Below are 114,231 nucleotides of genomic sequence, written 5' to 3'. Positions count from 1 at the left end.
GATCAGGCGGGGCGGCGTCAGCGCGATCTCCGGCTGGGGCCGGCCCGCCAGTTCGGCCAGGGCCGCGTGGAAGCAGGCACGCCCCAGCCCCACGAAGTCCATCCGCACGGTGGTCAGCGCCGGGGTCCAGAACGCCGAGCCCGGGATGTCGTCGAACCCCACGATGCTCACGTCGCCCGGCACGTCCTTGCCCGCGTCGTAGAGGGCCCGGCGCACCCCCTGGGCGATGTCGTCGTTGCCGCACAGGATGGCCGTGACCTCCGGCCGCCGGGCCAGCCGCCGCCCGGCCGCGTACGCCGACTCGATGTCCCACCCGCACGCCAGCACCTCGGGGAGCTCGGCGCCGGCCTGGCGGAGGGCGTCGCGCCAGCCCGCCTGGCGGCCGCCCGCCTGGCCCTCCGAGGGGATGGCCACGTGGTGGACCGTGCGGTGGCCCAGGTCCAGCAGGTGCTGGGTGGCGTCGGCGGCGGCGCGGCGTTCGTCGAGGGCGATCGAGACGCGGCCCAGGTCGGGCGCCACCGGCTCGGCCGCGACGATGGCCGGGAGGTGCGCGGGCAGCACCTCCAGCACGGCGGTGCCCAGCGGGTCGAACGCGATGACCACCAGGCCGCCCGCGCTCGGGTCGCTCACGTAGTCGACCGTCTGCCGGACCTCGGCCGACTCCACGACCCTGATCCCGACCGCCACGCCCTCCGTCCTGGCGGCCTCCTCGATGCCCTGCAGCGTGGCGGCGTATCCGTACAGCATGGTGTTGGAGGTCACGACGGTGACGCCGCTGGCGCGGCCGAGGCCGAGGGTCCGCGCGGCGCGGTTGGGGCGGAAGCCCAGCCGGTCGATCGCGGCCAGCACCGCGGCGCGGGTGGCGGGCCGCACCCGGGGAGACTCGTTGAGCACGCGCGAGACCGTCTGGTGCGAGACGCCGGCCGCGGCGGCCACGTCGCGGATGCTCGGCACGGCCCCTTTACGGACTGGCCGGGGGCTCGCGTTCACGATCACATGGTAGTCGCGTCTCACCCGCTCAGGCGGAGCACGCCCCAGTGGCCGGTGTCGAGGTAGCCGCGGCCGGTGGCGTCGTTCCAGGTCACCGCACTCGTACGAGCCGCGCCCACGGCGTCGTTGACCTGGACGTCGAACCCCAGCAACGTCCCCTCCGCCAGCGTGATCGTGGGCAGGGTGATCGCCGCCTCGACCACGTACCCGCCGGGCACCGCCCGCGCCGCCGCCCGCACCTTGTCCCTGACCCCACCCGCGTCGAACGTCCCGCCGACCGTGACCCTGCCCGTGAAGCTGACCCGGTACTGCCCGTCGTCGTCCTCGTACCCCTTGGTCTTGCCGTTGCCCGGGTCCACGAAGATCTCGACGGAGTCCTGCTCCCACGCGTTCGCCGGCTCCTCGCTCAGCACGGGGTCGGCGACCTGCGCCAGCACGTACAGGGTGGAGCCGCTCCACAGCGACCGCACCTTCGCGGTCGCCCCGGAGGACCCCTGGATCCAGGTCGCGGTACGGATCTCCGGCGCGGCCCCCCACGCCCGGTCCACGACCCCGTCCAGGACGGGCGCCGCCCTCCGGACGGCCGAGGTCAGCCTGATCGCGGGCACCGCCGTCACCTGGCCCGTCCAGGAGATCGCGGTGCCCCGGTCGCGTACGGTCACGTCCACGTCCGTGCCCTTGCCCACCAGGGCCTCGACGCGATACCCGGTGGCGGTCCTGGTGACCCCCCGGTCGCCGCGCCCGACGCTGCGGGCGGTGCCGTCCACCGTGAACGTCACCCGGTCGGCCTGGTCGGCGGTCGGGTCGGTGACCTCGGCGAGCACGTACAGGCCGGCGGCGGACGAGCGGGCCTGGAAGCCGGCGGAGACGTTCCCGACCCGGGCGATCGGCGCGTCGGGCAGCAGGTCCCATTCGAGGTCGCGCCTGCCGTCCACCTTGATCGTGCCGGCCGGCGCCTCCAGCCGGCGCACGAGCGGCGCCAGCCTGGAGGGGTCCACCACGCCCCAGTACGCGGGCTTGGCCTGCAGGTCGTCGTCGAACAGCAGTGGCGCGTTCAACCGCGGGATCGGCCACGTGCGCAGCCAGCTCACGTCATCGGACTCCCCCCACACCGTGACCGAGCCGAGCCGGTCGGCCTGCCGCCGGAAGACGTCGAACAGCTCCTTGTACCGGTGCCCCTGCCGGACGAGCAGCTCGGCCGGGATCGTGTCGTAGGACGACACGAAGTCGGTGTAGACGCTGACGTCCAGCTCGGTGACCTGCTGGTCGACCCCCAGCGTGGCGAAGCGCTCGATGGTCGCCTCGACCGCCGAGGCCGGCGGGTGCTCGATGTTGAGGTGCAACTGGTGGCCGACGCCGTCGATCGGCACCCCCTCGGCCTTGAGCCGCTCGACCAGGTCGTACAGGGCCTCGCGCTTGCGCGGGAACTCGGTGTTGTAGTCGTTGATGAACAGCTTGGCGTCCGGGTCGGCCTCGCGGGCGACGCGGAAGGCGGTGCGGATGAAGTCCAGGCCGGTGATCTCGTACCACGGGGAGCGCCGCAGGCCGTCGGGCTGGTTCTCGTCCACCACCTCGTTGACCACGTCCCAGGCGGCGATCCTGCCCTTGTACCGGGTCACGAGCGTGCGCACGTGCGTCTCCAGGCGCTGGAGGAGCACCTCCTTGGAGGCTCCGGCGAACACCCAGGCGGGCGTCTGGCTGTGCCACGCGAGCGTGTGACCGCGCACCTGCATGCCGTGCGAGGTGGCGAAGTCCACCAGGTAGTCGCCGTCGGTGAAGGTGAACTCGCCCTCCCGGGGCTCGGTGGCGTCCCACTTCAGCTCGTTGCCGGGCGTCAGGCTCCCGAAGTGCCGGGCGAGCAGCTCGCCGTGGACGCCGAGCGTGTCCGGGCGGGTGAACGCCGAGCCCATCGTGAAGGGCACCGCGTCCCTGACCCGGGGGATGTCGGTCTGGACGGGCTTGGGCTCGATCCACCTCATCGTGAAGTCGTCGAGGTGGAAGGGGAAGGTGCCGGTGTCGGACTCGACGTACAGGCTGAGGAACTCCACGTCGTACGCCAGCGTGTACGTCCCCGAGAGCTGCACCCACTCCCCCGCCGGCACCTCCTTGGGCGTGACGATGCGCTCGTAGCTCGGGGTGCCGCCGCTCCTGCGCTCGATCGACAGGCCGAGCCGGCCCGCCGGGGTCTCCGGGCCGAGCCGCACCCAGACCGACAGGGCGTATTTGTCGCCCTTGCCCATCCGGCCGAGCACGTTGAGCGCGGGGCCGTCCCAGGAGGCCGACCGGCCGGTCACCGTGAGGCCGCGCGTGCCCGCGTGGGCGGTCGTGCCCGGCTCCAGCGTGGCCGCCGCGCGGGACGCCCAGTCCTGTGCGGTGCCGTCCTCGAAGTCGCTGGTGATCGGCTCGCGCGTGGGGTCGCCCTGCGGGCTGATGACGATGTCGTCCAGGTGGTACCGGCCGGTGGCGTCGGAGCTCTCCACGTAGAGCTGCACGTCGGCGGACTCGGCGGTGAACAGGTAACTCCCCGACAGCCGCACCCATCCGCCGTCGGTCACGGTGGCCGCCGCGACCCGCTCGTACGTGGTGCTCCCGCCGGTCGGCGTGCGCTGCACGGTCATGGCGATGGTGGCCGCCGGCTGGCCGCTCACCAGCCGGGCGTAGGCGGTCACGTCGTAGCCCACGCCCCTGGCGAAGGGCGCGGGGATCGACGCGCCGTGCCAGGTGGCGGTGCGCCCGCCGACGAGCAGCCCGCCGGTGCCCGTACGCGCCGCGTCCGCCGTCGCGGTGACGGTGACGCCGTCGCCCCGCGGCCCCCAGCCCTGCGCGGTGCCGTCCTCGAAGTCGTACGTGAGGTCCGCCGCCGCGTGCGCGGAGAGCCCTGGCACGAGACATAACAGGACGGCGACCAGCAGGATGCGGAGGGAGCGCACGGTACTCCTCTGAAAGTTTCAGGGATACGCCGATAAATATCAGGCGACTGTAGAACCGGGGCGGTCACCGGTCAAGGGCCCAGGCTTCGAATCTGCAACCGCTTGTTGCAGGAAAGGTGCAGTTTCACGGCCTTCCATTGACGAGGTGCGCTCCATTACGTCAACGTTTCATGCAACCGATTGCCGTGTCCGCAAGGGCACCTACCGGCAGCAGGTCGTCATCCCGGCCGACAAACCGCACATCACGCTGGCCGGCGACACCAGGGACCCGCGCCAGGTGGTGCTCACGTACGACGTCTCCGCCACCACTCCCAGGCCGGACGGCTCGGGCCCGTACGGCTTCCTGCTCTACCGCGGCCACCTGACCAGCGACGCGCCCGCCCGCACCGTCCACCTCGGCCGCCCCTGGCCGGCCGGCGGCTCCGTCACGGCGCGCGGCCAGGTCCTGGTGCGCGAGTCCTGGCTGGGCCAGCAGGTCAAGGCCGCCCCCTGGACCGACATGTCCGGCCTGAACTGGCGGGAGGCCCGCCTGTCCGAGCATGAAGCACGGCCCAGGAGCGGGCGTCAACGACGACCGCCCGCAGCTCACCACCGAACAGGCCAGGCGGTTCCCGCCGGAGAGGTGCCTGGCCAGCGCCGGCGCCGGCCGCCGGCGCTGACGAAGGCGGCCTCCCCTGGGGGCCGCCTTCCTAGGAGCGACGCGGCCACCCTGAGCGCTCAACCGGCTCCGCTCCGTGTCCTAGCCTCGATGTCATGGACACGAAAGTCATTCTGATCACCGGCGCGAGCAGCGGCATCGGCCACGCCACCGCGCTGCGCCTGGCCGCCGAGGGCCACCGCGTGGTCCTGGGCGCCCGCCGCGAGGACCGCCTGGCCGAGACCGCGAAGGCGATCGAGGCCGCCGGCGGCCAGGCCGACGTGCGCCGCCTCGACGTGACCGACCGCGCGGACGTCGCCGCGTTCGCGGACGCCGCAGCCGAGCGGCACGGCCGGATCGACGTGATCGTCAACAACGCCGGCGTGATGCCGCTGTCCCGGCTGGACGCGCTGCTGGTCGAGGAGTGGGACCGGATGATCGACGTCAACGTGCGCGGCCTGCTGCACGGGATCGCCGCCGCCCTTCCGCACTTCCAGCGGCAGGGCTCCGGCCACTTCGTCACCGTCGCCTCGATCGGCGCCCACCAGGTCGTGCCGACGGGCGCGGTCTACTGCGCCACCAAGTACGCGGCCTGGGCCATCACCGAGGGCTTGCGCCAGGAGCTCGACCCGAGCATCCGCGTCACCACCGTCTCCCCCGGCGTCGTCGCGTCCGAGCTGGCCGACTCCATCTCCGACCCGATCGCCCGCGAGGCGATGCGGACCTACCGCGCCGACGCCATCCCGCCGGACAGCATCGCCGACGCCATCGCGTACGCGATCGGCCGGCCGCCCGGCGTGGACGTCAACGAACTCGTCATCCGCCCGGCCAGACAGCGCTGAGCAGCCGTCGCACGACGCCGAGCCGGCCGCCGGCGCGCCGCGTCAAGTGCCGTTGTGCAGGCCCTCACCCTCCGGCTCGAGCGCGAACGCGATGCCCGCGTCGATGTCGCTGTCGAAACCGGTGTGGTAGGCCACGTGGTAGGCGTTGTCGCCGAGCGTGTCGCGGGCCTGCTCCTCGCACGCCTGCCGGGCGCTGACCCAGGCGGGGACGTTGGCCCGCGCCTGCCCGTGGGTGCTCCAGATCCGGTCGGCCAGCCCCAGCAGCCGCGCCGCGCGCGAAGCCCGCCCGGCCCCACCCGCCGCCAGGGCCAGCAGGTCCACGGTCAGGCCGATGCCGAAGCGGTCGTGCAGCCGCCGCTTGACGCGCAGGGCCTCCTGGCCGTAGCCGACGGCCGCGTCGAGGCGGCCACCGGTCAGCTCGGCCTGCCCGCGCAGCAGGTCGGCGTGGGAGCGCATGTGCTGCTCGCCCCGCTCGTCGCACAGCGAGCGCAGGTCCTCCAGCACGGCGATGGCCTCGTCGATCTGGCCGTCCACGGTGAGCACGTGGGCGCGGCAGATCAGCGCCAGCAGGTCGGCGATGGTGAGCTCCCCGCCGTCCCAGCGCGTCACGTACGCGCTCTCCGACTCGGCCATCGCCTGCAACAGGTCCCCGCGGATCACCCCGGCCGACGCCCTGAGCGCCCTGACGCACTTGGCCGCGTAGGCGTCGCCGGGGGCCGCGGCCCGCTCGCACTGCGCGGCCCTGGTCTCGACCTCCTCGGCGTCGCCCAGCGTGGCGGCCAGCAGGCCGTCGGCCCACAGGGCCTGGACGAGGGCGGGGCTGGGGCGGGTGGTCAGGTCGAGGGCCTGGCGCAGGTAGTGGCGGCCCTCCTTGGCGTAGCCGCAGCCGTACCAGAAGAAGGTGAGGGTGCCGGCGAGCTCCACGGACGGCAGGCCGTCCTTGGCGCCGAGCGCGACCTCGAGGGCGGCGCGCAGGTTGTCGTGCTCGCCGATCATGCGGTCGTACCAGGAGACCTGGCCGGGGCCCAGCCAGCCGGCGGCGCCCCTGGTGGCCAGCGACAGGTAGTGCTCGCGGTGCCGCTGCTTGAACCGCTCCTGCTCGCCGAGGTCGCGCAGCCAGCCCGCGCCGTATTCGCGCAGGGTGTCGAGCATGCGGTAGCGCTCGCCCGCACCGGTGGGCAGCCAGGTCAGGATCGACTCGTCGGCCAGCGCGTCGAGCAGTTGCGCGATGCCGGCCTCCGGCAGCAGGTCGTCGGCGCACACCTGGCGCACGGCCTCGGTGTCGAAATCACCGGCGAACACCGACACCCGCGCCCACAGCAGGCGCTCGGCGGGCTCGCACAGCTCGTGGCTCCACCCGATCGCGGTGCGCAGCGCCTGGTGCCACGGCGGGTCGGACTGCGCCGCCGCCGGATCGTCCTTCTCCAGGGTGGCGAACCGGTCGTCGAGCCGGTCGGCCAACTGCTCGACGGGCAGCTCGCGCAGCCGCGCCGCGGCCAGCTCGATCGCCAGCGGGATGCCCTCCAGCCGACGGCACAGCCGGGCGACGGCCTGCTGGTTGTGCTCGGCCAGCTCGAAGCCGGGCACGGTCTCGGCGGCGCGCTCGGCCAGCAGGGCCACCGCGTCGCCGACGACGGGCCCGCCGTCGGTCTCCGGCGGGACCGGCAGCGGCTCGACCACGATCACCAGCTCGCCGGGCGCCTCCAGCGTGCGGCGGCTGGTGGCCAGCACGCGCAGCCCCGGCACGGCGTCGAGCAGCGTCTCGACGGTCGCGGCGCAGGCGCCGACCAGGTGCTCACAGGTGTCGAGGACGATGAGGACCTCTTTGCCGAACAGGTGCTCGGCCAGCACCTCGGTCATGGGCCGGGTGGTCTGGTCGGTGAGCCGGAGCGCCTCGGCGATCGCGTGCGGCAGGAGCGTGCCGTCGTCCAGCGGGGACAGCTCCACCAGCCACGCCCCACCGCCGAACTCGGGCCGCAGGTCGGCGGCGGCGCGCAGCGCCAGGCGGGTCTTGCCGACGCCGCCCACACCGGTGAGGGTCACCAGCCGGGAGCGCCGGCAGGCCCGGCGCACCTGATCCAGCTCGCCGCGTCGTCCGATCAGGCTCGTCAGTTCCGCCGGGAGATTGCCCGCCTGCCACTTGCCTGCCATCGTGATCGCCACCCATCGGCCGAAGCTATGACAGAAGCTTGCCTGATGCGGAGGCGGCCCGTCACTAAAAGTAAGAAAGTAACTACTCCGCTACCTTGAGGAAGGGGCGTGCCCGCCGCCGCGGGCACGCCCCCTCTCTTCCGTCGTCCGTCAGGCGCCGAAGGCCCTGACCTCCAGCAGGCCGACGGAGCTGGTGCCGGTGCCGGTGAGCAACACCCGCAGCCGGGTCGTGCTCGTGGCGGAGAAGGTGACGGAGTTGAAGGCGTTCTTGGTCAGCGTGTACGCCGAAGCGCCGGGCACGTCCACGTACGCGCTGCCGTTCCAGTACTGCAGCTTCCACGACGCCGGCATGTCGATGCCCTCGTCGTCGTCGAAGAAGTACACTTCGGCCCGGTTCAGGTTACGGGCCGAGGACCAGGTGAGGTCCACCCACTGCTGCCCGGTCTCGGGCCAGCAGCCCCAGCGCGGGTTGACGGTGTCGTTGGAGGAGGGCGGGTCGATGCCGTCGTTGACGGCGGCCACGCTCTCCCACGACGAGGTGTAGGACGCGGTCGGGGTCGCCGACGTCGCCAGGTTGGCGGGCGGCTGGACGCCGCCCCGGTTGTGGACCTTGACCTCGGTGAGCCCGGTCCGGGCGCCGGAGGCCGCGGTCGCCAGCACGCGCACCCGCTGCGCGGTGATCGCGGGGAACTGCGCGACGTTGTAGTTGCCGCGCGGTGTGGCCGGGGACTTGGCCTGGGAGGGCACGCTGACCCAGGCGCTGCCGTTGTGGTACTGGATGTCGTAGGACGCCGGCGCCCGGTAGGTGGAACTGGCCGGGCGGCTGTCCTTGAAGTAGAGCCGGACCTCGTTGAGCGTGCGGGCGGCGCCGAAGTTGAGCTCGTACCAGTCCTGGCCGGCGGTGGTGCCGCCCCAGAACGGCTCGTTGATCGGGAACCCGTCCACGGCGCCCGCGGTGGAGCTGCCCGAGGCGGTGGTGGAGGCCGTGGCGGTGGCTCCGGCGGCCAGGTTGGTGAGGTTGGCGGTCAGGTCCACGCCGGCCTTGCCGAGCATGTCGACCATGCGGGCGCTGGTGTGGCTGACCTGGGCGGGGGACTGCAGGCCCGCGACGGCCACGTTGTGGGTGACCGTGCCGGACGTGGTGACGGCGCCGGTGGCCGGGTCCCAGGTGAACGGCACCAGCGACGACACCGTGGCGGCGCGGCTGCCGTTGACGTAGATGGAGTAGCCCTCGGGCACGCCGGGGTAGCGGACGACGCCGTCGGCCGGGTCGTCCCAGACGATGGTCAGGTCGGCGTTGCGGTAGCGCAGGTTGTTGACGGTGAAGTGGGTCCAGCCGATGTTGATCGGTGAGAGCTCCACCTTGGCGTCGTTGCGCGGCCGGAGCCCGGCGACGTCTTCGATGACGGTCCAGTTGCTGCTGCCCAGGATGTTGTGGTGGATCCAGGAGCGGTAGGTGATCGAGGAGCCGTTCCAGTCGGCCCAGAACTCGTTGGCGTCCGGCCACTGGGTGTTGCCGTTGACGTACTGGGCCCAGGCGTTCCAGTAGAGCAGCTTCTTGTACCAGGTCGTGTCGATCCACTCGTTGGGGTAGTTCCGCAGCACCGAGGAGAGCAGGCGGAACTGCACGGTGGAGTTGATGGTGGAGAAGTTGTTGCTGCCGGTGCCCGAGGCCGCCTTGTCGGCCTGGTTGGCGGTGTAGAAGGGGAAGATCGGATACTGCGCCGGATCGTCGAAGAGGCGCAGGGCCTGCTTGTAGGTGGCGGTGTTGGGGATCGCGCCCACGGCGAACGGGTAGTAGTTGTTGATCTCCTTCCAGGGCACCCACTCGTTCGTGGACTTCAGCCGGTGCTCGAAGAGCTGCCGGCCCGGGTTCCACAGCACGTTGACGATGGCGTTCTGGATCTGGGTGGCCAGTGTGCGCATCTCGGTGGCCTTGGCCGTGTTGCCGATCGCCTCGTACGCCTGGGCGGCGGCCAGCGCGCCGCTGTACTGGTAGGCGCCCTCGGCGCGGTCCATGCGGCCGGGCTTCCAGTGGAACGACACGGCGTCGGCGTCGTTGCCGGTCAGCGCGCCCCAGTCGTACTCGATGAGCTTGTTGTTGTCGGTGTCGTAGAAGGAGAGCTGGCCCTTGACGTCCTGCTCGGCGTAGCGGGCCAGGTTGGCGGCGATGGCGGGCTGGCCGCCGTGGATCTGGTAGCTCTTCCAGGCGGCTTCGCCGATGTACTGGGTGTAGCTGTTGGACCAGTTCTCCGGGTCGCCCGGGTTGTCGAGGAAGCGGCCGTTCTTGGAGGTCTGGCCGGTGCTCAGCCAGTCGCCGTAGGAGTAGATCGGGTTGCGCAGGTATTTCAGGTCGTCGATGTGCATGGGCTGGGTCAGCGCGATCGCGTTGTTGTAGCCCAGCACGCCCTCGGTGGAGATGGGGAACTGGAACGTCTGGCCGGGGATGTCGGCGTCGAGGTGGTTGAAGCGCATCAGCCACCAGCGGTAATAGATGTTCTTCTTGATGGCCGGCTCGGGGACGTCGATGTAGGGGACGTTCTCGGCCCACCAGCGGTTGTAGGCGCGCACGTGGGTGGCGAACGCGGTGGCGGCCGAGTAGCCGGCGTAGGCGTCGTAGTCGGTCCGCGAGGCCGGGATCTCGTTGGTGACGAACCCCATGACGACCTTGACGGTGACGGTCGCCCCCGCCGTGATCGTGACGGACCGGTTGAGACCGCCGCTGGAGACCGTGAACCCGTCGCCGGTGAGCCTCGGGAAGAGGGTGGTGAGGTTGTTGTAGGCGTTGACCTGGCCGGTCAGCTCACTGCCGCTGCCGCTGGTCGCGTACGGGGAGGTGGCCCTGACCTGCAGCGTCGTCGAGCCGGTGCCGCCGTTGGTGATGGCCAGGTTGGCCACGGCGACGTTGTTCTCGGTGATGAACTTCGTCTGGTCGACCGTGATCGAGCCGCTGGTGTGGCGGCTCTTCCAGTGGCTCGGCGCCTGCCGGCGGGAGCTCACCTGCTCGGTGAAGGTGCCGGGGGTGACGGCGACGGTGAAGGCGTTGTTGTTGTTGATGCTCTCCCAGTAGGCGGACTGCCCGGCGAAGCCGAGGGTGCCGGGCGTGTGGGTCTTCATGAACAGCGCCCGCCCGCGCGTCATGAGCCAGGTGCCGGCCGGGTCGTTGCCCGAGCGGGCCAGCAGCCGGTCCATCCAGAAGTCGGTGCCCGAGCTCTCGGCGTCGTAGATGGCCTGCATCATGTTGCCGGTCGTGTACGACCCGGGCGGCGCCGGGATCGCCGGGCCGTTGAACGTCGGGTAGCCGATGGTCTGGTCCGCGTGGGCCGGCGCGCCGGCGACGACGAGGCCCGCGACGAGCAGCAGGGCGAACAGGGCGCGCCTCATGAGAAGGCCCTCCATTCGAGCACACCGGTCGAGAAGCCGGCTCTGGAGGTGATGTTCAGGCGTAACCGGGTCGTGCTGATCGCGGTGAAGGTGGTGGTGTTGAAGGTGGCGGCCGAGACGCCGCAGCCCGACGCGCCGGGCATGTTGACGTACGCGCTGCCGTTCCAGTACTGGAGCTGGCACGAGGCCGGCAGGTCGATGCCCAGGTCGTCGTCGAACCAGTACACCTCCGAGCGGCGGATGGTCTGCGCCGTGGGCCACTGGTACTCGATCCACTCGGTGCCCTGGTGGTTCCAGTTGCCGTAGGCGCCGTGGCTGTGGTCCTGGGAGTTCGCCGGTGTGTAGCCGTCGTTGATCGCGCCGAGCGTCTCCCAGGGCGAGACGTAGGAGGTCGAGGGCGTGGCACTGGCCGCCAGGTTGCCCGGGGTGGTCGGGCCGCCGGTCTGCACGACCTTCTGCATGGTGCCGTCGGCGTTGAAGTAGAGCCTGTCGATCGTCACCGAGCGGCGGAAGTTGCCTCCGCCGGGCGCGGCGGCGTTGTGGTAGACCATGTACCACTGGCCCTTGAACTCGACGATCGCCGGGTGGTTCGTGGTCGAGCTGACCTGGTCGAGCACGACCCCGCGGTGCGTCCAGGGGCCCATCGGGTTGCTCGCAGTGGCGTAGCGGATGCACGCGTAGCCGGGCTGCGAGCAGGCGGAGTCGTTGGCCGAGTAGGCCAGGTAGTAGACGCCGTTGCGCTTGAACATCCAGGGGGCCTCCCAGAAGTTCGACACGCCGCTCGGGGCGACCACCGAGCCGACGGTGGAGGTCATGCCGGCGTTCAGCCGGACGGCGCGCAGGCCGTAGTAGGAGCCCCAGTACATGTAGACCTGGCCGTCGTCGTCGGTGAAGACGGTCGGGTCGATGTTCAGCGGGGAGGAGTTCGGCGTGCTGTCGCTGATCAGCGGGCCGCCGATGGCGTCGGTGAACGGACCCGTGGGGCTGTTGCCGACGGCCACGCCGATGTTCATCCAGCCGGGGCCGTTGCCGTTGATCGAGGTGAACCAGTAGTAGCGGCCGTCGGCCCCGCGCTCGACCTCGGCGGCCCAGGCGTCGGCGCCGGCCCAGGAGAAGTTCGAGATCGCGAGCTTGGCGCCCTGGTCGGTGAAGGTGGTGGCGTCGGAGGAGGTGAAGACGTGCCAGTCGCGCATGACGAAGTTGCCGCCGCCCGCGGGGGCCTCGTCGTGGCCGGTGTAGACGTACAGGGTGTCTCCGACGACCAGCGCGGCCGGGTCGGCCGTGTAGATCGCGGTGGTGATCGGCGGGCCCGCGAGCGCGGGCCGGCCGTTGCCGAGGAGGAGCAGGAGTGCCGCGGCGAGGGCCGCCGCCCATCGTCGTCTCATGAGTTCGCCCCTAGTGGACTGTGAGCGCTAACATCATCGGCTCGGGCTGACCTAAAAGGTTTTCGGGAAGGTAGAACGACCAGATGGGGCCTGTCAATGAGTCATTGCGCGCGATTGCATAGCCCGTGAGCTGCGCTTTGCTTACGTCGCCGTCGCTGATCAGCTCCAGAGCGGATGATTACAGTTTGATATCGCCGAAAAGGCTTTCGGGCGCTGCTCTTTTGAAATGACACGCAGCCACGCCTGCCGGGAAAGCCTCCCGGCCCGTGAGAGGTTCGAGGCGTGGAACACGATCACGAAGGTCAGCGGGTCAGCCGGCGACGGCTGATCACCGGCGTCAGCTCGATCGGGCTCGGTGGCCTCATCGCCGCCTCGGGACCCGGGATCAGGGCCACGGCCACGGCGGAGTCCGTGTTCGCCGGGGCCGGCATGTGCACGCTGACGCCGAGCGCGACGCAGGGGCCCTTCTATTTCGACGCCGACAAGATCCGCAGCGACATCCGCGAGGACCGCGAGGGTGTACGGCTGCGCCTGGCCATCAAGGTGAACGACCGCGGGTCGTGCCGGCCGCTGCGCGACGCGGTGGTGGAGATCTGGCACTGCGACGCGGCGGGGCTCTACTCGGGGGCGGAGAAGGAGTCGGCGCTCGACGCCGGCCCGCCACCCGGCGGCGGCTCCGTGCCGGACGGCAAGTCCGACATGGAAGATATGAAAGACATGAAACCCAGCGACGACAAACGGTACCTGCGGGGCGCACAGGTCACCGACTCAATCGGCGCCGTGGAGTTCACCACCATCTGGCCGGGCTGGTACCCGGGCCGGGCGGTCCACATCCACGTCATGGTGCACGCGGACGAGCGGCGGGCGCTGAGCACCCAGCTCATGTTCGACGAGAAGCTCAACGAGGCGGTGTTCGCGCGGCACCCGTACAACCGGCGGCAGGGGCGACGTGACACGCTGAACACCGGTGACGGCATCTTCCACGACGGCATGCTGCTGAAGGTCACCGAGGACGGCGAGGGCTACCAGGGGGCCATCGTGCTGTCCGCGTAGCTCCCGGCGTTCCTCATGAGAACTTCACGCTCGGCAAAGGAGAGGCCAAGAGGGCGCGTCCTACGGTGTGGTCGACACCATCGACCACGAAGAGGACCACAGTGGGACACGATCACGAAGGCCAGCGGGTCAGCCGGCGGCGGCTGTTCGCCGGCATCAGCTCACTCGGGCTCGGCGGCCTCCTGGCCGCGTGCGGCGGCGGCTCGGGGACGGCGGCCGTCACCACCTCCACCGGAGCCAGCGTGACGCCGCAGGCCACCACGGCCAAGGACCTCACCTCGCTCTTCTCCGGCGCCGGCACCTGCACGCTGACCTCCACCACGACGCAGGGGCCCTACTACTTCGACGCCGACAAGATCCGCGGCGACATCCGCGAGGACCGGGAGGGCACGCGCCTGCGGGTCGCGATCAAGGTGCAGGACAGCGAGACGTGCGAGCCGCTGGGCAACGCGGTGGTGGAGATCTGGCACTGCGACGCGGCCGGCCTCTACTCCGGGGCGGAGTCGCAGTCGACCGGCGGGGGCGGCGGGGCTCCCGGGGGCGGCCCGCCCACGGGAGCCCCGCCCACGGGCGGCACCGGTGAGGGCGGCGGCGGTGACATGGGCGACCTGACGCCGACCGACGACAAGCGGTACCTGCGAGGGGCCCAGGTCACCAACGCCGACGGCATCGTCGAGTTCACCACCATCTGGCCGGGCTGGTACCGCGGTCGCACCATCCACATCCACGCCATGGTGCACTTCAGCAACCAGCGGGTGCTGACCACCCAGGTCATGTTCGACGAGAAGCTGAACGGCGTCGTCATGGCCGAGGCGCCGTACGCGGAGCACTCCGGGCGCGACACGTTCAACGACGGCGACAACATCTACCGGGACGGCATGCTGCTGAAGGTCACCGAGGAGGACGACGGCTATCTCGGCGTCATCGTCTTCGCCGCCGACAGCGACAAGGACGGGGCCTAGACCCGCCGTACGACGTGCAGGAGGTATTCCTTCCTGTCGAGCGGGTTGTGGTCGGTGCGCGGGCGTTCCGGGAGCGGGCCGCGTACGGGCCGGTAGCGGTCGAAGTCGCACTCCAGCACGCCCTCGCCGCGGGTCAGCCCCGGCAGGCGCTGCCCCAGCTCGTGCACCCTGGCGGCCGGGATCTCGCCCTCCACCAGGGACGACAGCCGCGTCAGCGGGACCGCGCCGAGGCCGGCCAGCACGGGCAGCACCGGGCCCAGCGTGTCGGGCGGGAGCTCGAGGCGGAAACGGTGCATCGGCTCGTACACCGTGGTCCCGGCCTGCTTGAGCGCGCTCATCAGCACCAGCGGGACCAGGTTGCGGAAGTCGCCCGCCGTGCTCGACATGCTCTTGTCGAAGACGCCGCCCGCGTGGCTCTGCCGGGCCCAGTAGCCCGAGTGCGTCAGCGTGACCACGCAGTCGACGACCTCCCAGCCGCGCAGGCCGCCCCGCTGGAGCGTCTCGCGCACGGTCTCCTCGATCGTCCGCATGAACGCGTACGGCAGCGACCCGAGCTCCACCTCCAGCCGGAACTCCACCCCGCCGCCCGCCGGGCCCGGCTCGACGCGCAATCCGACGGTCGCGAGGAACGGGTTCGGGTCCTTGCCGATCAGCTCGAACGCGGCGCCGGTGCCCGCGGGGCGCTCGACGCAGATCGTGGTCGTCTCGCGGAAGGTGACGTGCAGGCCGAAGTCGTTCATGAGCGTGGCCTGGACGACCTCCTTCTGCACCTCGCCGTAGAGCGAGACCGACACCTCGCCGCGCAGGTCGTCCTGGCGCAGGCCGATCAGCGGATCCTGCTCGGCGAGCCGGGCCAGCGCCAGGTGCAGCGCGCCCCTGTCCCCGGGACTGCCGGGGACCACGACCGTCTCCAAGGTCGGCGGCGCGAAATGCCCGCCCCGCGCCACCGCCGTCGCCGGGGTCCGCGCCGGTTTCGGCGTGCCGAGGTGGTCGCCGACGCGGACGTCGGCCAGGCCCCAGAGGCGGGCGATGCGGCCGGCCGTGACCTCGGGCACGCGGGCCGCCGCGCCGCGGTCGAAGACGCTGATCGCGGTCACCTTCCCCTCCCGGCCGTCGCCGAAGCGCAGCCGATCGCGGGTGCGCAGTGTGCCGCCGAACATCCGCGCGTACGCGATCTTCTCCCCCTCCTGCCCGCGCTCGATCTTGAAGATCGTGCCCGAGACCGGGCCCTCGGGGTCGCCCTGGGCGGGCGGCAGCAGTTCCTCGATGCCGGCGATCAGCGCCTCCACACCGGCGCCGGTGATCGCCGAGCCGAAGAACACCGGGTGCGCCAGCGCCTGCCCGGTCTGGGCCACGAGTTCGGCGCGCAGCCGCGCGTAGGAGACGGACTCCTCGTCGGCCACGTACGCGGCCAGCAGCTCCTCCCCCTGCTCGGCCAGCACGTCGACGAGCCGCGCGGCGAAGCCGGCCGCGCCGTCGAAGGGCGTGAAGGCGGCGGCGCCCGTGCCGAGTCCCGTGGTCGCGCCCATGGCGACGGCGGCCGGGACGAGCTTGTCCGCGATCTCGCGCAGCACGCCCTCGTGGCGGGCGCCCCGGCGGTCGATCTTGTTGACGAAGACGAGCGTGGGGATGCCGAGCCGGCGCAGCGTACGCATGAGCACGCGGGTCTGCGCCTGCACCCCCTCCACCGCCGAGACGACCAGCACGGCGCCGTCGAGCACGCTCAGGACCCGCTCCACCTCGGCGATGAAGTCGGGGTGGCCGGGGGTGTCGATCAGGTTGACCGTGGTGTCGCCGACGACGAAGGAGACGACCGCGGACTTGATGGTGATGCCGCGCTGCCGCTCCAGGGCCAGCGAGTCGGTCTGGGTGCTGCCGTCGTCGACGCTGCCGACCTCGTCGATGACTCCGGCGGCGTACAGCAGCCGCTCGGTCAGGCTGGTCTTACCGGCGTCTACATGCGCCAAGATCCCCAAATTGAGCATTCGCACCGAACGTCAGGTCCTCCGTAGAGATGGCTCTTCCTTTCCTGGGGGACTCAGACGTTGCACGCATTTCCCGCTCCTCCGGTCGATCGGCTGCCGACAGCACAGCAGAGCGGCTCTCGCGGGGGCAACCGATTTACCGGCGGCGACCCGCCGGGCTCAGCCGGGCGGTCTTCAGCGGCCTCAGCCCTCGACGCGCTGCTTCAGTGCCTCGTTCAGGCGCTCGAAGTTCCGCTGGGTGCCCTCGATCATCGAGCCGAGGAAGGGGACGAGCAGCCCCTTGAAGCGCTCGCTCTGCACGAGGTGCGTGCCCTCGGGCGTCTGGGTGAGCGTGAACTCGTGGATCCCGTCGAACAGCCCGGGGACGATGAGACGCCCGATCCAGCGCAGCGCCCTGCCCGGCTCGGCGGTGAGCACCGTGGGCTTGAACGTCATGGGCCTGCCGCGCTCCGGGTACATGCGCAGCGTCAACCGGCCGCCGACGACCGCCTCACCGGCGCCCTCCCTGATGAAGGGGTTCCAGGAGGCATATGCGGAGAAGTCGGTGAGGACCGCCCACACCTGCTCGGGGGTGGCCTTGATGTCGATGGAGGAGCCGATCTCGCGCATGCGTGGACCTCTTTGCCGAAGGGGGTGCTGAGGTCTTTATATCGCCCATCGGGCGCGTTGCCCGCTCGGGCACCGCCCGCCGGCCGACGACCGCGGCGACGGTGGGCACCCCGGCGAGCGGGGCCACGCCGAGGACGCCGTACGAGAAGCCGCCCTGGCGCTCCTCGAACCCTCGTACGGCGCCCAGCCGGCGTTCGAGCTCGGCTACGAGCGACGGCGGCAGCTCGCTCCAGTCACGCCGCAGGACCCGGCTCATCGAGCCGGGCACCCAGATCCACCTCGTCGTCGCTGCGATCGAGTGCGAGCTTGGCGATCCTGAAGCGGGCGCAGCGCGCCTCGAGTTCGCGTTCGTCCTCTGTGGTCCACTGTTCGATCATGGTCATCGACGTGATCACACGCCCGACTCCGCGGCGGCCGACTTGGCCGAGTCTTGGGCGGTCAGCAACTCGACCGTGCCCCGCTCGCCGTCCACCCTGATCCGGTCGCCGTCGCGCAGGCGCATGGTGGCGTTGCCGGTGCCGACCACGGCCGGGATGCCCAGCTCGCGGGCCACGATCGAGGCGTGCGACAGCGGCGCGCCCATGTCGGTCACGACGGCGGCGGCCCTGGGGAACATGGGCGTCCAGCCCACGTTCGTCAGCGTCGTCACCAGGATCTCGCCGGGCCTGAGCCGATCGCCGTCCTCGGGGCCGGAGATCACGCGGGCGATGCCCTCCACGACGCCCGGGGCGCCGGGGAAGCCCGTCACGGTGTCGCTCACCGGGACGCCGGCGCCGCGCGCGTCGAAGATGTCGGCCCGCCGTCCGGGGTCGGCGGCCCAGCGCACGGGGTCGAAGTGGCCGACGATGAGCGCCGGGTAGGGCGGGAGGGAGGCGTACCGCTCGTACGTCGCCCGCCGCGCCGGCACCTTCTCCAGCGCCGACCGGTCGCCGCGCAGCAGGGCCAGCAGCTCCGGCAGGTGCAGGTAGAACACCTCGTCGCCGAGCCCGGTCAGCTCCCCCGCGCGCACGGTGAAGGCCCGCAGCACCCAGAACGCCCGCATGTTCTCCGAGCGCGTGGACTCCCGGTCGCGCACGACCGCGTTCCACCGCTGAACCCTGGCCCGCATGGCGGCCTCCTTGCGCGGGTAGCGCCGGGCGAAGCGCGCCCACGCCTCCTCCCTGGCCGCGCGCTGGCGCGCGAGCAGCGCCTCGGTGTCGGACCGCATGTCGCGCAGGCCGGCGAGCTGGGCGTCGATCCACGCGGGGTCCTCGCCGGGCCGCGGGATCGACACCTCGAACTCGTGGGGGCCGCGATGCCCGTACGCGCGGGCGAACTCCTCCCGGGTGATCTCCCCGCGGGCCAGCCTGGACAGGCCCATCACGGGCCCCATGCTGGCCAGCTCGCCGTCGGTGTTGACGCCGGTCAGCATGGCCTCCGCGTCGACGTCGCCCATCATCTTGCGCAGCCGGTCACGGGTCAGGACGAGCGTGGTGCCGCCCTGACGGCCCGCGGCCTCCAGCATGCGGCAGGAGGTGACCAGGTGGGGCCGGACCTCCGCCTCCCACAGTCCGGCCAGCTCGGGCCCGGAGCCGGTGGCCGCGATCCGCTCGCGCAGCTCCTCGCAGCGCCGCTGGGACGTGGCGAGGAAGGCGCTCATGCCCTTGATGTTGGTACGGACCCGGCGGCGGAGATGGACCGCCATGGGCAGCACACCCTTGATGATCTCCCAGCGCGACACCCGCGCCAGCGGCACCTCCAGCCCTTCCGGGAGCCTGCCGAAGACCTGCTCGACCGCGCCCAGCCGACTCTGCATGCCCAGGGCCCTGGCGATGGTGTAGGTGACGCTCAGGTTCATGTAGAACCGGCCGCCGATGTTGCCGACCAGGTCGAAGCCGGGCAGCGTGGAGGCGTACATGGCCTCGTTGATGAACAGGCGCACGAACGACCACGTGATCGGCGTCATGACGTCGGGGATGGCCTCGCCCAGGTTGCCGCCGGTCCACAGGTAGTCGCCCTTGAGGCTGTCGTTCCACTCCTCCAGCGGGGGCTTGAGCCCGGTGATCGGGCGCGCCTGCACGATGGCGAACGCGCCGTCGCGCCTGGCCCACTCCACGTCCATCGGGGCGCCGTAGAGGTCCTGGATACGGGCGCCGAGCCCGGCCAGCTCGACGGCCTCGGAGTCGCCGAGGACGGGGCGGGTGCGCAGGTCGCCGGGGACGGGCCGCTCCTCGGTGCCGGTGCCGGTGCGGACGGTCATGACCGTCTTGTCGCTCGTGTGCGACTCCACGACCGCGCCACCGGACACCACGGTCGTGTCGGGGGTGACCTGGCCGCCGACGACCGCCTCGCCGAGCCCCCACGAGGCGTTGACCACGGTCCTGTCGCGGGCGCCGGTGACCGGGTCGGCGGTGAACATGATGCCTGCCGCGTCGGCGTCGACCAGCTCCTGGACCACCACGGCCAGCGCCACGTCTTCGTGCGGCACGCCGTTCTGGTCGCGGTAGGCGATGGCGCGCGGGTTCCACAGCGAGGCCCAGCAGCGCCTGACCGCGTCGAGCAGGGCGTCGCCCCTGATGTTGAGGTAGGTGTCCTGCTGGCCGGCGAACGACATGTCCGGCAGGTCCTCGGCGGTGGCGGAGGACCGCACGGCCACGGGCACGTCGTCGCCGAGCGCCTCGTACGCCGCCCGGATCTCCGCGGCGAGGTCGCCGGGCAGGTCGTGCGCGGCGAACAGCGAGGCGATCCGGTCGGGGTCGTCGGCGGCGGCGCGCAGGATCTCCTCGCGGAAGCCGGCCACGAACGCGCGGTAGGCCCCGGTCGTGATGTGGAACCCGCCGGGGACGGGCAGCCCGGCCCTGGTCAGCCTGGCCAGGGAGGCACCTTTGCCGCCCACGGTCGCGAGGTCGGCCGTGGCGTCGTCGAGGGGGAGAACGACCCTCACTTCACACGCTCCTTAGAGCCCAGGGAGAGCGCCAGCCGCTGCTGGGCGACCTCCACCATGGCGTCGAGAAAGGCGAGGGTCGCCCGGGTGGCGGCGTCCGGGTCGGATGGCGGGCGGCCCGTGCCGAGGGCCCGCTCGATGGTGTCGGCCACCAGGTCCGCGATCCGGTCCTCGGTCGGCCTGTCGCCCGCGGGCCGGCCGTCCGGCAGGAACAGGAACCCGTACACGATGGAGCCGATCACCACGACGTGGTCACCGGGGTCCTCGCGCACCGCGCCGTGCTTGACCAGCTCCGTCACGTAGCCGTTGAAGGGCGCGCCGAGCTCGAACCCGGTCGGGCCGCCCCGCTTGCGCCGGCTGAGCTTGCCGAGCACCTCGGAGTCGCCGCCCAGCACCGCCCGCAGCAGCGGGCGCCGCAGCAGGACCCTGGCGTACTCGCCGAACAGCTCGCTCAGCGTCGCCGGCGCCTGGTCGCGCACCTCGGTCAGCAGGAGCACCCGCTCCCGCCGCAGCAGCGCCGCGAAGATGTCGTCGCGGGTCTTCCAGTGCAGGTAGATGGTCCCCTTGGCGACACCGGCGCGCTGGGCCACGTCGTCGATGGTGGTCTTGTCGTAGCCCCAGCGCAGGACGAGCTCGGTGACCGCGTCGAGGATCCGGTGCGCCCGCTCGAGCTGGCGTGCCGGATCCTGCGGCGGTCGTCCGACCTTGGCCATCGTCTCACCTCGTTTGTTTGACTAGGTGAGACTAATCGGTCATTTAATTATGGGCAAGCGGCGTTCACCTGATCCTGGCCAGCAGCGTGCCCGCCTCCTCGGCGAAGGCCGGGTCACCGGTGTCGGACGCCTGGCGCAGCAGCCGCCTGGCCAGGTCCAGGTCACCGCGCTCGTACCGGATCTCGCCCAGCCGGAAGGCGGCCTCCGCGATCAGGTCGTCCTGCTCGGTCAGCCCCAGTGTCAGCTCGTAGTAACGCAGCGCCCCGTCGCGGTCCCCGAGCCAGTAGCACAGCTCGCCGAGGTGCGCCGCGGCCATCCCCGACTCCGAGTCCCCCGCGTCGATGACCCGCTGGTACCAGGTGAGCGCTTCGGGGAAGTCCCGCTTCCGCTTGGCCAGCGCGCCGAGGTACATCGCGCCGAGCGCGCTCGTGTGCCCCTCCCCCGCCTCGACCGCCTTGCCGTACCACTCGCGCGCCAGCGCCTCGTCCTCGTCGTGGTACGTCTGCCCGATCGCGATCATCGCCCGCGCCGCGAGGTCGTCGTCGCCGGCCTCCAGCACCCGCAGGTACGCCTGCCGCCCCTCTTCGACCTCCCCCGCGTTCAGCAGGGTCTGCCCGAGCACGCTGAGCGCGGTCGGCTCCCCGCTCTCCGCCGCCACCCGCAGTGTGCGCAGCGACGCCTCGGTGTCGCCCTGGCGGTCCTGGAGCATGCCGAGCAGGCTGCCGAACACGCCCTGCACCGGGCTGTCGGCGTCCCCGGCCTGCCGCTCGGCCAGGTTGTAGAAGGCCTCCGAGTCGCCCTCGGCGTCGAGCAGCGTGAGCAGCCGGCCCCCGGCCACGAACCGCACGTCGGGGTCGTCGTGGTCGTTCATCCGTTCGTAGATCGCGCGGGCCTGCGCGGTCTCGCCCAGGGCCTCCAGCCGCTCGGCCACCCGCAGCTCGGTGAACGGGCCCTGCCCGGCCAGCTCGTAGTACTGCCGCACGGCCGCCGGGTCCTCGCACACGTCGCCCAGCTCGCGGGCCTGCTCGGCGGCCTGCGGGCCCATCAGCGCCAGCACCTCGGCGGCCAGCGCGTGCTCGCCGCGCCGGCACGCCTGGTAGGCCAGGGCGTCGAGGTTGTTCAGCGCGGTCTGGGAGAGGTCGGTGCCGGCCTCGGCCGCCGCGGCGAACGCCCGCGCCGCGCCCAGGTGGTCGCCGTCCTCGTGCAGCCAGACGCCGAGCTGCATGCCGCCCCTGGACACGGCCTCGGGGGCGCCGGACTCGATGGCCAGTCGCACCTCGCGGCCGGCCGCCGCCGTGTCGCCCAGCTCCCGCAGGGCCTTGGCGAGGTCGACGCGCATACTGGGCGTGGTGTCGGGGAAGCCGGTGTCGACGCCCCTGCCGTACAGGCGGGCCGCGTCGGCCAGGTCGCCCCTGGCCTTGCGGGCGTCGCCCCACGTCCAGTAGCCGAGCGCGACGGTCTCCGGGTCGCCGCACCCCACGGCCAGCTCCGCCTCGGCGGTCAGGGCGTCGTAGTCCTGCTCCTGGAGCAGGTGGACCAGCAGCCGCCGGCGGCATTCGAGGTCGCCGCCCGCCGCCCCGGCGGCGAGCACCTCCCGGACCCGCGCGGTGTCGCCGCACTCGTCCAACAGCTCGGCGACGAGGACGGCGGTCGCGGGCAGCGCGGCCTCGGCGGCCGTCACCGCGCCGTCGAGGTCGCCGCGGCGGTGACGGACGACGGCGATGTTGCGCCAGGCCATCTCGGCCGTGGCCGGTTCCCGCGTGGCGGGCAGGAAGCACAGCTCGGCGCGGCTGTGGTGGCCCTCGTTGGCGAGGATCGCGCCCAGCTCGACCCTGGCCTCGGCCGCCGCCGCGGGCTCCCCGAACTCGGTCACGAGCTGGAAGAACGGCTCGGCGGTGTCGTCCTCCATGACCTGGGCCTTCGCCATGACCTCCGGTACGGCCTCCGCCAGCCCCTCGGGCCCCGCTTCGGCCAGGAGGCGGCGCAGGCCCCGCACGTCCTCGTCCTCGATCGCCAGCAGCACCCCGGCCATCAGCTCCGACCCGGTCCGCTCGGTGAGGACCGCCAGCGCGCCCTCCCGGTCGCCTTCGGCCGACAGCACCCAGGGCAGCTCGTCGGGGGCGGCCCGGCCGAGCAGGTGGCGGGAGACGGCGGCGGAGTACGTGTCGTGCTCCTGCGCCGCCGCCCGTTCGAACGCGAAGTGCGCGGCGTCGGCGTCCCCGGCCGCCAGCAGTGAGCGGCCCGCCGCCAGCATGGTCTCCGGCTCCGACTCGGGGTCGATGGCCGCCGCCCGCTCGAACGCCGCCTTGGCCGACTCCAGGTCCCCCGCCGTGGCCAGCAGGGTGCCGAGCAGGCGCTCGGACTCGCCCGTGATCTCGGGCGGCGCGGCGGTCATGACCTCGAGCGCGCGCCCGGGGTCGCCGTGGTCGCGCAGGAACCTGGCCAGGTGCAGGGTCGCGCCCCCGCCGAACGCCCCGGCCAGCACCTCGCCGGCCTCGTCGGCGCGGCCGCAGGCCGCCAGCGACTCGCCCAGCCGCAGGGCCACCTCGGCCTGGCGGCGCTCGTCGCCGGTGACCGGCACGCGGGCGTACATGTCGGCGGCCTCGGCGTACTCCCCGAGCTCGCACAGCACGTTGCCGGCCGCCCGCAGCGCCACCCCGTTGAGGTGCTCGTCGTCGCCCACCGCGCGCCGCCAGGCGTCGATCGCGCCGTGCCGGTCGCCCGAGTCGTTGCGCAGGGCCCCGAGGAAGCAGCCGGCCCGCTGGCGCTGCTCCGGGACGCCGACCGCGGCGACCAGCGAGAGCGCCGCGTCGGCGGCGGCCGCGCGGCGCGTGCGCTGCCAGGCGTGCGCGCACTCCATGGCCAGAGCGGTCGCCATGACGGCCGCGTCACCCTCGGGCAGCGCCCGTGCCGCCGCCTCGAAGTCCTCGTCGAGCAGCAGCCGGCCGAACGCGCCGAGCCCGTCCGTGGCGAGCGCGAGCGCGGCCCGGGCGGCCTCCATGTCGTCGAGCCTGACCCGGGTGAACGCCAGTGGCAGCGCGCTGTTCTCGTGCCCGTCCTCGGCGATCAGCCGCTCGTGCAGGCGGCAGGCGGCCAGCAGGTCGCCCTGCCGCTCGAACAGCCCGATCAGGTCCGCGGCGGCCTCGATCCGCAGGCCCTTGTGCCCGGTCTCCAGAGCCTCCTCGTACGCCCTGCGCGCCTCGCCCGGCTCGTCCTCGCCGACGAGCTCGCCCAGCATGTACGCCACCCAGGCCGCCAGCGCGGGATGCCCCGCCGCCCTGGCCCGGCGCAGCAGCCCCGCCGCCTCGGCCTCGTCGGTCAGCACGTCCTTGCAGATCACCGCCGTGTACGACAACGCCAGCGGGTCCCCGGTCTCCGCCGCCGCCAGGAACAGCTTGGCCGCCTCGGACAGGTCGTACCCGAACGAGGCCAGCACCTGCGCGAACACGGCCGTGCCGATCGCGGAGACGGCAGGGTCGGGGTGGTCCATGGCCGCCCGGTACCGGACCAGCCCCTCCTCCCTGCCCAGCCGCTGGTGCTCCAGCATGGCGGCGAGCACGGGATGCAGGTCCTCGTCCGGCCCGCCGCCGGACTCGCGCAACAGGTGCAGCAGGAAGGCGGCGTTGAAGCCCTGGAGGACGTCGTCGCCCTCGGCCACGTACGCCAGCAGCTCGTCGGCCTGCTCCCGGTCGCCCTCGCCCATCTCCAGCTCGGCCAGCATCACCATGGCCCTGATCGACTGGGTGGGCGCGCCGGAGTCGATCGCCCGGCGCAGCAGCCGCCTGGCCTCTTCCAGCTCGCCGGCCTTCAGGCAGGCCAAGCCGTCGTCGGTGTCCTGCAGCGCCTGCTCCTCGACCGGGTCGGCCAGCGGCTGCTGCCTGGCGGCGTGCTCGATCAGCAGCGCGGCCTTGAACGCGGCGTCGGGGTCGTCGTGCCGGGACGCGAGCGCGGCCAGCTCCATGATCTCGTCGTGCGCCTCGGGGTGCTGTTCGAGCAGCAGGCCGAGCAGGGTGACGCAGATGGAGGCCCACTCGTCCTCGCCGGCCTCCAGCACCGCCCGCAGCGCGGCCAGCGCCTGCGCCGTCTCGCCCGCCTCGGTGTGCATCTGGGCCAGGCACGCGTGCGCCTGCACGACGTACTCGGGGTGGCCGCTGACGATCACCCGGCGGAAGATCGCCTTGGTCTCCTCCTCGCCGCCGAGCCGCGCGGTCACCTTGGCCAGCTCGATGAGCGAGGGCAGCCGGATGTCGGGCCTGGGGTCCTCGGCGGCCACGCGGTAGGCGGCGGCCGACTCGGCGTACTCGCCCAGGTCCACCAGCACCGCCCCGAGCAGCTTGTACGCCATGGGCAGGTGGTCGGGATGCCCGACGGCGATGGCGTGCTCGCACACCTCGCGGGCCGCGGCGAACTCCTCGTCCTCGGCGTAGATCTGGTAGAGCCGGAACGCCGACAGCGACACGATCTCGGGGTCCCCGCAGGTCAGCAGCTCCCGGTAGTCGTCCTCGTCCTCCGCCTCGTCGTACAGGTCGCGGGCCGAGGCCGGGTCCTGGTCGAACTCCGGCAGCTCCAGCCGCGCGGCCAGCTCGGCCACGGCTGCGCTGTTGCACCTGCGGGCCCGCTCCAGCGACGCCTGCGCGCCCTGGGCGTCCCCCATCTGGGTGAACACCAGCACCAGCGCCGTGTCCGCGAGCGCGGCCACCTCGAAGTCGGCGCCGTCGGAGGCGATCGTCAGCACCCGATGCGCCGCCGGCCACTCCTTGGCGTTGACCAGCATCATCCCCATGGCGATGGCCGAGCGCTGCCCGAACACCGGGTCGCCCGACTGGATCACCGACCGGTGCGCCGCCTCCGCGCCCTCCAGGTCCCCCTGCTCCTGCAGCAGCCCGGCCAGCAGATGGGACGCTTCCGTGTCCCCCGTCGCCGCGATCTGCCTGAACAGCACCGCGGCCTCGTCAAGATCTCCAGATTTCCAATGGTTCATGGCCGCGTCGAGCTGTTCTGACGCCATCGATCACTCCAAGTTCATACAACAATGTGAAAAAGCTACACATCTGTCACCCGGGTCACAGGGCATTCCGAGATCTCCGGTCCACCCGCCGGGAGGTACGGGAGCGCCGTAGCGTAGTCCTCATGGGCAAGGCGTTCTGGATCGATCAGGAGTTCGACAGGGACCGTGACGGGCGCTACGCCGTACACGTGCGCAAGAACCTCGACGAGTTCGAGTGGGGCGACATCGCGCCCGTGCGGTTCGCCTGCACGGCGTGGGAACTGGCCACACCCCCGTCGCTCACCCCCGGTTTCGTGCGGTGGGACCGGCGCATACTCGACGCGACCTGTCACCGCAACACCTGGGACGGCACGCTCTACGCCCGCGTCCGGGTGGTCTCCCCGCTGCCGGAGGAGCTGCGCAAGTCACGGACCTGGTGGCGCGACCGTGGCTGGCTGGGCTGGCAGGAGACCTTCGGCCAGTACGTCGAGCCGACCCAGCAGGACCTGGCCAGGATCCCGTTCCTGCGGGCCACGCTGCTCGTGGAGGCCCCGGTGCCGCTCGACGACCTGCCGCCCGAGCCCGAAGGCCCGCACGAGGAGGTCGAACAGCGCGCGCACCGCGCGGTGACGGTGCTGGCCCGCGAGCTGAACGCCCTGGTGTCACCCGTGCTCGACCATCTGGGATAGTCGCGTCACGCGTGGGTAGCACGGGGTGCATGAGGATGCCGCTGATCGTGCTCGCGCTGGCCCTCTGCGCCGCCGCATGCGCCGTCGACACGGCCTCCCCCGCACGCGCGGCCGAGCACTTCTCCGCCGCCCTCATCACCCACCAGGAGGACACCGCCTGCCGGATGCTCGCCCGCCGGACCGCCGAGAAACTGCCCGACTCCGGCCAGAGCTGCGCCGACGCGCTGCGGGAGCTGGCGCTCGCCCCGGGCGGCGCGGTGACGGCGGTGAGCGTCTGGGGCGACGAGGCTCAGGTCCGCCTGTCCGGCGACACGCTCTTCCTGCACCGCTTCACCGACGGCTGGCGGATCAGGGCCGCCGGCTGCGAGCCGAACGGCGATCTCCCCTACGTCTGCGAGGTGGAGGACTGATGCGCGTGATGTTCACGGTGACCCTGCTGGTGATCGTGGTGGGGCTGGCGTCGATCTTCGCGATCGGATGGTCGCGGCTGTGAGGTGGCTGAAGGAGAACTCGCTGTCGCTGGCGTTCCTGCTGCTGTTCCTGCTGGCGGTGGGCGGGCAGGCCGTGGCGGGGCTGCTGCAGTTCAACGACCGGCAGGTCGCCCAGGGCGCCGAGCCGGTCTCGCTGACGCACTACGTGACCTCGTCGTCGTTCGCGGTCGACGTGGCCGAGAACTGGCAGTCCGAATACCTGCAGTTCTTCCTGTTCATCATGCTGACCGTGTGGCTCGTCCAGAAGGGGTCGCCCGAGTCCAAGAAGCCGCAGGACGCCGGGCCGGAGTCGGACGAGGAGCAGCGGATCGGCCCCTACGCCGGGCCGGGCTCGCCGGCCTGGGCCAGGGTCAAGGGTGCGCGGCTGTGGGTCTACAGCAACTCGCTCGGGCTCGTGATGGGGGCGATCTTCCTGCTGTCGTGGCTGGCGCAGTCGGTGGCGGGGCAGGCGGCGTACAACGCGGAGCGGCTCGGCGACCTGCGCGATCCGGTCACCTATGGCGCCTACGTCACCTCGCCCGAGTTCTGGAACCGCAGCCTGCAGAACTGGCAGTCGGAGCTGCTGGCCGTGCTGTCGATGGCGGTGCTGTCGATCTATCTGCGCCAGCGCGGCTCGCCGGAGTCGAAACCGGTCGGGGCGGCTCACACGGCCACGGGCGTGGAGGGCTGACCGGTGACCACGGCGACGACGCGGGTGCCGGGCGCGAAGGCGCCGCGGCGGGCGAGATCGAGGATGCCGTAGAGCATCTTCGCGACGTAGACGCCTTCGACTTGATGTTTCGCGATAAATCCCGCCAGAGCGGGCGTCGACTTGGCGTAGCCGCCGAAGTGGTAGTCCAGGTTGACCGACCAGTTCGACCACGTACGCCCGTACGCCTCCCGCTGCAGCCTGGCCACCTCCCCCTCCAGGAACCCGGCCCCCTTCAGCACCGCGAACCCGAGCGCCCGCTTGCCCTCCGGCAGCCCCGCCGCGATCCCGGCCAGCGTGCCCCCGGTGCCCACCGGGCAGCAGACGACGTCGTAGTCGCCGGCGATCTCCCCCGGCAGCTCGGCGCAGCCGCGCACGGCCGCCGCGTTGCTCCCGCCCTCCGGCAGGATCGCCACGTCCGCGCCCCACCGCGCGCGCAGCCGGGCCCGCACCTCCTCGGTGTCCTTGCGCCGGTAGGAGGCGCGGTCGAGGTAGGTGAGGGTCATACCGCACTCGGCCGCGCGCGCGAGCCACGGGTTCAGCGGCAGGTGTTCCTCGCCCCTGATGACCCCGATCGTCTCGATGCCGTGCCGCGCCCCGGCCTCGGCCACCGCCCTGATGTGATTGGAGTAGGCGCCGCCGAACGTCAGCAGCCGGCGGTGCCCGAGGTTGTACCTGAGCTTGCGCGGCTTGTTGTCGTCGTCCATCAGGAACACCCGGACCTGGCCGAGCCCTGGATCCAGGAGTTCCTCCATGGCGCTAGTCTACGGTCGGGCCTTTGTTGAGGAGTGTTCGGTTATGCGCGTTGTTGAAGCTTTTCGTGCCGCCTACGGTTCGTCCCCCCAGACCGTCTGGCATGCGCCCGGCAGGGTCAACCTGATCGGCGAGCACACCGACTACAACGACGGCTTCGTCTTCCCGTTCGCGGTGCCGTGGGGGGTGACGGCCGCGGTCACGCCGCGTACGGACACGACCGTCCGCCTGCTGTCGCTCCAGTCCTCCGGCGAGCCCGTCACAATCGCGAGCCACGACGAGTCCAAGGGCTGGACCCGCTACGTCGTGGGCGTCCTCGCCATGCTGGGCGACCGGGCCGGGGGCGCCGACATCGCGATCGACGGCGACGTCCCGCAGGGCGCGGGCCTCAGCTCCAGCGCCGCCCTCGAGGTGGCCGTCGCCTCGGCCCTCAACGACCTGCACGGGCTGGGCATGACGCCCATGGAGATCGCCCTGCTCAGCCAGAAGGCGGAGAACGACTTCGTCGGCATGCCCTGCGGCATCATGGACCAGGCCGCCTCGGCGCTCTGCCAGGAGGGGCACGCGCTGTTCCTCGACTGCCGCTCGCTCGGCTCCAGGAACATCCCGCTCGACCTGGCCCCCCACGGCCTGAGCATGCTCATCATCGACACGCAGGTGCACCACGAGCACGCGGGCGGCGAATACGCCAAGCGCCGCGCCGAGTGCGAGTCGGCCGCCCGCAAGCTCGGCGTCGCGGCCCTGCGCGACGTCACCGACCTGGCCGGCGCCCTCGACCGGCTGCAGGGCGCCGAGCGCAGGCGCACCGAGCACATCGTCACGGAGAACCACCGCGTGGAGGCCCTCGTCGGCCTGCTCCGCGCGGGCGCCGTCACGGAGATCGGCGCCCTGCTCAACGCCTCCCACCTGTCGCTCAGGGACAAGTACGAGGTGTCCTCGCCGGAGCTGGACGTGGCGGTGGAGGCCGCGCTCAGGGGCGGCGCCCGGGGCGCCCGCATGACGGGCGGCGGCTTCGGCGGCTCGGCCATCGCCCTGGTCCCGGTCGACCGCCTGGAGAGCGTCCAGGAGTCGGTCTCGGCCGCCTACGCCGACCGGGGCTTCCAGGCTCCCCGCTTCCTGCCCGCCTCCCTGGCCCCTGGCGCCCACCGCGTCGCCTGAGCCCTCGGCGGAGCCCGCTCAGAGAGACGGGAAGTTCGGCGGGCGGCGCTCGAGGAAGCTGGCGACGCCCTCCGCGAAGTCCGGCCGCCCGAAGGAGGCGAGCATCTCCTGGGTGGCCGTCTTGGCCGACTCCTCCAGCGTGACGTCCCAGTCGTGCCAGACCTGCCGCTTGATCACCGCCATCGACGCCGGCGAACTGTACGCGGCCAGCTCCCGCGCGTACGCCTGCGCCTCCGCCAGCAGCGACTCCCCCGCCACCGCCCGGTTGGCCAGCCCCAGCTCGTACGCCTCCCGCCCGGTGAACACCCGCCCCGACAACAGCACGTCCATGGCCCGCTGCTGCCCCATGACGCGCGGCAGCACCCACGAAAGCCCGTACTCGGCGATCAGGCCCCGGCGCGGGAACGCGGTCGTCCACTTGGCCTCCTCGGCCGTGAACACCAGGTCGCACACGAGCGCGTGCACCATCCCCAGCCCCGCGCAGGCCCCGTTGACGGCCGCGATGATCGGCTTGCCGATGGTCGTCGGGAACGTGTTGGGCCGCGGGTCGGGCGTCTCGTCGTACGAGCCGGTCTGGATGGCGCTCAGCGTCTTGAAGTCGGCGCCCGAGCAGAAGCCCTTGCCGGCGCCGGTGACCACCACGGCCCGCACCTCCGGGTCCTGCTCGGCCTGCGCCAGCAGGTCGAAGTAGCGCCGGCCCATCGCGTCCGTCCAGGCGTTGAGCGTGTCGGGCCGGTTGAAGGTCAGGGTCAGCACGCCCTGGTCGAGTGTCGAGAGCACGAGTTCCGCCATGCGCTAACAGAACCATGTTCTAGGCAGGGAAGGCAAGGATACGGTGGTCGCATGGACCGGGATCTGGCGTGGGACGGCTGTCACAACGTACGCGACCTGGGCGGCCTGCCGGCGGGCCCGGGCCGGCGCACCCGATGGGGGGCGGTGGTCCGCTCCGACACCCCCGACCGGCTCACCGAGGCCGGGTGGGCGGCCGCGGCGGCCCACGGCGTACGCACGATCCTCGACCTGCGCACGCCCGGCGAGCATCGCGCGAAGCCCGGCCACCGCCCGCCGGGCATGACCATCGTCAACGTGCCCCTGAGCACGGGCCTGGACCGCCACCACCACGACGGGACACCGCTCTACCTGCGCTCCTTCATCGAGCGCCGGCCGGAGCGCTGCGCCGCCGCCCTGCGCGCGATCGCCGAGGCGCCGCCCGGCGGGGTGCTCGTGCACTGCGTGGCCGGCCGCGACCGTACCGGGCTGGTCGCGCTCCTGCTGCTCGCGCTGGCCGGGGTGGCGCCCGGCCACATCCTGGCCGACTACGAGCGGTCGACGGCCCGCCTGAGCCGCCTCTACGCGCTGCTCGGCGAGCCCGACGACGCGCTGCGGGTCCAGGCCCGCCTCGACGCCGCCGGGACCACCACGGCCCAGGTCGTCGGGGCGCTGCTCGCGGAGCTCGACGTCGAGGCGTGCCTGACGGCGGGCGGTCTGACGCCGTCGGAGCTGGCCGCGCTGCGCGAGCGGTCAACGGTGGTGGACGAACCTCGGGGTCAGGACGTGGGTGTCGTAGTAGCGATGGAAGACCGGGGTGGCGCTGCCGGATAGCGGCGGCACGATCCACGACCAGTCGGCGGGGCAGACCCGCCCGGCCTTCTCCTCCCGCGACAGGTGGGTGAGAAACCGGCGCGACTCCGTGTGGTGGTCGGTCATCGTGACGCCCGCCCGCTCGAAGGAGTGCAGCACCGCCACGTTCAGCTCCACCAGCGCGTGGTCGCGCCACAGGCAGCGCTCGTTGGAGGTGTCCAGGCCCAGCCGGTCCGCCACGGCCCGGAGCTGGTCGTATCGGTCCGCGTCCGCCAGGTTGCGGGCGCCGATCTCGGTGCCCATGTACCAGCCGTTGAAGGGCGCGCACGGGTAGCAGACGCCGCCGATCTCCAGGCACATGTCCGAGATGGCCGGTACGGCGTGCCAGCGCAGCCCCAGCTCCGCGAACCACGCGTATTCGGGATGGACCAGCGGCACCTCAAGCACCGCGTCCCCGGGCAGGTTGCACAGCAGCCGATCCCCCAGCCCCGGCTGGACGATCAGCGGCAGCACGTCGAACCGCCCGCCCCGGCCCCGCCATCCCAGGGCCTTCGCGGTCTTCGTGAGCTCGACGTTGCGCGGGTCGCCCACGACGCCGTCCGGGGTGCGGTAGCCCGCGTAGCGGATGAGCTGGTCGTTCAGCACGCGGGGCCCACGGCGGGCGGGGGTGTCGGGGGGCAGCACGGTGACGGTGGGCCTGATCCTGCCGTTCCCCGTGGCCTCGCGCAGGTGGGCCACGCATTCGAGGGCCACCCCCTCGGCCGTGCTCACCTGGCGGCGGTCGCGTACCTTCAGCGAGCGCCAGTACAGCCGCCCGATGCACCGGCTGCTGTTACGCCAGGCGACCCGGGCCCCGAACTCGAGCTCCTCGTACGTGTGCGTGTAGGCGCCGGTCCTGGCGACGTCCCTGGCGACGTCGCGCAGGCGGGCGTGCAGCCCTCCGGCGGAGGGGTTCTCGGCGTGGTAGAGCCTGATGAAGCGCTCCGCCTCACGCAGGTCGGTGGTGCGCTCGAGCACCGCCTGCGCGGCGAGGGCGTCGAAGGGACGAAGGGACCTGATCCAGGTAGGCACGCGACAACCAGCACTTCTCCGTCAGCGGAGCGCCCCGCCGATTCCGGGTCGGCGACGCCTCCTGATGGCGGCGCCCTCTCCTCGCCACCCTCATCGGCTTCCCGCGGCTCCGGCCCGTGGACCGGCCCAGCCATCTTTCCCCGGCCCGGCCTGCCCTGTCCCGCGAACGCGAAAACGTGTGATGATCGCGTTACATAGAGTGAAATAAGCGGGCGCCCCCGGGCAGCCCCGGGGACGCCCTCGGCCCGCCTACCGGATCGAGCGGTCGTCCCAGACGCAGGTCAGGTGGATGACGCGGCCGTGGTGCCAGCGCTTGCCGGCCACCTTGCGCGCCACGGAACGCGGCAGTTCCCGGGCGGGCACGCTGATCGACAGCCGGTCCTCGGGGACGATCGCCACGCCGTCCTCGATGACGGTCTCGGCCAGCTCGGGCTCGATGTACCTCTCGTCGATGAGCTCGGCCACCTTGGCCTTGGAGAACCTCACCGCCTTGCCGTCGTTCAGCCAGCATCTGAGCTCGCCGCCGTACAGCACCGGCTCGTCCGACCCGCCGTGCACCCGTACCGGCCCGTCGTCGGCCAGCGCCGACCCGGCCATACCGCACAGTCCGAGTGCGGCGGCCGTGACGACGATCGCGAGGCGTCGCTTGAACATCGGGATCTCCTCCCCGAGACGATTGGACGATCCCGAGGGTGCCGCGCCGCACCTGAAGCGAGCCTTAAGACAGCCGAAGAGATCTTCAGGTACGCCTCCGCCAGACGGGAAGAGGCGGCCCTCCGCGATCCCTCAGGTGCGGGCTCCTTGATCGCCGTGGACGAACCGCCTGACGCCGGCGAGGGTGTCGGCGGTCAGGTCCGCGCAGCGGAGGGTCAGGATCTCACCACGGTAGGACCGCACCTGGAGGTGACTCTCGGGGCTGGACGTGGCCAGCAGGGGCAGCAGCCAGGTGAGGTCCTCCAGCTTGCCGGTCCTGAACTTGGCCTGCCGCATCGTGGTGCGGTCGCCCCTGTTCGGGAACGGGCCGTCCGCGCTGCGCAGGTCGAACCTCAGGTCGGTCACCGGGCAGGGGTCACGGTCCCAGGCCGAGTTGGGCAGCGCGCCCCGGCCCTCGATCCGCGCCTCGGCGAAGGTCTCGGTGTCGGCGTCGCCGATCTCACAGTCGTGGATCGGGAAGACCCAGGCGACGCGCCCGCCGTGGACGTTCCGGCTCAGCATGGGCGAGCAGAACAGCGCGTGCGTGAACGGGCCGATCGGCGTGTCCAACGGCACCTTGTGATGCGAAGCGCCGTCGAAGGCCAACTCCCTGCGCGGCTGGAGGAAGTCCAGGAACGCCCCGGCCAGGCCGGGGTCGTGGGAGCGGCCCCTGACGTTGAACACCAGGGCCCTGCGCTCGTCGCCGGTGAGCACGAGATAGTGCCAGAAGCCCATGTCCGCCCGCCTGCCGGAGAGGCCGGCCCTGACGTACACGCCCGCCCGCTCGCCGAACGGCTCGTAACCGTCCAGGCCGGCGCCGGCTCTCGGCAGGTCGAGCAGCTTGACGTCCCGGAACGGATCGGGGTCGGGGTCGGGCGCGGGTGCGGGTGCGGGCTCCGGGCCGGGTTCGAGCGCGGTGTCCACGACCTCGGTGTAGCCCTGGCGCCGCTTCTCGCGGATCTTCTGGTGGAAGTGGCGTTCGGCATGTGCCTCGTCGTCGAGGGTGGTGCTGCTCCCGCGCAGGACGCCGCCCGCCACACCCCACGACATGTGGCAGCGGATCCCCTCCCGTTCGATCTGCCAGAGCCGCACCACGTCGTGGGCGCGCTTTTCGAAGGTTCGTGATTCCGACATACCGGTGGAGTCTCCATCTCGGCGTGATCACCGATCAACGTTGAAGGGACTCCAGCCCACCAGAACCCGGTATGTTCCGGGCATAGAACGCCCGACCCCCGGCTCATGAAATTGTTCGGTTTCAGGCTCGTCCGGGAAGCGCTGTTCCAGTACGGCAGATCGCTCACGCCAGAACAGTGCCGCGACTCAGCTGGGTAGTGGCTCGCGGAACGACTCAGGCCCCCTGTCCTGGATCTAGGAAGGGGGCCTGAGTCTTCGCGCTGTCGAAGCTCCCGCGATAGGACTCGAACCTATAACCTGCCGGTTAACAGCCGGCTGCTCTGCCGTTGAGCTACGCGGGATCGTCCGTTTGCGCACTTCGCCGGGGCTGGTGGGCCTCTTCGCTGCGCGCAGGAATAGATTAGCGCACTCCGGGAGTGCGTGTCGCATCGCGATCGGGGTAGGCCCGGAGTCAGCGGAGGTGCAAAATGCGTTATCGGATGACATTCGTGCTTGGTCTGGCCGTCGGCTATGTGCTGGGCAGCCGGGCCGGTCGCGAACGGTACGAGCAGATCAAGCGGTCGGCGCAACGCGTCGCCGACAATCCCAGGGTCCAGGAGGTCGCCGGGGTGTTCGGCGCGCAGGCGTCGAAGTTCGCGGGGATGGCCCGGACGAAGGTGGGGGACACGCTCCAGCAGCGGATCCCGTTCCTGCATTCGGACGACCACAATCCCGACACCGGCACCGGCTGGCCCGACGAGGACGTGATGGACAAGAAGGCCCGCGAGAGCGGCCTCCCCTACTGAGGGGACGAGCATGGGCCCGGGTGAGCCGTACACCCCCGCACGCCTGCGGCTCACACGCCCATGCTGCGCCGCACGCCCTCCAGGGCCTGCTCGGCCTGCGCGCGCAGACCCGGGTCCTCGGGGTCGAGCCCGTCGTCGAAGACGAGGGTCCAGCCGAGCACCTCACCGCCGGGCGGACGCCTGGCCACCAGCCGTACGCCGCCCCTTCCGGGCAGGCTGACGTGCTTGTTCACCACGATCGTGGCGTTGACGCGCTCGCGCACGGTCTCGGGCAGCACGCGCGGCTCGCCGATCCGCTCGAAGTGCCGCCGGCCGTCCGTGGTCAGCACGCGCAGCCCCTCCTCGTCCCACGACGCCCGGTCGATCTCCTCGTACGGCACCCGCGTCCCGTCGGTCAGGTGCAGCGCCAGGTTGGTGGCCACCACGTGGCCGTCGTCGTCGGTGCGGGCGAAGGTCAGCACCCGCTCCCCCCGCTCGGTGTTCAGCGACTTGCGCACGTCGGCGGGCAGGCGGTGGAAAAGACTCATTCCACCACGGTATCGGCGAGCAGATCGAGGGTGAGCGCCGCGCTCCACGAGAAGTCCCGGCAGCCGCGCCCGCTGCCGTCGAAGGGGTCGAAGCACTCGCGGAAACCGGCCTGCCGCACGAGGCGCAGGGTGCCGTTGGTGAGCTGCTGGGCGAGCTGGTCGAGCGAGTGCACGGCGGCGGCCCGGCGCAGCAGCCAGTTGGTGTTCACCCAGGAGGGCCCGCGCCAGTAGCGGGTCCGGTCGAACTGCGCGGCGCGGATCTCACAGCTCGGCACGGGATAGCCGGTGGCCCCCATGAACCGGGCCGACTCCAGCACCTCCACGGCCGCGCGCAGGTGGTCGCTGGGCAGCCCGGGATCCAGCAGCGGCCCGAACGCGCCGACCGTGCACACCTTGATCAACCGGTCGGTACGCAGGTCCCTGGCGTAGTAGCAGCCGTCCCAGAGGCGCTCGATCATGGCCTGCCTGATGTGCTCGGCCTGTTCGGCGTGGGGCTTGGGGTCGGCGCCCGCCAGCGGCGCCAGCTCGGCCAGTGCCTGGCAGGAGGCCAGCCAGATGCCATTGAACATGGGGTCCTCGACCGCGAACGGATGCTCGTCGCGCAGGTAGCCGGGGCTGTAGCCGGCGTCGCGGTAGCGCATGGCGAGCCAGACGTAGCGGTCGTGGTCGCTGTCGGGGTGGCGTTCGTCGAGTTCGACGTTGCGGTAGCCGTACCTGATGACGGGCAGCGCGGCGAGCGGCTGGTCCCAGGCGGGGCTGTCGTCCATGCCCGACTCCCAGGGGTGCACGATCGCGGCCAGGCCCGCGCCGCCGAGGTCGCGGGCCGAGGCGAGGTATTCGTGCTGGGCCACCAGCGCCGGGTACGCCTTCCTGACGAAGGCGGCGTCACCGGTGTGCCGGTAGAGCCACCACAGCGCCAGCGCGTGCAGCGGTGGCGCGGTGAGTCCTGAGGTGAGCACGTTCGGCGCGGCGTCGTGCTCCTGCGAGAGCCACACGGAGGGCCCGGGGAAATACGCCTCGCGGGTGTGGAAGACGATGTGCGGCACCATCCCGGTCGCCCACTGCCCGCGCAGCAGGCTGAGCAACTCGTCGCGCGCCCGGTCCGGCCGATGCCTGGCCAGGCCGATGACGACGAACGCGGAGTCCCAGCTCCATTGGTGCGGGTAGAGCCCTGGGGCGGGCACCGTGCCGGCGCCCGTCCAGTTCGCCTCGAGCACGCCCAGCGCCTCGCGCCCGAGCGCGGCATCGTCGACTGCCGGCCGCGCCTCCATCACCCAACTATGACGAAGGATGTCCCAGGAAGCTATGTCCTCTTGGCCCACTTCGACAGGAACATGACGCCGAAGGCCACGGCGCCGATGATGAGGCCCCACTTGAGCAGCGTGAGGGCGAAGCCCACGAGGGGGCCGAGCAGCACGAGCGCGGCGACGACCGCCGCGATGATCAGAAGTATGCGTCCCATGTCCTGAACGCTACGAGATCCTTTAAGCGGATTGCAGGCGAGACAGGGTTGAATCAGGGACAACTCAGGGTTCCCCCGAGCCAAAGGAACTTAATAGCCAAAACCCGCCGTTGAGCCGATATAAAGGGGCATCGGGGGGCCTCTTCACGGGGAGCGTGATGAGCCTGGGACCACCTATGAGCAGGGAAGGCGCTGAGCACGCGCTGCGCGCTCGGGCTGACGAACGCGACCGCATCTCAGGCGACCTGCTCGATCTCGAATCCCACACCACCTACCAGTTGTTGAAGGGCGCCTCCTTACGCGGGGCGACCGGACGGCGCTGGGCCACGGCGCACGAGTCGCTGGCGACCCTGTGGTCGCTGAACGACGCCTACCGGGCGGTGCTGCGCGACGCCGAGCAGCTCAGGGCCGGACGCGCCAAGCTGAGCGCCGAGCAGCTCGCCGAGCTGACCGGGCTGCTCACGGGCCCCGCCGTCCTGCTGCGCGCCGCCACCAAGCCGGTCGAGCAGCGCTCGCTCCTCCCCCAGGCGGACGAGCGGCTGACGCTCGACCAGACCGTCACCCGGATGGACGCCGCCTTCCGCGACGTCACCTCCACGCTCAACGACATCGACGCGGTGTGGAACACCGTGCTGCCCCGCCTCGACGACGCCGACGCCGTCCTGCGCCGGATCCGCGAGCTCGAGCGCGAGCTGGGCGAGGCGGCCGGCCTGGCCGCCCAGGAGGCGGACCTGAAGCGGATGCGCGCCGACGTGGTCGAGGACCCGCTCGGCGCCGCCGTCGAGCAGGACCTCGACCGGCTGACCCGCCTGCTGGCCGGCGCGAAGACGGAGCTCGAACTGGCGATCGTGGTCAAGGGCGAGTACGCCAGGCGCCGCGAGGACCTGGTGGCGGCGCTCGACCGGGTACGCGCGGCCGAGAGCGAGGCCAGGCTGGCCCACGGCTCGGTCGTGGTCAAGATCGCCCTGCCGCCGCAGGCCCAGCCGCGCACCAGGACCACGGCGCTGGAGGCCGGCCTGGACGCCCTCGACGCCTCCGCCGACCCCTGGGTGCTGCGGGCCAAGCGGCTCTCGGCGCTGGAGGACGAGGTGCGCAAGGCGGCCGAGCAGTCGCAGGCCACCGCCAAGGCCCTGTACGGGCTGGTCGGCAGGCGCGACGAGCTGCGCGGCCGGCTCGGCGCGTGCCAGGTGATGGCGGTGCGCAAGGGACTGGCCGAGGACCCGGCCGCCGCCGAGCTGTACGAGCGGGCGCGCCTGATCCTGTGGAGCGCTCCCTGCGACCTGACGAAGGCGGCGGCGGCCGTCGAGACCTACCAGCGCGCGATACACGGAGGTAAGCGATGACCCGCTGCGCGCAGCCCGGCTGCACGGGAACGATCGAGGAGGGCTACTGCGACCTGTGCGGCCACGCGGCGAGCCCGTCGCCTGTGTCCGCTCCTGGGTCCGGCTCCGGGCTCGGCTCCGGGTCCGCCCCTGGGCCCGCCCCGATGTCCTCCCCGATGTCCGTCTCCGTGAACACCCAGCCCGTGAGCAGGTCGGCCAGCTCGCCGGCGAGCAGCGGCAGGTCGCGGGCCGGGGTGCTGGCCACCATCGCGGACCTGCCGTCGGTGCCCTACCGCGACCCGGCCACCGCGATCATGGCCGACCCGCAGGTGCCCGAGGACAAGCGTCACTGCGCCAACCCGGCGTGCGCGAAGCCGGTGGGCCGCTCGCGGGAAGGACGGCCGGGGCTGACGGACGGGTTCTGCCCGCACTGCCGCACCCAGTTCTCCTTCACCCCCAAGCTGGACAAGGACGACCTGGTAGCCGGCCAGTACCGCGTGCTGGGCTGCCTGGCGCACGGCGGGCTCGGCTGGATCTACCTGGCCTCCGACGAGAACCTCGACGGCCGGTGGGTGGTGCTCAAGGGCCTGCTCAACACCATGGACGCCGAGGCGCTCGCGGCGGCGGAGGCCGAGCGGAAGTTCCTCACCACGGTCGACCACCCCAACATCGTCAAGATCTTCAACTTCCAGCGCTCGGCCGGGCTCGGCTACATCGTCATGGAGTACGTGGGCGGCCAGTCGCTGCACGAGCTGCGCCGCCAGGGCCCGCTGCGACTGCGCGAGGTCCTCATGTACGGCAGGGAGATCCTGCACGCCTTCGGCTACCTGCACGAGAACGGCCTGGTCTACTGCGACCTCAAACCGGCCAACGTGATCAGGGTCGGCAAGCGGCTCAAGCTCATCGACCTGGGCGCGGTGCAACCCTTCGGCTCACCGGTGGGCTCGTCGTGGGTCACCACCGGCTACCACGCCCCCGAGCTGGACCGGCAGCCGTCGTCGGTGGCCTCCGACCTCTACACCGTGGCCAGGACGCTGGGGGTGCTGGCCATGTCGGGGTGGAGCCCGGCGTCGGGCGGCTCGGCCAACCCGCTGCCGGTGGACTGCGGGCATCCGTCCTTCACCCGCCTGCTGCGTAAGGCCACCGCGGCGAACCCGGCCGACAGGTTCCAGAGCGCGTGGGAGATGGAGGAGCAGCTCGTCGGGGTGCTGCGGGAGGTCAGCGCCCTGGAGGACGGGGTGCCGTACCCGGCGCCGTCGACGTTGTTCGGGCCCGAGCGGACCGCGGTGGGGACAGCGCTGTCGGAGACGGGCGACCAGGTGTTCGGGCCGCTCGACCCGGTCGCGGCGGCCGCGGCGCTGCCGGTGCCGCTCGTTGATCCGGCCGACCCGGCGGCCGGGGCGCTGGCCGGGCTGCTCGGGCGCGACGGCAAAGAGCTGATCGAGCAGCTCGCCGCGATGCCGCAGACGCCCGAGACGAAGCTCATGCGGGTCAGGTTGCTGGCCGAAGAGAGCGCGGCCGAGACGCCCATCCTGCTCAACGAGCTGGCCAGGGAGTTGCCGGGCGACTGGCGGGTCACCTGGTACCAAGCGGTGCTGGCCCTGGCCACGCGGCAGGCGAACCAGGCGGTGGCGCTGTTCGACGCCTGTCTGTCGGCACTGCCCGGCGAGCTCGCGCCCAAGCTGGCGCTGGCGTTCGCGCTGGAGTGCGCGGGCCAGCCGGCCGCCTCCTGGTACGAGTGCGTCTGGCGGACCGACCACACCTACGTCAGCGCCGCCTTCGGGCTGGCGAGGACGGGCCGGATGAGCGTGCTCGACGAGGTACCGGCCACGTCGGTCTACCGGGTCGCGGCGCAGGTGGCGCTGGCGGCCTCGGTGGTGCGGCGGCCGGACCTGAGCGCGCTGCAGCCGGCCGACCTGGTGGGCGCGGCCGATCGGGTGGCCGGCCAGGCCGACCTCGACCCGCGCCGCCGCGACCTGCTCACGGCCGAGCTGCTGCACTCGGCGCTGGCCTGGCTGGAGTCGAGCCCGCCGCCCAAGGGCCTGCGGCTGGCCGACGCGCCGTTCACGGAACCGGGGCTGCGCAGACGGCTGGAGTCCATCTTCCGCAAGCTGGCCGTGGCCGCGGAGACCCGCCAGGAACGCCATGCCCTGATCGACCAGGCGAACGCCGTAAGACCGAGGACGTGGCTGTGAGCGAGGACGTGACCGTGAGCGGGGACCCGGAGGGCGCGGCGACGTGTCCCGTGTGCGAGGCGCCCGTGGTGGCGGGTGACACCTACTGCGAGGCGTGCGGTCACGCCCTCGGGGCTCCGGCGTGCTCGTCCTGCGGGGCGGCGGCCGTGGACCCGGAGGGATACTGCGAGCGGTGCGGGCTGCGGCAGCCCACCGGCCGGGATCACGCCGAGACCGTGCTGCCCGGCGGCGCGGCGGCCCTGACGGACAGGGGCCTGCGCCGCAGCCGCAACGAGGACGCGATGGCCCTGCTCGAGGCCGGCACCGCGGTGGTGACCGTGGTCTGCGACGGCGTGGGCAGCTCGCCGCGCGCCGACGAGGCGTCCGCGGTGGCCGTCGAGACCGCCTCCGCCGCGCTGGCCAGGGGGTTGTCGCAGGAGGAGGCGTTCGAGCTGGCCGGACGGGCCGTGACCAAGCTCGCGACCTCCGTGGACGACGCCCCGGCCTGCACGTACGTCGCCGCCGTGGCCGAGCCGGGCCGGGTGACGCTGGCCTGGGCCGGCGACACCCGCGCGTACCTGCTGCCCGAAGGCGTCCCGCTGACCGAGGACGACGCCGTCGAGACCGGTGAGATCACCGCCTGGCTCGGGGCCGACGCCGTGGACGTCGGGCTCCACGTCCGGACCTTCACCACCCGCTCCGGCCTGCTGCTGGTCTGCAGCGACGGCCTGTGGCGCTATCTGGACGGCTACGCCTTCCCCGTGACGGGCGCCCCGATCGAGATGGCCCGCGAGATGCTGCGCCACGCGCTGGACTCCGGCGGCCAGGACAACGTGACCATTGCTCTGATCCCCCTAGGAGACACCCATGGCTGACCAGCCCGCTTTCACTCTCAACATCGACCAGAACAAATATCTCCCCACCGACGGCCGCGAGGTGCACGCCATTCTCACCGTGGGCTCGACCGGCGGCGCGCCCGCGCGGGCCGGCGACGCGGAGGCGGCCGAAGTGATCATCATTGACACCTCGGGCTCGATGAGCGGGAGCAAGATCCGTGAGGCCAGGCAGGCCGCCGCGACCGCCGTGCAGACCCTGCGCGACGGCGTCTATTTCGCGGTGATCGCCGGTACGGAGTCGGCCAAGGTCGTCTATCCGGGCGGCGCCCCCAGCCTGGTCAAGGCCACCCCGGCCACCAGGTCCGAGGCCGAGCGGGCGATCAGCCGATTGCTCGCGCACGGCGGCACCGCCATGGGCGAGTGGCTGAAGCTGGCCGGTCATCTGCTCACCTCGCGCCCGTCGGCGATCAGGCACGCGCTGCTGATGACCGACGGCCAGAACAACGAGCGCCCCGACGTGTTCGGCGCGGTGCTGGCGGGCTGGAGCGGCAAGTTCGTGACCGACTGCCTGGGCGTCGGCGACGACTGGGTGCCCGCGGAGCTGCGCAAGGTGGCCGAGGCGATGCTGGGCACGTTCGACTTCGTCCGCAACCAGGGGGATCTACCGGAGTACTTCCGCCGGCTGACGCAGACCTCGATGAGCAAGACCGTGGCCGACCTGTCGCTGCGGGTGTGGGTGCCGCAGACCGCGCGGCTGAAGTTCGTCAAGCAGGTCTCCCCCACGCTGCTCGACCTGACCGGCAAGCGCACCGACGTCAACCCGCTGACCGGCGACTACCCGACCGGCTCGTGGGGCACGGAGGAGCGCGAATACCACGTCTGCGTCGAGGTGCCGCCGGGGCAGATCGGCCAGGAGATCAGGGCCGGTTGGGTCAAGCTCGTCCGCCCCGACACCCAGGAGGTCGTGGCCAGCGGCAACGTGCTGGCCCAGTGGACCGACGACCTGGCCCAGTCCACCCGGATCAACGGCAAGGTCGCCCACTACACCGGCCAGGCCGAGCTGCACGAGCTGATCCAGGACGGGCTCAGCGCCCGGGCCATGGGCGACGTCGACACCGCGACCGCGCGGCTGGCCAAGGCCAGGCAGATCGCCACCGAATCCGGCCGCGAGGACACCGCCAGGCTGCTGGAGCGGGTGGTCGAGGTGGACCCGGCGACCGGCACGGCCAGGCTGCGCAGGAATGTGGAGAAGGCCGACGAGATCGAGCTGGACACCGGCTCCGTGCGTACGAGCCGGTTGCGCAAGGAAGGAAGCTGATGGCGACCTGCCCGCAGGGGCACCCGTCGGGGGCCGACGACTACTGCGACGTCTGCGGCACCCAGATGACCGGGGCGCCCCAGCCCGTACCGCAGGGGCAGGCACAGGGACAGGCTTCAGCAGACACGGCGGCCGAGGGCTGTCCGGTCTGTCAGACGCCGCGCGCCGGGCAGTTCTGCGAGGTGTGCGGTCACGACTACAGCGGCAACGGCGTCTCCGTCCAGGTTCCGGTGACCGGGGCCCGGTGGGAGGCGGTGACGGCGGCCGACCGCGCCTACTACGAGAAGGTCATCGCCGAGGGCGGGCCGGACGCCGACGCGGTGGCGTTCCCGCCGTACTGCCCGGAGCGGTCGTTCGGGCTGCTCGGCGAGCAGGTACGCATCGGGCGGCGCAGCAGGGCCAGGAACCTGGCGCCGGAGATCGACCTGACCGGGCCGCCCGAGGACCCCGGCGTCTCGCACCTGCACGCCGTGCTGCTGGCCCAGCCCGACGGCTCGTGGATGCTGGTGGACCCCGGCTCGGCGAACGGCACCCAGGTGAACGGCCGGCCACTCAAGATCAACGTGCCGATCCGGGTCGGTCCCGGTGACCGGATCCACCTGGGCGCCTGGACGGTCATCACGATCAGGGAGGGGACACCGTGACCCTGGTGCAGACCCGGGGCGCGCCACCGGCGGCGCACCGCAGCGGGGTGCCCGGCCGGATCCGGATCATCTCCGGCATCACGGTCGCCTCGCTCGCCCTGCTCTTCGCCGCGCTCGCGGTCGGCAGCTCAAGCGCCCGTGACGGGCTGCGGATCATCGGCCGCGACGCCGGACCGCAGGTCGTCGCCACGGCCGGGCTCTACCTGGCGCTGAGCGACATGGACGCGCAGGTGGCCAACGCCATCGTGATGGGCGACGCCTACCCCGGCCAGCGCAGGGACGCGCTCGCCCGGTACACCCAGCGGCGGGGCGAGGCCAACACGGCGCTGCTGAAGGCGTTCGAGCTGTCGAGCGACAACCAGGCCGAGCGGATGACCGTGCAGTCGGTGCTCGACGGGCTCGGCCAGTACGAGCGGCTGGCCGGGCAGGCGCTGCTGCTGGACGAGCGCGCCGCGCACGCGCCCGGCCCGCCGCCGGCGGAGGTCGTGCGCACCTATCGCGCGGCCACCGACCTGATGCGGCTGGTGCTGCTGCCGCAGGCGTACAACCTGACGCTGGAGAGCGGCACGATCGTGCGCAGCACCTACGACGACAAGGCGCTCATGGTGCCGCTCGTGCGGGTCGCGGTGGTGCTGGCCGGGCTGATCGCGCTCGGCTGCCTGATCTGGCTGCAGGTCTTCCTGGCGCGGCGCTTCCGGCGGGTGTTCGGGCCGGCGCTGCTGGTGGCCACGATCGCGACCGCGGTCGCGCTGGTCTTCGGGGTGAACGTGCTCGGCCAGGACGAGGAGGCGCTGCGCACGGCCAAGGGGGCCGGGTTCGACTCGGTGCTGACGCTGGCCAAGGCGCGGGCGATCAGCAACAGCATGCAGGGTGACCAGAGCCGTTACCTGCTGGACAAGGAGCGGGCCGACACCTACGAGCACACGTACCTGGACAAGTCACTGTCGATCATCTACTTCGAGGCCGGCAACCTGCGGACGTACCACAGCGAAGTGGGCAAGGGGTCGAAGGACTTCTTCGGGATGCTGGGGCCCGAGCTCGTCGGCAAGGAGGGGCAGGACGTGTTCCGGGCGTACCGGACCTTCCAGGCGACCGACCAGCGCTTCCGGGGGCTCGTCGCGAGCGGGCGGACCAATGACGCGGTCGACGAGCGGCTGAAGGCGGTGACGACGGCGTTCACCGCGTACGACGAGGCGCTGATGGCGCTGGCCGAGCGGCACCAGAGCGTGTTCAAGCGCGCGATCGACACGGGCGAGGGCGCGCTGGACCGGCTGTGGGGGCTGCTTCCGTACGCGATCGGCGCGATCGGCCTGCTGGTGATCGCCGGCGTGTGGCCACGACTCAAGGAGTACCGGTGAAACGGGTGCTGGCGGTGGTGCTGGTCCTGGCCGCGGCGGTCGTCGCGGGCTGCGGGATGGGCGGGCAGGAGTCGATCCTGGACAAGGAGCGGCTGGTCATCGGGGTACGCTCCGACCTGCCCTCGGTCGGGTTCCGCAAGCCCGACGGGACGTACGACGGCTTCGACGTGGACGTGGCCCGCTACATCGGCCTGAAGCTGGGCAAGGACTTCACGTTCCTGGGAGTGCTGGCCGCCGACCGGGAGAAGGTGCTCGGCAACGGGCGGGCCGATCTGGTGGTGGCCACGTTCACGATCGATCAGGAACGTAAGACGCGGGTGTTGTTCGCGGGGCCGTACCACATCTCCTATCAGGACATCCTGACGCGGCAGGGAGAGACGATCTCCAACGTGCGCGACCTCGAAGGACGCCGGATCTGCGAGGTCAAGGGATCGAACGCGGCCCAGCGGGTCGTGGACGAGCGGGAGGTGGCGGCGCAGGTCGTGCCGTTCCCCGACTACAAGCAGTGCCTGGCGGCGCTGAAGAGCAAGCAGGTGGACGCGGTCACCACCAACGACGTCATCCTGGCCGGCCTGGCCGCGCAGGACGGCTCGGGGCTGCGGCTGGCCAACACGCAGTTCAACGAGCAGCGCACGGGGGTCGGGCTGGCCAAGGGCGACGTGCCCGGGTGCGAGGCGGTCAACCGGGCGATCACCGCCATGTACCAGGACGGGACCGCGGCCAAGCTGCTGAGCAAGTGGTTCGGGACGTCGGGGCTGAAGTTCGGCACGATCGCGGTGCCGCAGTTCGAGGGCTGCTCCTGAGCAGGCGTGCTCCGGGACGGGGCCGGGCGGCGAGTCCGGCGGGCCGCCCCTGAGCGAACGGAACGGGCCCGGGCCGAATCGGCCCGGGCCCGTTCCGTTGGCGTCAGTCCAGGTAGTCCCGGAGCATCTGCGCGCGCGTCGGGTGGCGGAGCTTGGCCAGGGTCTTCGACTCGATCTGGCGGATGCGCTCCCGCGTGACCCCGAACTCCCTGCCCACCTCCTCCAGCGTGCGCGGATGGCCGTCGGCCAGGCCGAAGCGAAGCTGGATGATGCGCTGCTCGCGGTCTGACAGCGTGGCCAGGATGTCGTCGAGCTGGTCCTGCAGCATGATGAAGGCCGCGGCCTCCATGGGCACGACGGCGTCGGCGTCCTCGATGAAGTCACCGAGGTCGGAGTCCTCCTCGCCGATCGGCGACTGCAGCGACACGGGCTCCTGGGCGATGCGCTGGATCTCCACCACACGATCGACAGGGAGGTCCATCTCCTTGGCGATCTCCTCGGGAATCGGCTCGCGGCCGAGGTCCTGGTGGAGCTGGCGCTGGACTCTGACGAGTTTGTTGATGGTCTCCACCATGTGCACGGGAATGCGGATCGTCCGCGCCTGGTCGGCGATGGCCCGAGTGATCGCCTGTCTGATCCACCAGGTCGCGTAGGTGGAGAACTTGTACCCCTTCGTGTAGTCGAACTTCTCGACCGCACGGATGAGGCCCAGGTTGCCCTCCTGGATCAGGTCCAGGAACAGCATGCCGCGGCCCACGTACCGTTTGGCGATCGACACCACGAGCCTGAGATTGGCTTCGATGAGCCGCTGTTTAGCCCGGGTGCCCTGCCAGACGAGCTCCCTGAACTCCGGGAAGGCCAGACGCGAGACCCCGTTGGCCAGCTTGTCCTCGGCGAACAGACCGGCTTCGATCGACTTGGCGAGCTCCACCTCCTCCTCAGCCGTCAGCAGTGGCACGCGGCCGATCTCCCGCAGATATATACGGACAAGATCACTGGTCGGCGCCCGCTTGCCTACGTCTTCCTCATCGGCGCGGGTGGTCTCCTCGTCGCCCTGGGGCTCGAGGACCTCCACGCCGTTCTCGGCGAGCATCCGCACGACGCGTTCCAGCGCGTCGGACGGCAACTCGGATCGGTCAAGCGCGGCTGCGACGTCATCGACGGTTACGCTCCCGCGCTCCCTTCCCTTCGCGACGAGGTCCGCCACCTGATCTACCGATGGCGGTCCGCTTGGCAGCACCGATGCACCCACGGGAGACAGTCTGCAGTATTGGTTCCAGCAAATGGCAGACCCATTTTTGTCACCGAAGGTAAGACGATCGTGCTTACCGAATTGAGATCGCAATAAGGTTTAGCCCAAGTTTGATCAGGAAAGTAAAGTCAATTACGCGGTCTGGATTCACGCGCCCGGCGACACCCTCAGGTCGGACGCAACTCTTTCGCTGCCTGGATGCCCTTGTCCGTTCGCTTTGTCGCGACTTGGACCGCGCCAAATTCCCTGGTCAACCACCCTGGTATACCGCTTGCGATCGCAGCCGAACTGTTACCAACCGGCGGCCACGCACCCCGCTCTGAGGGGTCCGCGGGGGTCGGCCGCCTCGGTCGCGCCGATGCCTGTGCCGATCACGAGACACCAGGTCGGCGCACCGGTGACCGAAACGGAGCGTCACCTGCCTCCGGCCCACCGCTGGCAGACCGCCCTCGTCCAGGACCGCGCCACCGGGCTGGCGCGCCCGCCCCCCGTCGTGTGGGGGCCCTTCGGAACGACGCAACGCCCCCAGACCCGCCGCCGACCGGGCACCCGGGGACATCCGCACCGGCGGCTCGGTCGGCCCTGAGCGACGACCTCGGCGCTCCGGGCGGGCTGTCTGAGCGGCACCCTGGGGCGCCCAGGACGGCACGCTGGGCGGCCCGCCCTGGGCGGCGCTCTGAACGCCGCTCTGGTCTGCCGCGGGCCGGCCGCCGGGCGGAACGTCGGCCCACCTGGCCGGGCGGAAGGCACCAGGCCGCCGGCGTCGCGGCGCTGACGACCTGTGCGGCGGGCGGTGGCGGTGCGGCCGTCGTGCCGAGACGGCAGCGGTGGCGCGGTCGTCGAGGCGGCGAGTGTGAGGGCTGCGGGTGTGAGGGCTGCGGGCTTGGGCGGCGGTAGGCGGTGATGGCTGCAGGTGTCACTGGCAGGGCGGCCGGTGACCATCGGCTGGGGGTCGGCTGGGATCGTGGCCGGGGTTTCGGCCGTGGCCCGGGGGCCGTGACCCGGGGGCCGGGGGCCGTGACCCGGGGGCCGGGGGCCGTGACCCGGGGGCCGGGGGCCGTGACCCGGGGGCCGTGGCCGGTCAGCCGCCCGCGACGCGGTCGCGCAGCACTCTGCGCTGCTGCTCCAGCGCCACCAGCTCCCCGAACAGCTTGTTGTACTCCTGCTGCTCCTCCACCGGATTGAGCCGCTGGATGCGCGACTTCACCTGCGCGATGGCCCGGTCGACCGGCATGGCCTCGGCGGCGGCCAGGATGTCACGGGCGTAGCGCTCCTCGGCGTGGGTGTCGGCGTGGATCGGCTCCACCGCGAACCGGGTCACCAGCCCCCGCACCCCCTCCTCGTGCGCGTGCTCCAGCAGCCGGTCCACCCACTCCCGCCCGCCGTGCCCGGCCGCCGCCAGGCCGCCGGCGGCGGTGATGACCCGGTGGAGGGCGACGTGGTCGGGCGCCGTGAACGCCTGCGGGTCGAGGGCGTCGAAGCGGGGGCCGAGCAGGGCCGGGCGCTGCACGGCCAGCTTGATGAGCTCGCCCTCCACCCGCACGCTCGGATCCGTCGGCGCCGCCTTGGGCGCCCGCTGCCGGCGGCCCTGCTGGGCGCTGCCGGACATCTCGGCGATGCGCTGCATGACGAACCGCTCGTCCATGAACCCCAGCCACCGGTCGAGGTCGATGGCGTAGCGCTTGCGCAGGCCGACGTCCTTGATGCCGGCCACGATCGGCGCGGCGGCGTCGAGGGCGGCGATCTTGCCCTCGTTGCTGCGCAGGTCGTAGCGGGAGATCGTGCTCCTGATCGCGAACTGGAACAGCGGCTCCCGGCTGGCGATCAGATCCCGCACGGCCGCGTCGCCCTGTTTGATGCGCAGGTCGCAGGGGTCGAGCCCGTCGCTCTGCACCGCCACGTACGTCTGCGTGACGAACTTCTGCTCGTCGGCGAACGCCCGCAGCGCCGCCTTCTGCCCTGCCGCGTCGCCGTCGAAGGTGAAGATCACCTCACCCCGGAACTCGGCCTGGTCGAGCAGGAACCGGCGCAGGATCTTGATGTGCTCCTCGCCGAACGAGGTGCCGCACGTGGCCACGGCGGTCGGAACTCCGGCGAGATGGCAGGCCATCACGTCGGTGTATCCCTCGACGATCACCGCCTGCGCCCGCTTGGAGATCTCCCGTTTCGCGAGATCGATCCCATAAAGGACCTGGCTCTTCTTGTAAAGCGGCGAGTCAGGCGTATTCAGGTATTTCGGACCATCATCGGAATCAAGCAACTTCCGTGCGCCAAAGCCGATCACATCGCCCGTGGCGTCCCTGATAGGCCAGATCAGCCGCCCCCGGAACCGGTCGATCGGCCCCCGCCGCCCCTCCTTGGACAGCCCGCCCTTGACGATCTCCTCGGCGCTGAACCCGCGCCCCAGCAGATGGCGGGTGAGCGCCTCCCACTCGGCCGGCGCGTATCCCACCCCGAACATCTCGGCGTCGGCCCGCTCGAACCCCCGCTCCGACAGGAACCGCCGCCCGGGCGCCGCGTCGGGCCCGAACAGCTTGTCGGCGTAGAACTCGGCGGCCACCCGGTGCGCCTCGATCAGCCGCGCCCGCTCACCGTGGTCGCGCCTGGGAACGTAGCCACCCTGCTCGTACTGGAGCTGGATGCCCGCCCGCTGCGCCAGCCGCTCGACGGCCTCGCTGAACGGCAGATGCTCGATCTTCTCGACGAACGTGATCACGTCGCCGCCCTCGGAGCAGCCGAAGCAGTAGAACATCCCCCGCTCCGGGGTGACGTTGAACGACGGGCTCTTCTCGTCGTGGAACGGGCACAGCCCCTTGAGGTTGCCGCCTCCGGCGCTGCGCAACTGGATGTGCTCGCCGATCACGTCGGCGATGGGGGAACGCTCGCGTACGAGTGCGATGTCGACATCACGGATCCGGCCAGCCACGCCGGTGAGTCTATTCGGCCCCACCGACGCTTCCCGCCCATCCGGGGTGGGGAAGAGGGAAGACGAGCGTCACCTGTGGGTTGCTAAAGGGGGAAAGCGGCTATGCCGGGTCTCTCGGTCGGCTACAAAGGTGAGGGTTGTCGGTGGAAAACGGTGACACGGGTGGAGAACATGCAATCGGGGCATATCGGACGATGGGTGGCCGTCGTGGGCGCTCTGCTGCTCACCGGTGCCTGCACCCAGGCCACCGGCCTGGCGGGGGTCAGCGCGAAGTCGCCTTCCACGGCTCCGGTCACGGGCACGCCCCAGGTCACCGCCACGATCCCGAACACCGTCCCGAGCGCCGAGCATCAGGCCGCCGAGCAGCCGCCGAACGGTGACGACCCGGTCCAGGTGCCGCCGCCGAAGCTGTCGAAGCACACCTACGCGTTCCCCGTGAAGGGCTGCAAGACGACCTACCAGCGCAAGCTGCTCGTGCTGCCCAAGACGACGATCTGGGCCAAGCAGGGGTGCGCGTTCGTGGCGCCGATCGGCGGCGTCGTGGACGAGGTCAACACCCTCAACCGGTGGAGCCCCGCCACCGACGCGGGCTCCGACCGCGAGGGCAAGTTCGTCACGATCGTCGGCGACGACGGCGTCCGCTACCTCGGCGGCCACCTCGACTCGGTGGCCGACGGCATCCGGCCGGGCGTCCGGGTCAAGGCCGGCCAGTTGCTCGGGCGGGTGGGCCGGACGGGCAACGCCCGCGACACCGGGCCGAACCTCTACTTCGCGATCTCGTGGAAGACCGGCCCGGCCTTCTGGTGGGTACGCAGGGGCATGGTCAAGCCGTGGGACTACCTCGACGCCTGGGAGACGGGCAACCGCACGTACTCGCCCCGGGAGGAGACCCTGAAGCTGCGCGGCAAGCTCGGTGAGACGCCGGGCTGCACCGTGCAGTGTGCCGGGACCGTCGCGCGGCAGCAGCCCACGACGGCGCCTCAGTCGAGCACGACGCCGAAGCCGAAGAAGACCAGGAAGGCCCAAGAGCCGGAAGTGATCACTCCTTCGATAGCTCCTTTTGGTCAACAATGACGCCCGACCTGATCAGCTCCTGGATGTCGTCCACGACGTCCCAGACGTTGACGTTCATGCCGGCGATCACCCGGCCGCCCCGCAGCCAGTAGACGACGAACTCGAGGCGCCCGGGGTCACCGCGATAGACGATCTCGTCGTAGCCCTCGATGTCGCCGGAGAACTCCATGCCGAGTTCGTACTGGTCGGTGTAGAAGTACGGCAGCCGGTCGTAGACCACCTCCTGGCCGAGCATGGACCGGGCGGCGGCCGGCCCGCCGTGCAGGGCGTTGGCCCAGTGCTCGACGCGGAGGTGGCGGCCGTAGCGGGGGTGGAAGAACTCGGCCACGTCGCCGGCCGCGTACACGTCGGGGTGTGAGGTGCGCAGGGCGGCGTCGGTGCGGATGCCCTGGACGACCTCGAGCCCGGCGTCGCGGGCGAGCCAGACCTCGGGGGCGGCGCCGATGCCGACCACGACGAGGTCGGCGGAGAGCCGCTCGCCCGAGCTGAGACGCACGCCGGAGTCGGTGATCTCGGCGGCGGCGGTGCCGAAGCGCAGGTCCACGCCCTTTCCGGCGTGCAGGCGGGCGAACAGGTCGCCCAGCTCCGGGCCGAGCGCGCGGTTCAGGGCGGTGGGCTCGGGCTCGACGACGGTGACCGCGCAGCCGGCCTCACGGGCGGCCGCCGCGGTCTCCAAGCCGATCCAGGAGGCGCCGACCACGAGCACGCTCGCGCCGGCGGCGAAGTGGGCCTTGAGCGCCTCGCTGTCCTCGACGGTACGCAGGTAGTAGGCGGGCCCCGGCAGGCGCCTGGGCACGGCGCCGGTCGCGATGAGCAGCTTGTCGTACGGCTGGCGCGACCCGTCCCCGAGCCGTACGACGTGGTGATCTAGCTCGATGCGGGTGGCCCGCAGGCCGAGCCGGAGATCCACGCCGTTGTCCGCGTACCACTCGGGGGCGTGAACGAAGATTTTTTCTCGTTCGCTCTTGCCTTGCAGATAGTCCTTGGAGAGGGGCGGCCGCTCGTAGGGCCGCTCGGTCTCCGCCCCGATCAGCACGATGTCGCCGTCGAAGCCCTCCTCGCGCAGCGTCTGCGCGGCCTTGGCTCCGGCCAGTCCGGCGCCGACGATCACATATGTGGCCATGGGCGCAGTATCCGCCCACCGAGGTCGTCGGGAAAGCGGGTTGTGTCAGGTCGCCAGCCTGCGGTGCCAGGTTACGGCGGAAGTGTCGGTGAGCGAGGCGATCTGGTCGATCACCACTCGTACGCGGGCCGCGTCGTCACGCGCCTCCGCGTACGCGGGCCTGAAGGCGGGCTCCAGCGTGCCCGGCGCGCCCAGGGTGATCATGGAGGCCAGCTCGGCGATGAGGTCGCGCTGCCTGGCCTGGTTGGCGTGGTGGTCGTCGGTGGTCATGACGTAGTGGGCGGTGACGCCTTTCAGCAGGGCGCACTCGAGCCTGGTGGCGTGCGGGACGACGAGGTCGGCGCGGTGGCGGGAGCCGTACACCTCCTTGGTGGCCGTCTGCGCGGACTGGCAGAAGCGGCCGATGAGGCCGCTGGTGAGCGCCTTGAGTCCGGCCAGGTCGGCGATCGTGGCCTCGAAGCGGCGCGGCCAGAGCGGGTCGGCGATCAGCTTGGCGAAGACGTCCTCGAGCTCGTTGAGGTCGGCGCCGGGGGCGTACCAGGTGCGGGTGATCGCGCACACCTGGGTGCGCTCGGCGGAGGACTGCAGGGCCTCGGGCGTGACGTGCCCGGAGTGCAGGGCGTCCTCCAGGTCGTGGACGGAGTAGGCCACGTCGTCGGCCCAGTCCATGATCTGCGCCTCGAAGCTCACCCTCCCCTCCGGCGCCCCTTCCCTGATCCACTCGAACACCGGCAGGTCGTCGTCGTACACGCCGAACTTGGGCGACTTGTCGCACGTCCACGGATATTTGATCGAGGCGTCCAGCGCGGCCCGCGTGAGGTTGAGCCCGGCGCTGCGCCCGTCGTCGGTGAGGACCTTGGCCTCAAGCCTGGTGAGCAGCCGCAGGCTCTGGGCGTTGCCCTCGAAGCCGCCACACGAGGCGGACAGCGCGTTGAGCGCCACCTCGCCGTTGTGCCCGAACGGCGGGTGCCCCAGGTCGTGCGCCAGGCAGGCGGTCTCCACCAGGTCGGGGTCGACGCCGAGGGTGGCGCCCATCTCCCGGCCGACCTGGGCGCACTCGAGGGAGTGCGTGAGGCGGGTGCGCGGGATGTGCTGGCCACCGCCCAGGGTCTCTCCTGGGCCGACGACCTGCGTCTTCGCGGCCAGCCTGCGGAGGGCGGCGCTGTGCAGGACGCGCGCTCTGTCACGTTCGAACGCAGTGCGTCCAGGATTGCCGGGAAGTTCCGGAACCCAACGCTCCTGGTCATGCTCGTCGTAGTACGGCATCGGTGAAGTGATTTTATCCAGTTTCCCGTCTCCGCTAGTGTCAAGCCTCGCGAGAACCCCTTCCCCGGGAGCCCTCACCCCATGACGACAGCGTTCCGAGCAGTGCTGGCCTTCGCCCTGCTCGCCGGTTTCTACGTGCTGGTCGGCCTCTTCCTGGTGGCCGCGATCTTCTTCGACGTCCTGCTTCTCGTCGACTTCCACGCCAACACCGTCAAGGCCGCGATCGTGCTCACGCTCATCGCGGCCGCGCTGGTCCGGGCCCTGATCACGGTGAGCCGCCGCCGGGACGGCGAGCAGCCCGGCGTGCCGGTCGGGCGCGAGCACGAGCCGATGCTGTGGCAGACGGTCGAGGAGCTCGCCCAGCGCGTGCGCACGGCCCCGCCGGACGAGATCCGCCTGGTCGCGGAGGTGAACGCGGCCGTCTCGGAGGACACCCGGTTCCTGGGGCTGAAGGCCACGCGGCGGCGGATGTTCATCGGGCTGCCGCTGCTGCAGACGCTCACGGTCGACGAGATGCGCGCGGTGCTCGGGCATGAGCTCGGCCACTACAGCGGCGCGCACACGCGGCTGGGCGCGCCGGTCTACCGGGGGCGGGTCTCGCTCATCGCGACCGTCCAGGGCCTGCGCAACCACCCGTTCATCCAGCGCCTGTTCACCTGGTACGCCAAGCTCTACCTGCGCGTCTCGCAGGGCGTCTCGCGCAAGCAGGAGCTGGAGGCCGACCAGTTCGCCGTCGCGATCGGCGGCCGCCAGGCCATGGGCGGCGCCCTGCGCAAGATCCACTCCACGGCCCTGGGCTGGGAGCTGTACGTCAACAACTACCTCTCCCTGACAGGTGTCGGCGGGGCCCGCCCCGCGACGGTGTTCGGGGGCTTCCACGCGCTGATGAGCGACCCGGAGCGCCAGGCCGAGCTGGCCAAGCTGGGCGAGCAGCCGGAGGAGGTGTCCCCCTACGACTCCCACCCGAGCCTGGCCGAGCGTCTGGCGGCCATCGAGCACCTGCCGGAGCCGGAGCACGTACCGGACCCGCGCTCGGCCCTGACGCTGCTGCTGGACGCGAACGTGGCGGTGCAGGCGGTGGAGCAGTCGATGTGGTCGCCGCAGGCGCTGGCCTCGCTGCGGCCGGTGTCGTGGGAGGAGCTGATCGAGCGGGGCATGTACGCCGGCCGCAACGCCGACGCCCTGCACGACCTGGCGCTGGCGGGCCAGCAGGTGATGGGGGCCTCGCAGCCGTACCTGGACGCCGCCTTCGAGGCGATCGCGCGGGGCCGGCAGGCGGAGCTGGAGGGCAAATTGCTCGAACAGGGCTGGAACCCGTCCGACACGCTGCTGGCCGGGGTGCTGGGTCAGGCGCTGGAGGCGGTGCTGATCCAGCTCGGCGAGGCCAAGTGGACGCTGTCGTGGGCGGGCCCCGCGAAGCTGCTGTTCGACGACGGGGAGGAGGTGGCGTTGTCGGAGTACGCGGCCCAGGTGGCGACCAATCCGGCGGCGGTGGGCGGGCTGCGGCAGTGGCTCGGCGACCACGGGATGCGCCACGACTACGTCCCCGCGATCGAGCCCTCCCCCGCGCCCTCCGCCAGTTGACCGGCCGTTCAGCGGAGGGCGTGGTCCGGGCGGTGCCGCGCCACCCGGTCGCGGGCGGCCCGCACCCGCTCGCCCGACGGCGGGGTGGGAGCGGCGAATTGTGCCTCTATGGCCAACGCGGGCGGCGAGGCGGCAGGACGGCGACGGGAAACGCGCTCGCGCGGTTTCCGCCGACGACCTTGCCGGAGTGCGATCTGTAGCCATACGGTCACCCATAGCGTTCACCTGACGCGGAGGAGGCATTGGTGGGCAGCTATGACAGCTACGCGGCAAGCCTGGTCACCGGCGCCGGGATCACGTGATGCTGCCGCACATCGCCTGGCGGCTCGAGGCCATGATGGCCACCATCGCCGACCAGCGTCCCCCCGCCGCGCGGCCGATCGAGCAGGCCCTGCGGAAGGTCCCGCGCCACTGGTTCGTGCCCCCGGCGGGCCTCGTGCTCCACGACGACGACAGCGGCACGCCGATCGACCGTGACCTGGACCCGCCCGCCTGGTGGGACGCCGTCTACTCCGGGAAGCCGATCGTCACCCGGTTCGACGAGGGGATCGGCGGCACGCGCTACTCCTGCGTCAATCCCGCCCCCGCCCTGGTCGTGGATCTGCTGGAGCTGCTCGACCCGCGCCCCGGCCAGCGGGTGCTGGAGGTGGGGACGGGCAGCGGGTGGCTGACCGCGCTGCTCTGCCGGCTGGTCGGCGAGAGCGGAAGCGTGACGTCCATCGAAGAGGACGCGCAGGTGGCCGAGCGGGCTCGCCGGGATCTCGCGGCGGCGGGGGTGCGGCCGCATCTCATCGTCGGCGGCGGCAGACGCGGATGCCCTGAGCGGGGGCCGTACGATCGGGTGCTGGCGCTGGCCACCGTGCCGGATTCCTGGGTCTCGCAGGCGCGGCCCGGGGCGGTGATCGTGGGCGGATGGGATCGGGCGGCGCGACTCGTCGTTGCTCCAGACTGAGGCCCACATTACCGAGGACTCCCTGAATATTGAAGGGCGACGAGGAGCTTTGGGCGCGTTCCTTGCTTTGGGGCTTGACTTAATTTGCATGGACTCCATGATTAGTCGCAAGTCCGACACTCCCCGCCGGTCTGCCTAGGAGCCCCATGCCAAAGCTCGCACGCGCCCTCACCCTCCTCGCCTTCCTGTGCGCGTCCGTCCTCGTCGCACCCTCGGCGGCGCTGGCCGCCATCACCGGTCCGTCGGCCACCAACACGGCCACGACGGTGACGTACCAGTTCAGCTACACCGGCAGTCCCGCCTACGCGCGCGCGTACGTCGACACCGACCGCAACCCCGCCACCGGCTTCGCCCAGGGCGGCGCCGGAGCCGACTTCTTACTCGAGAACGCCTCCCTCTACCGCCACAACGGCTCCGGCTGGAGCTGGACCCTGGTGGGCACGGTCACCTACTCCGCGTCCGGCGGCACGGCCCGGTGGACGGTGCCGCGGGCGGACCTCGGTGAGACCGCCACGCCGAACGACGCCGACCTCGTCTTCCAGGTCGAGTCCCCGCTGGAGACCTCCGCCAAGCTCACCCATGTCTACAGCGGAGGCGGGGGCGGCGGCGGTTCCGTGACGTACACGCCCACCACCGCGGACATCGCCAACCCCGAGCGCGGCCTCTACCACCACACCGGAGACTGCGACAAGAACGACTTCTCCCTCGCCACCCTTCAGGGCTACCGCACCGGTCAGAACATCTCGCTGGTGATGTGCGTCTTCTACCTCGCCGAGTTCAGGACCACCGCGATCAGCCAGGCCGCGCTGGACCAGTTGCAGCAGCAGCTCGACACCGTACGCGCGGCGGGCCTGAAGATGATCCTGCGCTTCGCGTACACGACCTCCACCGACGGCGCCGACGCCTCCAAGACCCAGGTGCTCGCCCACCTGAACCAGCTCGCGCCCTACCTGAGTGCCAACAAGGACGTCATCTACCTCATGCAGGCCGGGTTCATCGGGGCGTGGGGCGAGTGGTACTACACCCAGAACTTCGGCAACGCCGGCACGGTGACCGCGGCCGACTGGGCCAACAGGAAGGCCGTGGTCGACAAGATCCTCAGCGTCCTGCCCTCGACGCGGATGGTGCAGCTCCGCACGCCGAAGATCAAGCGCACGATGTACACCACCACGCCGGTGACCTCCGGCCAGGCCTACAACGGCTCGGCGGTCGCGCGGCTGGGGCATCACAACGACTGCTTCCTGGCCAGCCCCGACGACTACGGCACGTACGAGAACGCCGCGGTCGAGTATCCGTATCTGCAGTCCGAGACGGCGTACCTGGCGATGGGCGGGGAGACCTGCAACCCCAACCCGCCGCGCTCGGACTGCCCGACGGCCAAGGACGAGCTGTCGCGCTTCCACTATTCCTACCTGAACACCGACTACCACACCGGTGTCCTCGCGGGCTGGAACACCGGCGGCTGCCTCGCCGAGATCACCCGTAGCCTCGGTTACCGCTTCGCCCTCCAGAGCGGCACGTACCCGAGCACGGCGAGCCGCGGCGGCGCGCTGCCGATCAGCATCACCGTCAAGAACGACGGCTACGCCGCCCCCTTCAACCCGCGCGGGGCCGAACTCGTCCTGCGCGACACCTCGACCTCGGCCGTGTACCGCCTCCCCCTCAACGCCGACCCGCGCAGGTGGGCGGCCGGAGCCACGAACACGATCAGCCAGACGCTCACCCTGCCCGCGTCCATCCCCGCCGGAAGCTACGCGCTCCTGCTCAACCTGCCCGACCCGCTGCTCTCGGCCCGCCCCGAGTACGCGATCCGGGTCGCCAACGAGGGCACCTGGGAGGCCGCGACCGGCTTCAACAAGCTCCTGCACACCGTGACCGTGAGCTGACCTCCCTCCTGCGGCCCGGCCCGCCGTCCTCGGACGGCGGGCCGGGCTTTTCCATGCCGGCGTTTGACACCTTTACGGCTAACCGCTATCTATTGGCTAACCGTTAGGGGGATGGAGTGCAGGACGCGGTGCTGGCGATGCTCGCCAAAGAGCCCTCGCACGGGTACGACCTACGCGGCAGGCTGCGGGCGAGCCTCGGCCCGCTCGGCGAGTCGATGAACCCCGGTCAGATCTACGTGACCCTGGCCCGGCTGGAGAAGGCCGGCCTCGTCGTCTGCGAGCCGGCGGCCGGGCTGCCCGATCGGCCGGAGCGCAAGATCTACGAGCTCACCGCGGCCGGGCACCAGCGGGTGATCGCCTGGCTGACCGAGGTGGGCTGGCCGAAACCGGACCTCGCGGAGTTCCATCTCAAGCTCGTCGCGGCGAACGCGACCCGGCTGGCCGACCCGGTCGAGCTGGTGGCGGCGCAGCGCCGCGAGCTGCTGCGCCGCCTGGGTGAGGCACAGCGCGCGGCCCTGGCCGAGCCGGCGGGGTCGGCCGCGGTCGTGCTGCTGGAAGGGGTCGCGCTGCGGCTGCGGGCGGATCTGCAGTGGCTGGACGCCTGCGAGCGGGCCTGGTCCAAGGTCGATGACGAAGCTGAGGATGCGTGAACGTGTTGAGTGCTGTGGTCCGGGTCCGCGGCCTGGTGAAGGAGCATGGTCAAGGGGAGAGCCGGGTCCGCGCGGTCGACGAGGTCGACCTGGAGGTGCCCGAGGGGCAGACGCTGGCCGTGATGGGGCCCAGCGGCTGCGGGAAGTCGACCCTGCTGCACCTGCTGGGCGGCCTGGAGCGGCCCTCCGCCGGGGAGGTGTGGCTGGCCGGACGGCGCGTCGACACGCTGAGCGAGCGGGCTCTGGCACGGTTGCGGCGCCGGTCGCTGGGGTTCGTCTTCCAGGCGTTCCATCTGATGGAGGAGCTTTCGGCGGCCGAGAACGTGGAGCTGCCCGCGCTGCTGGCCGGGCACTCGCGACGGGAGGCCAGGCGGCGCGCGGGCTTCCTGCTGGACCGGGTCGGGCTCACCGGCCGCGCCCGGCACCTGCCTTCTGAGCTGTCCGGCGGGCAACGTCAGCGGGTCGCCATCGCCCGCGCGCTGGCCAACGAGCCGCTGGTCGTCCTGGCCGACGAACCGACCGGGAACCTCGACACCGCGGCGACCCTCGACGTGCTGAGGATCTTCGAGGACCTGCGTTCCGCCGGGCAGACGCTCGTGATCGTCACGCACGACGAGCGGGTGGCGGCCGCCGCGGACCGGCTGGTGTCGATGCGCGACGGGATGTTCGTGGACGACACCCGGCTGGCCGGCACCGGCACCGGCACCGGGTGGCTCGGTGGCCTGATCGGGCTGGAGGGCTGAACGGCATGGGCCGCACCGTACTCATCCTCCGGCTCGTCCTGGCCGACGTCCGCCGGCACCGGGCCCAGGCCGCGATGCTCGTGCTCGCGGTGACGGCGGCCACCACCACCCTGGCCCTCGGCCTGTCCCTGGGCGGGGCGAACCAGACGCTGTACGAGCAGACCCGGGCGGCCACCGCCGGGCCGGACGTGGTCGCCCTCTCCGGCGACTCGGGCCCCGCCGCGACCTCGGCCCTGACCTCACTGGCGAAAGAGCCCGAGATCGTCGCCCACCATGGCCCCTATCGCATCGTCTACGCCACTCTCACCACGCGCGGTTCCACCTCGTCCCCGGTGGTGGTGCAAGGCTTCGGCGAGACGCCCGGCGCGCTCAACCGGCCGCTGCTGACCTCGGGTCAGTGGGTCCGCTCCGGCGGCACGGTCCTCGAACGCGGCTTCGCCACCGCGCTGGGCGCCGGCGTCGGCGACCGCGTCACCATCGCCGGCCGGTCGTACCCCGTCGTCGGGATCGCCGTGACCGCGGCCACCTCCATCTACCCCTGGGCGGCGCAGATCGGGCCGGGCGGTGGTCCCAGCGACTACAGCGGCCTGGCCTGGATGACCCGATCGGATGCGCGGGCGCTGGCGTCGTCCCGGGACCTCCCGGTGAGCACGGCCGTGGACCTCAAGCTGCGTGACCCCGCCAAGGCGGAGTCCTTCCTGGAGGCCCACCGCGTCCCCAGCCTCAGGGTGAACTTCCACACCTGGCAGTTCACGGCCGACCAGGACATGGTCATCCTCAGAAACACCCAGCCGATCCTGGTCATCGGTAGCTGGCTGCTCAGCTTCCTGGCCGTCACCGGCGTGGCGGCGCTGGCCGCGGGACGCGCCGCCGAGCAGACGCGCCGCGCCGGACTGCTCAAGGCCGTCGGCGCCACCCCCGGCCTGATCGCCGCCGTCCTGCTCACCGAGTACCTGGCGCTGGCGCTGCTGGCCGACGCGCTCGGCCTGGCGCTCGCCGGCCTGACCGTACCCGCCATCGCCAGCCCCACCGCCAGCCGGATCGGCGATGCGGCCGGGCTGACCGGCGCCACCGTGGTCGCGACGACCGTCCTCGCCGTGTTCGTGGCGGCGCTGTCCACCCTGCGCCCCACGCTGCGGGCCATGCGCACGGCGACCGTCACGGCGCTGACCGCCACCGCGCACCAGCCCCGTCACCGGCCCTGGCTCACCGCGCTGTCCGCGCTGCTGCCCACGCCGCTGCTGCTCGGGCTGCGGCTGACCGCCCGCCGGCCGCGCCGCGCCCTGCTGCAGACGTGCTCCACCGCCACCACGGTGATCGCGATCGTCGCCCTGCTGGCCCTCAACGTCCAGCCAGAGAGGGGTTACGGCCTGAACGGCTCCTCCGCCCTGCCCAACCTGCGCGGCGAGCACGACCGCCGGCTGCTGCTCGCCGTCACCATCCTGCTCATCGCGCTCGCCATCGTGAACACCATCACGCTCACCTGGACCACCGCCATGGAGGCCCGGGCGAACATGGCCATCGCGCGTACGCTCGGCGCCACCCCCGGGCAGATCACCGCGGGCCTGTCCGTCGCCCAGCTCCTGCCCAGTCTGCCCGGTGCCGTCCTGGGCGTCCCTCTGGGCATCGGCCTGCTCTCGTTCTTCGCCGCCAGGAACGCGGTGGACCCGCCCACCTCCTGGCTGCTCGGCGCCGCGCTCGCGACCCTCCTGGCGACGGCGGCGCTCACCGCCCTGCCCGCACGCCTGGCGGCCCGCCGTCCCGTGGCACGGACCCTCAGCGCCGAAGCGGCCTGACCGCCCGGCTCAGCAGGCGTCGGCGGCGGCCCGCCGCGCTCATCGGACCAGAGCCGCCGGCGGAACCCGGCCCTCGTGGTCCGCCCCGCGACATTCGATCTGACGGAAAGGGAGCACGAAATGGCATTCGCCACCGCCGGTCTCCGGCGATTCATGGTGGACACCGGGGAGCCCCGCGGATGGGTGTCCCCCAGGACAGACCTGGTGATGGCGCTGCTCGGAATCTGGTTCGGGGTCGGGCTGATGATCGACGCCTGGGCGCACGGCAACCTGACGGAGCTGGAGACCTTCTTCACCCCATGGCACGCGGTGTTCTACTCCGGCTTCATCGTGGTCTCCGGGTGGATCATCTGGCAGGTCTGGGGCAACGTACGCGCCGGGCGGCAGGGCCTGGCGGCCGTTCCCACCGGCTATCTCGCCGGGCTGGTGGCGGTTCCGGCGTTCGCCGCCTTCGGGTTCGCCGACATGATGTGGCACACCGTCCTCGGCATCGAGACGGGCATCGACATCTTCTTCAGCCCGTCGCACCTCGGCCTCGTCGTGACGATGCTGCTCATCATCACGACGCCGCTGCGGTCGCTGTGGAACGCCCCCGGCGTCGGCGCCCGACCGTCGCTCGGCCGCCTGCTGCCGGCGCTGATCGGGCTCGCGTTCGCCACCACGCTGGTGTCGTTGTTCCTGACGTACGGCAACGCCCTGCGGTTCCGCCCGGAGGGCATCGTCCAGGCGTTCTCCATGCTGCGGGACTCGGGCCCCGGCCCCGGCACTGGCCCCGGCCCCGCCCCGGGTGCGGGCCCTGGCGCCGGCCCTGGGCCGGTGGCTCCGAGCGCCGACCGGGTGGCCGTCTCGATGGTCGTCACCAACGTCATCATGCTCAGCCCTGTGCTGTTCCTGGCGCGCCGCTGGCTGTTGCCGTTCGGCTCGGTGACCGTCATGTACGCGATCATGGTGCTCATGCCGGGCGCCCAGACGGGGTTCCGCAACGTGCCGATGCTGCTGTCGTTCGTGGCGGCCGGGTTCGTGAGCGACCTGCTGATCCGCCGGCTGCGGCCGTCGGGCGACCGGCGCGCCGCCTACTGGGCCTTCGCCGGGCTGTCGGCGTTCGCCACCTGGTCGCTGTACCTCGGGGTCGCCTCGGTCGCGGGGGGCGGCCTGCCGACCGTGCCCGAGCTGTGGACCGGCGCACCGGTCATCGCCGGACTGATCGGGCTGGCACTCGGAGCACTCCTCCTACCCAACCCACTCCCCACCGAGCGGGTCTGATCCAAGGTGTTGCACGTATCAGTGAGAGCCGCGCGGGCCGCGTGCGACGAGCGGGCGATCGCCGTCCTGCGGCAGGACCACGACGAACCGCCAAGGCCCGTCTTCGACGCACGCCAAGACGATCGACATCGTGGCGTTGAGAGCATCGGCAACGGACCCTGCGCCGTCGGTCAGCTCCTCCACCCTCGCGTGGTTCCTCGTCAGGGTGGTCGATGGACCGTTGATCCACAAGGCGACTTCTGCGCCTTTGGAAAGTGCGGCCAGCAGATCGTCGCGGGCGCGTCCCTGAGCGGCCTCCTGAATCCTGTTGTGCAGGCGTTCCTGCACGCATGGCCGCGTCGGGGCGGCGTCGGCCCGCCGGCGGCAGTCCCGGCATGCCCGGCGGGCCCGAGGATCGAACAGGTGCCGGTAACGGGTGATCTGCTGCTCGGGAATGCCGCACAACGTCCCGCCGTCAACCGCCGCGTGCGCGATGCCGGATACGCCCTTCACTTGGGCCGTACCGAATCGGGCCGGCTCCCGCGCCATGGTAAACGACCACTCATCGCGCGGTACGCACACCATGCGGACGATCATGCCGCGCTCCAGGAGGTGGGGGATGGGGTCCACAGCCGGTCCACGGGCATCACGAAGAGTCTGTCGTCATGTCTGAACGACTGCTGACCGAGATTCAGCAGGACCCCGCCCACGAAGGCGTCGCCAAGGTGGTCGCGTAGCATGCGCAGGCCACGGAAGTCGGCCTCCTCGATCGAGGATTTCGCCTTGACCTCGACACCGATCACCTCACCTTCGCCGGACTCGACGACCAGGTCCACCTCTCGCTGATCACGAGTACGGAAGTGGCCGAACCGCACGACGGATTCGGCCCAGCCCGCCTGCTTGACCAGTTCGTTCACCACGAATGTCTCGACCACTTTGCCGAACTCGGTCAGCGTCGCGGAGTCACGTCGATTCAGCTTGCGCTGGCTGATGCCGAGGAGGTGCGCGGCGAGCCCGCTGTCGATCAGGTGAACCTTCGGCGATCGGCCGACCTTGCCGCTCAGGGTCCGGCTGTAGGCGTCGAGCCGATGCACGAGGAACACCGACTCCAGCAACGAAATGAAATCGCCGACCAGACGCTGCTCGAGGCCCACCTGCTGGGCGATGTCGGCGGCGTTGGCGACGCTCGCCGTGCGCGCGGCAAGGTGACGCAGGATGAGCGGCAGAACGTGCCGCTGCCTGACCTTCCTGATCTCCAGTACGTCCCGGTCGATCACCATGTCCACGAAATCCTTGTACCAGTGACCGCGTTCGGCGTCAGGCAGGTCCAACACCATCGGGAAGCCTCCGGTGAGGATCATGCGCTCGTATTCGGCACGCGTGGTCTTCGAGGGGATCGCCGTCACCAAGGCACCGGGATCGGCGAACATCGCGTCAAGGAACGTCTCTCGATGACCTGTGAGCTCACCCTGAGACAACGGCCACACGGTCATGATGTGCGCGCGCCCGGTGAGCGCCTGACCGAGGCGCGGAAGCGCGCTGTAGCGGGTTGAACCCGTGAGAATGTACCGGCCGGGTCGCAGGTCGACGTTGAGCTCCGCTTTGATGGCGGAGAGGATCTCCGGCACGTGCTGGAACTCGTCGATGCAGACCGGTTCCAGCGGACCACCTGCGAAATGAGTGGGGTCTTCTGCGACCTGCCGGCGTACCGGCGGGCTGTCCAGGTCGATGACCGGAACCTGATGCTTGCGGGCGCAGGTGTTGAGCAGAGTGCTCTTCCCGATCGTCCGAGGGCCCGTGAGGACGATGACCGGCCGTGTGGCGAGGCGCTGGCAGATCACGTCGATCAGATGCCGTGGGACGAGCGCATCTTGATCCATCGGACCCCTCAATATCAGGACTGTCCAGCTAGTTATATCAGAATCGTCCGGAGCAACAGGCGGGAATTGTCCGGACGTTTATGTCAGAATTGTCCGCGCGCCCGGCCAATGTCGGACAGTGGTCAAACGACCGTCCTGCTGTCGCCGGTGCGGCCGCCCGGGGCCAGGATGGATGGCGAACCCCAGGTCAGGATAGTCAGCGAGGCGGGGTTCGGCTGACTGCTGGGAGAGCGCGAGAGGGCTGGGAGCCCTCTGGCCTCGGGGCTCGGGGCGGAGCCGCGAGCCCCGGATGGGCGCGCCCGAGCGGTGGCGAGGACCGCTCGGGGCGGGTGTTCGTCGGCCCACCGTGTAGCCAGGTCACCGTGGGGTTTTCGGGGGTTCCTGGGGGCAGGGTCGAGTCGTCGAATGGCGCGTAGCGCCCCTGGGTGAGGGCCTTGCGTTTTCTTCCGGCGGCAACGCCGGGTCAGCGGGTGTCGGAGTCGGATTCGGCGAGGGCGGCTCGGCCGGCTTCGAGGCGGGCCACCGGGATGCGGAACGGGCTGCAGGAGACGTAGTCCAGGCCCACCTCGTGGCAGAAGTGGACCGAGTCCGGGTCGCCGCCGTGCTCGCCGCAGATGCCCAGGTGCAGGTCCGGCCGGGCCGCCCTGCCCTCCTCCACCGCGATCCGCACCAGGCGGCCCACGCCCTCCCTGTCCAGGGTCTCGAAGGGGGAGACGCCGAAGATGCCGAGGTCCAGGTAGCGGGAGAAGAAGGCGGCCTCCACGTCGTCCCTGGAGAAGCCCCAGGCCATCTGGGTCAGGTCGTTGGTGCCGAACGAGAAGAACTCGGCGGCCTCCGCGATCTGGGCGGCCGTGAGGGCCGCTCGGGGGACCTCGATCATGGTGCCGATCAGGGCCTCCACGCCGGCCTCCGCGAGGATCTTGACGGCGTCCTCCTTGACGGCCTCCAACTCCTGTACGGCCGCCACCAGCGGAATCATGATCTCCGGCCGCGCCCCGGGCACCTCCTTGGCCGCCTGGGCGATGGCCCTGACCTGCATCGTGAACAGGCCAGGGATCACCAGACCGAGGCGTACGCCGCGCAGCCCCAGCATGGGGTTCTGCTCGTGCAGGCGCTTGACCGCCGCCAGCAGCTTGTGGTCCTTGTCCGTGGCCTCGTCCATGGCGGCCTTGACCGACAGGTCCACGATGTCGGGGAGGAATTCGTGCAGGGGCGGGTCGATGAGGCGGATGGTGACAGGGTCGCCGTCCATAGCCTGGAATATCCCGATGAAGTCGGCCTGCTGGAGGGGCTCCAGCGCGTCCAGAGCGGTCTGGCGCTCCTCGTCCGTCGTCGCCAGGACGAGGTCCTCCACCAGTTGACGCCGCTCGCCCAGGAACATGTGCTCCGTACGGCACAGCCCGATGCCCTGCGCGCCGAAGCGGCGGGCCCTGGCCGCGTCTTCCGGGGTGTCGGCGTTGGCCCGCACGCCCAGCCTGCGCATCCCGTCCGCGTGGCGCATGATCCGGTCCACCGCGCGGACGAGGTCGTCGTCCGGCTCGGCGCCCTCGAAGTATTCGACCACGGCCGAGTCCACGACCGGCACCTCGCCGAGGAAGACCTCGCCGGTCGTGCCGTCGATGGAGATGACGTCGCCCTCGGAGACCACCACGCCGCCGGGCGCGGTGAACGTACGCGCGGACGTCGAGACCTCCAGCTCCTCCGCCCCGCACACGCACGTCTTGCCCATCCCGCGCGCCACCACGGCGGCGTGGGAGGTCTTGCCGCCCCGGCTGGTCAGGATGCCCCTGGCGGCGATCATGCCGGCCAGGTCGTCGGGGTTGGTCTCGCGGCGGACGAGGATGACGTCCTCGCCCTGCTCCGCCAGCTCCACCGCCCGCTCCGAGGAGAACACGGCCTTGCCGACCGCCGCGCCCGGGGAGGCGTTCATCCCCTTGGCGATCTTCTTCTTCGAGGCGTCGCCGTCGAAGCGGGGGAACATGAGCTGGGCGAGCTGGTCGCCGGTGACGCGGGTGACGGCCTCGTCGAGCGTGATCAGGCCCTGGTCCACGAGCTGGGTGGCGATGCAGAACGCCGCCGCCGCCGTACGCTTGCCGACCCGCGTCTGCAGCATCCAGAGCTTGCCGCGCTCGATCGTGAACTCGATGTCGCACAGGTCCTTGTAGTGGTTCTCGAGGGTCTCCATGATCCGTACGAGCTGGTCGTAGGAGTTCTTGTCGAGACGCTCCAGATCCTCGAGCGGGATCGTGTTCCGGATGCCGGCCACCACGTCCTCGCCCTGGGCGTTCTGCAGGTAGTCGCCGTAGATGCCCTGCCGACCGGAGCCGGGGTCACGGGTGAAGGCGACGCCGGTGCCGGAGTCGTCGCCGTAGTTGCCGAAGACCATGGCCATGATGTTCACGGCGGTGCCGAGGTCGGCGGGGATGCGTTCCTGGCGGCGGTAGAGGATGGCGCGCGGGGCGTTCCAGGAGTCGAAGACGGCCATGACGGCCAGGCGCATCTGCTCGCGGGGGTCGGTCGGGAAGTCCCTGCCGGTCTGCTCGCGGACGATCCCCTTGTACGTGTCGACCAGCCGCTGCAGCTCGCCCGCGTCGAGATCGGTGTCCTGGCGCCGGCCCTTCAGGTCGTCGAGCGCCTGCTCGAACAGGTCGCCGTCGATCCCCAGCACGGTCTTGCCGAACATCTGGATGAGCCTGCGGTAGGAGTCCCAGGCGAAGCGCTCGTTGCCGCCGGCCTGCTTGGCCAGCCCGTGCACGGACTCGTCGTTCAGCCCGATGTTGAGGACCGTCTCCATCATGCCCGGCATGGAGAACTTCGCCCCCGAGCGCACGCTGACGAGAAGGGGGTCGTCGGCCTGCCCGAGCTTCCTGCCCATCTCGGATTCGAGTGCGTCCAGATGCTCGGCGACCTCCTTGTCGAGGCCGTCCGGCGTGGCGCCTTCCGCCAGATAGTGGCGGCAGGCGTCGGTGGTGATCGTGAATCCAGGGGGAACGGGCAGACCGAGGTTGGTCATTTCGGCGAGGTTCGCACCCTTACCGCCGAGAAGATCTTTGAGATTCCTGTTGCCCTCGGTGAAGTCGTAAACATACTTTCCCACCACTGCTCCAATCAACGCCTCTGTCCCGGACTCTACCGGTGGAATTGATGATGAAACTTCACTCCTCGCTTAAGTCAACGTTTGTGCAGGTAGACGGGGTACCACAGGTCTAATCCAATTATACGGCCGAACAACCGAAAATTGGATTAGACCAATTGGTATAAACCAATTCTTGAGAAAGGTCCAGGTTGGGTGCACAATCGGTTCACACCCCCACCAGGAGGCCCCCATGGCCACTCCTACCAAGCCCAGGCGGCGCGCCCAGATCGTCGCCGGTTCGGCCAAGGCCGCGCGTGATTCACTGATCTACCTCGACGACCGGCTGCCTTTCGGGCGCTGGCTCCGGCCGCAGTTGCGCAAACTGTTCCCGAGCCATTGGTCGTTCCTGCTGGGCGAGCTGGCGCTGTACTCGTTCGTGCTGCTGCTGCTCACGGGGACGTTCCTGACGCTGTTCTACAAGCCGAATCCGGACGTGGCCTACGAGTCGGTCGTGGAGCTCAGCCTCGAGGTGCGCGGCGGGCTGCTGATGCGCCAGTTGCACCACTGGTCGGCGACGGTGTTCGTGCTGGCGATCGTGGCCCACATGTGCCGCGTCTTCTTCACCGGCGCCTTCAGGAAGCCGCGTGAGCTGACGTGGATGCTGGGCGTGGTGCTGTTCGGGCTGGCCCTGTTCGAGTCGTTCCTGGGGGTCTCGCTGCCCGGCGACCAGCTCGCGATGTCGGGGCTGAAGCAGGCGGACGCGCTGCTGCTGTCGATCCCGCTGGTGGGGACGTACCTGTCGGCCTTCGTCTTCGACGGCGCGTTCCCCGGCCAGGTCATCCCGCGCGTGTTCGTCGCCCACGTGCTGCTGGTGCCCGGCATCCTGCTGGCGGTGGTGCCGCTGCACGCGCTGATCCTCACGTGGCGGCAGAAGCACACCGAGCGCCGCGCGACGGCCGCCGGCGAGAACACGGTCACCGGCGGGCCGTTCTTCCCCTACTTCGCCGTCAAGAACGGCGCCACCGCGCTGTTCACGATCGGGTTCATCGCGCTGCTGGCCACGTTCGTGCGGGTCAACCCGGTGTGGGAGCACGGCGCGTACCGGCCGGGCGCGGCACCGCCGTCGGCGCAGCCGTTCTGGTACGCCGGAGTGCTGGACGGCGCGCAGCGGCTGGTCCCCGCGTGGGAGATCCCGATCGGCGGGTACGTGCTGCAGATCGGGCTCTGGATACCCCCGCTGATCCTGCTGGTCTTCTTCGGCGCGCTGTTCCTCTATCCGTTCGTCGAGCGCCGCTACACCGGCGCCGACGGCTACCACCACCTGCTGGACCGGCCGTCGCAGGCCCCGGTGCGCACGGCGCTGGGCGCCGCGGTGATCACGTTCTTCACCGTGCTGTGGGCGGGCATGTGGGTGTCGGCAGCCCCGCCCCCGATGCACACGGCCCCGGGGCTGCCGCAGCCGCCACCCGCGCCCGCCGCGCTGCTGACGGTGCCTCAGAGCACCTACGAGCTGATCGTGGCCGTGCTGCGGGTGGCCGTCTTCGTGCTGCCGGTGCTCGCCTTCCTCATCACCCGGGCGGTGTGCGCCAGGCGAGCAGAGCGGCTCACGCGAGCCGGATGACCCCCTTCGAGACCTTGATCTTCTTACGGGCGAGCGGCTTCTTGGCGGGGCCCTGCACCACCGCGCCGGTGGAGGCGCTGAACCTGCTGCCGTGACACGGGCAGTTGATCGTGCCCCGGCTCACGCTCGCCACGGCGCAGCCCTGGTGGGTGCACTTGGCGCTGAAGCAGCGGTAGACGCCCTTGCTCGGCTGGGTGATCACGTATTTGCCCTTGATGATCCTGCCGCCGCCCAGCGGAATGCTCTTGGTCTTGGCCAGTGCCGGACCCGCGGTGCCGGCCTCGGCCGAGCGCGGCCACAGGAACACGGCTCCTGCGCCCGCGGCGCCACCTCTGGTGATCAACGTACGACGTGTGAGCATGAACATGCCTCCCTTTATCCCTCCACACGTCCGAGATCACCGTGTGGTTCAAGCGAGAGGATTGTCCTCGGGTGGCGATCCGGGCACACCGTCACGCGGGGGCAGCCACAGGACGAATGTCGCCCCCTGCCCGAGTCTCGAGAACACCGCCACCCGGCCCCCGTGCGACTCCACGATCTGGCGGACGATCGCCAGGCCGAGGCCCGTGTGCCGGTCGCGGCGGCTGGAGTCGCCGCGCCAGAAGCGGTCGAACACCCGCGCCTGGTCGGCCTCGCGCAGCCCCGGCCCGTCGTCGCGGACGGCCGCCCACAGCCAGCCGTCCGACCTGCCCGCCGCAGCCCTGATCGTGCCGCCGGGCGGCGAGAAGCGCACGGCGTTGGACAGCAGGTTGGCCACCGCGCGGCGCAGCGCGTCGGCGTCGCCGGTCATGTCCAGCCCGCGCCCCAGGTCGCGGACGAGGGTGACGTCCCTGTCGGCGGCCGGGGTCACGTGCTCCTCGCACGCCTCCCCCACCACCCTGGACAGGTCGAGGTCGGCGTCGGCGAACGCGGTGCCCTGCCGCCTGGCGGTGGCGAGCAGGTCCTCCACCAGCCGGGTCATGCGGGTGGTCGCGCGGTCCACGATGACCACGGCCCTGGTCCGCTCCTCCTCGCTGGCCTGGGGGTCGGCGAGCACGGCGTCCACGTTCGCCCTGATGATGGTCAGCGGGCTGCGCAGCTCGTGCGAGGCGTCGTCGATGAGCTGGCGCTGCGCGCGGAACCCCTCCTCCAAGCGGTCGAGCATGGTGTCGATGGTGTCGGCCAGGTCCTTCAGCTCGTCGCGCGGCCCGTGCAGCTCGATGCGCCGGGCCAGGTCCGTGGCCTGGATCTCCTCCGTCGTACGGGTGATCGACCGTACGGGACGCAGCACCCGGCCGGCCAGCACCCAGCCGATGCCCAGGCTGGCGACGTAGAGGCCGGCCAGGGTGAGCAGCGAATAGTTGCGCAGCGTGGCCAGCGTCTCGACGTTGACCGCGTTCTCGACCTCCTCGACGAAGACCACTTCCTGCCTGCCGACGTACTGGCCGCCGTTGTAGGTCTTGGCGTACCGCGTCGTGTACGGGCGTTCGTCCGTCGTCTTGGAGACCGCGAAGTAGATGCCGCCGAGCACGAACGTGGCCAGCACGAACAGCAGGCCCGAGTACAGCACGGTGATCCGGAAGCGGATGGTGTGGATCATGTCGGCTCCTTGAGCCGGTAGCCCCGGCTGATCACGGTCTCGATCAGGCCGTCCTCCTGCAGCTTGCGGCGCAGGTTGCCGACCGTGACGCGCACGGTGCTGGTGAACGGGTCGGTGTGCTCGTCCCAGACGTGCTCGAGCAGCTCCTCGGCGGACACGACGTGCCCCGGCCTGGTCATCAGGTAGTGCAGCACGCCGTACTCCTTGGGGGTGAGGGCCAGCGACCGGCCGTCCAGCGACACCTCCAGCCGCGCGGTGTCGATCCGCAGGCCGCCCACCTCGAGCACGGAGGTGCCGCCGCCGGCGTCCCTGCGCAGCAGCGCGCGCACCCGGGCCAGCAGCTCGGGAAAGGCGAACGGCTTGACCAGGTAGTCGTCGGCCCCCTCGTCGAGCCCGCGCACGCGGTCGTCCAGCCGGTCGCGGGCGGTCACCATGATGATCCGCACGCCCTGGCCCCCCGACCGCACCGTACGGCAGAGCTGGAAGCCGTCGCCGCCCGGCAGGTTCAGGTCGAGCAGGACCAGGTCGTACGTGTTGACCTGCAACTTCTCGTGGGCCGCCGGGGCGTCGTAGGCGACGTCCACCGCGTACCCGGCCCGGACGAGACCGACGCGCAACGCGTCGACCAGGTCTTCCTCGTCCTCCACCACCAGCAGTCGCATGCCCTGCACCCTAATTTCGGATGATACGTTCCGCGATGGGCGCGGCCCGGTCGATGGGGATGGCGAAGCCGATGCCGATGTTCCCGCCGCCCCGGCCGCTCGCGATCGCGGTGTTCACCCCCACGACCTCGCCGCGGGCGTTGACCAGCGGGCCGCCCGAGTTGCCGGGGTTGATGGACGCGTCCGTCTGCACCGCCGTACGCCGTGCGCCGCCCAGCCGTACCTCCCTGTCCAGCGCGCTGACGATGCCGGCGGTGACCGTGCCCGACAGGCCGAGCGGCGAGCCGATGGCGAGCACCTGATCGCCCACGGACAGGTCCGACGACCTGCCGAGCGTGGCGGGCGTCAGGTCCCGCGGGTAGTTCACCTCCAGCACGGCCAGGTCCTCGTCGTCGTCCTCGCCGATCACCCGGGCGCTCAGGCGGCTGCCGTCGCTCAGCACGACCGTCACCTGGTCGCTGCCCCTGACCACGTGGGCGTTGGTGAGGATGTGGCCGCGGTCGTCCACCACGAACCCGGACCCGCCCGAGCTGCCGCTCTCGATGGAGACGACGCTGGGCAGCACCCGGGCCGCCGTCGCGCTCAGCCCGGACAGGCTCGCCGACGGGTCCGGGGACACGCGGGGGAGGGCGGCGGCGGGGGCCGGCTCGGACCCCTCGGAGAGCCGGGCCCCCGCCACGCCCGCCGCCGCCCCGGTGAGCGCCGCGACGAGCGCGGCGGCCACCAGCAGGCGCCCCCTGTGCGGGCTCCCGGGCCCCGGCGGGGTGTCCCGCCGGGGCTGCGGCGGCGGCACCGGAGGGAATCGCGGCTGCGGCGGCGTCACAGGGGGGAGCCGCGGCTGCGACGGCGTGGCCGGGAGGCGCGGTGTCCCGTTCTGGGCGCTCTCCTGGCGGGCGCCGAGGGGCAGGGTCAGGAACTCCGGACCGCGCGGGTCGCCGAGCCCCCTCATGGCAGCCTCGAGAACCACAGCATCGACGTCGCCGCCGCGATCAGCGCGAAGATCAGTCCCGCCCCCACGAACCACTGCCATATCTCCTGACGTTCGGTGCGGTAGCCGACCGACGTGCCGATGTCCTCGTAGACCGCCTGCAGCTCATCGCCACTGGCCGCCTCGTAGAAGCCGCCGCCCGCCGACTCGGCCAGGCCGCGCAGCGCGGGCCCGTCCACCGGCACCGGGACCTCACGGCCCGACAGGCTGATCGTGCCGTCCGCCGTGCCGTAGGCGATGGTCGTGACCGGGACACCCCTGGAGGACGCCTCGGCCGCGGCGTCGCTCACCGTGCGTCCGGTGGTGTTGGAGCCGTCGGACAGCAGCACGATGTGCGCCGGTGGCGCCTCCTCCTCCGAGTCGAGCGCGGCGATGGCCTCCAGGGAGGAGAAGACGGCCTCGCCGATGGCGGTGCCCGACGCGGTGCTCAGCCGGTCGAGCGCGTCCATGACCACCCGCCGGTCGACGGTGGGCGGCACGGCGACCGAGGCGCTGGACGAGAACGACACCAGGCCCAGGTTGAACCGCTCCGGCAGCCCCTGGACGAACTGCCTGGCCGCCTGCTTGGCCGCCTCGAACCGGTTCGGGGCCACGTCGGTCGCGCCCATCGACGCGGACACGTCGAACGCCACCATGATCGTGGCCCGCTCCCTCGGCACCTGCACCTCGGCCGTCGGCCGGGCGAACCCGACCACCAGCAGCGCGAACATGAGCAGCAGCGCCGCCGCCGGCACGTGCCTGCGCCAGCCTGGCCGCCGGGGCGCGACCCGGTCCAGCAGGTCGAGGTTGGTGAAGCGGACGGCGTACGAGGTCCTGCTGCGCAGTGCCATGACCACGTAGGACAGGGCGAGCAGGGCCACGGGGACGAGCAGCAGCAACCAGAGCGGCGCGATGAGGGTCACGCGACGTCACCTCCGCCTGAGGGTGGGCCCGAGGGTGGGCCTGAGGGTGGGCCGCCCGGGGCTCTGGGCATGGCCGGGCTGGCGGCCAGCGTGGCCAGGCGGCGCTGCCTCATGACGTGGCGGACCAGGTCGCGCACCCAGTCCCGGTCCGTACGCAGCCGCAGGTGCGTCGCCCCCGCCCGGCGCAGCGCCTGCCCGATGGCGTCGCGCTGTTCGGCCGCCGCCTCGGCGTACCTGCGGCGCAGCCGGGCGCTGCCGGTGGCGACCTCGCGCCGCCGTCCCGTCTCCGGGTCGATCAGCGTCAGGATCCCCACGTCCGGCAGGCTCAGCTCGCGCGGGTCCAGCACCTCCACCGCCAGCACCTGGTGCCGGGCGGTGAGCCGGCGCAGCGGCAGCTCCCAGGTCTCGGGCGCGTCGAGGAAGTCCGACACGACCACGACCAGGCCACGGCGGCGGACGACCCGGCCCAGTTGGTCGGCCGCCACGCCGATCAGCGGCTCGCTCACCCCCGGCGGGGTGCGGGGCAGCGCGAACGCCGCCTGCAGCAGCGCCATCAGGTGCGGCCGGCCCGTCCTGGCGGGCAACGTCCTGACGCCGCCGCCGTGCAGCAGGTGGGTGCCGATCCGGTTGCCGGTCCGCTGGGTGAGGAAGCCGACCGCGGCCAGGGCGGACAGGGCCAGCTCCCGCTTCTCCATCGCCGCGGTCCCGAAGTCCATGCTGGCGGTGGCGTCGAGCAGGGCCCAGATCTCCAGCTCACGGTCGGCGACCAGATCCCGCACGTGCGGCTCGTTGGTGCGGGCGGTGACGTTCCAGTCCATCCGCCGCACGTCGTCCCCCGGCTGGTACGCCCGCGACTCCGCCGGCTCGCTCCCCGGACCTGGCACCAGCCCGAGGTGCTCGCCCTGCAGCAGCCCATCCAGCCTCCTGGTGATCGTCAGCTCCAGCCTGCGCAGCGCGGGCTCCGCTATCAGGTACGGCTTCATGCCACGGCTTCCTGCTGCTGCGGGGCGATGATCGGCATCGGTACGGCGGCCAGCACCCGGTCCACGATCTGCCGGGGCATGACCCCGTCGGCGAGCGCGTCGAACGACAGCACCAGCCGGTGGGCCATGACGTCGTGGGCCAGGTCCCGTACGTCCTCGGGCAGCACGTAGTCGCGCCCCCGCATGAGCGCCAGCGCGCGGCCGGCCGCCAGCAGGCCGAGCGTGGCCCTGGGGCTGGCCCCGAACGCCAGCAGCCGCCGTACGTCCTCCACCCCGTACCGGTCGGGGTCGCGGGTGGCGTACACGAGACGGACGGCGTACTCGGCGACCGCGTGATGGACGAAGACCTCCTCGGCGCGGCGCTGCAGCGCGACCACGTGCGCCGGGTCGAGGACGGCGTGCGGCGCCGGCGGGTCCACGCTCATGCGGTAGACGATCGCCAGCTCCTCCGATTCGGAGGGATAGTCCACATCGATCTTCATGAGGAAGCGGTCGCGCTGCGCCTCGGGCAGGTGGTAGACGCCTTCGGACTCGATCGGGTTCTGCGTGGCCAGCACCAGGAACGGCCTCGGCACCTGGTGGGTGACGCCGCCGATGCTGACCTGCCGCTCGGCCATGATCTCCAGCAGGGCGGACTGCACCTTGGCGGGCGCCCTGTTGATCTCGTCGGCGAGCAGCAGGTTGACCATGACCGGCCCCAGCTCGACGTCGAACGTCTCGGTCGAGGGCCGGTAGATCCTGGTGCCGACGATGTCGGCGGGCACCAGGTCGGGCGTGAACTGGATGCGGGCGAAGGTGCCCCCGACGACCTTCGCCATGGTCTCGGCGGCCAGCGTCTTGGCGATGCCGGGAACGCCTTCGAGCAGGCAGTGCCCCTTGGCGAGCACCGCCACGAGCAGCCGCTCGACCATCTGGTCCTGCCCGACGATCACCCGCTTGACCTCGAACAGGGCCCGCTCGAGCAGTGCCGGGTCGGTCATGGCTGCACGTCCTTGAGGGGGCAGTCGTCCACGACCAGCCTCAGCTCCAGCGCGGTCGGGTCAGGATCGGCGAACGCGGCGCTTCCGGTCATGAGCGCCGCGGCCGTCGCCAGCAACACAAGAGCGAAACGTGATGTACGCATGTTCTCCTCGTCCCTCGTATCGGCTTAGGACGAATGTCATCAAGCGACCGCGAAAGCCCGCGTAACCGCCGCCTTTACACGATTTTTCGGTCCGGAGGGTTAGACCTCCGACATGACGCCCATCCAGCGCTATCTCGCAGAAGAGGTCGCCCTCGACCACGTGGACGGCCTGATCCCCCGCCGCGAGGCGCTGCGGCGGCTCGCCCTGCTCGGCCTGGGCCTGCCCGCGGCCACAGCCCTGCTCGCGGCGTGCGGCGCGCCGTCAGAGACCGCCGCCCCCACCGCTTCGGGGACCTCCCCCGCGACCTCTCCCCCGGCCGGCACGCCCACCGCCACGGCCGGCCCCGCCGGACCGTCGCCGCTGCCCACGGAGGCGATCACGTTTCCCGGCCCCGAGGGCACGACGCTCCAGGGCGCCTGGGCCGCCGCCGCGGAGCCGAAGGGCGCGGTGCTGGTCATCCACGAGAACCGCGGCCTCACCGACCACATCCGCTCGGTCTCCGGCCGCCTGGCCGCCGGCGGCTTCTCGGCCCTGGCCCTCGACCTGCTGTCCCGCGAGGGCGGCACGGCGACGTTCGCCGACACCGCGCAGGCCACGGCCAAGCTCGGGGAGATCGCGCCCGAGCGGTTCGTGGCCGACATGAAGGCGGCGGTGGGCGAGCTCTCCAACCGGGCCGAGGGGGCGAAGCTCGGCATGACGGGCTTCTGCTTCGGCGGCGGCATGACCTGGCTGCTGCTGTCCTCCGCCGAGCCCCGTCTGGCGGCGGCCGTCCCGTTCTACGGCCCGCTGCCGGACAACGCCGACATGGCCGGGACCAAGGCGGCCGTGATGGGGGTGTACGCCGAGCAGGACGACCGGGTCAACGCCACCAGGGACGCCGCCAGGGCCGCCCTGGAGAAGGCGGGGCTGACGCACGAGATCGTCACGTTCCCCGGGGTGGGGCACGCGTTCTTCAACGACACGGGACAGCGGTACAACGCGGAGGCGGCGGCGCAGGCGTACGACCGCGTCCTCGACTGGTTCGGCCGCCACCTCACCTGACCGACCCCTCGGAACACACCCGCCGACCCAGCCCCCAGCCCGGACGACCAACCGCCCCCGACCCAACGGCCCGCACGAACGGACGACCATGGCCCGTCCGCTCGGCCGCCGGCCGTACCTCACCCAGAAGGACGGCCACCCCCTGCGGAGGTGGCCGTCCCGTGTGGTGGTCAGCCGATCAGGTAGCGGATCATCTTGCGAAGGGCCGCGTTCCGTTCAGCGTCGTTGCCGAGTTGTTCGAGCCCGAAGCCCAGCAGCACCGTGTCCTTGGTGGTCACGGCCGCCGTCTTGTCGGCCTGGGCCCGGACGAAGTCGCCGCCGCCGGTCGGGCTGCCCGCCGGAGGTCCGGGGATCGCCCACGGCCCGAGCCCCGCCTCGAAGCCCTCGGCCTCGACGACGCCGCCCGTGGTGGTGACCCGGGTGTCGTCGACGAACGCGCCCACGCCGCCGGTGCTGGGGTCGGTCACGTAGCTGATCGACACCTCGACCTGCTGCCCCGCGTACGCGGACAGGTCGAAGGCCACCTGCTGCCAGCCGCCCGAGTCCCCGGTGAACCGGTTCCACGAGCCCGTGCTGCCGCTCGCCGTGCAGGGGTTGCCGCCGGTCAGGTAGTGCTCCAGCCACGGGTGCTCGGCCAGGTAGAACCCCGCCTCGCATTCGGTCGGCACGCCGGTGTCCGTGCCGCCGTTGAGGTCGGGCAGCGTGGTCCAGTTGTCCTGGCCGACGGTGTGGGCCTCGACGATGACGTTGTCATAGCCGGGCTCGGTGTCGAAGGAGAGCTGGAAGGCGAGCCGCGGCTGCTGCGCCGCCGTCACGGACCCCAGGTTGACCGTCCTGGTCAGCCGCATGTACGAGTCGTCGGCGTGCGCCCCGGCCACGTACCACTGGCCCTCGATGGGGTCGAACGGCCCCGGCGTGCCGAGCTGGTAGTCCGCCGCCGGTGTGCCGGTGAACCGCGGGAAGTCCGTCCCCATGGGCAGCAGCACCCCGGCCTCGTTCAGCGGGTTGTCCACCGTGGCGGGACCGCCGAACGTGCCGCTGATGCCCGCCAGCGGGCCAGTGCCGGTGAAGCCGCTCGGGGCGGCCCGCGGGATGCGCCCGGCGAGGCCCATGTAGTACTGGGTGAAGTCGTCGGCCAGCAGCAGGCACTCGTCGAACAGGCCCTGGATGGTGGTGACCACGCAGTCGCCGTCGGGGTTGCCGTCGATGCCGTAGTAGATGCCGCCGACGATCGTGTCGAGAATGCCGTAGTAGCCGGCCGTCTCGCCGGTGTAGAGGAGTTTGCCTCCCTCGTTGAGGTAGTCGCGGACGGAGATGGTCAGGTCCTGCTGCGACCGTTTGACGTCGGCGTCGGGGAGGTTGCCGAGCGGGGTCACGGTGACCACGTCCTGCTGGTCCATCGACAGCCGGTTGTCGCCCAGCTCCCACACCAGGGCCTTGAAGTGCGACAGCACGCCGAGGTGGTGCGGCACGCCCTGGGCGTCCACGTCCCACGTCTCGGAGGCGTAGCCGGCGGCCTGCAGGGCCTGGCGGTACTTGGTGGCGTACTTGGGCGCGGTCACCGAGGGCGGGTAGTCCGGGTTGAAGCCGGTGTAGTCCTCGTTGGCCACCACCAGCACCTTGGCCGCGGAGTCCTTGGCCAGCCGGTAGGTGAAGTGCGAGCTGGAAACGACGCCGGCGCCGGGCTTGAAGCCCTGGAACCAGACCTCGACCTTGTCACCCGGTCTCGCGCCGCTGACGGTGGCGCGGTACTCGGCGAAGTACAGGTCGTTCTCGTCGCCGTACCGCTCGCCGCCCTTCCACTCGCTCAGTGGCCTGGTCTGCGTCGGGCCGTTGTTGATGCGGAAGCGCAGCACCTTGGTCTGCAGCGACCGGCGGGCCGTGACGGCCACGGGCTGCGGGTCGCCGTACGAGAGGGTGAAGGAGTCCGGCGCGAAGTCGGGCACCGTGCGCCCGACGACCGAGACGGGCCGGTCCGGCGTCTGCACGGACTTGGCCGCGGCGACGGCCAGGGGGACGTTCATGAGGAACTCCTCCTGGATGAGCCGTTCGTCGTCGGGGAAGGTGAACCCGAGCCCGCCCGCGCAGGTCTCGAGCGTCCACTCGTCGTCCGGGTACTTCTCGGCCGCCGACTCGCACGTGGACATCTCGGGCGTGATCGACATGATCTTGCGGACGTTGGTCATGTGCCCGTCGGTCTCGCCGTTGGTGGTGTAGAGCTCGGCTCCGATGTCCGGGTCGTACGTCGGCACCGCCGGGGTGGCGTCGTCACCCAGCATGGCCTCGAAGATCAGGTCGTCGGGCGACGGGGTGGCCTGCTGCCAGCCGATCCCGTACAGGAGCAGCATGGCCGCGGAGTGGTAGTTCAGCAGGTACGTGAACCGCACCCGCTTGGTGAGGTTGTCGTACGCCACGGTCTCCGGCTCGGACTGCGGCGCCCGGCCGCGGTAGGTCTGGCTGGAGGGCAGGCTCGAGGAGCCCTCGTCGTCGTAGCCCCACTTGTAGGCGAAGTTTCGGTTGGGGTCGACGCCGTCGGCGCTGGTGATCTGGCCGTCGCCGTCGTTGTCCCGCAGGTTCTTGCGCCACAGCCGGTTGCCGGGCGTGAAGGTGTAGTCGTAGCCGTCGGGGTTGGCGACCGGCATGAACCACAACTCGGTGGTGTTCACGATCCGGGTCAGCTCGGCGTCGGTCCCGTAGCCGTTGAGGAAGTGGTGCAGCAGCCGCCGCACCATCTCGGGTGTGATCCACTCGCGGGCGTGCTGGGCGGCCGAGTACAGCATGGCCGGGCGCTTGCCGTCGGCCAGGCTCCGGGCGTTCTTGGTCACCTTGATCGCGGTGATCGGCGTGCCGTTGAGGCTGTTGCCGAGGTTGACGACCTTGGCGATGCCCGGCTTGGCGTTGGCGGCGGCGACGATCTCCTCGCGGATGCCGCCCGCGCCCGCGTACCGCTTGAAGACCCCGTCCTGCTGCTGCGCCGCCCGGGCCGCCGAGGTCTGGGCGCGCAGGGTGACACCCTGCTCGGCGAGCGTGGCGGCCATCGCGGCGGCCAGGATCACCTCGACGGTGACCTTGCCGTCGGCCCGCTTGACGATCCGCATCTCCTCGCGGTCCACGCCCGAGGCGACGAGCTTGGCCAGTTGGTCGGCGGAGAGCTCGCCGGTGTAGACGAACACGCCATCGGGCCCGGCCGGAGGCTTCGGCACAGCCGAGGCAGGGAGGACGGCGATAGAGGTGAGTAACAGAAGCATGCTGGCGAACATGATGAACGTGCGCTTCATCGCGCCTCCGTGAAAAACAGCCCCCGATTGCCGCTAGAGATGCCCGCAATGTCCGCGTATGCCGGAGATTTGTCAATCAAGGCGGCCACATCTGGTCAAAAATTGGACCACTCTGATCTGGGACGTATCCGGCGTCGAATGACCACGGAGCCGGTGAAGCGTGCGCGCGTCACGGCGGCGCGCCGGTGAGGCGGAGGAGCGTCTCCCTGGAGGGTCGTGCGCCGGGCGCCGTGGGAGGGGTGGGGTGGCTTGCCGTAAAAGGGCGTGAAAGGCCGCCCGCCGATATCGGCGAGCGGCCTTTTCAAACGGCGATCAACCGTTCGGACGCCGGCGCGAACGCGGAACGGCGGTCAGTCGTTCAGGTGCTGGCGCAGGTAGGACTCGACGTTGTCGATGCCGATGCGCTCCTGGTTCATCGAGTCGCGCTCGCGGACCGTCACCGCCTGGTCCTCCAGCGTGTCGAAGTCGACCGTGATGCAGAACGGCGTGCCGATCTCGTCCTGGCGGCGGTAGCGGCGGCCGATCGCGCCCGCGTCGTCGAACTCCACGTTCCACCGGCGGCGGAGCGCCGCGGCCAGGTCGCGGGCCTTCGGCGACAGGTCGGTGTTGCGCGACAGCGGCAGCACGGCGGCCTTGACCGGGGCGAGCCGGTGGTCGAGCCGCATGACCGTGCGCTTCTCCATGACGCCCTTGGCGTTGGGCGCCTCGTCCTCGGTGTAGGCGTCGAGGAGGAACGTCAGCGTGGCCCGGTCGACACCGGCCGCCGGCTCGATGACGTAGGGGACGTAGCGCTCCCCGGTGTCCTGCTCGAAGAAGCTGAGGTCGGTGCCCGACGCCTTGGAGTGGGCGGTCAGGTCGAAGTCGGTGCGGTTGGCGACGCCCTCGAGCTCACCCCACTCCGAGCCGGTGAAGCCGAAGCGGTATTCGATGTCGACGGTGCGCTTGCTGTAGTGGGACAGCTTGTCCTTGGGGTGCTCGTAGAGCCGCAGGTTGTCCTTGGTGATGCCCAGGTCGGAATACCAGCGGAAGCGCTCGTCGATCCAGTATTGGTGCCATTCCTCGTCGGTGCCCGGCTTGACGAAGAACTCCATCTCCATCTGCTCGAACTCGCGGGTGCGGAAGATGAAGTTGCCCGGCGTGATCTCGTTGCGGAACGACTTGCCGATCTGGCCGATGCCGAACGGGATCTTCCGGCGCGCGGACTGCTGCACGTTGAGGTAGTTGATGAAGATGCCCTGCGCGGTCTCGGGGCGCAGCCAGGCCAGGCCCGACTCGTCTTCGACCGGGCCGAGGAAGGTCTTCAGCAGGCCGCTGAACTGCCGGGGCTCGGTGAAGGTGCCCTTGTTGCCGCAGTTGGGGCAGGTGATGTCGGCCAGGCCGCCCTCGGGCGTCTTGCCGTTCTTCTCCTCGTAGGCCTCGATCAGGTGATCGGCGCGGAAGCGCTTGTGGCAGGACAGGCACTCGGTGAGCGGGTCGGTGAAGGTCTCGACGTGGCCGCTGGCCCGCCAGACCTCGGGCGCCAGGATGACGGAGGAGTCGAGGCCCACCACGTCGTCGCGCGACTGGACCATCGACAGCCACCACTGCCGCTTGACGTTGTTCTTCAGCTCGACACCCAGTGGACCGTAGTCCCACGACGCGCGCAATCCGCCGTAGATCTCGCTCGACGGGTATACGAGCCCGCGGCGTTTGGCGAGGCTGACGATGGTGTCCATGACGTCGTTGCGTCGTGCCATTTTGGTTGATTCTCTTTCCGGCTGGAGGTCGGCGAGGGTAATTCGGTGAGATCCCAGCTTAGGGGACGGTCGCCCGCTCTCGCGCGCGAGTAATGTTACGCCCCGTCCCGCGTGTAGACGTCCTCGTACGCGCTGGGTTCGTTGACCATGAGAATCATCAGTGGATACATCACCATCCGCGCGGCGGAGAGCGCCCGTCGATAGAACCCGGCGCCCTCCCATTCCGTGATCAATGCCCAGAGATTGGGCTCATCTACCGAGCGGGCCAATCTGCCGCGCTGGTAGCCGGGCTGCTCCGCGAACGTGTCGAGGATCGTGTGGCCCTGCTTGACGAAGTCTTGGGACTGGGACTCTGGGACGGTGTATCGGATCACGGCGAGCACTCGACCAGCCTAGAGGCGCTCACCGCCGCCGTTGCCCGAACTCCCGTAGGCTCTGTGCCGTGGCCCCTGACAACAAGCGCCGCCCGCTGCCCCAGGGCGAGCAGTTCTTCACGCCCGGCGCGACCGGCCTGCGCAAGGCCGTCGAGCAGCGCAGCGCGGTGCCGATGACGTTCCTGTTCACCCAGGTGCCCCGGTGGCTGACGCCTGTCGTGCTGGTGATCCTGCTGCTGGCGGGGTTCGCCGTGACCAATCCGCTCGGCGGCGTGGCCGTGCTGCCGGTGCTCGCGTTCATCGGCTGGCTGGCCTATCTGTCGTGGCCGTCGCTGGGCTACGGCGGGAAGTTGATGCGGGTCGCCATGCTGACCTTTCTCGTCCTGCTGGCGGCGACCCGCTTCGGGGCCTTTTAGAGCCTCGGGCCAGGGTTTCGGGCCAGGGCTCCGGGGCCTTCCAGGGGCGGTGCGCGGCTAGGGACGCAGCGTGTAGCTGGGGAAGTTGCCCGGCAGGCGGTCGCCGTCCTGGCCGGTGGTGGCGGCGCGGACGAGCAGGTCGCCGCCGACGAACGCCCCGCGCCACGACGCGCCGAGCCCGCCGAACAACTCCTCGCGGTCGCCGCGCGAGCGCGGCCTGTTGTGGCCCACCTTGAACGCCCGCACCTCGGGCGCCAGCCGGTGGAAGGTCTCCTCCTCGTCGCAGGACAGGGTGGCGACCAGGGCGCCGTTGCTGGCGTTCATGGCGGCCAGCAGCTCCGCCTCGGTGTCCACCAGCACGATCGTGTCCACCGGCCCGAACGGCTCGGCGTGGTGGAGCGGTGAGGAGGGCGGCGGGTTGAGCAGGGCGGTCGGAGCAAAGTATGCGGAAATATCCTGCCCCGGCAGGAAATGTCCGTCGTCGAGGGACGCCCGGTGGATCGGCACACCGCCCCGCCCGATCGCCTCGTCCACCTGGTCGGCCAGTTCCTTGGCCTTCGAGGCGTTGATCAGCGGCCCGAAGTCCAGCTCCGGCAGCGGGTCGTCCGGATCGGCGACCGCGAGCGGGTGACCGTACCGCAGCGACCCCACGGCCTCCAGGTACGCCCCCAGGAACTCGTGGAACAGCGACCGCTGCACCACGAACCGGGGATAGGCGGTGCACCGCTGTTTGCCGTAGTCGAAGGACGCGCGGATCTGCCGGGTGAGCTGGTCCCAGTCGCCGTACCCCCACACGCCCCAGCAGTTGAGCCCCTCCTGCTCCAGCACGTGCCGGCGCCCGAGGTCGGCCAGCGAGGTCACCACCTTGGCGCCCGCGTCCCGGCCGCCCACGAACGACACGCACCCCAGCGAGCGGCTCGCCACCAGCACCGGTGACAGCTCCGCCCCTCCCCCGCTGACCAGCGTGAACGGCAGCCCTTCCCGGACGGCCAGCGCGCAGGCGAGGGTGAGGCAGCACAGCCCGCCGTCGGTGGGGGTCTTGGCGATCACCGCGTTGCCGGCCAGCGCCTGCACGAGCATGGCGTGCATGAGCACGCTCATCGGGTAGTTCCAGCTCGCGATGTTGCTGACCGGGCCGGGCAGCGGGGTCCGCCCGTCCACCATGCGGTCGATCTCGCCGAGATACCAGCGCACGCCGTCCAGGCACCGGTCCACGTCGGCGCGGGCGGTCTTCCACGGCTTGCCGATCTCCCAGACCAGCAGCAGGGCCAGCAGGTCGCGGTGCTCGGCCATGGACTCCACGGCCGCGGAGACCATGGCCTTGCGCTCGGCGAGCGGCAGGTAGCGCCAGCGCCGGTGCTCCTCGGCGGCGCCCGCCACCGCCCGTCCGGCGCCCGCCCGGTCGAGCCGGGGCGGTCCGGCGATGGCGGTGCCGTCGACCGGTGAGAAACCGGGCACGGGGCGCCCGTCGCGGTGCCAGATGCCGCCCCAGTGGTTCAGCACCCGGTCGTCGTGAAAGGCCTCGGGCGCCGCCGTACAGCACTGCTGGTAGGCGTCCCGCCAGGACGTACCCGGCTTGAGCTGCATGCGCTCCTCCTCAGTCCGACCAGTCCGCGGTGATGAGCTCGGGCAGCGGCTCGAACTCCTTGATCGCCTCGAGCGAGGGCCCCATGGCGGCGTTCGCCTCGCGTTCCACCATCACCTCCACGAGCACCGGCAGCCGCTCGCGCGCCGCCTCGGCCGATGCCCAGGCCAGCGCGTCGCGCAGGTCGCCCGGCAGCTCCACGCGGCGCGCCGGGCAGCCGAACGCCTCCATGGCCTTGACATGGTCGATACCGCCCTCCCCGTAGTGCAGGTCCACGGCGTAGTTCATGCCGTACGGGAGCTCCGCCTGCCTGATGAGGCCGAGATACTCGTTGTTGATCATGACGATGACGAACGGCACCCGGTACTGGGCCGCCACCGCCACCTCCTCCATCAGGAACTGGAAGGAGTAGTCGCCGACCACCGCCACGACCTGCCGCTCGGGATGGGCGAGCTTGACCCCCATCGCGGCGGGCACCTCCCAGCCCAGCGGCCCGGCCTGCCCGCAGACCAGGTAGCGGCGCGGCAGGTACGTCGTCTGGAACTGCCCCGACCAGATCTGGTACAGCCCGATGGCGGTGACGAACGTGGTGTCCCTGCCGAAATACTCGTTGATCTCCTTGAACACCCTGGGCGGCTTGATCGGCACGTCGTCGAAGTCGTCGCGGCGCCCCATCGTGCTGCGTAGCTCGCCGACCTTGCGCACCCATTTGCCCGGCTCACGGGGGCCGCCACGGCGGCGCGCCTCGTCGCGCAGCTCCGCCAGCACCGGCCGGGCGTGCCCGACGATGCCGAGGTCGGGCTCGAAGACGCGGCCGAGCTGCGTCGGCTCGATGTCCACGTGCACGAACTTGCGCCCGCGCCGGTAGACGTCGAGGTCGCCGGTGTGCCGGTCGCCGAACCTGGCCCCCACGGCCAGGACGAGGTCACTGGCCAGGAACGCGGCGTTGCCCCACCGCGTCTGGGTCTGGATGCCGGCCATCCCAGCGAACAGCGGGTGGTCCTCGGGGAAGGCGCCCTTGCCCATGAGCGTCACCTGGACGGGCACCTGGAGGTGCTCGGCCAGCGCGCGCAGCTCGTCCCACGCCTCGCCGACGATCACGCCGCCGCCGGCCAGGATGATCGGCCGCCTGGCCTCCTCCAGCAGGTCCATGGCCGCGCGCACCGCCTTGGGCAGCGGCTTCGGCTGCTCGACGGGCAGCGGCTCGTCCAGGTCCCGGTCGTACAGGCAGGAGCCGCGCTGGACGTCGACCGGCAGGTCGATGAGCACGGGGCCGGGCCGTCCCGAGCGGGCGATCCGGAACGCCTCCCTGAACACCCAGGGCGCCTGGGCGGGCTCCTTGAGCTGGACCGCCCACTTCGTCACCGGCCGGGCGATCTCCACGATGTCGACCGCCTGGAACGCCTCCTGGTGCAGCTTGGAGGTCACGGCCTGCCCGGTCACGCAGATCATGGGGATCGAGTCGGCCAGCGCGGTGTAGAGGCCGGTGATCATGTTCGTGCCGGCGGGGCCGGAGGTGCCGATGCAGACGCCGACGTTCCCGGTCACCCTGGCCCAGCCGTCGGCGGCGTGGGTGCCGCCCTCCTCGTGGCGGACGGTGATGTGCCGGATCGAGCTGTGCTGCAGCGCCGCGTACAGCGGCAGGATGGCCGCGCCGGGGATGCCGAAGACCGTGTCCACGCCCTCCGACTCCAGCACCGCCACCACGGCCTCCATGCACGGGATGCGCTTCATGCGTTGAGCCTTTCGATCACCTTGAGCAGGGCGGAGTGGTCGAGCGAGCCGTGGCCCTGGGCCCTGGCGGCGGCCACGAGCTGGGCGACCTGGCCGGTGAGCGGCAGGCTGACCCCGGCCTCGCGGGCGGCCGCGACGGCGATGCCCATGTCCTTGTGGTGCAGGTCGATGCGGAAGCCGGGGGCGAACTCGCGCTTGACCATGGTGTGCCGCTTGAGCTCCAGGATCCGGGAGCCGGCCAGCCCGCCGGCGAGCACGTCGAGCCCGGCGCCCGGGTCCACGCCGGACGCCTCGAGCAGCACGATCGCCTCCGAGACGAGGCCATAGATGCCGCCGACGACGAGCTGGTTGGCGGCCTTCACCGTCTGCCCGGCGCCGGCCGGGCCGACGTGCACGACGGTCGTCCCGAGGCACCCCAGAACGGGCCCGGCCGCCTCGACGTCCGCGGCGGCCCCGCCCACCATGATCGACAGGGTGCCGTCGACGGCGCCGCGCTCGCCGCCGCTGACGGGGGCGTCGAGCGCCCGTACGCCCACCGCCGCCGCCTTCTGGGCGACCCAGCGCGAGGTCTCGGGCTTGATCGTGCTCATGTCGATGTAGAGCAGGTTCGGCCTGCCGTACTCGACGATCAGTGGCGCGACCTCCTCCACCTGCGGCGAGTCGGGCAGCATCGTCACCACGGCGTCGGCCCCGGCGATCGCCGCGACGACGCCCGAGGCGCCCTTGCCGCCCAGCCCGACGAGCTGCTCGATGCGCGCCTCGCTCACGTCATATCCAGTAACGACATGTCCGGCCTTGAGGAGATTGGCCGCCATCGGGCTGCCCATGATCCCCAAGCCGACGAACCCGATGTTCATGTCTGCCTCCAGTCGAACGCGCCCGGCCCCTCGTGCCGGTACTCCAGGCCGACGTAACCGGCGTAGCCCACGGCCTCCAGCCGCGCGAAGATCTCCGCGTACGGCATGCGCCCGCTGCCCGGCCGCCCTCTTCCCGGGTCGTCGGCGATCTGCACGTGGCCGAACCTGGCCGCGTGCCGGTCGATGAGCGCGAGCACGTTCTCGCCCATCCGGTGCAGGTGGTAGAGGTCGGCCAGGAAGGCCACGTTCTCCCTGCCCACCTGGTCGATCAGCTCGAACGCCGTCCCCGCCGACGTGATCGGATAGTGCGGGTTCTCGTGGGAGTTGAGCGCCTCGACGACCACGGTCGCGCCGATGCCGGCCGCCGCGTCGGCCGCCCTGCGCAGGTTGGCCACCGCCAGGTCCCGGTCGGTGCCGGGGCCGTTGCCGTACAGGGCGTTGAGGACCCCGCAGCCCAGCTCCCCCGCGAGCTGGACCGCGACGTCGATGTTGGCCTGGAAGCGGGCCGAGCCGTCCGGCCTGGCCAGCAGGCCGCGCTCGCCCGCCGCCATGTCCCCGGCGTCGAAGTTCAGCCCGGCGAGCCGGACGCCGGCGTCCTCGATGGCCTGCCGCAGCGCCGAGAGCTCGCCGCCGCCGGGGTCGGGCGAGGCGAACGGCCACCACAGCTCGACCGCGTCGAACCCGGCCTTGGCCGCCGCGGCCGGGCGCTCCAGCAGCGGCAGGTCGGTGAAGAGGATGGACAGGTTGACGTCGAACCTCACGACGGCACCCCCTCCCGGGCCAGGACCGACCGCATGAGGCGGGCCGTCTCCGACGGGGTGCGCCCGACCCTGACGCCGACCGCCTCCAGGGCCTCCTTCTTGGCCTGGGCGGTGCCGGACGAGCCGGACACGATCGCGCCCGCGTGCCCCATGGTCTTGCCCTCCGGCGCGGTGAACCCGGCCACGTAGGCGACCACGGGCTTGGTGACGTTCGCGGCGATGAAGGCGGCGGCACGCTCCTCGGCGTCGCCGCCGATCTCGCCGATCATGACGATGGCGTCGGTCCCCGGGTCCTGCTGGAACGCCTGGAGACAGTCGATGTGCGTGGTGCCGATCACGGGGTCGCCGCCGATGCCGACGGCGGTGGAGAAGCCGAGGTCGCGCAGCTCGTACATGAGCTGGTAGGTCAGCGTCCCCGACTTCGACACCAGCCCGATGCGGCCGGCGGCGGTGATGTCGGCGGGGATGATCCCGGCCGAGGACTGCCCGGGGCTGATCAGGCCGGGGCAGTTCGGCCCGATGATCCTGGTACGCCCGGCGGCCAGGGCACGGAAGCGTACGGCGTCGTGCACCGGCACGCCCTCGGTGATGACCACGCAGAGCGGCACCCCGGCCTCGACGGCCTCCTCCACGGCCGGGCCGGTGAACCGCGGCGGCACGAAGATCACCGAGACGTCGGCCCCGGTCTCCGAGACCGCCTCGGCGACCGAGCCGAACACCGGCACCGTGCGCTCGCCGAAGTCCACCGAGCGCCCGCCCTTGCCGGGCGTCACCCCGGCGACGACGTCGGTGCCCGCGGCCAGCATGCGGGCCGTGTGCCGGGTGCCCTCCGCGCCCGTCATGCCCTGAACGAGTACCCGGCTGCCCTTGGTCAGAAAGATCGCCATTTACACACCTGCCGCGAGTCTGGCCGCCATCTCGGCGGCGCCGTCCATGGTGGAGACCTGGCGGACCGCCGGGTGCCGGGCGTCACTGAGGATGCGCCGGCCCACCTCGGCGTTGTTGCCGTCCAGCCGTACGACGATGGGCGTGCCGTGGCCGCGCTCGCCGAGAAGTTCGAGGGCGGTGACGATGCCGTTCGCCACCGCGTCACAGGCCGTGATGCCGCCGAAGACGTTGACCAGCACCGAGCGCACGTCGGGGTCGGCCAGGATGATCTCCAGCCCGTTGGCCATCACCTGGGCGGAGGCGCCGCCGCCGATGTCGAGGAAATTGGCCGGGGCGGCGCCGGCCCCGGCCACCACGTCGAGCGTGCTCATGACCAGCCCCGCGCCGTTGCCGATCACGCCGACCTTGCCGTCCAGTTTGACGTAGTTCAACCCCTTGGCCCTGGCCCGGTCCTCCAAGCCGTCCGACAGTTCCCCGTACTCCCAGGAGTGCCGGAAGCTGGAGTTGTCGTCCAGGGTGACCTTGCCGTCGAGCGCCACGATCCGCTGGTCGGTGGTGCAGATCAGCGGGTTCACCTCGACGAGCAGGGCGTCCTCGGCGACCAGCACCTTCCACAGCCGCTCCAGCACCTCGGCCGCCTGCTCGGGCAGGCCCGCCTTGGCCGCCAGGAGCCGGGCGGTGTCGGCGTCCACGCCCGCCACCGGGTCGATCGTCAACCTCACCAGGGCCTCGGGGTTCGTGGCGGCCAGCTCCTCGATCTCCATGCCGCCCTGTCCCGACACCATCGCCAGGAAGCCGCCCTCGGCCCGGTCCACCAGGAAGGCCGCGTAGTACTCCTCGAACGGCACGGTCGCGGCCTCCACCAGCACGCTGCGCGCGATGTGCCCCTTGATGTCCATCCCGAGGACGCGATCGGCCTCCGACTCGGCCGCGACCGGCCCAGCCGCCGGTCTGATCCCGCCCGCCTTGCCCCGTCCGCCGGTCTTCACCTGGGCCTTGATGACCACGGGCGCGTTCAGCTCGGCCGCGATGGTGCGGGCCTGTGCTGGAGTGGTCGCGACCCCGCCTGCCGGTACGGGGATCCCGTGACGCCCGAAGAGCTCCTTCGCCTGGTACTCGTACAGGTCCATTCGAGCCTCCTTTGTAGACGGTATACCGTATGGAGTATCCTTCGTCTAGGGTCTCGACAGCGGTCTGTCTTCTGGATATTCCATACAGTATGGAGAATGCAATCAGAGACTGGCGGGGACGTTCCTACCTCCCCGGGCCCGTCCCCGCCGACCGCACCCGGATGTTCTGGCTGGCCCTGGCGGCCATGGCCGCGATCAGCCCGCTCCAGTACGGCTACGCCGCCCTGCTGGCCCGGGAGCCGGCCGGCCTGACGCTCCTGGCCGTGTGGATCGCCTGCCAGGCCGCGGGCGCCCTGCCCGCCCTCCACCTCGTCCGCCGCCGGCGCCTGGGCGTCCGCCTCTGCCTGGCCGCCGGAGCCGCGCTGAGCGGCCTCGGCCTGGCCACAGCGGCACTCACCGGGCCCGCACTCACCGAGCCCGCGCTCACCGGCACCGCCTTCGCCGGCACAGCGCTCACCGCAGCCCCGCTCACCGGCTCCGCGCTCACCGGGCCGGCCGCCTTCTCCTTCCTCGGTGACGGCTTGGGTGTGGCCGCCTTCGTGGGTTACGCGCTGCTCGGCGGGCTCGGGGCGGGCCTGGTCTACGGGGTGTGCGGCGAGGTCGTCTCCTCCTGGTACCCGGAGCGCCCCGCCGCCCGGGTCGGCCTGATCACCGGCGCCTTCGGGTACGGCGCCGTGCCCCTGCTGGTGTGGACCGGGATCGCCCCCGGCGCCACGCCCGCCGCCTTCCTGGTCGCCGCCGCCGTCGCGGTGGCCGTCATCGGAGCGGCGGCCCGGCACCTGCGACTGCCTCCGGCACTGTGGTGGCCCGACACCGTGGACCCGCGTACGCACGCCCTCGACGCGGCCCGGCTGCGCACCGCCCCCGAGGCGGCCAAGCAGTTCCCGCTGGCCCAGGCGCTGCGCACCCGTACGCTTCCGGCCCTGGCGCTGATCCTGACGTGCGCGGGGGCCGTGTCGGTGTTCGACGTGATCGTGGTGGCCGGGACGGGCTCGTGGGGCGCGCTGGCGCTGCTGGTGACGCTCAACGGCGCCAGCCGCTCGGTGGCCATGCGCGCCGCGGAGCTGTTCGGCCGCCGCCGGACCCTGGCCGCCGTACTCGGCGCCCTGGCCGTCGGCCAGGTCCTCCTCGCCGTCGGCACGACCTCCACCACCGGAGCGAGCGCGGGCGCGGCGGGAGCCGCTGTTGCGGACGTGGTGGCGGGCGGGCCGTTGCTGTGGCTCGGGGCCGTGGCGGCCGGGCTGGGCGGGGGCGCTTTCTATCCCCTGCTCGCCAGCCTCGTACGCGAGTTCTTCGGCGCCGAGGGAGCCGGCGAGATCCACGCGGTCATCTACAGCGCCAAGGCCCTGGCCGGAGTGGCCGCCGTGGCCCTGGCCCTGCTCGCCCTGACGGCACCCGCGACGGCGCTCCTGGCCGCGGCCGCCCTGGCGGCGCTGCCCGCCCTCGCCACGCCCCGCCTGCGCATCCCCGGCCTGCCCGCCACCATTCCCCTGTGATGAGACTCACGACCGCGGACAACCCCCGGACGGTATGCTGTAGGCAGTCGACTAAAAACTTTTACGCAGCCCTGGAGACGTGATCATGTTGCTGTCCGATCAGGCCGGTCAGACGGCGGCCGCCAAGATCCCCCGCCCCGCCACGCTCAGGGAGAGCGTGATCGAGGCTATCCAAGAGCTCATCGTCTCCAGCCAGCTCAAGCCCGGCCAGCATCTGGTGGAAAGCGAGCTGGCGGCGCTGCTCGGCGTCTCCAGGCAGCCGGTCCGCGAAGCGCTGCAGCAGCTCAGCGGCGAGGGCTGGGTCGATCTCCACCCCGGCCAGGGCGCCTTCGTGCACGTGCCCACGCTGCAGGAGGCCGACCAGCTCCTCGCCGTCCGCACGCTGCTGGAGACCGAGTCCGCCAGGCTCGCCGCCCAGCACGCGGGCGAGGACGGGGTGAAGCGGCTGCGCGCCCTGTGCGCCCGGGGCATCGCCGCGGTGCAGTCCGACGACGTCGACGGCGCCGTGGCGACCAACTCCGAGCTGCACCACCTGGTCACCGCCCTGTCGGGCAACAGGGTCCTCGCCGAGCTGGCCGCGCAGGTGGCCAGGCGGGTGCGGTGGTATCACACGCCGGTGGCCCGGCAGCGCGGCATGGCCTCGTGGGACGAGCACACCTCGCTGATCGACGCGATCGAGGCGGGCGACGAGCGCAAGGCCGCGAAGATCATGCGCGAGCACACCGAGCACACCCGCGCCTCCTACATGGAGCAGCGCGAGAGCGAGCCGGTGGAGCCCGCCCCCAAGCCCGTACGCCGCCGCCGGCCGCGACAGCTCGGCTGACGAGGCCGGCGAGCCCGGCGGCACCGGCGGCACCGGTTGACGAGACGTTCACAGAACACCACATGCTCCGAAACACCTCGGGTAGAGGGTGGAGCCACACGGATCGGAGGTGCATGACCATGAAGGCGTTCATCCGCTTTCTCCTTGGTGATCCCATGGGTCAGGCGGCGGACGGCCGAGCCATCGGCGTCGGCCTGAGCGCGGCCCTCAGAAAGCACTACTCCGCGGACGACGCGGACCGCTACCTGCGCCAGTGGAGCCCTGAGTGGAGCACCGAGCACGACACGCGCAAGAGCCCGCGGCACTGAGCCGCGGCAGGGGGGCGGCCACCCGAAAGCAGCCTCCGCCCCCGCGCGCGGCCGGTCAGCGATCCGCGGGTTCGGGCTCCTTCACCTTCGCGTCGCGAGCCGACTTGAGCAGGCTCAGCACCGTGGTCACCGCGAGGGTGCCGAGGATGACGCCGAGAGACACCATGATCGGGATCTCCGGCGCCCACGAAACACCGTCGTGGTGCAGGGCTTCGAGTATCAGCTTGACGCCGATGAAGGCGAGCACCACCGACAGGCCCTTGCTCAGGTAGACGAGCCGGTCGAGCAGCCCTCCGATGAGGAAGAAGAGCTGCCGCAGCCCCATGAGGGCGAAGGCGTTGGCGGTGAACACCAGGTAGGGCTCCTTGGTCAGCCCGAAGATGGCCGGGATGGAGTCCAGTGCGAACAGCAGGTCGGTGGTCCCGATGGCGACCATCACGATCAGCATCGGGGTGACCATCCTGCGGCCGTGGTGCACGGTGAGCCGGGCACCGTGGTAGGTGTCCGTCGTCGGGAGGACCCGGCGCACCGTGCGCAGGGCGAGGTTCTCGGAGAACTCCGCCTCCTCTTCCTCGTGCCCGATCAGCTTCCACGCGGTGTAGACGAGGAAGGCGCCGAACACGTAGAAGAGCCAGTCGAACCTGGTCACGGCCTCCGCGCCGGCCGCGATGAAGCCGCCGCGCATGACCAGCGCCAGAATGATGCCGATGAGCAGCACCTTCTGGCGATACTGCCGTGGCACCTGGAACCTGCTCATGATCAGCAGGAAGACGAAGAGGTTGTCCACGCTGAGCGAATACTCGGTGATCCACCCGGCGAAGAACTCCCCTCCGTGCGCGGGGCCCGAGAGCAGGAGCAGTCCGACGCCGAAGGCCACGGCCAGGCCGACGTAGAACGACACCCAGGCCACGCACTCCTTGAAGGAGGGCTCGTGGGGATTGCGGGCGACGAGGTAGAAGTCGAAGGCGAGCACGAGGCAGAAGCCGCCGATCGTGGCCAGCCAGATCCACACGGGCAGGTTCACTTACGCGCCCCCTTCCGTGTGCGCACCATCTGGGCGTAGCGCACGTACTGGCCCAGCAGTTCCGCGGCGAGCGGGTTGTCGCCTGCCCGGCGGAGGAGCCAGTGCGGCATGAGGCGTTCGTGCAGCCACACGAAGCCGATCGCGAAGCCCAGGCTGACCATCGCCTGATAGGCCAGGAACAGCGGTACGCCGTCGGCCATGCCGACCCCGGTCGGCGCCAGCGTCTCCTGCATGAGGCGGGAGACGGGGAAGGCCACCATCCAGTAGAGCCCGACGGGCCCGAAGGTCCCCGGCCGGAAGACGCCATGGCCGAGGAGCGCGCCGTACAGCCCGCCGAAGAGGCCGAGCGGTACGGCGAGCGCCAGGGCCGACAGCGCCGCCATCCCGGTGGACTGCCCCGCGAGCAGGGTCAGCCCACCGGCCATGGCTCCGGCGACGGCTCCGATCGACGCCCCTGGCAGGGCGAGTTCGAGGCTGTGCCGTCCTTCCATCAGCCCACGACCACGCCGTAGGCGAACAGACTGTAGAACAGCATGCCGAGGTAGAACACCGCGCCGAACCCGATGATCACGTTGGTCCACCACTTCGGCCTGATGGGTTTGGGCAACATCCGGTTGTTCACCAGCAGCAGCGTCACGCAGTACGCGCCCATCGCGAACGTCGACAGGAACGCCAGCGTGTCCAGGATCCCGCTGGGACCGTCGGCCGGCCCGAACAGCAGGATCAGGATGCCGAAGAGGATCACGCCCCAGAGGAAGATGCCGTACAGGCGGGACATGCCGAGCTTCTTCGAACCCGGGATGAAGTTGTAGGTCATGTCGGCCTGACCCCGGGAGAAGGAGTCGAACAGGCCGAGCGTCGCGTTCAGGCCGATCAGCGCGATGAACCCGAGGAAGACGGCCCCGAGTACCGAACTGCCCGCCGAGGAGACGGCGTTGGCCATCGCGGTCAGCGCCACCTCCCGGTCGTCGCCCTGAATGGCCGTGCGCACGGCCGGGTTCTGCCGCACCGCCGCCTGCGCGATCACCGTGAAGGAGATCGTGACCAGCATCGTGATGCCCCAGAACAGCAGCAGCGCGTCGAACGTGACCCAGCGCCGCCAGCCCTTCCACTTGGCCATCTCGGCCGGGTCCTCGGTGTCGAACATGAACCCGCGCGAGGGCATCTCCTCCTGCTCGCTCGCGTGACGCAGCCCGCGGACCTGCGGGATGTGCGCGCCCATGCCGGCGCCGGAGTCGCGCAGGTGCAGCGTGTACCACATCTGCTGCATGCCCGACGGGCCGGCGAACGCGCACGCGCCCACGATGACGGGGAACCAGGCGGCCGACAGGGCCTCCGGCGGCAGGTAGCCGAAGGAGAACATGCCGGTGATCGTGGTGACCACGTCACCCCAGGAGCCGACCATGGCCGCGACCACGGCCGTGCCCAGGACGAGCGCCCCGATCAGTAAGGAGAGCACGTTCTCGAGCAGGTTGTAGATCACCTTGGCCAGGGTGAAGACCACGCCGACGAGGATCAACCCGGCGATCGCGGTCACCATCCAGGGTATTCCGGTGATCTCCTCGAACGCCGCCGCTCCCGCCGACAGGTGGCCCGGCCAGATGTAGACGGCGATCGCGACGATGAAGAAGAACCACATCAGCGGCTTGAACACCCGCGCCGCGCCGGAGAAGATGCTCTCCCCCGTCGCCATGGCGTAGCGTGCCATCTCCAGCATCACCACGGCCTGCAGGGTGACGCCGATCAGGAACAGCCATCTGATCTCGGGCCCGAACAGCAGCACCAGCCGGGGCCACATGTACGACTCGCCCATGCCCACGCCCAGCGCGACGAGGAAGACCGTCGGCCCGAGAATGTGCACCGACGGAGGCGCGTCGGGCAGCTTTCTGATGGGCATCGGCTCAAGCCGGCCCGCTTTCCATACTCGTTGATCCTCGACCGGCGGCGTGGCAGTCGCCGGTGGTGTGTTCGATGTGTCCACCTACGGACCTCCTGGGGGGTTGTTGCCTTCCTCGTAGGCGCAGATGAATCTGCTGCCTGCGGCGGACCGCTGGACGCGGCCCCCCGTGCGCTGCCCCGAATAGCCCCCTCACCGGTAACCGTCGCGCTCGGCTCTTAGCGCAGCAGTCCGGCAGCCCTGGCCCAGCGGTACTTGGCACCGAGGACCGCGACAGGCTTCTCAGTCGTGTACGGGTACGCGACCACGCCGTGCTCGAACAGGTACTCGCTGGCCTCCTCAACCTCGGTGTCGCCGGCGAGCGACGCCACGACCGGTTTGACATTGCCCTTCGCCCGCTCCTCCGCCACGACACGGGCGATGAGCTCGGCGAAGACCATCGGCGGCGTCACGATCGTGTGCCAGTAGCCCAGGACGAGCGCGTGGATCCGCTCGTCCGCCAGGCCCAGGCGGACCGTGTTCTCGTAGGTCGAGGGTGGTTCGCCGCCGGTGATGTCGATGGGGTTGCCCGCCGCCCCGAAGGGCGGGATGTAGGCGCGGAAGGCCGCGTCCAGGTCGGGCGGGATGTCCATGAGCGTGAGCCCGGCGTCCACGATGGCGTCGGAGAGCAGCACGCCCGAGCCGCCGGCCCCGGTGATGATGACGACGTTCTCGCCCTGGGGCGCCGGCAGGATCGGCAGCGCGCGGGCGTACTCGAGCATGTCGTTCAGCCCGGGGGCGCGCACCACGCCGGCCTGGCGCAGGATGTCGTCGTAGACCTTGTCGTCGCCGGCGAGGGCTCCGGTGTGCGAGCCCGCGGCCCGCGCGCCCATCGCGGTGCGGCCCGCCTTGAGCACGATGACCGGCTTCTCCTTGACGACCCGGCGGGCGGCCTCGACGAAGCCGCGCCCGTCCTTGAGGTCCTCCAGGTGCATGGCCACGGCCTTGGTGTTGTCGTCCTGCTCGAAGAAGGTCAGCAGGTCGTCCTCGTCCACGTCGGCCTTGTTGCCGACGCCGACAATGGCGGACACGCCCATCTTGGTGGTGCGGCTGAAGCCCAGGATGGCCATGCCGATGCCGCCGCTCTGCGAGGTCAGCGCCACGCTGCCCTTGACGTCGTACGGGGTGCAGAACGTCGCGCAGAGGTTCTCCGGCGTGTAGTAGTAGCCGTAGATGTTGGGCCCGAGCATGCGCACGCCGTGTCTGCGGGCGATCTCGACGATCTCCTGCTGGCCCTCGACGTTCCCGGTCTCGGCGAACCCCGACGGGATCATGATCGCCCCGGCCGCGCCCTTCTCGCCCACCTCTTCCAGCGCGGCCGCCACGAACTTGGCCGGGATCGCGAACACGGCCACGTCCACGTCGCCGGGCACGTCGGAGATGCTCTTGTACGCCGTCCGCCCCATGATCTCGTCGGCCTTGGGGTTGATCGGGAAGATCTGCCCCTGGTAGCCGCCGTTGATGAGGTTGCTCATGACCGAGTTGCCGATCTTGCCGGCCTCGGCCGAGGCGCCGATCACGGCGACCGAGCGCGGCTTGAAGATCCGCTTCATCTGCCGCAGGATCTCCTCGCGCGACAGCCGGGCGACCTCGGGGGCCGGCTCGCCGATGAGGATGCGCACGTCGGCGGCGACCGCGCCGTGGGCGTCGGCGAAGACGGGGTTGAGGTCCACCTCGACGATCTCGGGGATGTCGGTGACCAACCGGCCGACGCGCTCGATCAGCGCCGCCAGGGCCTCCCGGTTGGCGGGCTCGGCCCCACGCACCCCACGCAGCACCTCGGCCGCTCTGATGTCGTCCAGCATCCCAAGCGCATCATCACCCGAAACCGGGGCAAGTCGGAAGGTCACGTCCTTAAGTACTTCGACCAGGACACCGCCCAGACCGAAGGCGATGACCTTGCCGAAGGTGGGGTCGGTGACCGCGCCGACGATGACCTCGTGCCCGCCGCCGACGAGTTGCTGCACCTGGATGCCGTCGATCTTCGCGTTGGGGTCGTAGGCGCGGGCGTTGGCCAGGATGGTGTCGTACCCCTCCCTGACCTCCTCGGCCGTCTTCAGCCCGACCAGCACGCCGCCGGCGTCGGTCTTGTGCAGGATGTCGGGGGAGACGATCTTGAGGACGACCGGGAGCCCGATCTCCCCGGCCAGCCGCGCGGCCTCGTCGGCCGAGGTGGCCAGCCCCTCTCCGGGGGTGGCGATGCCGTACGCCTGGCACAGCTCGCGGCCCTCGGGGGCGGTCAGGGCCGTGCGCCCTTCGGCGAGCGCCTTCTCGATGACTTCCCTGCCGGCCACTAGATGACTCCGTTCGTCTTCAGTTCGGCCAGCTCGTCCGCGCTCACGCCGAGCTCGCCGTAGATCTCCTGGTTGTGCTCGCCGAGCAGGGGCGGGGTGACCACGTCCACCGGCGAGTCGGAAAGCTGCAGCGGGCTGCCGACGGTCACGAACTCCCCGCGCTGGGGGTGGTCGACCGCGACGACGATGCCCTCCTCACGCAGGCTCTCGTCCTCGACGAGCTCCTTGGTGGACAGGATCGGCCCGCAGGGGATGTTCTCGGCGTTGAGCCGGTCGAGGACCGTCCACTTGTCGTGGCGGATCGTCCACTCCTCGATGAGCTGGAACATCTTGTCCAGCTTGGCCAGCCGCGCCTCCGGCGTCGCCCACTCGGGGTCCTCGGCCAGCTCGGGACGGCCGATGATGGACGAGAGCGGCTTCCAGCCGACCGGCTGGACGATGACGTAGATGTAGTCGTTCGGCCCGCCGGGGGCGCAGCGCACCGCCCAGCCCGGCTGGCCGCCGCCGCTGGCGTTGCCGGAGCGGGGCACCTCGTCGCCGAACGTCCTGTTCGGATATTCGCGCAGCGGGCCGTGTGCCAGCCGCTGCTGGTCGCGGAGCTTGACGCGGCACAGGTTCAGCACGGCGTGCTGCATGGCCACCTGTACGCGCTGCCCGCGCCCGCTCTGCTGACGCTGGTAGAGGGCGGCCAGGATGCCGGCCACCGCGTGGATGCCGGTGCCCGAGTCGCCGATCTGGGCGCCGGTGGCCAGCGGCGGGCCCTCCTCGAAGCCCGTGGTGCTCATCGAGCCGCCCATGGCCTGGGCGATGACCTCGTACGCCTTGAACTTGGCGTACCGGCCGGCGCCGAAGCCCTTGATCGAGGCGTAGATGAGGCGGGGGTTGAGCTCCTGGAGACGCTCCCAGGGGAAGCCCATGCGGTCGACCGCGCCCGGGCCGAAGTTCTCCACCAGGATGTCGGCGCTCTTCACCAGCTCGGTGAAGATCTCCTTGCCGCGCTCGCTCTTCATGTTGAGCGTGATGCTGCGCTTGTTGCAGTTGAGCATCGTGAAGTAGAGGCTGTCCACGCCGGGCACGTCGCGGAGCTGCTGGCGGGTGATGTCGCCGGTGGGAGCCTCCAGCTTGACCACGTCCGCGCCAAGCCAGGCGAGCATCTGGGTGCAGGACGGGCCGGACTGGACATGGGTCATGTCGAGGACGCGGACACCTTCGAGAGCCTTCATGTCGGTGATCCCCTACTTGTACATGGTCTGGTTCATGGTGCCGGGGGCGTAGACCTCTGGATCGACCCAGACGTTGATCAGCGAGGGCTTGCCCGACTGCCTCGCCCGTTCGAGCGCGGGGCGGATCTCGGCCGGGTCGCGCACCTCCTCGCCGTAGCCGCCGAGCAGCTTGGCGAACTCGCCGTAACGGATGTCGCCGAGGGTGTTGCCGACGCGGGCGCGGTCCTCGCCGTACTTGGCGGCCTGGCCGTACCTGATCTGGTTCATCGAGGAGTTGTTGCCGATGACCCCGATGAACGGCAGGTCGAAGCGGACCATGGTCTCGAAGTCCCAGCCGGTCAGGCTGAAGGCGCCGTCGCCGAACAGGCACAGCACCTCCTTGTCGCGCCGCGCCTGCTTGGCGGCCATCGCGAACGCCATGCCGACGCCGAGCGTGCCGAGCGGTCCCGGGTCCATCCAGTGGCCGGGCGACTTGGGCTGGACGACCTGGCCGGAGAAGGTGACGATGTCGCCTCCGTCGCCGATGTAGATGGTGTCCTCGGTCAGGAACTCGTTGATCTCGTGGACGAGGCGGTACGGGTCGATGGGCTGGGCGCCGGAGAGCTGGCGGGGCAGGCGCTTCTCGTACGCCTGGGTCTCGACCGCGCGCAGTTCGTCGAGCCACTCCTTGCGGCGGGCCACGCCGTTCTCGATCCGGCCGCTGGCGGCCTGGGCCGTGGCGGCGAGGATGAGGCCGGCGTCGCCCACGATCCCCAGGTCGATGTCCCGATTTTTCCCGACAGTGCGGTAGTCGAGGTCGATCTGGACGACCTTGGCGGTCGGCGAGAGCCGCTTGCCGTACCCCATGCGGAAGTCGAACGGGGTGCCGACGATGATGATGAGGTCGGCCTCGGTGAAGGCGTACCTGCGGCTGAGCTGGAAGTGGTGCGGGTCGCCGGGCGCGAGCGTGCCGCGCCCGGAGCCGTTCATGTACGCCGGCACGTTCAGCGACCTGACGAAGTCGATGGCCGCGTCGGTGGCCCGGCACGTCCAGACCTGGCTGCCGAGCAGGATGCACGGCTTCTCGGCGTGCGCCAGCAGGTCGGCCAGCCGCTCGATGGCCTCGGGGTCGCCCTGCTGGCGCGTGGAGGCCCGGTAGTGGCCGGCCGCCGGGATGCGCGCCTTCTCCAGCGGCACCTTGGCGTCCAGCACGTCACGCGGGATCTCCAGGAAGGACGGCCCCGGCGCGCCGTGGTAGCACTCCCGGAAGGCCATCGACACGATGTCGGCCACCCGTTCCGTGCTGGGCACCGTCGCGGCGAACTTGGTGATCGGGGTCATCATGTCCACGTGCGGCAGGTCCTGCAGCGAGCCCATCTTGTGCTGGCTCAGCGCGCCCTGCCCGCCGATGAGCAACATCGGGCTCTCGGCGCGGAAGGCGTTGGCCACGCCGGTGACCGCGTCGGTCGTGCCCGGTCCGGCGGTGACCACCGCGCAACCGGGCTTGCCGGTGATGCGCGCGTAGCCGTCCGCCGCGTGCGCGGCCACCTGCTCGTGGCGTACGTCGATGACCTCGATGCCCTCATCGACGCAGCCGTCGTAGATATCGATGATGTGGCCGCCGCAGAGCGTGTAGATCACTTCCACGCCCTCGGCCTTGAGTGCCTTGGCTACGAGATGACCGCCAGAGATCGTTTCCGACATCATGCCACCCTTTCCCGGCGACTAAGCTCTCTGTCTTCCGCATACTGCATACCGTATGAACGCAATGGTTACTCCCTCCGGATCGGCCTGTCTAGCCCCCCTGGGGCAACTCGATCAGCTCGACCTGCTCACCGCACCACCCCGGAGGGACAACCGCCAGCGCGTCGGCCAGCGCCGCCCCCCAAAGTGACCCGGGCCGGTCGTGCCCCACCGGAACGGCTCCCCGGCCGGACCTTCTGACCGGGACCAGCCGGGTGTCCACGGGGTGTGCCCGCACGACTCCGGCCAGCGCACTCGTCTCCCTCGTGACCGCGATCCCGGCCAGCTCGCGCAGGACGGGGGCGAGCAGCGTGAGCGCCGCCGCCAGGGCCGCGAACGGGTTGCCCGGCAGGCCCACGACGAGCCGTCCGCCGGACAGGCGGGCCAGGGCCTGGGGATGCCCGGGCCGTACGGCCACGCCGTCGATCAGCACCTCGGCCTCGAGATCGCCGAGCACGGCCCGCAGATGATCGGCCGGTCCCTTGGACGAGGCCCCGCACACGACGAGCACCTCGGCCCCCGCACCCGCGCCGAGGGCGGCGCGGAGGGCGGCGGGGCCGTCGGGGAGCCGTTCCGTGGCCACGACGCGGCCGCCCGCCCACGCCACCAGGCCCGGCAGGAACGGGCCGATCGCGTCGCGCACCCTCCCCGGCGCGGGCAGGCCCTCGTGCACGACCTCGTCCCCCGTCACCAGCACGGCCACGCGCGGACGCGGACGCACCTCCAGCAGGTCATGACCGAGGGCGGCGGCCAGCCCGAGGACCACGGGCGTCACCACCGCGCCCGCCCCCAGCACAACGGCACCCTGGCCGACGTCCTCACCACGCCGCCGGACGTGCCTGCCCAAACCGGCCACACCACCGGCCACACCACCGGCCACACCACCGGCCACAGAGGAGGCCACACCGCCGACGACACCGCCGACGCCGGCCGCACCGGCGGCGGCGTCGACCCACATCCCGTCGGCCGTCGCGCGCTCATAGGGCACCACGGACTCGGTCCCCTCGGGCACCGGGGCGCCGGTGGCGATCTCCACGGCCTCCCCCGCCCCCAGCGAGCCCCCGTGCGGCGCTCCCCCGGCCAGCACCCGGCCCACCACCCGCCACGGCCCGGCCCCGGCCACCGCGTAGCCGTCCATCGCCGAGACGTCGGCCCCCGGCACCGCGACCAGCGCCCGTAAAGGCGCCGCCAACCTGCAGCCGAGCGCCTCCTGGAGCGGCACCGAAGCGGGCCGCAACGGACAGGCCGCCCCGGCCGCGACCGCGCGCGCGGAGCCCCATGACATCGCTTCCACCACTGGTCCATGCCGGAGAACGGTCACACGCACGCTCCTTGACCCTAGTTTTTCCATACTGTATACCGAATGCACGGTGAGATCGTGTCCAGCGACTCGCCGCATGTCACGGGGGCCCCGTACTGACGGCGGGCCGGATCGAGCGGCCACCGGAGCTACGGGGCCCCGTGCTGACAACCCGACGCGAGAACGGAGCGCGAGCATGAAGGTCGCTGTTCTTGGCGCCGGCGCCATCGGCGCATACGTGGGGGCCGCCCTCCACCGGGCGGGAGTCGAGGTGCACCTCATCGCGAGAGGCCAGCACCTCCAGGCGATACGCAGCGCCGGTGTGCGGGTGCTCACCCCCAGGGGCGATTTCACCGCCCATCCCCATGCCACCGACGACCCCACCCAGGTCGGTCCGGTGGACCACGTCTTCCTGGGCCTCAAGGCGAACAGCTACGCCTTCGCGGGCCCCATGATCGAGCCGCTTCTGCACGAGACCACGAGCATCATCGCCGCGCAGAACGGCATTCCGTGGTGGTACTTCCACGGACTCAAGGGCCCGTACGAGGGCTACCGCATCGAGAGCGTCGACCCGGGCGGCGCGGTGACGACCGCGCTCCCGCTGGAGCGCGCCATCGGGTGCGTCGTCTACGCGGCCACCGAGATCGAGGAGCCGGGCGTGATCCGCCACCTCGAAGGCACCCGCTTCTCCATCGGCGAGCCCAGCGGCGCGCTGACCGGGCGATGCGCCGCCTTCAGCGAGGCGGCGGTCGCGGGCGGGCTGAAGTGCCCGGTGGAGCGTGACCTCCGCCGGGACGTCTGGATCAAACTCATGGGAAACATCGCCTTCAACCCGATCAGCGCGCTGGCCAGGGCGACGATGGCCGGGATCTGCCGCCACGACGGCACCAGGGAGCTGGTCGTGGCCATGATGACGGAGACCGTGGAGGTGGCCCGGCGGGTGGGCTGCGATCCGGGGATCTCCATCGAGCGCCGCCTGCGCGGCGCGGAGAAGGCGGGCGAGCACAAGACGTCCACACTCCAGGACCTGGAGAAGGGCAAACCGCTGGAGCTCGACGTGCTCCTCGCGGCGGTGGTCGAACTGGCCGACCTGACCGGCGCCGAGGTGCCCACGCTGCGCGCGATCCACGCCGTGAGCGACCTGCTGAACGAGAATCTCGTCCGTGCGGTCTAGCTCGGAATACCGTAGATTGTATACAGAATGGAGGGGATCATGGGCTGTGACCGCCTGACCCATCCACTGGTGCGCGAGGACGGCGTTCTGCGCCAGGCGGCATGGGATGAGGCGTTGGATCGAGCGGCCGACGGTTTCCGCCGCAACATCGAACGGCATGGCCCCGACAGCTTCGCCATGCTGTCGGGCGCCCGATCCACCAACGAGACGAGCTACGTCGGGCAGAAGTTCACCCGCGTGGTGATCGGTACGAACAACGTGGACTCCTGCGACCGCGCCCGCCACGCCCCCAGCGTGGCCGGGCTGTCGGCCGTGTTCGGCAGCGGCGGGGGCACCTCCTCCTACCAGGAGGTGGAGGACACCGACGTGATGATCATGTGGGGTTCGGCGGCCCGTAACGCCCACCCCATCCTCTTTCAGCACGTGCTCAAGGGCATCCGCAAGGGCGCGCGCATGTTCGCGGTGGACCCCCGCCGCACCGGCACCATCCAGTGGGCCGACCTCTGGCTGGGCCTGAACGTGGGCACCGACCTCCCCCTCGCCCACGCCGTGGCCCGCGAGATCATCCATGCCGGGCTGCACAACGTGGCGTTCATCGAACGGGCCACGGTCGGGTTCGAGGAGTTCAGGGAGTACGTCGAGCCATGGACGCTCAGTGCCGCCGAGCAGGTGACGGGGGTGCCCGGCCACGCCATCCGTGAGCTGGCCCACGCCTACGCCCGCGCCGACCGGGCCCAGCTCTGCTGGACGCTCGACGTCACCGAGCACGACAACGTCACCGGCAACGTCCGGGCCATGATCAACCTGTCCCTGCTGACCGGCCACGTCGGCCGCTACGGCTCGGGCCTGTCGCCACTGCGCGGCCAGAACAACGTGCAGGGCGGCGGCGACATGGGCGCCATCCCCGACCGCCTGCCCGGCTTCCAGGACATCCTCGACCCGGAGGCCAGGGAACGGTTCGAGGGCGTCTGGGGCCGGCCGATCCAGCCCCGGTACGGGCTCGACCTCACCCAGATGCTGGAGGCGATGGCCAAGCGCGAGGTCACCACCTGCTACATGATCGGCGAGAACCCGGCGCGGTCCGAGGCCGGCTCGCCGGCCTGCGTCAAGCGCCTGTCCATGCTCGACCACCTCGTCGTCCAGGACATCTTCCGCACCAAGACCGCCCAGCTGGCCGACGTGGTGCTGCCGGCCGGCGCCGCCTGGTGCGAGGCGGACGGCACGTTCACCAGCAGTGAGCGCCGGGTCCAGCGGGTCCACAAGGCCCTGGAGCCGCCGGGCGAGGCGCGCGACGACATCTGGATCGTGTGCGAGATCGCCCGCAGGATGGGCCACGACTGGGCCTACGACGGCCCCGAGGAGGTCTGGAACGAGCTGCGCGCCCTGTCGCCGCAGCACCGGGGCATGACCTACCAACGGCTGGCCGACTTGCGGGGCATCCAGTGGCCGTGCCCGTCGGAGGACTCGCTGGAGCCCTCCTACCTGCACGGCAGGCTGTGGGAGAGCGACCCGGTCAAGCGGGGGGCGCCGGCGCCGTTCGCGGTGCCGCGGCCCGCCCCGCCGGTGGACGACGAGTACCCACTGGGGCTGACGACGGCTCGGCGGCCGGACTCGTACGACACCGGGGTGCGGTCGCCGGGGTTCGCCCCGCCGCCGCGGCGCGGCTCGGTGGCCGCGGCGGTCGAGGGCCGCTCCGGGGCCGGCCATGTCTAGGGTCGCCGTCAAGAAGCGCATCATCCGTGTCAAGGACACCGCCAGTGTCAGCCGCATCGACTCGCTGGCGGCCGAGGAGCCGCTCGAGATCCGCCTCGACGGCACCCCGCTGACCGTCACCATGCGCACCCCGGGCGACGACTTCGACCTGGCCGCCGGGTTCCTGGTCAGCGAGGGCGCCGTGGGGGCGGCCGACGACATCGCCACGATCCGCTACTGCGCGGGCGCGACGGTGGCGGGCGAGAACACCTACAACGTCCTGGACGTGCGGCTCGCGCCGGGCGTGCGGGCACCCGAGCCCCGCAACTTCTACACCACCTCCTCCTGCGGCGTCTGTGGCAAGGCGTCGCTGGAGGCGGTACGCACGGTGGCTCGCTGGAGCGCGGGTGAGGACCCGGTCGAGCTGACGCAGTCGACCGTGGCGGGTCTGCCGGGGCGACTGCGTGCGGCCCAGCGGGTCTTCGACAGGACCGGCGGCCTGCACGCGGCCGGCCTGTTCACGGCCGACGGCGAGCCGCTGTGCGTACGCGAGGACGTGGGCCGGCACAACGCCGTCGACAAGCTGCTCGGCTGGGCGCTGCGGAACGGGCGGCTCCCGCTGCGGGGCACCGTGCTGATGGTGTCCGGTAGGGCGTCGTTCGAACTGGTGCAGAAGGCCGTCATGGGCGGTGTCCCCGTGCTCGCCGCCGTCTCGGCGCCCTCCTCGCTCGCGGTCGACCTGGCCGCGGAGGAGGGGCTGACGCTCATCGGGTTCCTGCGCGGCGACTCGATGAACGTCTACACGGGCGAGCGGCGACTGAACGTCACCTCGGGCGCCGGCGACGGCTCCGCCGGCGCACGATCACCGGGGTGATGAAACGGGGTGCCGCACGGCGTGCCCGGGCCCCCTGGCCGCCGGCGGCACCCCACTCATCCGGTCGGCGGATTTTGACAACCGTTTTCATTTTGACGCATACTGACTCACATGATGTCAGGATTTTCCCGGTCGAGTGCTGCCGGTTTGCTGGCCGGAGCCACCCTGCTCACCCTCACTGCCTGCGGATCCGGCGCCGCCGAGACGGCCACCCCCTCCGGAGCGGGCAGGCCCGAGGTGGTCGCCGCCTTCTACCCGCTGCAGTGGCTGACCGAGCAGGTCGGGGGGCCCGACGCGCAGGTGAGCGTGCTGACCGCGCCCGGCGTCGAGCCGCACGACCTGGAGCTGGGCATCCAGCAGGTCACCGACATCAGGAACGCCGCCCTGACCGTCTACGTCAAGGGCGTCCAGCCGGCCGTGGACGACGCGGTGTCCGAGGAGACGAGCTTCGACGCCGCCACCGCCGTCACCACGCTGCCCGCCGGCGAGCACGGCCACGAGGAGGAGGAGCCCGGCCACGAGGAGGTCGCCTACGACACCCACATCTGGCTCGACCCCTCCCGCCTGGCCACCGTCGCCACCAAGCTCGCCGACCGCCTGGCCACGGCCGACCCCGCGCACGCCCAGGGCTACAAGGACCGCGCCGCGACGACCGCGGCCACGCTCGGCACCCTTGACCAGGAGTTCACGAAGGGCCTGGCCTCGTGCAAGACCAAGACGCTGGTCACCGCGCACGAGGCGTTCGGCTACCTGGCCGACCGTTACAAGCTGAAGCAGGTCGGCATCACGCTCGACCCCGACACCGAGCCGTCGCCCACGCGCATCTCCGAGGTGGCCAAGCTGGCCAAGGCCGAGGGCGTCACCACGATCTTCACCGAGTCCCTGGTCAGCCCCAAGGTGGCCGAGGTGCTGGCGAGCCAGGTCGGCGCGAAGACGGCCGTGCTGGACCCGCTCGAGAGCAAGCCTTCCGGGGACTACCTGTCCGCCATGCGCGATAACCTCAAAACCCTACAAACAGCACTGGGGTGTACGGCATGAGCGAAACGGCCTTCGCGATGACCGACGGCCGGGTCTCCTTCGATGGCAAGCCCGTCCTGCGGGGAGTCGACCTGACCGTCCGTCCCGGGGAGGTCGTGGCCCTTCTGGGGGCCAACGGCTCGGGCAAGTCGACGCTGGTCCGCGCGCTGCTCGGCCTCACCCCGCTGACCGCCGGCCAGACCCTGCTGTACGGCGCCCCGCCCGGCAGGTTCCGCGACTGGTGGCGCATCGGCTACGTGCCGCAGCGGCTCCAGGTCGGCGGCGGCGTGCCCGCGACCGTGCGCGAGGTCGTCGCCTCGGGCCGGATCGCCAGGCAGAGCCGCTTCCGCAGGACCAGCGCGGCCGACAGGGACGCCGTGACGAGCGCGCTGGAGGCCGTCCGGCTGACCGGCCGCGCCAACGACCCCGTCCAGTCGCTGTCCGGGGGGCAGCAGCAGCGGGTGCTCATCGCCCGCGCGCTGGCCGGGGAGCCGGACACGTACGTGATGGACGAGCCCACCGCCGGCGTGGACGCCGACACCCAGCGCCTGCTCGCCGACACGCTGGCCGGGCTGGTCGCGCAGGGCAGGACCGTGGTGCTGGTGGCACACGAGCTGGGCCCGCTCGAACCGGTCATCACGCGCGGCGTGGTGATCCGCGAGGGCCGCGTCGCCCACGACGGCCGGCCGCCGCGCCCCGAGGGCGACTGCGCGCGGCCGGGCCACGAGCATCAGCACCCGCACGCCCCGGAGCATGTCGCCGGGCCGGTCTCGGGACCGCTCACCGGGTGGCAGGGGGAACCAAGGTGATCTTCGAACTTCTCCAGGAAGAGCTCTTCCAGCTCGCGCTGATCGCGGCGCTGCTGGTGGGGCTCTGCGCGCCCGCGGTCGGGACGTTCATCGTGCAGCGCCGGCTGGCCCTGCTGGGCGACGGCATCGGGCACGTGGCGCTGACCGGCGTGGCGCTGGGCTTCCTGACCGGCACCGCGCCCGTGCTCACCGCCGTCATCGTCTCCATCGTGGGCGCCGTGGCCATCGAACTGGTCAGGGCACGCGGCCGGACCAGCGGTGACGTGGCGCTGGCGCTGCTGTTCTACGGCGGGATCGCGGGCGGCGTCATGCTCATGGGCATCGCGCCGGGGGGCAGCAACGCCAAGCTGAACTCCTACCTGTTCGGGGCCATCGCGAGCGTTACGCCCGAGGACATCTGGGTGATCGCGGCGCTGGCCGTGGCCGTGATCGCGGTGGTCCTGATCTTCGGCAGGGAGCTGTTCGTGCTCTGCCAGGACGAGGAGATGGCCAAGGCCAGCGGCCTGCCCGTGCGCTTCCTCAGCCTGCTGATCGCCATCACCGCCGCCCTCACCGTCGTGATCGCCATGCGGGTGGTCGGCCTGCTGCTGGTCAGCGCGCTGATGGTGATCCCGGTGGCCACCAGCCAGCAGCTCACGCGCGGGTTCCGGGCCACGATGGGGCTGGCCATGCTGTTCGGGGTGCTGGCCTCCGTGGGCGGCCTGCTGGCCTCCACCTACTCCGCGAAGGTTCCGCCCGGGGCCGCGATCGTGCTTCTTGCGCTCGCCGGCTTCGTCCTGGCCCTCGGTGTCGGTAGATTCGTACGGCGAGGCCGTACCCAGGAGTCGACATTGAGCGAGCGACCAACGCTGCGCGTCGAGGAGGTCGCATGACGACGAGGCGCGATGCCGTGCACGACACTCTCCGCAAGAGTGAGGGTTTCCGCAGCGCGCAGGACGTCTATGCCGAGATGCGCCTGCACGGTGCCAAGATCGGGCTGACCACCGTCTACCGCGCGCTGCAGGCGCTGGCCGACGGCGGCAAGGTCGATGTGCTGCGCACCGACGAGGGCGAGTCGGTCTACCGGGCCTGCGCGACCGACACCCACCATCACCACCTGGTGTGCCGCCGCTGCGGCCGTACGGTCGAGGTGGCCGGGCCCGCCGTGGAGCGCTGGGCCGAGATGGTGGGCAGCGAGCACGGGTTCACCGAGATCACGCACACGGTCGAGGTCTTCGGCACCTGCTCGTCCTGCTCCACCTCCGCCAGGGTGGGCTAGGGGACGGCCGTCACGGGCTCCTCGGGTTTCTCCGCCACGACCGCGGCGGGCCTGGGGCGGCGGGAGCCGTAGAGCACGCCCAGCACGATCACCGCGCATCCGGTGAGCTGCAGCGGCGACGGGCGCTCGTCGAGCGCCAGCGCCGAGATCGCCACCGTCATCATGGGCTGCACCAGCAGCAGCAGCGCCGTCAGCGCGGCGGGCTGGCGCGGCAGCGAGAAGGTGATCAGCGACCATCCGATCACCTGCGGGCCGAGCGCGAGCAGCAGCAGCCATCCGTGCGCCGGCCAGTTCGGCGTGAAGTCCGCGCCACCGAACAGGGGGCTGAGCAGCGCGATGAGGACCGTGGCCACCACGGTCGCGTGCGCCAGCGGCCCCGCCGCCCGCTCGGGCCCGCCCTTCATCAGCAGCAGGAACGCGGCGTAGGAGAGCGACGTCGCCACCCCCGCGAGCACCCCCATCATGGGATCGCTCCCGTAGGCGGCGCTGTCGAACACCCCGGAGATCAGCACCACCCCGGCGAACACCACGGGCGTCCCGATCATCAGCCGCGTGGACGGCCGCTCCCCGAACAGCCCCCAGGCGGCGAACGCCACGATGAACACCTGCAGATTGCCCAGCACGGTCGCCAGCCCCGCGCCCACGTAGTCGATCGCGTGATGCCAGAACAGCAGGTCGAACGCGAACACCACGCCGGCCAGCCAGGCCGGTATCAGCCCCTTGACGGGCAGCGGCCCCAGCCTGCGCCGCTCGAGCCAGGCCAGTAACAGCATGGGCGGCACGGCGTACGCGCAACGGAACAACGCCGAGGTCGCCGGCGATACATCAGACAGCCTTACCAAGGGGCCGGAGGTGGAGATGATGAGGGCACCGGCGATCGCGATCAGCACGATACGGCGATGTGCGCTCATGGAGACCCCCGGAATCCCATGCAGGAGATACGCTGCGACCACGCTAGAACCCGGCCCGGACAGGAGTCAACATGCCGTTTGGCCATGACATGGTGCATTCATTGGCCACCGTCGTCGAGCTGGTCAACACCTCGCCGTCGACCGGCGGCGACGAGGGCCTGGCGGGCCTGAGCGACTTGCAGGCGTTCGTGGAAGCCCGCGAGATCAGCGGGATCGGCACTCTCACCACCCGCGACCTGGGCCAGGTGCGCATCGTGCGCGAGGCGTTCCACCGCGTCTTCACCGCTCCCGATCAGCCGACGGCCGTCCGCACGCTCAACGCCCTGCTGTCGGACACCCGGATCACCCCCCGCCTCACCGAGCACGACGGGCACCCGCTGCACGTGCACTACTTCGCGGCCGACTCCACGCTGGCCGAGCACGTGGCGGCCGACTGCGGGGTGGCGCTGGCGCACCTGCTGGTGGAGGGCGAGGTCGAACGCCTGCGCACCTGCTCGGCCCCCGACTGCGACCGCGTCTTCGTGGACGAGTCCCGCAACCGCTCCCGCGTCTACTGCGACAGCCGCACGTGCGGCAACCGCATGCACGTGGCGGCCTACCGCGCCCGCCGCCGCGCCTGAGCCCGCACGATCTCCTCCAGGCGCAGCGCCTCCTCGCGGTCCACGCTGAGCACGACGGGCCGGCCCTTCCTGTACGCCGTCAGCCGCTCGGCGGGCGGGCGGTCGACGAGCGCGGCGATCGGGGGCACGGCCCTGGCCACCGGCTGGGCGAACGCGGCCGAGAGCACCCGCACGATCCCGCGCAACGGCTGCCGGAACGGCTGGTGCAGGCCGCCCGTGGCCACGAAGACCGGGTTGTAGAGGACATATCTCGTCCGTTCCGCCGTGTAGGCCGTGCCCAGCAGTTCGCCGGCCCTGGCGCCCTGCATGGTCGCGGCGATCGCGCCGTAGCCGGCCGTGAGCTGGAGGTCGTCCCAACGGATGCGGCCGGGCCGGCGGGCTCCCGCGCCGCACAGGTTGACGATCACCGGAGCCGGCGCCCGCTCCAGGGAGTCGCGCAGCCCTTCGGCCATGAGCCAGCGGTTCACGACGTACAGGGCGAAGGTGTGTTCCAGGCCCTCGGGGGTCTCGACGCGGGCCGGGTTGTACCTGAACGCCGCCAGCACCAGCGCGTCGATCACCGGATGGTCGGCGCGCAGGCGGTCGGTGAGCTCGTGCGTCCCGGCGACGGAGCTGAGATCGGCCTGGACGAAGCGGGCCTTCGGCACCTGGTCGCGCAGGCGCCGGCCGCCGGCCTCGCCGCTGCCCACGGCGATGACCAGGTCGCCGCGGGCCGTGTGGTGGCGGGCCAGGGCCAGGCCGATGCCGCTGGTGCCGCCGGTGATGACGATGGTGCGGGACATAAGTTGAGGGCCTCCTCAAGTTGAGAGAGTCCTCAACTTAGCTAGACTTCGCGTTCATGCGCAAGGACGCCGTACAGAACCGCGAGCGCCTGCTGGCCGCCGCCCGGCGGCTGTTCGCGGACCGGGGGCTCGACGTGCCGCTCGAAGAGATCGCCCGGGAGGCGGGGGTGAGCATCGGGACGCTCTACAACCGGTTCCCCGCGCGGGACGATCTCGTGGCGGCGGTGTTCGAGGATCGGATGGCGACCGTGGCGGGGCTCGCCGAGCGGGCGCTGACGGCCGCCGACGCCTGGGAGGGGTTCGTGGGGTTCCTGACCGGCGTGTGCGAGTTGCAGGCCGCCGACCTCGGCTACAACGACCTCGCCGTACGCGGTGCGCCCACCGGGCCCGGACACGCCCTGATGCGGCGGCTGCTCGAACGCGCCCAGGAATCAGGTGGGCTGCGGAGCGACGTCACGCTGACGGACATGGCGTTCGTGATCTGGGGAGTGGGGGCCACCGTGCGGGCGACGCACGAGGTGGCGCCGGGAGCCTGGCGACGGCACCTGGCCCTGGCCCTCGACGGCCTGCGCGCCGGCGCGGCCCGCCCCCTCCCGGTGCCGCCCATGACCACGCTCCAGGCCCGCGCGGCCCTGGAGGGGTGCTGACGCCCGCCAGGCGACCCGCCGTCGCCCCGGGGGCCGCCTCGCGCGCACCGGCGATCACGGTGGCCCTGCGGGCCGTCCACCGGCATCCGGCCCGCCCAGGCTTCGGAACGTTCCCGGCGGTGTGGGGCTAGACCTGGTTGGGGATGGCGCCGCCGTAGCGGCGGTCGCGCTTGGCGTAGATCTCGCACGCCTCCCACAGGTCCCTGCGGTCGAAGTCCGGCCACAGCCGGTCGAGGAACACCATCTCGGCGTACGCGGACTGCCACAGCAGGTAGTTGGAGAACCGCTGCTCACCCGACGAGCGCAGGAACAGGTCGACCGGGGGGATGTCGGGCTCGTCGAGGTAGCGGGCGAAGACCTTCTCGTTGACCTTGCTCGGCTTGACCCGCCCGGCCGCGATGTCCTGGGCCAGCTTGAGCGCCGCGTCGACGATCTCGGCCTGCCCGCCGTAATTGACGCAGAACTGCAACGTCAGCTCACGGTTGGAGACCGTCATCTCCTCGGCCGTCTGCAGCTCCGAGATGACGCTCTTCCACAACCGCCCCGGCCTGCCCGCCCAGCGCACGCGGACGCCCATCGCGTTGAGTTCGTCGCGCCGGCGCCGGATGACGTCGCGGTTGAAGCCCATGAGGAAGCGCACCTCGTCGGGCGAGCGCCGCCAGTTCTCGGTCGAGAACGCGAACGCGCTCAGATAGGTGATGCCCAGCTCAAGAGCGCCCTCGATGACGTCGAACAACGAGGACTCACCCGCCTTGTGCCCCTCGGTGCGCGGCAGCCCGCGAGCCTTGGCCCAGCGGCCGTTGCCGTCCATGATGACGGCGACGTGCCGCGGCACCAGCTCCCGGGGGATCGGCGGAGGGGTCGCGCCCGACGGATGCGGGGACGGTGGTCTTACGTTCACGCAGGCTCCCTTTCGACGTGTCGGAGAGAGCGTATTCCGTGTTCGAGGTGCCATTGCAGATATGCGGCGACCAGGCCGCTGCACTCGCTGCGATGGCGTGACTCGGAGGCGTCGGCGGTGGCCCAGTCGCCGCGCAGGAGGGCCGTCATGAGCCCGATCGTCTCCCCCGCCGGCACCGCCGAACCCGCCGGCCGGCAGGCCCCGCACACCACGCCACCAGCCACGATGGCGAACGCCCTGACCGCCGGTGCCTGGCACCTGGCGCACGCCTCCAGCGCGGGGGCGTAGCCGGCCACGGCCAGGGACCGCAGGAAATACGCGTCCAGCACCAGCCTGGCCTCGTGGCCCCGTTCGGCGAGCGTGCGCAGCCCGCCCACCAGCAGCAGGAACTGCCGCAGCGCCGGCTCCTTCTCCCCGTGCGTCAGCCGGTCGGCGGTCTCCAGCATCGCGCTGCCGGCGGTGTAGCGGGGATAGTCGGCCGCCAGGGCCTCGCCGTAGGGCCTGATCGTCTCCGCCTGAGTGACGACGTCGAGCGTCCTGCCGACGTGAAACTGCACGTCGACATGGGTGAACGGCTCAAGCCTGGCCCCGAAGCGCGACGTCGTGCGGCGCACGCCCTTCGCCACCGCCCTGATCTTGCCCGTACGCTTGGCCAGGATGGTGATGATGCGGTCGGCCTCACCGAGTTTCTGTGTGCGCAGGACCACGCCTTCGTCACGGTAGAGACTCACTCGAACATCTTACGGCCGCTCTCTATACCGGCGGACGCGACGTTACGGGCATGCTCTGGTGACGCGACTTTGCGTCACTCTCACTAGACTTTGACGTCTGTCCCCGCATTACCCGTTGTTCAACCCCCCGCTACCGCCTCGAAAGGGAGTCATGACCCGCGTGGTCCTGCTGGGTTCCTCGCCCGGCCCCGACACCTCTCCGACCGGCCTGAGGCTGGCCGCGCTGCCCGGCAATCCCACCGTGGGCGAGCGGCTGCGCAGCCAGCTCACTTCGATGGATCCGCGCCTGGCCACGATCCAGTCAGGTGACGTGGCCACCAGCCTGCGCGCCCTGGCCGACGTCGCCGAGTCCGCAACGGAGAGCCTGTTCATCATCCCGGAGAACTCGGTCGTCCACGATGAGCTGATCTACCAGATCACCAAGTCCAAGCGCGGTGCGCTGGCGCTCGTCGCCAAGGAGCCACGGGTGGGGGTGACAGAGGAGGGGCAGGAGGACAACGGCCAGGAAGACAACGGCCAGGAAGAGCGCATCCCGATCGACGAGGCCGAGCCGGAGATCGGTCTCAACCGCCTCGAAGGGCTGCCGGTGCGCTCCCGCGTCGGCAAGTCGCGCGTGGTGTCGGTGGGCACCGCCAACCACGCCGTGACCAGGCCCAACGCGGTGCTGCTCGGCCCGCTCCACATCAGCGCGCGCAACGCGCCGACACTGGCGCAGACCTGCCGCGAGCTGGCCGACATGGCCGACCGCTTCGGCGCGGACGACGACCTCCTCCAGCTCATCGTGTTCGGCCTGGTGCGCAACGGCGTGTCGGTCGGCATCCGGGGCCGCCGCGACCTGTTCTACCGCCGGGTCACCACCCAGGAGGAGATCAACGAGGCCGGCGCCGAGATGGCCGGCATGAACGAGGATCGCGCCCGGCTCAACAACGCGGTCAAGGGCGCCGACGGCTTCTTCACCACCTACTTCGTCTCCACCTACTCCCGCTTCATCGCCCGCTGGGCGGCGCGGCGGGGGCTGACGCCCAACCAGGTCACGCTGATCTCCATCGCGCTCGGCGTGGCCGCGGCCGCCTGCTTCGCCACGGGCGACCGCCCGTGGATGGTGCTGGGCGGCGTGCTGATCTACTTCGCGTTCGTGTTCGACTGCGTCGACGGGCAGGTCGCCCGCTACGCCCGCAAGTTCGGCGTGCTGGGGGCGTGGCTGGACGCCACGTTCGACCGGTTCAAGGAATACGTGGTCTTCGCCGGCCTGGCCATCGGCTGGGTGGTCTCCGGCAACGGCGACGACATCTGGATCCTGGCACTGGCCGCGATCGGCCTGCAGTCCGTACGCCACCTGCTCGACTTCTCCTTCGGCATCTCCAACCGCCGCAAGCCTCCGTCCCCGCTGCCCACGACCGCGCTGGACGCCCCCGACGACCGTGAGCTGCGCCAGAAGCTGACCGCCCGCAAGGTCGAGCGCAGCCAGGGGCTGCGCGGCGTGCTCAAGATGTGGACGAAGGCCGGCAAGTTCCGCGCCGTCCACTGGGCACGCAAGATGATCGTGTTCCCCATCGGCGAGCGGTTCGCGGCCATCGCGATCACCGCCGCCCTCTTCGACGCCCGGATCACCTTCCTCACCTTGGTGATCTGGGGCTCCGTCGCCGCCGCCTATACCCTCACCGGACGCCTCATGAGGTCGCTCGTATGATCACCCAACCGCAGGCCATGGCCACCCCCACGCCGGATCCCGACGAGGAACGCCGCCGCATCCAGACCGCCCGCCTGCTCGCCTACCGGGACGACGGCCCCCTGGCCCACGTGCTGTCCGACAAGCTCGGTCCCGGTCTGCCGCCCGTCCCCTCCACGCTCGTGGCCCTCGCGGCCATCGTGGGCATCACCCTCGCCGGGCTGCTGCAGCCGGGCCCCATCCTGCTCCTGCCCGTGGCGATCATGCTGCTGCTCGTCCTGCCGACGACGCCGCGCGACCACCTGGGCCGCTTCGACTGGCTCACCCCGCCGCTGCTGCGCGGCACCGAGTTCTTCACCATGATCGTCGTCGGCCTCGCCGCCGACGCGCCCAAGTGGCTGCTGTTCGTGCTGGTCTACGTCGTGGGCTACCACACCTACGACACCGTCTACCGGACGCGGCAGAGCATCTGGCCGCCGGCCTGGGTGTTCTACGCGGGGCTCGGCTGGGAGCTGCGCCTGCTGATCATCGGCGCCGGTGCGGCGCTGGGCGTGCTGACGCCGGTGCTGGCGGTGCTGACGGCCTACCTGTTCGTGCTGTTCGCGGTGGAGAGCGTGACGAGCTGGGTGCGCCTGGACAAGGCCAGCGCCCAGGCCGGCGCCGACGCCGAGCAGGACCTGGAGGCCTCCCCCGAGGACGCCATGGAGCAGGCGACCGGCGAGGCCGAGAAGGGCTGACCGCTCCCTTCCGTCATGTGGCTGTGGCGGGGGGGGGGGGGGGGGTGGGTGCCGTAGGTGGCGAGGAGCCATTAGGCGGGGGGGTTTTGTACGGGAGATTTGGGGGGGGTTTTTAGTAAAAGAGTTAATGGGGTGC

General features: G+C 71.2%; 96 protein-coding genes and 1 tRNA gene (1 of these 97 only partly in view). 42 read left to right on the top strand and 55 right to left on the bottom strand.

The annotated features are described in order from the left end of the window. Together AB0I15_RS09840 and AB0I15_RS09835 are read right to left on the bottom strand one after the other, a co-directional pair. On the bottom strand, positions 1–990 hold the 5' portion of the coding sequence (locus tag AB0I15_RS09840) for a substrate-binding domain-containing protein (RefSeq protein ID WP_358092392.1). The gene continues 33 nt to the left of window position 1, outside the view; only the first 990 of its 1,023 coding nucleotides appear in the window; its start codon is at positions 988–990; the stop codon falls past the left edge of the window. A gap of 20 nt (positions 991–1,010) precedes the next feature. Next, positions 1,011–3,875, bottom strand: coding sequence for an endo-1,4-beta-xylanase (locus AB0I15_RS09835; RefSeq protein WP_358092390.1), 2,865 nt, complete (start codon positions 3,873–3,875; stop codon positions 1,011–1,013). A gap of 190 nt (positions 3,876–4,065) precedes the next feature. Here AB0I15_RS09835 and AB0I15_RS09830 point away from each other — a divergent pair, with 190 nt between their 5' ends. Beyond that, entirely contained in the window at positions 4,066–4,695 is a 630-nt protein-coding gene (locus tag AB0I15_RS09830) for a hypothetical protein (protein WP_358092388.1), read from the top strand. Continuing rightward, on the top strand, positions 4,674–5,399 hold the full coding sequence (locus tag AB0I15_RS09825; RefSeq protein WP_358092386.1) for an SDR family oxidoreductase: 726 nt from the start codon (positions 4,674–4,676) through the stop codon (positions 5,397–5,399). The genes AB0I15_RS09830 and AB0I15_RS09825 overlap by 22 nt, the downstream gene beginning before the upstream one ends. Before the next feature lie 42 nt (positions 5,400–5,441). Here the strand turns inward: AB0I15_RS09825 and AB0I15_RS09820 are convergent, their stop codons facing one another. The 3 genes from AB0I15_RS09820 to AB0I15_RS09810 form a co-directional block, all read right to left on the bottom strand. Beyond that, complete coding sequence (locus AB0I15_RS09820; RefSeq protein WP_358092384.1) at positions 5,442–7,562, bottom strand: ATPase; 2,121 nt, start codon at positions 7,560–7,562, stop codon at positions 5,442–5,444. A 138-nt stretch (positions 7,563–7,700) separates the two neighbouring features. Further along, positions 7,701–10,934 carry a hypothetical protein gene (locus AB0I15_RS09815; RefSeq protein WP_358092382.1) on the bottom strand — a complete coding sequence of 1,078 codons (3,234 nt, stop codon included), beginning with the start codon at positions 10,932–10,934 and terminating at the stop codon, positions 7,701–7,703. Further along, positions 10,931–12,319: a glycoside hydrolase family 43 protein gene (locus AB0I15_RS09810; protein WP_358092380.1), complete on the bottom strand. Its 1,389-nt coding sequence runs from the start codon at positions 12,317–12,319 to the stop codon at positions 10,931–10,933. Before AB0I15_RS09810 ends, AB0I15_RS09815 begins: the two co-directional genes overlap by 4 nt. A gap of 282 nt (positions 12,320–12,601) precedes the next feature. Between AB0I15_RS09810 and AB0I15_RS09805 the strand changes: the two genes are divergently transcribed. Both AB0I15_RS09805 and AB0I15_RS09800 read left to right on the top strand, forming a co-directional pair. Further along, the gene (locus AB0I15_RS09805; RefSeq protein ID WP_358092378.1) at positions 12,602–13,372 is read left to right on the top strand and encodes an intradiol ring-cleavage dioxygenase; all 771 of its coding nucleotides are present in this window, start codon (positions 12,602–12,604) and stop codon (positions 13,370–13,372) included. A 101-nt stretch (positions 13,373–13,473) separates the two neighbouring features. After that, complete coding sequence (locus tag AB0I15_RS09800; protein ID WP_358092376.1) at positions 13,474–14,334, top strand: hypothetical protein; 861 nt, start codon at positions 13,474–13,476, stop codon at positions 14,332–14,334. Here the strand turns inward: AB0I15_RS09800 and AB0I15_RS09795 are convergent. The 6 genes from AB0I15_RS09795 to AB0I15_RS09770 form a co-directional block, all read right to left on the bottom strand. Then, positions 14,331–16,319: a translation factor GTPase family protein gene (locus tag AB0I15_RS09795; RefSeq protein WP_358092374.1), complete on the bottom strand. Its 1,989-nt coding sequence runs from the start codon at positions 16,317–16,319 to the stop codon at positions 14,331–14,333. The two genes, AB0I15_RS09800 and AB0I15_RS09795, sit on opposite strands and share 4 nt — an antisense overlap. 183 nt (positions 16,320–16,502) lie before the next feature. Beyond that, on the bottom strand, positions 16,503–16,928 hold the full coding sequence (locus AB0I15_RS09790; RefSeq protein ID WP_358092372.1) for an SRPBCC domain-containing protein: 426 nt from the start codon (positions 16,926–16,928) through the stop codon (positions 16,503–16,505). 233 nt (positions 16,929–17,161) lie between these two features. After that, the gene (locus AB0I15_RS09785; RefSeq protein ID WP_358092370.1) at positions 17,162–17,311 is read right to left on the bottom strand and encodes a hypothetical protein; all 150 of its coding nucleotides are present in this window, start codon (positions 17,309–17,311) and stop codon (positions 17,162–17,164) included. Positions 17,312–17,319: 8 nt separating this feature from the next. Next, positions 17,320–19,851 carry a PEP/pyruvate-binding domain-containing protein gene (locus AB0I15_RS09780; RefSeq protein WP_358092368.1) on the bottom strand — a complete coding sequence of 844 codons (2,532 nt, stop codon included), beginning with the start codon at positions 19,849–19,851 and terminating at the stop codon, positions 17,320–17,322. Beyond that, a complete protein-coding gene (locus AB0I15_RS09775) occupies positions 19,848–20,564 on the bottom strand; it encodes a TetR/AcrR family transcriptional regulator (RefSeq protein WP_358092366.1) in 717 nt (238 codons plus the stop codon). Before AB0I15_RS09775 ends, AB0I15_RS09780 begins: the two co-directional genes overlap by 4 nt. A gap of 64 nt (positions 20,565–20,628) precedes the next feature. Beyond that, complete coding sequence (locus tag AB0I15_RS09770; RefSeq protein ID WP_358092364.1) at positions 20,629–25,572, bottom strand: hypothetical protein; 4,944 nt, start codon at positions 25,570–25,572, stop codon at positions 20,629–20,631. Positions 25,573–25,694: 122 nt separating this feature from the next. Here AB0I15_RS09770 and AB0I15_RS09765 point away from each other — a divergent pair, with 122 nt between their 5' ends. The 3 genes from AB0I15_RS09765 (at position 25,695) to AB0I15_RS09755 (ending at position 27,401) form a co-directional block, all read left to right on the top strand. After that, on the top strand, positions 25,695–26,240 hold the full coding sequence (locus AB0I15_RS09765) for a hypothetical protein (RefSeq protein WP_358092362.1): 546 nt from the start codon (positions 25,695–25,697) through the stop codon (positions 26,238–26,240). 29 nt (positions 26,241–26,269) lie between these two features. Continuing rightward, on the top strand, positions 26,270–26,650 hold the full coding sequence (locus AB0I15_RS09760) for a hypothetical protein (protein WP_358092360.1): 381 nt from the start codon (positions 26,270–26,272) through the stop codon (positions 26,648–26,650). A 79-nt stretch (positions 26,651–26,729) separates the two neighbouring features. Next, positions 26,730–27,401 carry a DUF6766 family protein gene (locus tag AB0I15_RS09755; RefSeq protein ID WP_358092358.1) on the top strand — a complete coding sequence of 224 codons (672 nt, stop codon included), beginning with the start codon at positions 26,730–26,732 and terminating at the stop codon, positions 27,399–27,401. Here AB0I15_RS09755 and AB0I15_RS09750 read toward each other — a convergent pair. Next, positions 27,374–28,174, bottom strand: coding sequence for a pyridoxal-phosphate dependent enzyme (locus AB0I15_RS09750; RefSeq protein ID WP_358092356.1), 801 nt, complete (start codon positions 28,172–28,174; stop codon positions 27,374–27,376). The two genes, AB0I15_RS09755 and AB0I15_RS09750, sit on opposite strands and share 28 nt — an antisense overlap. Positions 28,175–28,217: 43 nt before the next feature. On the opposite strand from AB0I15_RS09750, the gene galK reads away from it, so the two are divergent. Then, on the top strand, positions 28,218–29,330 hold the full coding sequence (gene galK, locus AB0I15_RS09745; RefSeq protein WP_358092354.1) for a galactokinase: 1,113 nt from the start codon (positions 28,218–28,220) through the stop codon (positions 29,328–29,330). An 18-nt stretch (positions 29,331–29,348) separates the two neighbouring features. Here the strand turns inward: galK and AB0I15_RS09740 are convergent, their stop codons facing one another. Then, positions 29,349–30,122 carry an enoyl-CoA hydratase-related protein gene (locus tag AB0I15_RS09740; RefSeq protein ID WP_358092352.1) on the bottom strand — a complete coding sequence of 258 codons (774 nt, stop codon included), beginning with the start codon at positions 30,120–30,122 and terminating at the stop codon, positions 29,349–29,351. Between the two features lie 51 nt (positions 30,123–30,173). Between AB0I15_RS09740 and AB0I15_RS09735 the strand changes: the two genes are divergently transcribed. Continuing rightward, positions 30,174–30,932, top strand: coding sequence for a tyrosine-protein phosphatase (locus AB0I15_RS09735; protein WP_358092350.1), 759 nt, complete (start codon positions 30,174–30,176; stop codon positions 30,930–30,932). Here AB0I15_RS09735 and AB0I15_RS09730 read toward each other — a convergent pair. The 4 genes from AB0I15_RS09730 to AB0I15_RS09715 all read right to left on the bottom strand — a co-directional run bounded on the left by AB0I15_RS09730 (position 30,852) and on the right by AB0I15_RS09715 (position 34,150). Then, positions 30,852–31,982 carry a nitric oxide synthase oxygenase gene (locus AB0I15_RS09730; RefSeq protein ID WP_358092348.1) on the bottom strand — a complete coding sequence of 377 codons (1,131 nt, stop codon included), beginning with the start codon at positions 31,980–31,982 and terminating at the stop codon, positions 30,852–30,854. The genes AB0I15_RS09735 and AB0I15_RS09730 overlap by 81 nt on opposite strands. Before the next feature lie 249 nt (positions 31,983–32,231). Further along, positions 32,232–32,636, bottom strand: coding sequence for a hypothetical protein (locus tag AB0I15_RS09725; RefSeq protein WP_358092347.1), 405 nt, complete (start codon positions 32,634–32,636; stop codon positions 32,232–32,234). A gap of 132 nt (positions 32,637–32,768) precedes the next feature. After that, a complete protein-coding gene (locus tag AB0I15_RS09720; protein WP_358092345.1) occupies positions 32,769–33,809 on the bottom strand; it encodes a WGR domain-containing protein in 1,041 nt (346 codons plus the stop codon). A gap of 269 nt (positions 33,810–34,078) precedes the next feature. Continuing rightward, a tRNA-Asn gene (locus tag AB0I15_RS09715) sits at positions 34,079–34,150 on the bottom strand. Positions 34,151–34,276: 126 nt separating this feature from the next. Here AB0I15_RS09715 and AB0I15_RS09710 point away from each other — a divergent pair. Continuing rightward, positions 34,277–34,594, top strand: a complete 318-nt coding sequence (locus AB0I15_RS09710; protein ID WP_358092343.1) for a YtxH domain-containing protein — start codon at positions 34,277–34,279, stop codon at positions 34,592–34,594. A gap of 50 nt (positions 34,595–34,644) precedes the next feature. On the opposite strand, the gene AB0I15_RS09705 is transcribed toward AB0I15_RS09710, so the two are convergent. From AB0I15_RS09705 to AB0I15_RS09695, 3 genes are read right to left on the bottom strand one after another with little or no spacing between them, the layout of a single operon-like run. Continuing rightward, complete coding sequence (locus AB0I15_RS09705; RefSeq protein WP_358092341.1) at positions 34,645–35,121, bottom strand: hypothetical protein; 477 nt, start codon at positions 35,119–35,121, stop codon at positions 34,645–34,647. Beyond that, complete coding sequence (locus AB0I15_RS09700; RefSeq protein WP_358092339.1) at positions 35,118–36,392, bottom strand: hypothetical protein; 1,275 nt, start codon at positions 36,390–36,392, stop codon at positions 35,118–35,120. The genes AB0I15_RS09705 and AB0I15_RS09700 overlap by 4 nt, the downstream gene beginning before the upstream one ends. A 32-nt stretch (positions 36,393–36,424) precedes the next feature. Beyond that, positions 36,425–36,583, bottom strand: a complete 159-nt coding sequence (locus AB0I15_RS09695; RefSeq protein WP_358092337.1) for a hypothetical protein — start codon at positions 36,581–36,583, stop codon at positions 36,425–36,427. 176 nt (positions 36,584–36,759) lie between these two features. Here AB0I15_RS09695 and AB0I15_RS09690 point away from each other — a divergent pair, with 176 nt between their 5' ends. The 7 genes from AB0I15_RS09690 to AB0I15_RS09660 are packed head-to-tail and all read left to right on the top strand — an operon-like array spanning position 36,760 to position 45,038. Then, on the top strand, positions 36,760–37,926 hold the full coding sequence (locus AB0I15_RS09690) for a hypothetical protein (protein ID WP_358092335.1): 1,167 nt from the start codon (positions 36,760–36,762) through the stop codon (positions 37,924–37,926). Next, entirely contained in the window at positions 37,923–40,100 is a 2,178-nt protein-coding gene (locus AB0I15_RS09685; RefSeq protein WP_358092333.1) for a tetratricopeptide repeat protein, read from the top strand. The genes AB0I15_RS09690 and AB0I15_RS09685 overlap by 4 nt, the downstream gene beginning before the upstream one ends. Beyond that, positions 40,097–40,954 (top strand): protein phosphatase 2C domain-containing protein, encoded by an 858-nt coding sequence (locus AB0I15_RS09680; RefSeq protein WP_358092331.1) that lies wholly within the window; start codon positions 40,097–40,099, stop codon positions 40,952–40,954. The genes AB0I15_RS09685 and AB0I15_RS09680 overlap by 4 nt, the downstream gene beginning before the upstream one ends. Further along, on the top strand, positions 40,947–42,233 hold the full coding sequence (locus tag AB0I15_RS09675; protein ID WP_358092329.1) for a VWA domain-containing protein: 1,287 nt from the start codon (positions 40,947–40,949) through the stop codon (positions 42,231–42,233). Before AB0I15_RS09680 ends, AB0I15_RS09675 begins: the two co-directional genes overlap by 8 nt. Then, a complete protein-coding gene (locus AB0I15_RS09670) occupies positions 42,233–42,877 on the top strand; it encodes an FHA domain-containing protein (RefSeq protein ID WP_358092327.1) in 645 nt (214 codons plus the stop codon). Before AB0I15_RS09675 ends, AB0I15_RS09670 begins: the two co-directional genes overlap by 1 nt. After that, positions 42,874–44,235, top strand: coding sequence for a hypothetical protein (locus tag AB0I15_RS09665; protein ID WP_358092325.1), 1,362 nt, complete (start codon positions 42,874–42,876; stop codon positions 44,233–44,235). Before AB0I15_RS09670 ends, AB0I15_RS09665 begins: the two co-directional genes overlap by 4 nt. Then, complete coding sequence (locus AB0I15_RS09660; RefSeq protein WP_358092323.1) at positions 44,232–45,038, top strand: transporter substrate-binding domain-containing protein; 807 nt, start codon at positions 44,232–44,234, stop codon at positions 45,036–45,038. The genes AB0I15_RS09665 and AB0I15_RS09660 overlap by 4 nt, the downstream gene beginning before the upstream one ends. Before the next feature lie 103 nt (positions 45,039–45,141). On the opposite strand, the gene rpoD is transcribed toward AB0I15_RS09660, so the two are convergent. Both rpoD and dnaG read right to left on the bottom strand, forming a co-directional pair. Then, the gene (gene rpoD, locus AB0I15_RS09655; protein ID WP_103954059.1) at positions 45,142–46,278 is read right to left on the bottom strand and encodes an RNA polymerase sigma factor RpoD; all 1,137 of its coding nucleotides are present in this window, start codon (positions 46,276–46,278) and stop codon (positions 45,142–45,144) included. A 1,093-nt stretch (positions 46,279–47,371) separates the two neighbouring features. After that, positions 47,372–49,216: a DNA primase gene (dnaG, locus tag AB0I15_RS09650; RefSeq protein ID WP_358092321.1), complete on the bottom strand. Its 1,845-nt coding sequence runs from the start codon at positions 49,214–49,216 to the stop codon at positions 47,372–47,374. Positions 49,217–49,387: 171 nt separating this feature from the next. Between dnaG and AB0I15_RS09645 the strand changes: the two genes are divergently transcribed. After that, positions 49,388–50,290: a M23 family metallopeptidase gene (locus AB0I15_RS09645; RefSeq protein ID WP_358092318.1), complete on the top strand. Its 903-nt coding sequence runs from the start codon at positions 49,388–49,390 to the stop codon at positions 50,288–50,290. Here the strand turns inward: AB0I15_RS09645 and AB0I15_RS09640 are convergent. Both AB0I15_RS09640 and AB0I15_RS09635 read right to left on the bottom strand, forming a co-directional pair. Next, positions 50,256–51,413 carry an FAD-dependent oxidoreductase gene (locus tag AB0I15_RS09640; RefSeq protein WP_358092316.1) on the bottom strand — a complete coding sequence of 386 codons (1,158 nt, stop codon included), beginning with the start codon at positions 51,411–51,413 and terminating at the stop codon, positions 50,256–50,258. The two genes, AB0I15_RS09645 and AB0I15_RS09640, sit on opposite strands and share 35 nt — an antisense overlap. Positions 51,414–51,458: 45 nt before the next feature. Next, positions 51,459–52,679, bottom strand: coding sequence for a deoxyguanosinetriphosphate triphosphohydrolase (locus AB0I15_RS09635; protein ID WP_358092314.1), 1,221 nt, complete (start codon positions 52,677–52,679; stop codon positions 51,459–51,461). An 81-nt stretch (positions 52,680–52,760) separates the two neighbouring features. On the opposite strand from AB0I15_RS09635, the gene AB0I15_RS09630 reads away from it, so the two are divergent. From AB0I15_RS09630 to AB0I15_RS09600, 7 genes are all read left to right on the top strand, one after another. Beyond that, positions 52,761–54,263, top strand: coding sequence for a M48 family metallopeptidase (locus tag AB0I15_RS09630; protein ID WP_358092312.1), 1,503 nt, complete (start codon positions 52,761–52,763; stop codon positions 54,261–54,263). Between the two features lie 301 nt (positions 54,264–54,564). After that, the gene (locus AB0I15_RS09625) at positions 54,565–55,215 is read left to right on the top strand and encodes a methyltransferase domain-containing protein (protein WP_358092310.1); all 651 of its coding nucleotides are present in this window, start codon (positions 54,565–54,567) and stop codon (positions 55,213–55,215) included. Positions 55,216–55,361: 146 nt separating this feature from the next. After that, positions 55,362–57,101, top strand: a complete 1,740-nt coding sequence (locus AB0I15_RS09620) for a DUF4832 domain-containing protein (protein WP_358092308.1) — start codon at positions 55,362–55,364, stop codon at positions 57,099–57,101. A gap of 116 nt (positions 57,102–57,217) precedes the next feature. Then, positions 57,218–57,751, top strand: coding sequence for a PadR family transcriptional regulator (locus tag AB0I15_RS09615; protein ID WP_358092306.1), 534 nt, complete (start codon positions 57,218–57,220; stop codon positions 57,749–57,751). Next, positions 57,748–58,494 carry an ABC transporter ATP-binding protein gene (locus tag AB0I15_RS09610; RefSeq protein WP_358092304.1) on the top strand — a complete coding sequence of 249 codons (747 nt, stop codon included), beginning with the start codon at positions 57,748–57,750 and terminating at the stop codon, positions 58,492–58,494. Before AB0I15_RS09615 ends, AB0I15_RS09610 begins: the two co-directional genes overlap by 4 nt. 5 nt (positions 58,495–58,499) lie before the next feature. Further along, positions 58,500–60,290, top strand: coding sequence for an FtsX-like permease family protein (locus AB0I15_RS09605; RefSeq protein WP_358092302.1), 1,791 nt, complete (start codon positions 58,500–58,502; stop codon positions 60,288–60,290). A gap of 120 nt (positions 60,291–60,410) precedes the next feature. Next, a complete protein-coding gene (locus AB0I15_RS09600; protein WP_358092300.1) occupies positions 60,411–61,553 on the top strand; it encodes a hypothetical protein in 1,143 nt (380 codons plus the stop codon). Between the two features lie 18 nt (positions 61,554–61,571). Here AB0I15_RS09600 and AB0I15_RS09595 read toward each other — a convergent pair whose 3' ends face one another. From AB0I15_RS09595 to ppdK, 3 genes are all read right to left on the bottom strand, one after another. Then, positions 61,572–62,129 (bottom strand): hypothetical protein, encoded by a 558-nt coding sequence (locus AB0I15_RS09595; protein ID WP_358092298.1) that lies wholly within the window; start codon positions 62,127–62,129, stop codon positions 61,572–61,574. Beyond that, a complete protein-coding gene (locus tag AB0I15_RS09590; protein WP_358092296.1) occupies positions 62,126–63,412 on the bottom strand; it encodes an ATP-binding protein in 1,287 nt (428 codons plus the stop codon). Before AB0I15_RS09590 ends, AB0I15_RS09595 begins: the two co-directional genes overlap by 4 nt. A gap of 463 nt (positions 63,413–63,875) precedes the next feature. Next, positions 63,876–66,509 carry a pyruvate, phosphate dikinase gene (gene ppdK, locus AB0I15_RS09585; protein WP_358092294.1) on the bottom strand — a complete coding sequence of 878 codons (2,634 nt, stop codon included), beginning with the start codon at positions 66,507–66,509 and terminating at the stop codon, positions 63,876–63,878. A gap of 229 nt (positions 66,510–66,738) precedes the next feature. Here ppdK and AB0I15_RS09580 point away from each other — a divergent pair, with 229 nt between their 5' ends. After that, positions 66,739–68,109 carry a cytochrome b N-terminal domain-containing protein gene (locus AB0I15_RS09580; RefSeq protein WP_358092292.1) on the top strand — a complete coding sequence of 457 codons (1,371 nt, stop codon included), beginning with the start codon at positions 66,739–66,741 and terminating at the stop codon, positions 68,107–68,109. Here AB0I15_RS09580 and AB0I15_RS09575 read toward each other — a convergent pair. The 8 genes from AB0I15_RS09575 to AB0I15_RS09540 are packed head-to-tail and all read right to left on the bottom strand — an operon-like array spanning position 68,093 to position 74,346. Further along, positions 68,093–68,470, bottom strand: coding sequence for a Rieske (2Fe-2S) protein (locus AB0I15_RS09575; RefSeq protein WP_358092290.1), 378 nt, complete (start codon positions 68,468–68,470; stop codon positions 68,093–68,095). The genes AB0I15_RS09580 and AB0I15_RS09575 overlap by 17 nt on opposite strands. A gap of 48 nt (positions 68,471–68,518) precedes the next feature. Then, positions 68,519–69,688 (bottom strand): HAMP domain-containing sensor histidine kinase, encoded by a 1,170-nt coding sequence (locus tag AB0I15_RS09570; protein ID WP_358092288.1) that lies wholly within the window; start codon positions 69,686–69,688, stop codon positions 68,519–68,521. After that, positions 69,685–70,350 (bottom strand): response regulator transcription factor, encoded by a 666-nt coding sequence (locus AB0I15_RS09565; RefSeq protein WP_358092286.1) that lies wholly within the window; start codon positions 70,348–70,350, stop codon positions 69,685–69,687. Before AB0I15_RS09565 ends, AB0I15_RS09570 begins: the two co-directional genes overlap by 4 nt. 10 nt (positions 70,351–70,360) lie before the next feature. Next, on the bottom strand, positions 70,361–71,299 hold the full coding sequence (locus tag AB0I15_RS09560) for a trypsin-like peptidase domain-containing protein (RefSeq protein WP_358092284.1): 939 nt from the start codon (positions 71,297–71,299) through the stop codon (positions 70,361–70,363). Continuing rightward, entirely contained in the window at positions 71,296–72,240 is a 945-nt protein-coding gene (locus tag AB0I15_RS09555; protein WP_358092282.1) for a VWA domain-containing protein, read from the bottom strand. Before AB0I15_RS09555 ends, AB0I15_RS09560 begins: the two co-directional genes overlap by 4 nt. Next, positions 72,237–73,223 (bottom strand): DUF58 domain-containing protein, encoded by a 987-nt coding sequence (locus AB0I15_RS09550; RefSeq protein ID WP_358092280.1) that lies wholly within the window; start codon positions 73,221–73,223, stop codon positions 72,237–72,239. Before AB0I15_RS09550 ends, AB0I15_RS09555 begins: the two co-directional genes overlap by 4 nt. After that, the gene (locus tag AB0I15_RS09545; protein ID WP_358092278.1) at positions 73,220–74,203 is read right to left on the bottom strand and encodes a MoxR family ATPase; all 984 of its coding nucleotides are present in this window, start codon (positions 74,201–74,203) and stop codon (positions 73,220–73,222) included. Before AB0I15_RS09545 ends, AB0I15_RS09550 begins: the two co-directional genes overlap by 4 nt. Then, on the bottom strand, positions 74,200–74,346 hold the full coding sequence (locus tag AB0I15_RS09540; protein ID WP_358092276.1) for a hypothetical protein: 147 nt from the start codon (positions 74,344–74,346) through the stop codon (positions 74,200–74,202). The genes AB0I15_RS09545 and AB0I15_RS09540 overlap by 4 nt, the downstream gene beginning before the upstream one ends. A 112-nt stretch (positions 74,347–74,458) precedes the next feature. Here AB0I15_RS09540 and AB0I15_RS09535 point away from each other — a divergent pair, with 112 nt between their 5' ends. Then, complete coding sequence (locus AB0I15_RS09535) at positions 74,459–75,388, top strand: dienelactone hydrolase family protein (protein ID WP_358092274.1); 930 nt, start codon at positions 74,459–74,461, stop codon at positions 75,386–75,388. 170 nt (positions 75,389–75,558) lie between these two features. Here AB0I15_RS09535 and AB0I15_RS09530 read toward each other — a convergent pair whose 3' ends face one another. From AB0I15_RS09530 to AB0I15_RS09520, 3 genes are all read right to left on the bottom strand, one after another. Further along, on the bottom strand, positions 75,559–78,666 hold the full coding sequence (locus tag AB0I15_RS09530; RefSeq protein ID WP_358092272.1) for a M14 family zinc carboxypeptidase: 3,108 nt from the start codon (positions 78,664–78,666) through the stop codon (positions 75,559–75,561). Between the two features lie 350 nt (positions 78,667–79,016). Continuing rightward, a complete protein-coding gene (locus AB0I15_RS09525; protein WP_358092270.1) occupies positions 79,017–80,402 on the bottom strand; it encodes a glycine--tRNA ligase in 1,386 nt (461 codons plus the stop codon). Positions 80,403–80,497: 95 nt separating this feature from the next. Then, the gene (locus AB0I15_RS09520) at positions 80,498–80,785 is read right to left on the bottom strand and encodes an antibiotic biosynthesis monooxygenase (RefSeq protein ID WP_358092268.1); all 288 of its coding nucleotides are present in this window, start codon (positions 80,783–80,785) and stop codon (positions 80,498–80,500) included. A 59-nt stretch (positions 80,786–80,844) separates the two neighbouring features. On the opposite strand from AB0I15_RS09520, the gene AB0I15_RS09515 reads away from it, so the two are divergent. Then, positions 80,845–81,192: a DUF6703 family protein gene (locus AB0I15_RS09515; protein ID WP_358092266.1), complete on the top strand. Its 348-nt coding sequence runs from the start codon at positions 80,845–80,847 to the stop codon at positions 81,190–81,192. A gap of 57 nt (positions 81,193–81,249) precedes the next feature. Here the strand turns inward: AB0I15_RS09515 and AB0I15_RS09510 are convergent, their stop codons facing one another. The 6 genes from AB0I15_RS09510 to sucC are packed head-to-tail and all read right to left on the bottom strand — an operon-like array spanning position 81,250 to position 88,147. Further along, positions 81,250–82,779, bottom strand: coding sequence for an aldehyde dehydrogenase family protein (locus AB0I15_RS09510; RefSeq protein WP_358092264.1), 1,530 nt, complete (start codon positions 82,777–82,779; stop codon positions 81,250–81,252). Positions 82,780–82,789: 10 nt separating this feature from the next. Beyond that, positions 82,790–84,511: a glyoxylate carboligase gene (gene gcl, locus AB0I15_RS09505; protein ID WP_358092262.1), complete on the bottom strand. Its 1,722-nt coding sequence runs from the start codon at positions 84,509–84,511 to the stop codon at positions 82,790–82,792. Beyond that, a complete protein-coding gene (locus tag AB0I15_RS09500; RefSeq protein WP_358092260.1) occupies positions 84,508–85,368 on the bottom strand; it encodes an NAD(P)-dependent oxidoreductase in 861 nt (286 codons plus the stop codon). Before AB0I15_RS09500 ends, gcl begins: the two co-directional genes overlap by 4 nt. After that, positions 85,365–86,129 carry a TIM barrel protein gene (locus AB0I15_RS09495; RefSeq protein ID WP_358092258.1) on the bottom strand — a complete coding sequence of 255 codons (765 nt, stop codon included), beginning with the start codon at positions 86,127–86,129 and terminating at the stop codon, positions 85,365–85,367. Before AB0I15_RS09495 ends, AB0I15_RS09500 begins: the two co-directional genes overlap by 4 nt. Beyond that, positions 86,126–87,016 carry a succinate--CoA ligase subunit alpha gene (gene sucD, locus AB0I15_RS09490; protein WP_358092256.1) on the bottom strand — a complete coding sequence of 297 codons (891 nt, stop codon included), beginning with the start codon at positions 87,014–87,016 and terminating at the stop codon, positions 86,126–86,128. Before sucD ends, AB0I15_RS09495 begins: the two co-directional genes overlap by 4 nt. Next, positions 87,017–88,147, bottom strand: coding sequence for an ADP-forming succinate--CoA ligase subunit beta (sucC, locus tag AB0I15_RS09485; protein WP_358092254.1), 1,131 nt, complete (start codon positions 88,145–88,147; stop codon positions 87,017–87,019). An 89-nt stretch (positions 88,148–88,236) separates the two neighbouring features. Here sucC and AB0I15_RS09480 point away from each other — a divergent pair, with 89 nt between their 5' ends. The 3 genes from AB0I15_RS09480 (at position 88,237) to AB0I15_RS09470 (ending at position 90,774) form a co-directional block, all read left to right on the top strand. Further along, positions 88,237–89,643, top strand: coding sequence for a hypothetical protein (locus AB0I15_RS09480; protein ID WP_358092252.1), 1,407 nt, complete (start codon positions 88,237–88,239; stop codon positions 89,641–89,643). A gap of 85 nt (positions 89,644–89,728) precedes the next feature. Beyond that, positions 89,729–90,466 carry a GntR family transcriptional regulator gene (locus AB0I15_RS09475; RefSeq protein ID WP_358092250.1) on the top strand — a complete coding sequence of 246 codons (738 nt, stop codon included), beginning with the start codon at positions 89,729–89,731 and terminating at the stop codon, positions 90,464–90,466. A 119-nt stretch (positions 90,467–90,585) separates the two neighbouring features. After that, positions 90,586–90,774: a hypothetical protein gene (locus AB0I15_RS09470; RefSeq protein WP_358092248.1), complete on the top strand. Its 189-nt coding sequence runs from the start codon at positions 90,586–90,588 to the stop codon at positions 90,772–90,774. Between the two features lie 55 nt (positions 90,775–90,829). Here the strand turns inward: AB0I15_RS09470 and AB0I15_RS09465 are convergent, their stop codons facing one another. The 7 genes from AB0I15_RS09465 to AB0I15_RS09435 all read right to left on the bottom strand — a co-directional run bounded on the left by AB0I15_RS09465 (position 90,830) and on the right by AB0I15_RS09435 (position 100,258). Beyond that, the gene (locus AB0I15_RS09465) at positions 90,830–91,798 is read right to left on the bottom strand and encodes a TerC family protein (protein WP_358092246.1); all 969 of its coding nucleotides are present in this window, start codon (positions 91,796–91,798) and stop codon (positions 90,830–90,832) included. Beyond that, on the bottom strand, positions 91,795–92,289 hold the full coding sequence (locus AB0I15_RS09460) for a hypothetical protein (protein ID WP_358092244.1): 495 nt from the start codon (positions 92,287–92,289) through the stop codon (positions 91,795–91,797). Before AB0I15_RS09460 ends, AB0I15_RS09465 begins: the two co-directional genes overlap by 4 nt. Further along, positions 92,289–93,695: an Nramp family divalent metal transporter gene (locus AB0I15_RS09455; protein ID WP_358092242.1), complete on the bottom strand. Its 1,407-nt coding sequence runs from the start codon at positions 93,693–93,695 to the stop codon at positions 92,289–92,291. Before AB0I15_RS09455 ends, AB0I15_RS09460 begins: the two co-directional genes overlap by 1 nt. Before the next feature lie 218 nt (positions 93,696–93,913). Continuing rightward, positions 93,914–96,028, bottom strand: a complete 2,115-nt coding sequence (locus tag AB0I15_RS09450; protein WP_358092240.1) for an acetate--CoA ligase family protein — start codon at positions 96,026–96,028, stop codon at positions 93,914–93,916. Beyond that, a complete protein-coding gene (frc, locus tag AB0I15_RS09445) occupies positions 96,028–97,251 on the bottom strand; it encodes a formyl-CoA transferase (RefSeq protein WP_358092238.1) in 1,224 nt (407 codons plus the stop codon). The genes AB0I15_RS09450 and frc overlap by 1 nt, the downstream gene beginning before the upstream one ends. Before the next feature lie 12 nt (positions 97,252–97,263). After that, positions 97,264–98,937 (bottom strand): thiamine pyrophosphate-binding protein, encoded by a 1,674-nt coding sequence (locus AB0I15_RS09440; protein WP_358092236.1) that lies wholly within the window; start codon positions 98,935–98,937, stop codon positions 97,264–97,266. A gap of 88 nt (positions 98,938–99,025) precedes the next feature. Then, positions 99,026–100,258, bottom strand: coding sequence for a molybdopterin molybdotransferase MoeA (locus AB0I15_RS09435; protein ID WP_358092234.1), 1,233 nt, complete (start codon positions 100,256–100,258; stop codon positions 99,026–99,028). 211 nt (positions 100,259–100,469) lie between these two features. Between AB0I15_RS09435 and AB0I15_RS09430 the strand changes: the two genes are divergently transcribed. The 7 genes from AB0I15_RS09430 to AB0I15_RS09400 all read left to right on the top strand — a co-directional run bounded on the left by AB0I15_RS09430 (position 100,470) and on the right by AB0I15_RS09400 (position 107,097). Continuing rightward, a complete protein-coding gene (locus AB0I15_RS09430; protein ID WP_358092232.1) occupies positions 100,470–101,447 on the top strand; it encodes a 2-dehydropantoate 2-reductase in 978 nt (325 codons plus the stop codon). A gap of 39 nt (positions 101,448–101,486) precedes the next feature. Continuing rightward, a complete protein-coding gene (locus AB0I15_RS09425; RefSeq protein ID WP_358092231.1) occupies positions 101,487–103,160 on the top strand; it encodes a molybdopterin-dependent oxidoreductase in 1,674 nt (557 codons plus the stop codon). After that, positions 103,153–104,013 (top strand): formate dehydrogenase accessory sulfurtransferase FdhD, encoded by an 861-nt coding sequence (gene fdhD / locus AB0I15_RS09420; RefSeq protein WP_358092229.1) that lies wholly within the window; start codon positions 103,153–103,155, stop codon positions 104,011–104,013. Before AB0I15_RS09425 ends, fdhD begins: the two co-directional genes overlap by 8 nt. A 111-nt stretch (positions 104,014–104,124) precedes the next feature. Further along, entirely contained in the window at positions 104,125–105,051 is a 927-nt protein-coding gene (locus AB0I15_RS09415) for a metal ABC transporter substrate-binding protein (RefSeq protein WP_358092227.1), read from the top strand. Further along, positions 105,048–105,839 (top strand): metal ABC transporter ATP-binding protein, encoded by a 792-nt coding sequence (locus AB0I15_RS09410; RefSeq protein WP_358092225.1) that lies wholly within the window; start codon positions 105,048–105,050, stop codon positions 105,837–105,839. The genes AB0I15_RS09415 and AB0I15_RS09410 overlap by 4 nt, the downstream gene beginning before the upstream one ends. Continuing rightward, on the top strand, positions 105,839–106,711 hold the full coding sequence (locus tag AB0I15_RS09405) for a metal ABC transporter permease (protein ID WP_358092834.1): 873 nt from the start codon (positions 105,839–105,841) through the stop codon (positions 106,709–106,711). The genes AB0I15_RS09410 and AB0I15_RS09405 overlap by 1 nt, the downstream gene beginning before the upstream one ends. Continuing rightward, positions 106,708–107,097, top strand: coding sequence for a transcriptional repressor (locus AB0I15_RS09400; protein WP_358092223.1), 390 nt, complete (start codon positions 106,708–106,710; stop codon positions 107,095–107,097). The genes AB0I15_RS09405 and AB0I15_RS09400 overlap by 4 nt, the downstream gene beginning before the upstream one ends. Here the strand turns inward: AB0I15_RS09400 and AB0I15_RS09395 are convergent. Next, on the bottom strand, positions 107,094–108,008 hold the full coding sequence (locus AB0I15_RS09395; protein WP_358092221.1) for a DMT family transporter: 915 nt from the start codon (positions 108,006–108,008) through the stop codon (positions 107,094–107,096). The genes AB0I15_RS09400 and AB0I15_RS09395 overlap by 4 nt on opposite strands. 71 nt (positions 108,009–108,079) lie before the next feature. Here AB0I15_RS09395 and AB0I15_RS09390 point away from each other — a divergent pair, with 71 nt between their 5' ends. Continuing rightward, the gene (locus tag AB0I15_RS09390) at positions 108,080–108,628 is read left to right on the top strand and encodes a CGNR zinc finger domain-containing protein (RefSeq protein ID WP_358092219.1); all 549 of its coding nucleotides are present in this window, start codon (positions 108,080–108,082) and stop codon (positions 108,626–108,628) included. Here the strand turns inward: AB0I15_RS09390 and AB0I15_RS09385 are convergent. Beyond that, entirely contained in the window at positions 108,604–109,410 is an 807-nt protein-coding gene (locus AB0I15_RS09385; RefSeq protein ID WP_358092217.1) for an SDR family NAD(P)-dependent oxidoreductase, read from the bottom strand. The genes AB0I15_RS09390 and AB0I15_RS09385 overlap by 25 nt on opposite strands. Positions 109,411–109,466: 56 nt before the next feature. Here AB0I15_RS09385 and AB0I15_RS09380 point away from each other — a divergent pair, with 56 nt between their 5' ends. Beyond that, the gene (locus tag AB0I15_RS09380; RefSeq protein ID WP_358092215.1) at positions 109,467–110,057 is read left to right on the top strand and encodes a helix-turn-helix domain-containing protein; all 591 of its coding nucleotides are present in this window, start codon (positions 109,467–109,469) and stop codon (positions 110,055–110,057) included. Between the two features lie 127 nt (positions 110,058–110,184). Here AB0I15_RS09380 and AB0I15_RS09375 read toward each other — a convergent pair whose 3' ends face one another. Beyond that, a complete protein-coding gene (locus tag AB0I15_RS09375) occupies positions 110,185–111,012 on the bottom strand; it encodes an isoprenyl transferase (RefSeq protein ID WP_358092213.1) in 828 nt (275 codons plus the stop codon). Further along, positions 110,955–111,689 (bottom strand): DNA repair protein RecO, encoded by a 735-nt coding sequence (gene recO / locus AB0I15_RS09370; RefSeq protein WP_358092211.1) that lies wholly within the window; start codon positions 111,687–111,689, stop codon positions 110,955–110,957. Before recO ends, AB0I15_RS09375 begins: the two co-directional genes overlap by 58 nt. A 151-nt stretch (positions 111,690–111,840) precedes the next feature. Here recO and AB0I15_RS09365 point away from each other — a divergent pair, with 151 nt between their 5' ends. Both AB0I15_RS09365 and AB0I15_RS09360 read left to right on the top strand, forming a co-directional pair. After that, positions 111,841–113,379 carry a CDP-alcohol phosphatidyltransferase family protein gene (locus AB0I15_RS09365; protein WP_358092209.1) on the top strand — a complete coding sequence of 513 codons (1,539 nt, stop codon included), beginning with the start codon at positions 111,841–111,843 and terminating at the stop codon, positions 113,377–113,379. After that, positions 113,376–114,095 (top strand): DUF5941 domain-containing protein, encoded by a 720-nt coding sequence (locus tag AB0I15_RS09360; RefSeq protein ID WP_358092207.1) that lies wholly within the window; start codon positions 113,376–113,378, stop codon positions 114,093–114,095. Before AB0I15_RS09365 ends, AB0I15_RS09360 begins: the two co-directional genes overlap by 4 nt. Positions 114,096–114,231 lie beyond the last annotated feature (136 nt).

Origin of the sequence: Nonomuraea sp. NPDC050643, from assembly GCF_040654715.1 — a bacterium.
Classification (GTDB): domain Bacteria; phylum Actinomycetota; class Actinomycetes; order Streptosporangiales; family Streptosporangiaceae; genus Nonomuraea.
This window is presented reverse-complemented; position numbering and strand designations above follow the sequence as displayed.

Excerpts from the sequence above, each read along its gene's own strand:
- AB0I15_RS09535 (WP_358092274.1), top strand. The coding sequence starts at position 74,459 with ATGACGCCCATCCAGCGCTATCTCGCAGAAGAGGTCGCCCTCGACCAC.
- AB0I15_RS09530 (WP_358092272.1), bottom strand. The coding sequence starts at position 78,666 with ATGAAGCGCACGTTCATCATGTTCGCCAGCATGCTTCTGTTACTCACC.
- AB0I15_RS09395 (WP_358092221.1), bottom strand. The coding sequence starts at position 108,008 with ATGAGCGCACATCGCCGTATCGTGCTGATCGCGATCGCCGGTGCCCTC.
- AB0I15_RS09605 (WP_358092302.1), top strand. The coding sequence starts at position 58,500 with ATGGGCCGCACCGTACTCATCCTCCGGCTCGTCCTGGCCGACGTCCGC.
- AB0I15_RS09565 (WP_358092286.1), bottom strand. The coding sequence starts at position 70,350 with ATGCGACTGCTGGTGGTGGAGGACGAGGAAGACCTGGTCGACGCGTTG.
- AB0I15_RS09720 (WP_358092345.1), bottom strand. The coding sequence starts at position 33,809 with ATGTCGGAATCACGAACCTTCGAAAAGCGCGCCCACGACGTGGTGCGG.
- AB0I15_RS09685 (WP_358092333.1), top strand. The coding sequence starts at position 37,923 with ATGACCCGCTGCGCGCAGCCCGGCTGCACGGGAACGATCGAGGAGGGC.
- AB0I15_RS09810 (WP_358092380.1), bottom strand. The coding sequence starts at position 12,319 with ATGAGACGACGATGGGCGGCGGCCCTCGCCGCGGCACTCCTGCTCCTC.
- AB0I15_RS09635 (WP_358092314.1), bottom strand. The coding sequence starts at position 52,679 with ATGCCGTACTACGACGAGCATGACCAGGAGCGTTGGGTTCCGGAACTT.
- galK (WP_358092354.1), top strand. The coding sequence starts at position 28,218 with ATGCGCGTTGTTGAAGCTTTTCGTGCCGCCTACGGTTCGTCCCCCCAG.
- AB0I15_RS09580 (WP_358092292.1), top strand. The coding sequence starts at position 66,739 with ATGGCCACTCCTACCAAGCCCAGGCGGCGCGCCCAGATCGTCGCCGGT.
- sucD (WP_358092256.1), bottom strand. The coding sequence starts at position 87,016 with ATGGCGATCTTTCTGACCAAGGGCAGCCGGGTACTCGTTCAGGGCATG.
- AB0I15_RS09725 (WP_358092347.1), bottom strand. The coding sequence starts at position 32,636 with ATGTTCAAGCGACGCCTCGCGATCGTCGTCACGGCCGCCGCACTCGGA.
- AB0I15_RS09640 (WP_358092316.1), bottom strand. The coding sequence starts at position 51,413 with ATGGCCACATATGTGATCGTCGGCGCCGGACTGGCCGGAGCCAAGGCC.
- AB0I15_RS09545 (WP_358092278.1), bottom strand. The coding sequence starts at position 74,203 with ATGACCGACCCGGCACTGCTCGAGCGGGCCCTGTTCGAGGTCAAGCGG.
- AB0I15_RS09815 (WP_358092382.1), bottom strand. The coding sequence starts at position 10,934 with ATGAGGCGCGCCCTGTTCGCCCTGCTGCTCGTCGCGGGCCTCGTCGTC.
- AB0I15_RS09630 (WP_358092312.1), top strand. The coding sequence starts at position 52,761 with ATGACGACAGCGTTCCGAGCAGTGCTGGCCTTCGCCCTGCTCGCCGGT.
- AB0I15_RS09410 (WP_358092225.1), top strand. The coding sequence starts at position 105,048 with ATGAGCGAAACGGCCTTCGCGATGACCGACGGCCGGGTCTCCTTCGAT.
- AB0I15_RS09440 (WP_358092236.1), bottom strand. The coding sequence starts at position 98,937 with ATGATGTCGGAAACGATCTCTGGCGGTCATCTCGTAGCCAAGGCACTC.
- AB0I15_RS09510 (WP_358092264.1), bottom strand. The coding sequence starts at position 82,779 with ATGCAGCTCAAGCCGGGTACGTCCTGGCGGGACGCCTACCAGCAGTGC.
- AB0I15_RS09525 (WP_358092270.1), bottom strand. The coding sequence starts at position 80,402 with ATGGCACGACGCAACGACGTCATGGACACCATCGTCAGCCTCGCCAAA.
- AB0I15_RS09770 (WP_358092364.1), bottom strand. The coding sequence starts at position 25,572 with ATGGCGTCAGAACAGCTCGACGCGGCCATGAACCATTGGAAATCTGGA.
- AB0I15_RS09670 (WP_358092327.1), top strand. The coding sequence starts at position 42,233 with ATGGCGACCTGCCCGCAGGGGCACCCGTCGGGGGCCGACGACTACTGC.
- AB0I15_RS09380 (WP_358092215.1), top strand. The coding sequence starts at position 109,467 with ATGCGCAAGGACGCCGTACAGAACCGCGAGCGCCTGCTGGCCGCCGCC.
- AB0I15_RS09470 (WP_358092248.1), top strand. The coding sequence starts at position 90,586 with ATGAAGGCGTTCATCCGCTTTCTCCTTGGTGATCCCATGGGTCAGGCG.
- AB0I15_RS09425 (WP_358092231.1), top strand. The coding sequence starts at position 101,487 with ATGGGCTGTGACCGCCTGACCCATCCACTGGTGCGCGAGGACGGCGTT.
- AB0I15_RS09625 (WP_358092310.1), top strand. The coding sequence starts at position 54,565 with ATGCTGCCGCACATCGCCTGGCGGCTCGAGGCCATGATGGCCACCATC.
- AB0I15_RS09560 (WP_358092284.1), bottom strand. The coding sequence starts at position 71,299 with ATGAGGGGGCTCGGCGACCCGCGCGGTCCGGAGTTCCTGACCCTGCCC.
- gcl (WP_358092262.1), bottom strand. The coding sequence starts at position 84,511 with ATGAAGCGCATCCCGTGCATGGAGGCCGTGGTGGCGGTGCTGGAGTCG.
- sucC (WP_358092254.1), bottom strand. The coding sequence starts at position 88,147 with ATGGACCTGTACGAGTACCAGGCGAAGGAGCTCTTCGGGCGTCACGGG.
- AB0I15_RS09540 (WP_358092276.1), bottom strand. The coding sequence starts at position 74,346 with ATGCGTACATCACGTTTCGCTCTTGTGTTGCTGGCGACGGCCGCGGCG.
- fdhD (WP_358092229.1), top strand. The coding sequence starts at position 103,153 with ATGTCTAGGGTCGCCGTCAAGAAGCGCATCATCCGTGTCAAGGACACC.
- AB0I15_RS09825 (WP_358092386.1), top strand. The coding sequence starts at position 4,674 with ATGGACACGAAAGTCATTCTGATCACCGGCGCGAGCAGCGGCATCGGC.
- AB0I15_RS09740 (WP_358092352.1), bottom strand. The coding sequence starts at position 30,122 with ATGGCGGAACTCGTGCTCTCGACACTCGACCAGGGCGTGCTGACCCTG.
- AB0I15_RS09590 (WP_358092296.1), bottom strand. The coding sequence starts at position 63,412 with ATGGATCAAGATGCGCTCGTCCCACGGCATCTGATCGACGTGATCTGC.
- AB0I15_RS09390 (WP_358092219.1), top strand. The coding sequence starts at position 108,080 with ATGCCGTTTGGCCATGACATGGTGCATTCATTGGCCACCGTCGTCGAG.
- AB0I15_RS09595 (WP_358092298.1), bottom strand. The coding sequence starts at position 62,129 with ATGATCGTCCGCATGGTGTGCGTACCGCGCGATGAGTGGTCGTTTACC.
- AB0I15_RS09785 (WP_358092370.1), bottom strand. The coding sequence starts at position 17,311 with ATGACCATGATCGAACAGTGGACCACAGAGGACGAACGCGAACTCGAG.
- AB0I15_RS09575 (WP_358092290.1), bottom strand. The coding sequence starts at position 68,470 with ATGCTCACACGTCGTACGTTGATCACCAGAGGTGGCGCCGCGGGCGCA.
- AB0I15_RS09700 (WP_358092339.1), bottom strand. The coding sequence starts at position 36,392 with ATGGAGGCGCGGCCGGCAGTCGACGATGCCGCGCTCGGGCGCGAGGCG.
- AB0I15_RS09570 (WP_358092288.1), bottom strand. The coding sequence starts at position 69,688 with ATGATCCACACCATCCGCTTCCGGATCACCGTGCTGTACTCGGGCCTG.
- AB0I15_RS09435 (WP_358092234.1), bottom strand. The coding sequence starts at position 100,258 with ATGTCATGGGGCTCCGCGCGCGCGGTCGCGGCCGGGGCGGCCTGTCCG.
- AB0I15_RS09430 (WP_358092232.1), top strand. The coding sequence starts at position 100,470 with ATGAAGGTCGCTGTTCTTGGCGCCGGCGCCATCGGCGCATACGTGGGG.
- frc (WP_358092238.1), bottom strand. The coding sequence starts at position 97,251 with ATGAAGGCTCTCGAAGGTGTCCGCGTCCTCGACATGACCCATGTCCAG.
- AB0I15_RS09415 (WP_358092227.1), top strand. The coding sequence starts at position 104,125 with ATGATGTCAGGATTTTCCCGGTCGAGTGCTGCCGGTTTGCTGGCCGGA.
- AB0I15_RS09360 (WP_358092207.1), top strand. The coding sequence starts at position 113,376 with ATGATCACCCAACCGCAGGCCATGGCCACCCCCACGCCGGATCCCGAC.
- AB0I15_RS09365 (WP_358092209.1), top strand. The coding sequence starts at position 111,841 with ATGACCCGCGTGGTCCTGCTGGGTTCCTCGCCCGGCCCCGACACCTCT.
- AB0I15_RS09600 (WP_358092300.1), top strand. The coding sequence starts at position 60,411 with ATGGCATTCGCCACCGCCGGTCTCCGGCGATTCATGGTGGACACCGGG.
- AB0I15_RS09775 (WP_358092366.1), bottom strand. The coding sequence starts at position 20,564 with ATGGCCAAGGTCGGACGACCGCCGCAGGATCCGGCACGCCAGCTCGAG.
- AB0I15_RS09695 (WP_358092337.1), bottom strand. The coding sequence starts at position 36,583 with ATGGGACGCATACTTCTGATCATCGCGGCGGTCGTCGCCGCGCTCGTG.
- AB0I15_RS09620 (WP_358092308.1), top strand. The coding sequence starts at position 55,362 with ATGCCAAAGCTCGCACGCGCCCTCACCCTCCTCGCCTTCCTGTGCGCG.
- AB0I15_RS09375 (WP_358092213.1), bottom strand. The coding sequence starts at position 111,012 with ATGGCACCTCGAACACGGAATACGCTCTCTCCGACACGTCGAAAGGGA.
- AB0I15_RS09500 (WP_358092260.1), bottom strand. The coding sequence starts at position 85,368 with ATGAACATCGGGTTCGTCGGCTTGGGGATCATGGGCAGCCCGATGGCG.
- AB0I15_RS09795 (WP_358092374.1), bottom strand. The coding sequence starts at position 16,319 with ATGCTCAATTTGGGGATCTTGGCGCATGTAGACGCCGGTAAGACCAGC.
- AB0I15_RS09460 (WP_358092244.1), bottom strand. The coding sequence starts at position 92,289 with ATGGAAGGACGGCACAGCCTCGAACTCGCCCTGCCAGGGGCGTCGATC.
- AB0I15_RS09710 (WP_358092343.1), top strand. The coding sequence starts at position 34,277 with ATGCGTTATCGGATGACATTCGTGCTTGGTCTGGCCGTCGGCTATGTG.
- AB0I15_RS09675 (WP_358092329.1), top strand. The coding sequence starts at position 40,947 with ATGGCTGACCAGCCCGCTTTCACTCTCAACATCGACCAGAACAAATAT.
- AB0I15_RS09385 (WP_358092217.1), bottom strand. The coding sequence starts at position 109,410 with ATGTCCCGCACCATCGTCATCACCGGCGGCACCAGCGGCATCGGCCTG.
- AB0I15_RS09480 (WP_358092252.1), top strand. The coding sequence starts at position 88,237 with ATGGAGAATGCAATCAGAGACTGGCGGGGACGTTCCTACCTCCCCGGG.
- AB0I15_RS09790 (WP_358092372.1), bottom strand. The coding sequence starts at position 16,928 with ATGCGCGAGATCGGCTCCTCCATCGACATCAAGGCCACCCCCGAGCAG.
- AB0I15_RS09705 (WP_358092341.1), bottom strand. The coding sequence starts at position 35,121 with ATGAGTCTTTTCCACCGCCTGCCCGCCGACGTGCGCAAGTCGCTGAAC.
- AB0I15_RS09760 (WP_358092360.1), top strand. The coding sequence starts at position 26,270 with ATGAGGATGCCGCTGATCGTGCTCGCGCTGGCCCTCTGCGCCGCCGCA.
- AB0I15_RS09690 (WP_358092335.1), top strand. The coding sequence starts at position 36,760 with ATGAGCAGGGAAGGCGCTGAGCACGCGCTGCGCGCTCGGGCTGACGAA.
- AB0I15_RS09455 (WP_358092242.1), bottom strand. The coding sequence starts at position 93,695 with ATGCCCATCAGAAAGCTGCCCGACGCGCCTCCGTCGGTGCACATTCTC.
- AB0I15_RS09750 (WP_358092356.1), bottom strand. The coding sequence starts at position 28,174 with ATGGAGGAACTCCTGGATCCAGGGCTCGGCCAGGTCCGGGTGTTCCTG.
- AB0I15_RS09475 (WP_358092250.1), top strand. The coding sequence starts at position 89,729 with ATGTTGCTGTCCGATCAGGCCGGTCAGACGGCGGCCGCCAAGATCCCC.
- AB0I15_RS09765 (WP_358092362.1), top strand. The coding sequence starts at position 25,695 with ATGGGCAAGGCGTTCTGGATCGATCAGGAGTTCGACAGGGACCGTGAC.
- AB0I15_RS09400 (WP_358092223.1), top strand. The coding sequence starts at position 106,708 with ATGACGACGAGGCGCGATGCCGTGCACGACACTCTCCGCAAGAGTGAG.
- AB0I15_RS09645 (WP_358092318.1), top strand. The coding sequence starts at position 49,388 with ATGCAATCGGGGCATATCGGACGATGGGTGGCCGTCGTGGGCGCTCTG.
- AB0I15_RS09735 (WP_358092350.1), top strand. The coding sequence starts at position 30,174 with ATGGACCGGGATCTGGCGTGGGACGGCTGTCACAACGTACGCGACCTG.
- AB0I15_RS09550 (WP_358092280.1), bottom strand. The coding sequence starts at position 73,223 with ATGAAGCCGTACCTGATAGCGGAGCCCGCGCTGCGCAGGCTGGAGCTG.